120 protein-coding genes and 4 tRNA genes (1 of these 124 running past the window's edge) are annotated in these 110783 nt (G+C 57.1%); 78 read left to right on the forward strand and 46 right to left on the reverse strand.

The genetic code is table 11. The annotated features are described in order from the left end of the window. Positions 1-165 precede the first annotated feature (165 nt). From birA to bfr, 49 genes are all read left to right on the forward strand, one after another. Positions 166-1125 carry a bifunctional biotin--[acetyl-CoA-carboxylase] ligase/biotin operon repressor BirA gene (birA, locus tag AO068_RS13360; RefSeq protein ID WP_058408615.1) on the forward strand — a complete coding sequence of 320 codons (960 nt, stop codon included), beginning with the start codon at positions 166-168 and terminating at the stop codon, positions 1123-1125. Continuing rightward, entirely contained in the window at positions 1115-1864 is a 750-nt protein-coding gene (locus AO068_RS13365; protein ID WP_058402692.1) for a pantothenate kinase, read from the forward strand. Before birA ends, AO068_RS13365 begins: the two co-directional genes overlap by 11 nt. A 7-nt stretch (positions 1865-1871) precedes the next feature. After that, positions 1872-2300 (forward strand): hypothetical protein, encoded by a 429-nt coding sequence (locus tag AO068_RS13370; protein ID WP_058408616.1) that lies wholly within the window; start codon positions 1872-1874, stop codon positions 2298-2300. Between the two features lie 142 nt (positions 2301-2442). Further along, positions 2443-2527 (forward strand) — tRNA-Tyr (locus tag AO068_RS13375). 24 nt (positions 2528-2551) lie between these two features. Further along, positions 2552-2625, forward strand: a tRNA-Gly gene (locus AO068_RS13380). A 26-nt stretch (positions 2626-2651) separates the two neighbouring features. Further along, positions 2652-2727: transfer RNA gene (locus tag AO068_RS13385), tRNA-Thr, on the forward strand. A gap of 165 nt (positions 2728-2892) precedes the next feature. Beyond that, a tRNA-Trp gene (locus AO068_RS13390) sits at positions 2893-2968 on the forward strand. A gap of 46 nt (positions 2969-3014) precedes the next feature. Further along, positions 3015-3383 carry a preprotein translocase subunit SecE gene (gene secE / locus AO068_RS13395; protein WP_002555502.1) on the forward strand — a complete coding sequence of 123 codons (369 nt, stop codon included), beginning with the start codon at positions 3015-3017 and terminating at the stop codon, positions 3381-3383. A gap of 9 nt (positions 3384-3392) precedes the next feature. Next, a complete protein-coding gene (gene nusG, locus AO068_RS13400; protein ID WP_002555501.1) occupies positions 3393-3926 on the forward strand; it encodes a transcription termination/antitermination protein NusG in 534 nt (177 codons plus the stop codon). Between the two features lie 118 nt (positions 3927-4044). Beyond that, the gene (rplK, locus tag AO068_RS13405; protein WP_002555500.1) at positions 4045-4476 is read left to right on the forward strand and encodes a 50S ribosomal protein L11; all 432 of its coding nucleotides are present in this window, start codon (positions 4045-4047) and stop codon (positions 4474-4476) included. After that, entirely contained in the window at positions 4476-5171 is a 696-nt protein-coding gene (gene rplA, locus AO068_RS13410) for a 50S ribosomal protein L1 (RefSeq protein WP_058408617.1), read from the forward strand. The genes rplK and rplA overlap by 1 nt, the downstream gene beginning before the upstream one ends. Before the next feature lie 200 nt (positions 5172-5371). Then, on the forward strand, positions 5372-5872 hold the full coding sequence (gene rplJ, locus AO068_RS13415) for a 50S ribosomal protein L10 (protein ID WP_002555498.1): 501 nt from the start codon (positions 5372-5374) through the stop codon (positions 5870-5872). A 79-nt stretch (positions 5873-5951) separates the two neighbouring features. After that, complete coding sequence (gene rplL, locus AO068_RS13420; protein ID WP_002555497.1) at positions 5952-6317, forward strand: 50S ribosomal protein L7/L12; 366 nt, start codon at positions 5952-5954, stop codon at positions 6315-6317. Between the two features lie 221 nt (positions 6318-6538). After that, the gene (gene rpoB / locus AO068_RS13425; protein ID WP_024659930.1) at positions 6539-10612 is read left to right on the forward strand and encodes a DNA-directed RNA polymerase subunit beta; all 4074 of its coding nucleotides are present in this window, start codon (positions 6539-6541) and stop codon (positions 10610-10612) included. A gap of 64 nt (positions 10613-10676) precedes the next feature. After that, the gene (rpoC, locus tag AO068_RS13430; protein WP_002555495.1) at positions 10677-14876 is read left to right on the forward strand and encodes a DNA-directed RNA polymerase subunit beta'; all 4200 of its coding nucleotides are present in this window, start codon (positions 10677-10679) and stop codon (positions 14874-14876) included. Between the two features lie 199 nt (positions 14877-15075). Further along, on the forward strand, positions 15076-15447 hold the full coding sequence (gene rpsL / locus AO068_RS13435; protein WP_002555494.1) for a 30S ribosomal protein S12: 372 nt from the start codon (positions 15076-15078) through the stop codon (positions 15445-15447). 122 nt (positions 15448-15569) lie between these two features. Then, positions 15570-16040, forward strand: a complete 471-nt coding sequence (rpsG, locus tag AO068_RS13440; RefSeq protein ID WP_002555493.1) for a 30S ribosomal protein S7 — start codon at positions 15570-15572, stop codon at positions 16038-16040. Positions 16041-16070: 30 nt separating this feature from the next. Next, on the forward strand, positions 16071-18176 hold the full coding sequence (gene fusA / locus AO068_RS13445; RefSeq protein ID WP_004666356.1) for an elongation factor G: 2106 nt from the start codon (positions 16071-16073) through the stop codon (positions 18174-18176). Positions 18177-18207: 31 nt separating this feature from the next. Further along, positions 18208-19401, forward strand: coding sequence for an elongation factor Tu (tuf, locus tag AO068_RS13450; RefSeq protein WP_003369027.1), 1194 nt, complete (start codon positions 18208-18210; stop codon positions 19399-19401). Between the two features lie 141 nt (positions 19402-19542). After that, positions 19543-19854: a 30S ribosomal protein S10 gene (rpsJ, locus tag AO068_RS13455; RefSeq protein WP_002555491.1), complete on the forward strand. Its 312-nt coding sequence runs from the start codon at positions 19543-19545 to the stop codon at positions 19852-19854. Positions 19855-19935: 81 nt separating this feature from the next. Continuing rightward, entirely contained in the window at positions 19936-20571 is a 636-nt protein-coding gene (gene rplC / locus AO068_RS13460) for a 50S ribosomal protein L3 (RefSeq protein WP_002555490.1), read from the forward strand. A gap of 12 nt (positions 20572-20583) precedes the next feature. Then, complete coding sequence (gene rplD / locus AO068_RS13465; protein WP_002555489.1) at positions 20584-21186, forward strand: 50S ribosomal protein L4; 603 nt, start codon at positions 20584-20586, stop codon at positions 21184-21186. Then, positions 21183-21482, forward strand: a complete 300-nt coding sequence (gene rplW / locus AO068_RS13470; protein ID WP_002555488.1) for a 50S ribosomal protein L23 — start codon at positions 21183-21185, stop codon at positions 21480-21482. The genes rplD and rplW overlap by 4 nt, the downstream gene beginning before the upstream one ends. Before the next feature lie 14 nt (positions 21483-21496). After that, positions 21497-22321 carry a 50S ribosomal protein L2 gene (gene rplB / locus AO068_RS13475; protein ID WP_003317104.1) on the forward strand — a complete coding sequence of 275 codons (825 nt, stop codon included), beginning with the start codon at positions 21497-21499 and terminating at the stop codon, positions 22319-22321. Between the two features lie 16 nt (positions 22322-22337). Continuing rightward, positions 22338-22613, forward strand: a complete 276-nt coding sequence (gene rpsS, locus AO068_RS13480; protein WP_002555486.1) for a 30S ribosomal protein S19 — start codon at positions 22338-22340, stop codon at positions 22611-22613. A 13-nt stretch (positions 22614-22626) separates the two neighbouring features. Continuing rightward, the gene (gene rplV / locus AO068_RS13485; RefSeq protein WP_002555485.1) at positions 22627-22959 is read left to right on the forward strand and encodes a 50S ribosomal protein L22; all 333 of its coding nucleotides are present in this window, start codon (positions 22627-22629) and stop codon (positions 22957-22959) included. Positions 22960-22972: 13 nt separating this feature from the next. Beyond that, positions 22973-23659: a 30S ribosomal protein S3 gene (rpsC, locus tag AO068_RS13490; RefSeq protein WP_003176422.1), complete on the forward strand. Its 687-nt coding sequence runs from the start codon at positions 22973-22975 to the stop codon at positions 23657-23659. A 12-nt stretch (positions 23660-23671) separates the two neighbouring features. Then, complete coding sequence (rplP, locus tag AO068_RS13495) at positions 23672-24085, forward strand: 50S ribosomal protein L16 (protein WP_002555482.1); 414 nt, start codon at positions 23672-23674, stop codon at positions 24083-24085. After that, complete coding sequence (rpmC, locus tag AO068_RS13500) at positions 24085-24276, forward strand: 50S ribosomal protein L29 (RefSeq protein ID WP_002555481.1); 192 nt, start codon at positions 24085-24087, stop codon at positions 24274-24276. Before rplP ends, rpmC begins: the two co-directional genes overlap by 1 nt. Before the next feature lie 2 nt (positions 24277-24278). After that, on the forward strand, positions 24279-24545 hold the full coding sequence (gene rpsQ, locus AO068_RS13505) for a 30S ribosomal protein S17 (RefSeq protein ID WP_002555480.1): 267 nt from the start codon (positions 24279-24281) through the stop codon (positions 24543-24545). A 23-nt stretch (positions 24546-24568) separates the two neighbouring features. Next, positions 24569-24937, forward strand: coding sequence for a 50S ribosomal protein L14 (gene rplN / locus AO068_RS13510; RefSeq protein ID WP_002555479.1), 369 nt, complete (start codon positions 24569-24571; stop codon positions 24935-24937). An 11-nt stretch (positions 24938-24948) separates the two neighbouring features. Next, the gene (rplX, locus tag AO068_RS13515; RefSeq protein ID WP_002555478.1) at positions 24949-25263 is read left to right on the forward strand and encodes a 50S ribosomal protein L24; all 315 of its coding nucleotides are present in this window, start codon (positions 24949-24951) and stop codon (positions 25261-25263) included. Positions 25264-25283: 20 nt separating this feature from the next. Then, complete coding sequence (gene rplE, locus AO068_RS13520; RefSeq protein WP_002555477.1) at positions 25284-25823, forward strand: 50S ribosomal protein L5; 540 nt, start codon at positions 25284-25286, stop codon at positions 25821-25823. Positions 25824-25836: 13 nt separating this feature from the next. After that, positions 25837-26142 (forward strand): 30S ribosomal protein S14, encoded by a 306-nt coding sequence (gene rpsN / locus AO068_RS13525; RefSeq protein WP_002555476.1) that lies wholly within the window; start codon positions 25837-25839, stop codon positions 26140-26142. Positions 26143-26356: 214 nt separating this feature from the next. Next, on the forward strand, positions 26357-26749 hold the full coding sequence (gene rpsH, locus AO068_RS13530) for a 30S ribosomal protein S8 (RefSeq protein ID WP_058402689.1): 393 nt from the start codon (positions 26357-26359) through the stop codon (positions 26747-26749). Positions 26750-26761: 12 nt separating this feature from the next. Next, positions 26762-27295 carry a 50S ribosomal protein L6 gene (rplF, locus tag AO068_RS13535; protein WP_002555474.1) on the forward strand — a complete coding sequence of 178 codons (534 nt, stop codon included), beginning with the start codon at positions 26762-26764 and terminating at the stop codon, positions 27293-27295. A 10-nt stretch (positions 27296-27305) separates the two neighbouring features. Then, positions 27306-27656 (forward strand): 50S ribosomal protein L18, encoded by a 351-nt coding sequence (rplR, locus tag AO068_RS13540; protein ID WP_002555473.1) that lies wholly within the window; start codon positions 27306-27308, stop codon positions 27654-27656. A 3-nt stretch (positions 27657-27659) separates the two neighbouring features. Continuing rightward, a complete protein-coding gene (gene rpsE / locus AO068_RS13545) occupies positions 27660-28160 on the forward strand; it encodes a 30S ribosomal protein S5 (protein ID WP_003317099.1) in 501 nt (166 codons plus the stop codon). 2 nt (positions 28161-28162) lie between these two features. Continuing rightward, complete coding sequence (rpmD, locus tag AO068_RS13550; RefSeq protein ID WP_002555471.1) at positions 28163-28339, forward strand: 50S ribosomal protein L30; 177 nt, start codon at positions 28163-28165, stop codon at positions 28337-28339. Positions 28340-28342: 3 nt separating this feature from the next. Then, positions 28343-28777: a 50S ribosomal protein L15 gene (gene rplO, locus AO068_RS13555; RefSeq protein WP_002555470.1), complete on the forward strand. Its 435-nt coding sequence runs from the start codon at positions 28343-28345 to the stop codon at positions 28775-28777. Next, a complete protein-coding gene (secY, locus tag AO068_RS13560) occupies positions 28778-30112 on the forward strand; it encodes a preprotein translocase subunit SecY (RefSeq protein ID WP_002555469.1) in 1335 nt (444 codons plus the stop codon). Positions 30113-30140: 28 nt separating this feature from the next. Continuing rightward, positions 30141-30257 carry a 50S ribosomal protein L36 gene (gene rpmJ, locus AO068_RS27000; RefSeq protein WP_002555468.1) on the forward strand — a complete coding sequence of 39 codons (117 nt, stop codon included), beginning with the start codon at positions 30141-30143 and terminating at the stop codon, positions 30255-30257. A 130-nt stretch (positions 30258-30387) separates the two neighbouring features. Continuing rightward, positions 30388-30744, forward strand: a complete 357-nt coding sequence (rpsM, locus tag AO068_RS13565) for a 30S ribosomal protein S13 (RefSeq protein WP_002555467.1) — start codon at positions 30388-30390, stop codon at positions 30742-30744. A gap of 30 nt (positions 30745-30774) precedes the next feature. Further along, entirely contained in the window at positions 30775-31164 is a 390-nt protein-coding gene (rpsK, locus tag AO068_RS13570; protein ID WP_002555466.1) for a 30S ribosomal protein S11, read from the forward strand. 18 nt (positions 31165-31182) lie between these two features. Continuing rightward, positions 31183-31803, forward strand: a complete 621-nt coding sequence (gene rpsD / locus AO068_RS13575) for a 30S ribosomal protein S4 (protein ID WP_002555465.1) — start codon at positions 31183-31185, stop codon at positions 31801-31803. A 22-nt stretch (positions 31804-31825) separates the two neighbouring features. After that, positions 31826-32827, forward strand: a complete 1002-nt coding sequence (locus AO068_RS13580) for a DNA-directed RNA polymerase subunit alpha (RefSeq protein ID WP_002555464.1) — start codon at positions 31826-31828, stop codon at positions 32825-32827. A 41-nt stretch (positions 32828-32868) separates the two neighbouring features. Next, on the forward strand, positions 32869-33255 hold the full coding sequence (rplQ, locus tag AO068_RS13585) for a 50S ribosomal protein L17 (protein WP_002555463.1): 387 nt from the start codon (positions 32869-32871) through the stop codon (positions 33253-33255). Between the two features lie 167 nt (positions 33256-33422). Next, positions 33423-34868 carry a catalase gene (locus AO068_RS13590; RefSeq protein ID WP_058408618.1) on the forward strand — a complete coding sequence of 482 codons (1446 nt, stop codon included), beginning with the start codon at positions 33423-33425 and terminating at the stop codon, positions 34866-34868. A 154-nt stretch (positions 34869-35022) separates the two neighbouring features. Beyond that, positions 35023-35487 (forward strand): bacterioferritin, encoded by a 465-nt coding sequence (gene bfr, locus AO068_RS13595; RefSeq protein WP_002555461.1) that lies wholly within the window; start codon positions 35023-35025, stop codon positions 35485-35487. Positions 35488-35580: 93 nt separating this feature from the next. Here bfr and uvrA read toward each other — a convergent pair whose 3' ends face one another. Next, entirely contained in the window at positions 35581-38415 is a 2835-nt protein-coding gene (uvrA, locus tag AO068_RS13600) for an excinuclease ABC subunit UvrA (protein WP_058408619.1), read from the reverse strand. 129 nt (positions 38416-38544) lie between these two features. On the opposite strand from uvrA, the gene AO068_RS13605 reads away from it, so the two are divergent. After that, positions 38545-39939, forward strand: coding sequence for an MFS transporter (locus AO068_RS13605; protein ID WP_002555459.1), 1395 nt, complete (start codon positions 38545-38547; stop codon positions 39937-39939). A 9-nt stretch (positions 39940-39948) separates the two neighbouring features. After that, complete coding sequence (locus AO068_RS13610) at positions 39949-40512, forward strand: single-stranded DNA-binding protein (RefSeq protein ID WP_002555458.1); 564 nt, start codon at positions 39949-39951, stop codon at positions 40510-40512. 129 nt (positions 40513-40641) lie between these two features. Here the strand turns inward: AO068_RS13610 and AO068_RS13615 are convergent, their stop codons facing one another. Genes AO068_RS13615 through AO068_RS13645 form a run of 7 tightly spaced genes read right to left on the reverse strand, consistent with a single transcriptional unit; the run spans position 40642 to position 47461 of the window. After that, on the reverse strand, positions 40642-41754 hold the full coding sequence (locus AO068_RS13615) for an endo-1,4-beta-xylanase (RefSeq protein ID WP_058408620.1): 1113 nt from the start codon (positions 41752-41754) through the stop codon (positions 40642-40644). Next, positions 41754-42497 (reverse strand): inositol monophosphatase family protein, encoded by a 744-nt coding sequence (locus AO068_RS13620; RefSeq protein WP_058408621.1) that lies wholly within the window; start codon positions 42495-42497, stop codon positions 41754-41756. The genes AO068_RS13615 and AO068_RS13620 overlap by 1 nt, the downstream gene beginning before the upstream one ends. Further along, on the reverse strand, positions 42494-43255 hold the full coding sequence (locus tag AO068_RS13625) for a glycerophosphoryl diester phosphodiesterase (RefSeq protein WP_058408622.1): 762 nt from the start codon (positions 43253-43255) through the stop codon (positions 42494-42496). Before AO068_RS13625 ends, AO068_RS13620 begins: the two co-directional genes overlap by 4 nt. Before the next feature lie 6 nt (positions 43256-43261). After that, complete coding sequence (locus tag AO068_RS13630) at positions 43262-44368, reverse strand: ABC transporter ATP-binding protein (protein WP_058408623.1); 1107 nt, start codon at positions 44366-44368, stop codon at positions 43262-43264. Further along, positions 44365-45258 carry an ABC transporter permease subunit gene (locus AO068_RS13635; RefSeq protein ID WP_005782015.1) on the reverse strand — a complete coding sequence of 298 codons (894 nt, stop codon included), beginning with the start codon at positions 45256-45258 and terminating at the stop codon, positions 44365-44367. Before AO068_RS13635 ends, AO068_RS13630 begins: the two co-directional genes overlap by 4 nt. Then, positions 45255-46148: a carbohydrate ABC transporter permease gene (locus AO068_RS13640; protein ID WP_005745974.1), complete on the reverse strand. Its 894-nt coding sequence runs from the start codon at positions 46146-46148 to the stop codon at positions 45255-45257. Before AO068_RS13640 ends, AO068_RS13635 begins: the two co-directional genes overlap by 4 nt. Beyond that, entirely contained in the window at positions 46145-47461 is a 1317-nt protein-coding gene (locus AO068_RS13645) for an extracellular solute-binding protein (RefSeq protein WP_004667316.1), read from the reverse strand. Before AO068_RS13645 ends, AO068_RS13640 begins: the two co-directional genes overlap by 4 nt. A 165-nt stretch (positions 47462-47626) precedes the next feature. Here AO068_RS13645 and AO068_RS13650 point away from each other — a divergent pair, with 165 nt between their 5' ends. From AO068_RS13650 to AO068_RS13670, 5 genes are all read left to right on the forward strand, one after another. After that, a complete protein-coding gene (locus tag AO068_RS13650) occupies positions 47627-48757 on the forward strand; it encodes an ROK family transcriptional regulator (protein ID WP_005745972.1) in 1131 nt (376 codons plus the stop codon). A gap of 292 nt (positions 48758-49049) precedes the next feature. Further along, positions 49050-49871 (forward strand): phosphate/phosphite/phosphonate ABC transporter substrate-binding protein, encoded by an 822-nt coding sequence (locus tag AO068_RS13655; protein WP_058402678.1) that lies wholly within the window; start codon positions 49050-49052, stop codon positions 49869-49871. 31 nt (positions 49872-49902) lie between these two features. After that, positions 49903-52812 (forward strand): putative bifunctional diguanylate cyclase/phosphodiesterase, encoded by a 2910-nt coding sequence (locus AO068_RS13660; RefSeq protein WP_058408624.1) that lies wholly within the window; start codon positions 49903-49905, stop codon positions 52810-52812. A gap of 11 nt (positions 52813-52823) precedes the next feature. Next, complete coding sequence (locus AO068_RS13665) at positions 52824-53135, forward strand: hypothetical protein (RefSeq protein ID WP_058408625.1); 312 nt, start codon at positions 52824-52826, stop codon at positions 53133-53135. Positions 53136-53333: 198 nt separating this feature from the next. Continuing rightward, complete coding sequence (locus tag AO068_RS13670) at positions 53334-53969, forward strand: hypothetical protein (protein WP_058408626.1); 636 nt, start codon at positions 53334-53336, stop codon at positions 53967-53969. A gap of 42 nt (positions 53970-54011) precedes the next feature. Here AO068_RS13670 and AO068_RS13675 read toward each other — a convergent pair whose 3' ends face one another. The 3 genes from AO068_RS13675 to AO068_RS13685 form a co-directional block, all read right to left on the reverse strand. Further along, complete coding sequence (locus tag AO068_RS13675; RefSeq protein ID WP_058408627.1) at positions 54012-54563, reverse strand: hypothetical protein; 552 nt, start codon at positions 54561-54563, stop codon at positions 54012-54014. A gap of 82 nt (positions 54564-54645) precedes the next feature. Then, positions 54646-54885: a hypothetical protein gene (locus tag AO068_RS13680; RefSeq protein WP_003317071.1), complete on the reverse strand. Its 240-nt coding sequence runs from the start codon at positions 54883-54885 to the stop codon at positions 54646-54648. Positions 54886-55116: 231 nt separating this feature from the next. After that, entirely contained in the window at positions 55117-57423 is a 2307-nt protein-coding gene (locus AO068_RS13685; RefSeq protein WP_058408628.1) for a TonB-dependent receptor, read from the reverse strand. Positions 57424-57835: 412 nt separating this feature from the next. Between AO068_RS13685 and AO068_RS13690 the strand changes: the two genes are divergently transcribed. Continuing rightward, positions 57836-58684 carry an ureidoglycolate lyase gene (locus AO068_RS13690; protein WP_058408629.1) on the forward strand — a complete coding sequence of 283 codons (849 nt, stop codon included), beginning with the start codon at positions 57836-57838 and terminating at the stop codon, positions 58682-58684. A gap of 49 nt (positions 58685-58733) precedes the next feature. On the opposite strand, the gene AO068_RS13695 is transcribed toward AO068_RS13690, so the two are convergent. Further along, entirely contained in the window at positions 58734-59552 is an 819-nt protein-coding gene (locus AO068_RS13695; RefSeq protein WP_058408713.1) for an alpha/beta fold hydrolase, read from the reverse strand. A 277-nt stretch (positions 59553-59829) separates the two neighbouring features. Here AO068_RS13695 and AO068_RS13700 point away from each other — a divergent pair, with 277 nt between their 5' ends. The 3 genes from AO068_RS13700 to AO068_RS13710 all read left to right on the forward strand — a co-directional run bounded on the left by AO068_RS13700 (position 59830) and on the right by AO068_RS13710 (position 64111). Further along, entirely contained in the window at positions 59830-62151 is a 2322-nt protein-coding gene (locus AO068_RS13700; protein WP_058408630.1) for a mechanosensitive ion channel family protein, read from the forward strand. Between the two features lie 153 nt (positions 62152-62304). Next, positions 62305-63189: a sugar nucleotide-binding protein gene (locus AO068_RS13705; RefSeq protein ID WP_058402671.1), complete on the forward strand. Its 885-nt coding sequence runs from the start codon at positions 62305-62307 to the stop codon at positions 63187-63189. Next, positions 63182-64111, forward strand: a complete 930-nt coding sequence (locus AO068_RS13710) for an NAD-dependent epimerase/dehydratase family protein (RefSeq protein ID WP_058408632.1) — start codon at positions 63182-63184, stop codon at positions 64109-64111. Before AO068_RS13705 ends, AO068_RS13710 begins: the two co-directional genes overlap by 8 nt. A gap of 285 nt (positions 64112-64396) precedes the next feature. Here the strand turns inward: AO068_RS13710 and AO068_RS13715 are convergent, their stop codons facing one another. From AO068_RS13715 to AO068_RS13735, 5 genes are all read right to left on the reverse strand, one after another. After that, positions 64397-65083, reverse strand: coding sequence for an OmpW/AlkL family protein (locus AO068_RS13715; protein ID WP_058408633.1), 687 nt, complete (start codon positions 65081-65083; stop codon positions 64397-64399). 103 nt (positions 65084-65186) lie between these two features. Further along, positions 65187-65711 carry a DUF3299 domain-containing protein gene (locus tag AO068_RS13720; RefSeq protein WP_058402703.1) on the reverse strand — a complete coding sequence of 175 codons (525 nt, stop codon included), beginning with the start codon at positions 65709-65711 and terminating at the stop codon, positions 65187-65189. An 8-nt stretch (positions 65712-65719) separates the two neighbouring features. Then, a complete protein-coding gene (locus AO068_RS13725; protein ID WP_004666332.1) occupies positions 65720-66985 on the reverse strand; it encodes an ABC transporter permease in 1266 nt (421 codons plus the stop codon). A gap of 1 nt (position 66986) precedes the next feature. Next, entirely contained in the window at positions 66987-67697 is a 711-nt protein-coding gene (locus AO068_RS13730) for an ABC transporter ATP-binding protein (RefSeq protein ID WP_058408634.1), read from the reverse strand. 69 nt (positions 67698-67766) lie between these two features. Beyond that, entirely contained in the window at positions 67767-68354 is a 588-nt protein-coding gene (locus tag AO068_RS13735) for a DUF2796 domain-containing protein (protein ID WP_058408635.1), read from the reverse strand. Between the two features lie 281 nt (positions 68355-68635). Between AO068_RS13735 and AO068_RS13740 the strand changes: the two genes are divergently transcribed. Beyond that, complete coding sequence (locus AO068_RS13740) at positions 68636-69058, forward strand: nuclear transport factor 2 family protein (RefSeq protein WP_058402666.1); 423 nt, start codon at positions 68636-68638, stop codon at positions 69056-69058. Between the two features lie 61 nt (positions 69059-69119). After that, positions 69120-69473, forward strand: a complete 354-nt coding sequence (locus AO068_RS13745; RefSeq protein WP_058402665.1) for a hypothetical protein — start codon at positions 69120-69122, stop codon at positions 69471-69473. A gap of 54 nt (positions 69474-69527) precedes the next feature. Here AO068_RS13745 and trxA read toward each other — a convergent pair whose 3' ends face one another. The 3 genes from trxA to AO068_RS13760 all read right to left on the reverse strand — a co-directional run bounded on the left by trxA (position 69528) and on the right by AO068_RS13760 (position 71773). After that, positions 69528-70400, reverse strand: coding sequence for a thioredoxin (gene trxA / locus AO068_RS13750; RefSeq protein WP_058402664.1), 873 nt, complete (start codon positions 70398-70400; stop codon positions 69528-69530). A 273-nt stretch (positions 70401-70673) separates the two neighbouring features. Next, entirely contained in the window at positions 70674-71327 is a 654-nt protein-coding gene (locus AO068_RS13755; protein ID WP_058408636.1) for a class I SAM-dependent methyltransferase, read from the reverse strand. Continuing rightward, positions 71324-71773, reverse strand: coding sequence for a hypothetical protein (locus tag AO068_RS13760; protein ID WP_005782043.1), 450 nt, complete (start codon positions 71771-71773; stop codon positions 71324-71326). Before AO068_RS13760 ends, AO068_RS13755 begins: the two co-directional genes overlap by 4 nt. A 176-nt stretch (positions 71774-71949) precedes the next feature. Between AO068_RS13760 and nrdR the strand changes: the two genes are divergently transcribed. From nrdR to AO068_RS13805, 9 genes are all read left to right on the forward strand, one after another. Continuing rightward, positions 71950-72414, forward strand: a complete 465-nt coding sequence (gene nrdR, locus AO068_RS13765) for a transcriptional regulator NrdR (RefSeq protein WP_002555431.1) — start codon at positions 71950-71952, stop codon at positions 72412-72414. 41 nt (positions 72415-72455) lie between these two features. After that, on the forward strand, positions 72456-73556 hold the full coding sequence (gene ribD / locus AO068_RS13770) for a bifunctional diaminohydroxyphosphoribosylaminopyrimidine deaminase/5-amino-6-(5-phosphoribosylamino)uracil reductase RibD (RefSeq protein WP_161936589.1): 1101 nt from the start codon (positions 72456-72458) through the stop codon (positions 73554-73556). A 47-nt stretch (positions 73557-73603) separates the two neighbouring features. Next, positions 73604-74266 (forward strand): riboflavin synthase, encoded by a 663-nt coding sequence (locus tag AO068_RS13775; protein ID WP_058408638.1) that lies wholly within the window; start codon positions 73604-73606, stop codon positions 74264-74266. Between the two features lie 16 nt (positions 74267-74282). Next, positions 74283-75374, forward strand: coding sequence for a bifunctional 3,4-dihydroxy-2-butanone-4-phosphate synthase/GTP cyclohydrolase II (gene ribBA / locus AO068_RS13780; protein WP_058402660.1), 1092 nt, complete (start codon positions 74283-74285; stop codon positions 75372-75374). 130 nt (positions 75375-75504) lie between these two features. Continuing rightward, positions 75505-75981: a 6,7-dimethyl-8-ribityllumazine synthase gene (gene ribH / locus AO068_RS13785; protein ID WP_002555427.1), complete on the forward strand. Its 477-nt coding sequence runs from the start codon at positions 75505-75507 to the stop codon at positions 75979-75981. Next, positions 75978-76475, forward strand: a complete 498-nt coding sequence (gene nusB / locus AO068_RS13790; RefSeq protein WP_002555426.1) for a transcription antitermination factor NusB — start codon at positions 75978-75980, stop codon at positions 76473-76475. Before ribH ends, nusB begins: the two co-directional genes overlap by 4 nt. Positions 76476-76491: 16 nt before the next feature. Further along, positions 76492-77457: a thiamine-phosphate kinase gene (gene thiL, locus AO068_RS13795; protein WP_058408639.1), complete on the forward strand. Its 966-nt coding sequence runs from the start codon at positions 76492-76494 to the stop codon at positions 77455-77457. A 134-nt stretch (positions 77458-77591) separates the two neighbouring features. After that, positions 77592-78209, forward strand: a complete 618-nt coding sequence (ribA, locus tag AO068_RS13800; protein WP_058408714.1) for a GTP cyclohydrolase II — start codon at positions 77592-77594, stop codon at positions 78207-78209. Continuing rightward, positions 78206-78625 carry a hypothetical protein gene (locus AO068_RS13805; RefSeq protein ID WP_004666326.1) on the forward strand — a complete coding sequence of 140 codons (420 nt, stop codon included), beginning with the start codon at positions 78206-78208 and terminating at the stop codon, positions 78623-78625. Before ribA ends, AO068_RS13805 begins: the two co-directional genes overlap by 4 nt. 54 nt (positions 78626-78679) lie before the next feature. Here AO068_RS13805 and AO068_RS13810 read toward each other — a convergent pair whose 3' ends face one another. From AO068_RS13810 to AO068_RS13830, 5 genes are all read right to left on the reverse strand, one after another. Then, a complete protein-coding gene (locus AO068_RS13810) occupies positions 78680-79252 on the reverse strand; it encodes a HupE/UreJ family protein (protein WP_002555422.1) in 573 nt (190 codons plus the stop codon). A gap of 25 nt (positions 79253-79277) precedes the next feature. Continuing rightward, the gene (gene ureG / locus AO068_RS13815) at positions 79278-79895 is read right to left on the reverse strand and encodes an urease accessory protein UreG (RefSeq protein WP_003368915.1); all 618 of its coding nucleotides are present in this window, start codon (positions 79893-79895) and stop codon (positions 79278-79280) included. A 21-nt stretch (positions 79896-79916) separates the two neighbouring features. Further along, on the reverse strand, positions 79917-80591 hold the full coding sequence (locus AO068_RS13820) for an urease accessory protein UreF (RefSeq protein ID WP_002555420.1): 675 nt from the start codon (positions 80589-80591) through the stop codon (positions 79917-79919). Continuing rightward, positions 80588-81088: an urease accessory protein UreE gene (gene ureE / locus AO068_RS13825; RefSeq protein WP_002555419.1), complete on the reverse strand. Its 501-nt coding sequence runs from the start codon at positions 81086-81088 to the stop codon at positions 80588-80590. Before ureE ends, AO068_RS13820 begins: the two co-directional genes overlap by 4 nt. 186 nt (positions 81089-81274) lie before the next feature. Beyond that, a complete protein-coding gene (locus AO068_RS13830; RefSeq protein WP_002555418.1) occupies positions 81275-81907 on the reverse strand; it encodes a TetR family transcriptional regulator in 633 nt (210 codons plus the stop codon). Positions 81908-82130: 223 nt separating this feature from the next. On the opposite strand from AO068_RS13830, the gene AO068_RS13835 reads away from it, so the two are divergent. After that, positions 82131-84197, forward strand: coding sequence for an AsmA family protein (locus AO068_RS13835; protein WP_058408640.1), 2067 nt, complete (start codon positions 82131-82133; stop codon positions 84195-84197). A 303-nt stretch (positions 84198-84500) separates the two neighbouring features. Here AO068_RS13835 and AO068_RS13840 read toward each other — a convergent pair whose 3' ends face one another. From AO068_RS13840 to osmE, 5 genes are all read right to left on the reverse strand, one after another. Beyond that, entirely contained in the window at positions 84501-85040 is a 540-nt protein-coding gene (locus tag AO068_RS13840; protein WP_004655820.1) for a ferritin-like domain-containing protein, read from the reverse strand. Between the two features lie 3 nt (positions 85041-85043). Next, the gene (locus tag AO068_RS27005) at positions 85044-85415 is read right to left on the reverse strand and encodes a hypothetical protein (RefSeq protein WP_177342380.1); all 372 of its coding nucleotides are present in this window, start codon (positions 85413-85415) and stop codon (positions 85044-85046) included. Between the two features lie 667 nt (positions 85416-86082). After that, entirely contained in the window at positions 86083-87057 is a 975-nt protein-coding gene (locus AO068_RS13850; RefSeq protein WP_058408642.1) for a hypothetical protein, read from the reverse strand. 9 nt (positions 87058-87066) lie between these two features. Next, positions 87067-87555 carry an Hcp family type VI secretion system effector gene (locus tag AO068_RS13855; protein ID WP_058408643.1) on the reverse strand — a complete coding sequence of 163 codons (489 nt, stop codon included), beginning with the start codon at positions 87553-87555 and terminating at the stop codon, positions 87067-87069. A gap of 194 nt (positions 87556-87749) precedes the next feature. Continuing rightward, a complete protein-coding gene (gene osmE, locus AO068_RS13860) occupies positions 87750-88088 on the reverse strand; it encodes an osmotically-inducible lipoprotein OsmE (protein ID WP_002555413.1) in 339 nt (112 codons plus the stop codon). A 282-nt stretch (positions 88089-88370) separates the two neighbouring features. Between osmE and AO068_RS13865 the strand changes: the two genes are divergently transcribed. Then, a complete protein-coding gene (locus AO068_RS13865; RefSeq protein ID WP_002555412.1) occupies positions 88371-88604 on the forward strand; it encodes a hypothetical protein in 234 nt (77 codons plus the stop codon). On the opposite strand, the gene AO068_RS13870 is transcribed toward AO068_RS13865, so the two are convergent. After that, positions 88601-89482 (reverse strand): DMT family transporter, encoded by an 882-nt coding sequence (locus AO068_RS13870; protein ID WP_058402651.1) that lies wholly within the window; start codon positions 89480-89482, stop codon positions 88601-88603. The two genes, AO068_RS13865 and AO068_RS13870, sit on opposite strands and share 4 nt — an antisense overlap. Before the next feature lie 152 nt (positions 89483-89634). On the opposite strand from AO068_RS13870, the gene AO068_RS13875 reads away from it, so the two are divergent. Together AO068_RS13875 and AO068_RS13880 are read left to right on the forward strand one after the other, a co-directional pair. After that, entirely contained in the window at positions 89635-89925 is a 291-nt protein-coding gene (locus AO068_RS13875) for a PsiF family protein (protein WP_057421367.1), read from the forward strand. Between the two features lie 188 nt (positions 89926-90113). After that, positions 90114-91124 carry an AI-2E family transporter gene (locus AO068_RS13880; protein WP_002555409.1) on the forward strand — a complete coding sequence of 337 codons (1011 nt, stop codon included), beginning with the start codon at positions 90114-90116 and terminating at the stop codon, positions 91122-91124. A gap of 139 nt (positions 91125-91263) precedes the next feature. On the opposite strand, the gene AO068_RS13885 is transcribed toward AO068_RS13880, so the two are convergent. Beyond that, a complete protein-coding gene (locus AO068_RS13885; RefSeq protein WP_058408644.1) occupies positions 91264-92529 on the reverse strand; it encodes an Hsp70 family protein in 1266 nt (421 codons plus the stop codon). 326 nt (positions 92530-92855) lie between these two features. On the opposite strand from AO068_RS13885, the gene cbpA reads away from it, so the two are divergent. Continuing rightward, positions 92856-93791, forward strand: a complete 936-nt coding sequence (gene cbpA / locus AO068_RS13890) for a curved DNA-binding protein (protein ID WP_058408715.1) — start codon at positions 92856-92858, stop codon at positions 93789-93791. A 43-nt stretch (positions 93792-93834) separates the two neighbouring features. On the opposite strand, the gene AO068_RS13895 is transcribed toward cbpA, so the two are convergent. After that, entirely contained in the window at positions 93835-94965 is a 1131-nt protein-coding gene (locus AO068_RS13895; RefSeq protein ID WP_058408645.1) for a sensor histidine kinase, read from the reverse strand. Between the two features lie 160 nt (positions 94966-95125). Between AO068_RS13895 and AO068_RS13900 the strand changes: the two genes are divergently transcribed. Together AO068_RS13900 and AO068_RS13905 are read left to right on the forward strand one after the other, a co-directional pair. Continuing rightward, on the forward strand, positions 95126-95509 hold the full coding sequence (locus tag AO068_RS13900) for a thioredoxin family protein (protein WP_058408646.1): 384 nt from the start codon (positions 95126-95128) through the stop codon (positions 95507-95509). Positions 95510-95522: 13 nt separating this feature from the next. After that, entirely contained in the window at positions 95523-95777 is a 255-nt protein-coding gene (locus AO068_RS13905) for a hypothetical protein (RefSeq protein ID WP_058402648.1), read from the forward strand. A 68-nt stretch (positions 95778-95845) separates the two neighbouring features. On the opposite strand, the gene ureC is transcribed toward AO068_RS13905, so the two are convergent. From ureC to AO068_RS13970, 13 genes are all read right to left on the reverse strand, one after another. Then, positions 95846-97546: an urease subunit alpha gene (gene ureC, locus AO068_RS13910; RefSeq protein WP_058408647.1), complete on the reverse strand. Its 1701-nt coding sequence runs from the start codon at positions 97544-97546 to the stop codon at positions 95846-95848. A 135-nt stretch (positions 97547-97681) separates the two neighbouring features. Next, entirely contained in the window at positions 97682-97990 is a 309-nt protein-coding gene (locus AO068_RS13915; RefSeq protein ID WP_002555403.1) for an urease subunit beta, read from the reverse strand. After that, positions 97987-98520 (reverse strand): tabtoxinine-beta-lactam acetyltransferase Ttr, encoded by a 534-nt coding sequence (gene ttr / locus AO068_RS13920; protein WP_058408648.1) that lies wholly within the window; start codon positions 98518-98520, stop codon positions 97987-97989. The genes AO068_RS13915 and ttr overlap by 4 nt, the downstream gene beginning before the upstream one ends. 10 nt (positions 98521-98530) lie before the next feature. Further along, positions 98531-99073, reverse strand: coding sequence for a GNAT family N-acetyltransferase (locus AO068_RS13925; RefSeq protein ID WP_058408649.1), 543 nt, complete (start codon positions 99071-99073; stop codon positions 98531-98533). Positions 99074-99083: 10 nt separating this feature from the next. Next, entirely contained in the window at positions 99084-99386 is a 303-nt protein-coding gene (ureA, locus tag AO068_RS13930; RefSeq protein WP_002555400.1) for an urease subunit gamma, read from the reverse strand. An 80-nt stretch (positions 99387-99466) separates the two neighbouring features. Further along, positions 99467-100312 carry an urease accessory protein UreD gene (locus AO068_RS13935; RefSeq protein WP_058408650.1) on the reverse strand — a complete coding sequence of 282 codons (846 nt, stop codon included), beginning with the start codon at positions 100310-100312 and terminating at the stop codon, positions 99467-99469. A 52-nt stretch (positions 100313-100364) separates the two neighbouring features. Further along, positions 100365-101063: an urea ABC transporter ATP-binding subunit UrtE gene (gene urtE, locus AO068_RS13940; protein ID WP_058408651.1), complete on the reverse strand. Its 699-nt coding sequence runs from the start codon at positions 101061-101063 to the stop codon at positions 100365-100367. Between the two features lie 96 nt (positions 101064-101159). Continuing rightward, entirely contained in the window at positions 101160-102020 is an 861-nt protein-coding gene (gene urtD, locus AO068_RS13945) for an urea ABC transporter ATP-binding protein UrtD (RefSeq protein WP_058402643.1), read from the reverse strand. Beyond that, positions 102017-103096: an urea ABC transporter permease subunit UrtC gene (gene urtC, locus AO068_RS13950; RefSeq protein WP_058402642.1), complete on the reverse strand. Its 1080-nt coding sequence runs from the start codon at positions 103094-103096 to the stop codon at positions 102017-102019. The genes urtD and urtC overlap by 4 nt, the downstream gene beginning before the upstream one ends. Further along, positions 103096-104685: an urea ABC transporter permease subunit UrtB gene (gene urtB / locus AO068_RS13955; protein ID WP_058408652.1), complete on the reverse strand. Its 1590-nt coding sequence runs from the start codon at positions 104683-104685 to the stop codon at positions 103096-103098. The genes urtC and urtB overlap by 1 nt, the downstream gene beginning before the upstream one ends. 210 nt (positions 104686-104895) lie before the next feature. Continuing rightward, the gene (urtA, locus tag AO068_RS13960; protein ID WP_058408653.1) at positions 104896-106161 is read right to left on the reverse strand and encodes an urea ABC transporter substrate-binding protein; all 1266 of its coding nucleotides are present in this window, start codon (positions 106159-106161) and stop codon (positions 104896-104898) included. A gap of 250 nt (positions 106162-106411) precedes the next feature. Continuing rightward, a complete protein-coding gene (locus tag AO068_RS13965) occupies positions 106412-109855 on the reverse strand; it encodes a dermonecrotic toxin domain-containing protein (protein WP_058408654.1) in 3444 nt (1147 codons plus the stop codon). Between the two features lie 246 nt (positions 109856-110101). Next, positions 110102-110783 carry the 3' portion of a PepSY-associated TM helix domain-containing protein gene (locus AO068_RS13970; protein WP_058408655.1) on the reverse strand. Its footprint extends 692 nt past the window's final position, so only the last 682 of its 1374 coding nucleotides appear in the window; the start codon falls outside the window, past its right edge — the gene reads right to left on this strand; the stop codon is at positions 110102-110104.

Below are 110783 nucleotides of genomic sequence, written 5' to 3' on the forward strand. Positions count from 1 at the left end.
AGAGTAGGTCATCGTCAAGATTAAATTCCAGAAACCCTCATCGCTTACGCGTTGAGGGTTTTTGTTTTTCTGCTGCACAAAAGCCACCATGAAAATACATTTTCGTTTCTATGCAGCATGCTCCTGCGTGGCTATTATGCGTGCCTCATTGCCAGGCGACTCCAAATGCTGACCTTGTTAACGCTTCTTGCCGATGGTGCATTTCATTCTGGACAGGTATTAGGCAACGCCCTCGGCATAAGTCGCAGTGCGGTCTGGAAGCAGCTTCAGCAACTTGAAGCTGACCTCGGCATAGAGGTGCACAAAGTGCGCGGACGGGGCTATCGACTGGCAACGCCTATTTCGCTTTTAAGCCCCGCTGGCATAGCCCAGTGTGGATTCCCTGCTAACTGGTCTGTACGCACCTACGACACTATCGACTCAACCAATGCAGAGGCCACGCGTCTGATTGCTCAAGGGGCTCCCATGCCTTTGCTGGTGGTGGCCGAGCAGCAAACCTCGGGAAGGGGCAGGCGTGGTCGAAAGTGGGTTAGTCCATTTGCCGAGAACCTTTATTACAGTCTGGTCCTGCGCATTGATGGTGGAATGCGTCAGCTGGAAGGTCTCAGCCTGTTGGTCGGATTGGCTGTGATGAAAGTACTGCGTGATATTGGGGTTCAAGGAGCTGGCCTGAAATGGCCTAATGATGTGCTGGTAGGGAGGCAGAAGATTGCCGGCATTTTGCTTGAGCTTGTTGGTGATCCGGCAGATGTTTGTCATGTGATCATCGGAATAGGGGTGAACGTGAACATGCGGTCATCGAGCGAAGTGGATCAGCTATGGACGTCGATTCGACTCGAAACCGGCAGCCTTGCTGATCGAAATCGGATTGCAGCCCTTATAAGCAGCCAGCTTGAGTCTCTTCTGGCAGTTCATCGCAAGGAAGGCTTCGTGGCTTTTCAGGACGAGTGGGAGCGCGGGCATTTGTGGCAGGGAGCTACCGTCAGATTGCTTTCAGGAGCTGAGGCAGTTGAAGGGGTGGTCTTGGGAGTCGATTCGCTTGGAGCGTTGCGTTTGGAAGTGAATGGGGTAGAAAAGAGCTTTAGTGGTGGCGAGCTCAGCCTGAGGTTGCGAGATGATTCTTGAGCTCGACTGTGGCAACAGCTTCATCAAGTGGCGGATAACAGCGAAAGGTGATGCAACAGTGATTAGTGGCGGGGTTGTGGACTCCGATGCTGCCTTGCTGACGCACTTGAGCAATCTGCCTGACACATCATTCACTGACTGCCGTCTGGTGAGTGTGCGTAGCGCCGAAGAAACGGCGAGGCTTGTCTCTTTGCTGGCTGACACCTTTTCCGTTGCGCCTGTCTGCGCGGAACCTGCTCAAGAGCTTGCTGGCGTGATTAATGGCTATGACGACTTTGCGCGTCTGGGGCTGGACCGCTGGCTGGCTTTTGTAGGTGCTTACCATCTCGCCAGGAGTGCGTGCCTGGTGATCGATCTGGGAACCGCTGTGACGTCTGACTTTGTCGACGCCGGTGGCGCCCATCTCGGTGGCTTCATCTGTCCTGGAATGCCCTTGATGCGCAATCAGTTGCGTACCCATACCCGTCGCATCAGATATGACGACACAGAGGCTGAAAAAGCCCTGGCCCGTCTTGTTCCTGGGCGTGCGACTGCAGAGGCTGTAGAGCGCGGCTGCTCGTTGATGCTTCGTGGTTTTGCATTGACTCAGATGGAGATAGCGCAGGGGTACTGGGGCAATGATTTTGCTATTTTTGTGACTGGTGGGGATGCAGCACTGGTTGCGGATGTACTGCCGGGGGCTCGTATTGTTCCTGATCTGGTCTTCGTGGGTCTGGCTCTGGCTTGCCCTTTGCGTTGAGGTCTCTATGCGTTGGTTATTTCTTCTGCTGTTGATGCTTAATGCCTTTTATTACCTCTGGCATCAGCAGGAGGCTCCGCTCAGGGCCAAAGAGGTCATGCCACTGTCGTTGCATCGCGCTTCCCAGCAGGATATTCGTCTGCTTAGCGAGTCGGATGCGGGGCGCGCGTCGCGTGATGCTGACACGAGGTGTCTGTATGTCGGTGGCTTTGCCAGGCAAGAGGATGCTCGGCTGGTGGAGCAGCGCTTGAACAGTCTGGATATCCAGTCTCAATTTCAGTCACTGCAAACGAGCGGGGCGACGGCCTACTGGTTAAGAATTGCCCCGGAAAGTCGACGTCTTGTGGAGGCGGGGGTGATCAATCAATTGAGTCAGGATTTCCCGCAATTAAAAAATCAAATAATGTCGTGCGAGGGCATTGCAACTGCTGAGTAGTTTACATAGAATGGCGCCCGCTTCGCAGCGAGGTGAAAGTCTCGCGAACGAGGTGGTAGTAGTCAACGCATGTAACCTCAGGTTTTTACTGAGAAAAAGGTTGACAGAAGGGCAGCATGAGTTGAGAATGCTGCCTCGCTTAGGAGGGGTTCCCGAGCGGCCAAAGGGATCAGACTGTAAATCTGACGTCTACGACTTCGAAGGTTCGAATCCTTCCCCCTCCACCAGATTTAGCGCGATCTGCAAATTGCGCGGGTATAGTTTAGTGGTAGAACCTCAGCCTTCCAAGCTGATGATGCGGGTTCGATTCCCGCTACCCGCTCCAGGTTTGTGGTTCATGCATTGTGTTTTGCTCTTGTAGCTCAGTTGGTAGAGCACACCCTTGGTAAGGGTGAGGTCAGCGGTTCAAATCCGCTCAAGAGCTCCATTGCTAAAGGCAGATATGAAAATATCTGCCTTTGTTTTAGGTGGTTGCGCTGTGCGTGATCCGCTTGAAGCTTGTTCGGAGTGCGTCACCTGTAAGGCGCTCCCTGAATAAGGTGTTGAAAAACTCTCGTCAGGTCCGCATAATGTTCGGCCTGATTTTGCTTTTAGGTCAGTAGCTCAATTGGCAGAGCGACGGTCTCCAAAACCGTAGGTTGGGGGTTCGATTCCCTCCTGACCTGCCAGATTTCCTAGATGTAATCTGGCTTTCTTTTCACAGGATCTCCGTAGATGAATCCCAAGGCTGAAGCATCAGACTCTCGCTTTGATATGCTGAAGTGGCTCCTGGTAGTCGTTTTGGTTGTCGTGGGTGTTGTCGGTAATCAGTATTATTCTGCTGAGCCGATCCTGTACCGTGTTCTTGCTCTCCTTGTGATTGCTGCTGCAGCTGCATTTGTAGCGTTGCAGACCGGTAAGGGTAAAGCCTTCTTCGTTTTGGCGAAAGAAGCTCGCGCTGAGATTCGTAAAGTCGTATGGCCTACTCGCCAAGAAACCACTCAAACCACGTTGATCGTTGTGGCAGTTGTGCTGGTTATGGCGTTGCTGTTGTGGGGGCTTGATTCCCTGCTCGGCTGGCTTGTTTCCTTGATAGTTGGCTAAGGGTGTCCCGTGGCTAAGCGTTGGTACGTAGTGCATGCTTACTCGGGTTACGAGAAGCATGTCATGCGCTCGTTGATCGAGCGTGTGAAGCTGGCAGGCATGGAAGATGGCTTCGGCGAAATTCTGGTTCCCACTGAAGAAGTGGTTGAAATGCGTAATGGCCAGAAACGCAAAAGCGAACGCAAGTTCTTCCCAGGTTATGTGCTTGTTCAGATGGACATGAATGAGGGTACTTGGCACTTGGTCAAGGACACCCCGCGTGTCATGGGCTTCATCGGCGGTACCGCAGATAAGCCTGCTCCGATCACTGACAAAGAAGCAGAAGCAATTCTGCGTCGCGTTGCTGATGGTAGCGACAAGCCGAAGCCGAAAACGCTGTTCGAGCCGGGTGAGGTTGTTCGTGTCACCGACGGTCCGTTCGCTGATTTCAACGGCACGGTTGAAGAAGTTAACTACGAAAAGAGCCGGATTCAAGTGGCGGTGCTCATTTTCGGACGCTCTACCCCGGTAGAGCTGGAGTTCAGTCAGGTCGAAAAGGCATAACTGAGCTGGAATCCCATACCCCGCAGCCCAAGGCTGTGGGGTTTTTTCGTCACTGGGATATACGCGTAAGTAACCGGGGAGCCTTTATTGGCGCTTGAACCCGTAATTGGAGTGCCTCATGGCCAAGAAGATAACCGCATACATCAAGCTGCAAGTGAAAGCCGCTCAGGCTAACCCAAGCCCGCCAGTTGGTCCTGCTCTGGGTCAGCACGGTGTGAACATCATGGAATTCTGCAAAGCGTTCAACGCCCGTACTCAGGGTATTGAGCCTGGCTTGCCGACTCCAGTGATCATCACTGTATACAGCGACCGTAGCTTCACTTTCGAAACAAAAAGTACTCCTGCATCGGTTCTGCTGAAGAAAGCTGCAGGCTTGACCAGCGGCTCGGCTCGCCCGAACACCGTTAAAGTTGGCACCGTGACTCGTGCTCAGCTGGAAGATATCGCTAAAGCAAAAAATGCGGATCTGACTGCAGCTGACATGGAAGCGGCCGTGCGTACCATCGCCGGTTCCGCTCGTAGCATGGGCCTTAACGTGGAGGGTGTGTAATGGCTAAGCTGACCAAGCGTCAAAAGGCAATCGCCAGCAAGATCGAAGCTGGTAAGTCTTACAATTTCGTAGACGCCGCAGCCCTGCTGACCGAGCTGTCGACCGTCAAGTTCAGCGAGTCTGTAGACGTTGCTGTTAACCTGGGTGTTGATCCTCGTAAGTCCGACCAGGTTGTTCGTAGCGCTACCGTACTGCCGCACGGCACTGGTAAAACTGTACGCGTTGCAGTGTTCACTCAGGGTCCTGCTGCTGAAGCTGCTCTGGCTGCCGGTGCTGATCGCGTTGGTATGGATGATCTGGCTGCTGAAATGAAAGCGGGCGATCTGAACTATGACGTCGTTATCGCTTCCCCGGACGCAATGCGCGTTGTGGGTCAGCTGGGTCAGGTTCTCGGTCCTCGTGGTCTGATGCCTAACCCGAAAGTCGGCACCGTTACTCCTGACGTGGCTAACGCCGTCAAGAACGCCAAGGCTGGTCAGGTTCGTTATCGCACCGACAAAAACGGCATCATCCACACTTCCGTTGGCAAGGTCGGTTTCGACGCTGTCAAGCTGAAGGAAAACGTTGAAGCCCTGATCGCTGATCTCAAGCGTATCAAGCCTGCTTCTTCGAAAGGTATTTACGTCAAGCGCATCACCCTGAGCACCACTATGGGCCCAGGCCTGGTCATCGACCAGAGTTCGTTGGAAGCGTAAGACAGAAACGGTGCGGTTTTACGCCGTACCGTTTGAAAGATTGGGGTCCCTGCCTGGCGGGGGCTATCCAAGACCGTAGGCGACGCAAGTCTTAAACCTCAAGCCTACGCAGATGGTGCTCCCGGTTCCTTACCGAATCAGACACCAAAACGACATCTGACTCCGGTCGGATGAAACGGTAACAAGCAGGAGTTAAACCCGTGGCAATTAAACTCGAAGACAAGAAGGCCATCGTCGCTGAAGTCAACGAGGCTGCCAAAGCTGGTCTGTCCGCTGTCGTGGCTGATGCCCGCGGTGTGACGGTCGGCGCTATGACCGGACTCCGTAAAGAGGCTCGTGAAGCTGGCGTTTACGTACGTGTTGTACGTAACACCCTGCTCAAGCGCGCTGTTGCTGACACTGAATTCAGTGTCCTCAACGACGTGTTCACTGGCCCGACCTTGATTGCGTTCTCCAACGAACATCCTGGCGCTGCTGCCCGTCTGTTCAAGGAATTCGCCAAAGGTCAGGACAAGTTCGAGATCAAGGCAGCTGCGTTCGAGGGCAAGTTCCTCGCAGCTAATCAGATCGATGTACTGGCAAGCCTGCCGACCCGTAACGAAGCAATTTCTCAGCTGATGAGCGTGATTCAAGGCGCTACCAGCAAGTTGGCTCGTACTCTGGCGGCTGTTCGCGACCAAAAAGAAGCAGCTGCAGCCTAAGGCTGAGTCAGATCTTTTCGCGTATTTTTGTTTATTTTGATGGTCGCGTAGGCCGTCCCCCAATTCAGGAAATTGAGTCATGTCCATCTCTCAAGACGATATCCTTAACGCCGTAGCTGAAATGTCCGTTCTGCAGGTTGTAGAGCTGATCAAGGCGTTCGAAGAGAAGTTCGGCGTTACCGCTGCTGCCGGTTCGGCTGGTCCAGCTGTTGCTGCTGCTGTTGTTGAAGAACAAACTGAATTCAACGTCATGCTGCTGGAAGCTGGCGAGAAGAAAGTTAACGTGATCAAGGCAGTACGTGAACTGACCGGTCTGGGCCTGAAAGAAGCCAAGGCAGTCGTTGACGGCGCGCCAGCAATGGTTCTGGAAGCTGTTGCCAAAGACGCAGCTGACAAAGCCAAAGCTACTCTGGAAGAAGCAGGCGCTAAAGTCGAGCTGAAATAAGCACCGACTTTGAGTGTCCAGCCCACGCGATTAGCGAAAGGCTGATGGCTGGTGGCTTTTGCCACCGGCCTTTTTCCGTTATAGACGATTGGCGCTGTCAACGTCTGTAATGTGCGGTATCCACCGATGGCGGTGGCGCAAACCAAGGGGTTTGCAAGATTTTCTGGCTGCTTCCGTCGGGAGGGAGCCAAACAAGCAGGTGACCAAGCTGGGGAACGCTGATGGCTTACTCATATACTGAGAAAAAACGTATCCGCAAGGACTTTAGCAAGTTGCCGGACGTAATGGATGTGCCGTATCTCTTGGCCATCCAGCTGGATTCGTATCGCGAATTCCTGCAGGCGGGAGCGACCAAAGATCAGTTCCGCGACGTCGGTCTGCATGCAGCCTTCAAATCCGTTTTCCCGATCATCAGCTACTCCGGCAATGCTGCGCTGGAGTATGTAGGTTATCGCTTGGGCGAACCGGCATTTGATGTCAAGGAATGCGTGCTGCGCGGTGTGACTTACGCAGTACCTCTGCGGGTCAAGGTCCGTCTGATCATTTTCGACAAAGAATCGTCGAACAAAGCGATCAAGGACATCAAAGAGCAAGAAGTCTACATGGGTGAAATCCCCCTGATGACTGAAAACGGTACCTTTGTAATCAATGGCACCGAGCGCGTTATCGTGTCTCAGCTTCACCGCTCGCCTGGCGTATTCTTCGACCACGACCGTGGCAAGACGCACAGCTCCGGTAAGCTGCTTTACTCCGCTCGTATCATTCCTTACCGCGGTTCGTGGCTGGACTTCGAGTTCGATCCGAAAGACTGCGTATTCGTCCGTATCGACCGTCGTCGCAAGCTGCCTGCGTCCGTACTTCTGCGCGCTCTGGGTTACACCACCGAGCAAGTGCTCGATGCTTTCTACACCACCAACGTATTCCATGTGCGCGGCGAAAACCTGAGCCTGGAACTGGTGCCTCAGCGCCTGCGTGGTGAAATTGCCGTTCTGGATATTCTGGACGACAAGGGCAAGGTCATTGTCGAGCAGGGTCGCCGTATTACCGCTCGTCACATCAACCAGCTGGAAAAAGCCGGGATCAAAGAGCTGGAAGTACCTCTGGACTATGTCCTGGGTCGTACCACTGCCAAGGTCATCGTGCATCCGGCAACCGGTGAGATCATTGCCGAGTGCAATACCGAGCTGAACACTGAAATCCTGGCCAAGATCGCCAAGGCTCAGGTCGTTCGCATCGAGACGTTGTACACCAACGATATCGACTGCGGTCCGTTCGTCTCTGACACGCTGAAGATCGACTCCACCAGCAACCAACTGGAAGCGCTGGTCGAGATCTATCGCATGATGCGTCCTGGCGAGCCTCCGACCAAGGATGCAGCCGAAACGCTGTTCAACAACCTGTTCTTCAGTCCTGAGCGTTATGACCTGTCTGCTGTAGGTCGGATGAAGTTCAACCGTCGTATCGGTCGTACCGAAATCGAAGGTTCGGGTGTGTTGTGCAAGGAAGACATCGTGGCGGTCCTCAAGACCCTCGTTGACATCCGTAACGGCAAAGGCATCGTCGATGACATCGACCACCTCGGTAACCGTCGCGTTCGTTGCGTTGGCGAGATGGCCGAGAACCAGTTCCGTGTAGGCCTGGTCCGTGTCGAGCGCGCTGTCAAAGAGCGTCTGTCCATGGCAGAAAGCGAAGGCCTGATGCCTCAGGACCTGATCAACGCCAAGCCTGTTGCGGCGGCGGTCAAGGAGTTCTTCGGTTCCAGCCAGCTTTCCCAGTTCATGGATCAGAACAACCCGCTTTCCGAGATCACTCACAAGCGTCGTGTTTCTGCACTCGGCCCTGGCGGTCTGACTCGTGAGCGTGCCGGCTTTGAAGTTCGAGACGTTCACCCGACTCACTATGGCCGTGTCTGCCCGATCGAGACGCCGGAAGGTCCGAACATCGGTCTGATCAACTCCCTGGCGGCTTATGCTCGCACCAACCAGTACGGCTTCCTTGAGAGCCCGTACCGTGTGGTCAAGGAAGGTCTGGTAACCGAAGAAATCGTTTTCCTTTCGGCAATCGAAGAAGCGGACCACGTCATTGCTCAGGCTTCGGCTGCAATGAACGACAAGCAAGAGCTGATCGACGAGCTGGTTGCTGTGCGCCACTTGAACGAATTCACCGTCAAGGCACCTGCCGATGTCACCCTGATGGACGTTTCGCCCAAGCAGGTTGTGTCGGTAGCCGCATCGCTGATCCCGTTCCTCGAGCACGATGACGCCAACCGCGCATTGATGGGTTCGAACATGCAGCGTCAGGCTGTACCGACCCTGCGTGCCGACAAGCCGCTGGTAGGTACTGGCATGGAGCGCAACGTTGCCCGTGACTCCGGCGTTTGCGTCGTGGCTCGTCGTGGCGGCGTGATCGACTCTGTCGACGCCAGCCGTATCGTTGTTCGCGTTGCCGATGACGAAGTAGAAACAGGTGAAGCAGGTGTAGATATCTACAACCTGACCAAATACACCCGTTCGAACCAGAACACCTGCATCAACCAGCGTCCGCTGGTCAGCAAGGGTGACCGTGTTCAGCGTAGCGACATCATGGCCGACGGCCCGTCCACCGATATGGGTGAGCTGGCTCTGGGTCAGAACATGCGCATCGCGTTCATGGCCTGGAACGGTTTCAACTTCGAAGACTCCATCTGTCTTTCTGAGCGTGTTGTTCAGGAAGACCGCTTCACCACGATCCATATTCAGGAACTGACCTGTGTGGCACGTGACACCAAGCTTGGGCCTGAAGAGATCACCGCCGACATCCCGAACGTGGGTGAAGCGGCTCTGAACAAGCTGGACGAAGCGGGTATCGTTTATGTAGGTGCCGAAGTAGGCGCCGGCGACATCCTGGTCGGTAAGGTCACTCCGAAAGGCGAGACCCAGCTGACTCCGGAAGAAAAACTGTTGCGCGCGATTTTCGGTGAGAAAGCCAGCGACGTTAAAGACACCTCCCTGCGCGTGCCTACAGGCACCAAGGGTACTGTCATTGACGTTCAGGTCTTCACCCGTGATGGCGTCGAGCGTGATGCGCGTGCCCTGTCCATCGAGAAGTCGCAACTCGACGAGATCCGTAAGGATCTGAACGAAGAGTTCCGTATTGTCGAAGGCGCTACTTTCGAACGTCTGCGCTCTGCGCTGGTGGGTCGTATAGCCGAAGGCGGTGCTGGCCTCAAGAAAGGTCAGGAAATCACCAACGAAGTGCTTGATGGTCTTGAGCATGGTCAGTGGTTCAAACTGCGCATGGCTGAAGATGCTCTGAATGAGCAGCTTGAGAAAGCTCAGGCCTACATCGTTGATCGTCGCCGTCTCCTGGATGACAAGTTCGAAGACAAGAAACGCAAACTGCAGCAAGGCGATGACCTGGCTCCAGGCGTTCTGAAAATCGTCAAGGTCTACCTGGCAATCCGTCGTCGCATCCAGCCGGGCGACAAGATGGCCGGTCGTCACGGTAACAAGGGTGTGGTCTCCGTGATCATGCCGGTTGAAGACATGCCGCACGATGCCAATGGCACGCCGGTGGATATCGTCCTCAACCCGCTGGGCGTACCTTCGCGTATGAACGTTGGTCAGATTCTTGAAACTCACTTGGGCCTCGCGGCCAAAGGTCTGGGCGAGAAGATCAACCGCATGCTTGAAGAGCAGCGTAAAGTTGCTGAGCTGCGTAAGTTCCTCAACGAGATCTATAACGAAATCGGCGGTCGTCAGGAGTCTCTGGAAGACCTCACCGACAACGAGATTCTGGACCTCGCTAAGAACCTGCGTAACGGCGTACCGATGGCTACCCCGGTTTTCGACGGTGCCAAGGAAAGCGAAATCAAGGCAATGCTCAAGCTGGCAGATATGCCGGAAAGCGGCCAGATGCAGCTGTTTGACGGTCGTACCGGCAACAAGTTTGAACGTGCTGTAACGGTTGGCTACATGTACATGCTGAAGCTGAACCACTTGGTGGACGACAAGATGCACGCGCGTTCCACTGGTTCGTACAGCCTGGTTACCCAGCAGCCGCTGGGTGGTAAGGCACAGTTCGGTGGTCAGCGTTTCGGGGAGATGGAAGTGTGGGCGCTGGAAGCATACGGCGCGGCGTACACTCTGCAGGAAATGCTCACAGTGAAGTCGGACGATGTGAACGGTCGTACCAAGATGTACAAAAACATCGTGGACGGCGATCACCGTATGGAGCCGGGCATGCCCGAGTCTTTCAACGTGTTGATCAAAGAAATCCGTTCGCTCGGTATCGATATCGATCTGGAAACCGAATAACACGTGACGCGAATCGGGGGCAGGGCGGTATTGCCTGCTCCCTGCTCCGCCAGGAGGAAAAGCCTTGAAAGACCTACTGAATTTGCTGAAAAACCAGGGTCAAGTCGAAGAGTTCGACGCAATCCGTATCGGACTTGCATCGCCTGAGATGATCCGCTCTTGGTCGTTCGGTGAAGTTAAAAAGCCGGAAACCATCAACTACCGTACGTTCAAGCCTGAGCGTGACGGTCTGTTCTGCGCCAAGATCTTTGGCCCGGTAAAAGATTACGAGTGCCTGTGCGGTAAGTACAAGCGCCTGAAGCACCGCGGTGTCATCTGCGAAAAATGCGGTGTTGAAGTAGCACTGGCCAAGGTTCGTCGCGAGCGCATGGCTCACATCGAGCTGGCTTCGCCGGTTGCGCACATCTGGTTCCTGAAATCGCTGCCGTCCCGTATCGGCTTGCTGATGGACATGACCCTGCGTGATATCGAGCGCGTTCTCTACTTCGAGAGCTATGTCGTTATCGATCCAGGCATGACTACCCTTGAAAAAGGTCAGCTGCTGAACGACGAGCAATACTTCGAAGCCCTCGAAGAGTTCGGTGATGACTTCGACGCCCGCATGGGTGCCGAGGCTGTCCGCGAACTGCTGCATGCTATTGATCTGGAGCACGAAATTGGCCGTCTGCGTGAAGAAATTCCGCAAACCAATTCCGAAACCAAAATCAAGAAGCTGTCCAAGCGTCTGAAATTGATGGAAGCCTTCCAGGGTTCCGGCAACCTCCCTGAGTGGATGGTGCTGACCGTTCTGCCGGTTCTGCCGCCAGATCTGCGTCCTCTGGTTCCGCTTGACGGTGGCCGTTTCGCGACGTCCGACCTCAACGATCTGTATCGTCGAGTGATCAACCGTAACAACCGTCTGAAGCGTCTGCTGGATCTGTCTGCTCCCGACATCATCGTGCGCAACGAAAAGCGCATGCTGCAGGAAGCGGTCGATGCGCTGCTCGACAACGGTCGTCGCGGTCGTGCGATCACAGGTTCCAACAAGCGTCCTCTGAAGTCCCTGGCTGACATGATCAAGGGTAAGCAGGGTCGTTTCCGTCAGAACTTGCTCGGTAAGCGCGTTGACTACTCGGGCCGTTCGGTAATTACCGTAGGTCCGACCCTGCGTCTGCACCAGTGCGGTCTGCCGAAAAAAATGGCTCTCGAGCTGTTCAAGCCGTTCATCTTCGGCAAGCTGGAAATGCGTGGCCTGGCCACGACCATCAAAGCTGCCAAGAAGATGGTCGAGCGCGAGCTGCCAGAGGTCTGGGACGTTCTTGCTGAAGTAATTCGCGAACACCCGGTGCTTTTGAACCGCGCGCCAACGCTTCACCGTCTGGGCATCCAGGCGTTTGAACCAGTACTGATTGAAGGTAAGGCTATTCAGCTGCACCCGCTGGTCTGTGCTGCGTACAACGCCGACTTCGACGGCGACCAGATGGCCGTTCACGTACCTTTGACGCTGGAAGCTCAGCTCGAAGCGCGTGCACTGATGATGTCGACCAACAACATTCTGTCGCCAGCCAACGGTGAGCCAATCATCGTTCCTTCGCAGGACGTTGTACTGGGTCTGTATTACATGACTCGTGAAGCGATCAACGCCAAGGGCGAAGGTCGTGTGTTTGCGGACCTGCAGGAAGTCGACCGCGTATTCCGCGCCGGCGAAGCGGCTCTGCATGCCAAGGTCAAGGTTCGTATCCACGAAACGGTCAACGACCGTGACGGTGGCAGCGTCAAGAACACCCGTATCGTCGACACCACTGTCGGCCGTGCGCTGCTGTTCCAGGTGGTTCCGGCCGGCCTGTCCTACGACGTCGTCAACCAGCCCATGAAGAAGAAGGCGATCTCCAAGCTGATCAACCAGTGCTACCGCGTGGTTGGTTTGAAAGAGACCGTGATCTTCGCTGACCAGTTGATGTACACCGGTTTTGCCTACTCGACCATTTCGGGTGTTTCCATCGGCGTTAACGACTTCGTTATCCCGGATGAAAAAGCTCGCATCATCGACGCGGCCACCGAAGAAGTTAAAGAGATCGAAAGTCAGTACGCCTCCGGCCTGGTAACCCAGGGCGAGAAGTACAACAAGGTGATCGACCTCTGGTCCAAGGCCAACGACGAAGTGTCCAAGGCAATGATGTCGAACCTCTCGAAAGAGAAGGTCATCGATCGTCATGGCGTCGAAGTTGACCAGGAATCCTTCAACTCGATGTACATGATGGCTGACTCCGGTGCGCGTGGTTCTGCTGCCCAGATCCGTCAGCTGGCCGGTATGCGTGGTCTGATGGCCAAGCCTGACGGCTCCATCATCGAAACGCCGATCACTGCGAACTTCCGTGAAGGTTTGAGCGTACTTCAGTACTTCATCTCCACTCACGGTGCTCGTAAGGGTCTTGCGGATACCGCACTGAAAACCGCTAACTCCGGTTATCTGACTCGCCGTCTGGTAGACGTTGCTCAGGATCTGGTCGTTACCGAGGTGGATTGCGGTACCGAGCACGGTCTGCTGATGACTCCGCACATTGAAGGCGGTGACGTTGTAGAGCCACTGGGTGAGCGCGTACTGGGTCGGGTTATCGCCCGTGACGTGTTCAAGCCGGGCACAGAAGACGTCATCGTTCCTGCTGGCACACTGGTAGACGAGAAGTGGGTCGAGTTCATCGAGCTGAACAGCATCGACGAAGTGATCGTTCGCTCGCCAATCAGCTGTGAAACGCGCTACGGCATCTGTGCCAAGTGCTACGGTCGCGACCTGGCTCGCGGTCACCAGGTTAACATCGGTGAAGCTGTCGGCGTAATCGCTGCACAGTCGATCGGTGAGCCGGGTACCCAGCTGACAATGCGTACGTTCCACATTGGTGGTGCGGCAAGCCGGACCTCGGCAGCCGACAGCGTTCAGGTGAAGAATGGCGGTACTGTCCGTCTTCACAACCTGAAGCACGTTGAGCGTGTTGACGGTCACCTGGTTGCGGTATCCCGCTCCGGTGAACTGGCCATCGCTGATGACTTCGGTCGCGAGCGTGAGCGTTACAAACTGCCATACGGTGCAGTGATTTCGGTGAAGGAAGGCGACAAGGTCGACGCTGGCTCTATCGTGGCCAAGTGGGATCCGCACACTCACCCAATCGTCACCGAGATGAAAGGTACTGTTACCTACGTCGGCATGGAAGAAGGCATCACGATCAAGCGTCAGACAGACGAATTGACCGGTATGACCAACATTGAAGTGCTTGATGCCAAAGACCGTCCGGCTGCCGGCAAGGACATCCGTCCTGCTGTGAAGATGGTTGGTCTGGATGGCAAGGATCTGCTGTTGCCAGGTACTGACGTACCTGCTCAGTACTTCCTGCCAGCCAACGCCCTGGTCGGTGTGGCTGACGGTGCGCAGATCGCGATCGGTGATGTTATCGCTCGTATTCCGCAGGAAACTTCGAAGACTCGTGACATTACCGGTGGTCTGCCGCGTGTTGCCGACCTGTTCGAAGCCCGTCGTCCGAAAGAGGCGTCGATCCTTGCAGAAGTCAGCGGTACCATCGCATTCGGTAAAGAAACCAAAGGCAAGCGCCGTCTGGTCATTACCCCGAACGACGGTAGCGATCCGTACGAAGAGCTGATTCCGAAGTGGCGTCACCTGAACGTCTTCGAAGGCGAGCAAGTGAACCGCGGCGAAGTTATCTCCGACGGTCCTAGCGATCCACACGACATCCTGCGTCTGTTGGGTGTGAGTGCGCTGGCCAAGTACATCGTTAACGAGATTCAGGACGTATACCGTCTGCAAGGCGTGAAGATCAACGACAAGCACATCGAGACGATTCTGCGTCAGATGCTGCGCAAAGTTGAAATTGCCGAGTCTGGCGATTCCAGTTTCATCAAGGGCGACCAGATGGAATTGACTCACGTACTGGTAGAAAACGAGCGTTTGAGCACGGAAGACAAGTTTGTCTCCAAGTTCACTCGCGTGTTGCTGGGTATCACCAAGGCATCGCTGTCCACCGAGTCGTTCATCTCCGCGGCCTCCTTCCAGGAGACAACCCGCGTACTGACCGAGGCGGCTGTGACTGGCAAGCGCGATTACTTGCGCGGCCTGAAGGAAAACGTGGTTGTGGGTCGTCTGATCCCGGCCGGTACCGGTCTGGCTTATCACAGCGAGCGCAAGCGTCGCCGTGAAATGGACAAACCGACCCGTGTCAGCGCGAGCGAAGTAGAAGCCGCTCTGACTGAAGCGTTGAACTCCAGCGGTAATTGAGACTAAAGCCTCGGCATTTTTCATCTGGCAGACAGCACATTTTCGTGTTGTTTGCCTCTTGAGGATGTCGGGGCTTTGTCTTGACTGGGGGCGGGATCCTCTTTAGACTCTTGTACCCCTAAATTTGGCGGGGCTTGTGCCCTGTCATTTGCTTTTCTTGTAAGACAATAGCGTCGCAAGACAACAGTGGAGCTAGTAGATGGCAACTATCAACCAGCTGGTACGTCAGCCGCGTAAGCGTATCGTCGAGAAATCCGACGTGCCTGCGCTGCAGAACTGCCCGCAACGTCGCGGTGTGTGCACTCGTGTGTATACCACCACGCCGAAAAAACCTAACTCGGCATTGCGTAAAGTCTGCCGTGTGCGCCTGACCAACGGTTTCGAGGTTTCCTCGTACATCGGTGGTGAAGGTCACAACCTGCAAGAGCACAGCGTGGTACTGATTCGTGGCGGTCGTGTAAAAGACTTGCCAGGTGTTCGTTATCACACCGTTCGTGGTTCTCTGGATACTTCTGGCGTTAAAGGCCGGAACCAGGGTCGCTCGAAATACGGTACCAAGAAGCCTAAGTAGTTTTTGGCTTCTGTGTGAAATTGCAGATTTCTATTTTTCTGAGTCGATAAGAGTAAGGTCGGGCGCATCCCTTGCAGGATGGTGGTCCCGAGCTAACCTGAAGACCGTTTGAGGGCTTATCCATGCCAAGAAGACGCGTAGCAGCCAAGCGCGAAGTGCTTGACGATCCAAAATACGGCAGCCAGATCCTGGCCAAGTTCATGAACCACGTTATGGAAAGCGGCAAGAAAGCCGTTGCCGAGCGTATCGTTTATGGCGCGCTGGAAAAGGTTAAAGAACGCAAGAACAGCGACCCCCTGGAAATCTTCGAGAAAGCTCTCGACGCCATCGCTCCGCTGGTCGAAGTAAAGTCGCGCCGTGTAGGCGGTGCTACTTACCAGGTTCCTGTCGAAGTTCGTCCGTCCCGTCGTAATGCTCTGGCAATGCGTTGGCTGGTAGACTTCGCGCGCAAGCGCGGTGAGAAGTCAATGGCGCTGCGTTTGGCTGGCGAACTGCTGGACGCCGCCGAAGGTAAAGGTGCTGCGGTCAAGAAGCGTGAAGACGTGCACCGTATGGCTGAGGCCAACAAGGCTTTCTCGCACTACCGCTTCTAATTTCAGCGTCACTAATTTTGCGAGGGCTTTATGGCTCGTACTACTCCGATTGGCCGCTACCGTAACATTGGTATCGTTGCTCACGTGGATGCTGGTAAAACCACCACCACCGAGCGCGTCCTTTTTTACACCGGCAAAAGCCACAAAATGGGCGAGGTGCATGACGGCGCCGCGACCACGGACTGGATGGTTCAGGAGCAGGAGCGTGGTATTACCATTACTTCTGCTGCTATTACTGCCTTCTGGCAGGGTTCCGAGAAGCAACACAAAGACCAATACCGTTTCAACGTTATTGACACCCCGGGCCACGTTGACTTCACCATTGAAGTTGAGCGTTCCCTGCGTGTGCTCGACGGCGCGGTCGTTGTGTTCTGTGGCACTTCCGGCGTAGAGCCGCAGTCCGAAACCGTATGGCGTCAGGCCAACAAGTACGGTGTTCCACGTATCGTTTACGTGAACAAGATGGACCGTGCTGGTGCAAACTTTCTGCGCGTAATCGCTCAGATCAAGCAGCGCCTGGGTCACACCCCGGTACCGATCCAGTTGGCCATTGGTGCCGAAGACAACTTCCAGGGTCAGATCGATCTGATGTCCATGGAAGCTGTTTACTGGAACGATGCCGACAAGGGTATGGTTCCACGTCGTGAGCCTATCCCTGCCGAGCTGCAGGAACTGGCTGATGAGTGGCGCAGCAACATGGTTGAGGCTGCTGCCGAAGCCAGCGAAGAGCTGATGAACAAATACCTCGAAGGTGAAGAGCTCACCAACGAGGAAATCAAGGCCGCTCTGCGTCAGCGTACTATCGCTGGTGAGATCGTTCTTGCTGTTTGCGGTTCTTCCTTCAAGAACAAGGGCGTTCCCCTGGTTCTCGACGCCGTGATCGACTACCTGCCGGCTCCGACCGACATTCCAGCTATCAAGGGTTCCGATCCTGATAACGAAGAAGTCCTGATGGAGCGTCATGCAGACGACAACGAGCCGTTCTCGGCTTTGGCGTTCAAGATCGCTACCGACCCATTCGTGGGTACCTTGACTTTCGTCCGCGTTTACTCGGGCGTGTTGGCATCCGGCGACGGCGTGATCAACTCGGTGAAAGGCAAGAAAGAGCGTGTGGGTCGTATGGTGCAAATGCACGCAAACGCCCGCGAAGAAATCAAGGAAGTTCGCGCTGGTGACATCGCGGCCTTGATCGGCATGAAGGACGTCACCACTGGTGAGACCTTGTGCAACGCTGACAAGCCAATCATCCTGGTTCGCATGGACTTCCCGGAGCCGGTTATTTCGGTTGCCGTTGAGCCAAAAACCAAGGATGACCAGGAAAAAATGGGTATCGCTCTGGGCAAGCTTGCTCAGGAAGACCCTTCTTTCCGCGTCAAGACTGATGAAGAGACTGGTCAAACGATCATCTCTGGCATGGGCGAGCTGCACCTGGACATCCTGGTTGACCGGATGCGCCGTGAGTTCAACGTCGAAGCCAACATCGGCAAGCCTCAGGTTTCCTATCGTGAGCGCATCACGAAGAATTGTGAAATCGAAGGCAAGTTCGTTCGTCAATCCGGCGGTCGTGGCCAGTTCGGTCACTGCTGGATCCGTTTTGCACCTGCTGACGAAGGTCAGGAAGGTCTGCAATTCGTAAACGAAGTGGTAGGTGGTGTTGTTCCCAAGGAATACATCCCGGCTATCCAGAAGGGTATCGAAGAGCAGATGAAGAACGGCGTTGTTGCCGGCTATCCGCTGATCGGCCTGAAGGCTACCGTGTTTGATGGTTCCTACCATGACGTCGACTCGAACGAGATGGCGTTTAAGGTGGCTGCTTCCATGGCGACCAAGCAACTGGCCCAGAAGGGCGGTGGTGAGTTGCTTGAGCCGATCATGGCGGTAGAGGTTGTTACGCCTGAAGACTATATGGGTGACGTGATGGGCGACCTTAACCGCCGTCGCGGCATGATCTTGGGTATGGAAGATACGGTTTCCGGCAAAGTAATTCGTGCCGAGGTTCCGTTGGGTGAGATGTTCGGTTATGCGACCGACGTTCGCTCCATGTCTCAGGGTCGCGCAAGCTACTCTATGGAATTCAAAAAATACAATACAGCTCCGTCGCACATCGTCGAAACTGTAACCAAAAAACAAGGCTGATTCAGCGCCTTTAGGCTAGGAGTTATTTGTCGTGGCTAAAGAAAAATTTGATCGTTCCCTCCCGCACGTCAACGTTGGCACCATTGGTCACGTTGACCACGGTAAAACCACGCTGACCGCTGCTCTGACTCGCGTCTGCTCCGAAGTTTTCGGTTCGGCTGCTGTTGAATTCGACAAGATCGACAGCGCACCTGAAGAGAAAGCTCGTGGTATTACCATCAATACCGCGCACGTCGAATACAAATCGTTGATCCGTCACTACGCTCACGTTGACTGCCCAGGTCACGCTGACTACGTGAAGAACATGATCACCGGTGCTGCCCAGATGGACGGCGCTATTCTGGTTTGTTCGGCCGCTGATGGTCCGATGCCACAAACCCGTGAGCACATCCTGCTGTCCCGTCAGGTTGGCGTTCCGTACATCGTGGTTTTCCTGAACAAGGCTGACCTGGTAGACGACGCTGAGCTGCTGGAACTGGTTGAGATGGAAGTGCGCGATCTGCTGAGCACTTACGACTTCCCAGGCGACGACACTCCGATCATCATCGGTTCTGCTCGTATGGCTCTGGAAGGTAAAGACGACAACGAAATGGGCACCACTGCCGTTCGTAAACTGGTTGAAACACTGGACTCCTACATTCCAGAACCAGTTCGTCTGACCGACAAGCCGTTCCTGATGCCAATCGAAGACGTGTTCTCGATCTCCGGTCGCGGTACTGTTGTGACTGGTCGTATTGAGCGCGGTATCGTCAAGGTTCAGGATCCACTGGAAATCGTTGGTCTGCGTGACACTACCGTCACCACCTGCACCGGTGTTGAAATGTTCCGTAAGTTGCTCGACGAAGGTCGTGCTGGCGAGAACTGCGGCGTTCTGCTGCGTGGTACCAAGCGTGACGACGTTGAGCGTGGTCAGGTTCTGGTCAAGCCAGGTACCGTCAAGCCGCACACTCAGTTCGAAGCTGAAATCTACGTTCTGAGCAAAGAAGAAGGCGGTCGTCACACTCCGTTCTTCAAAGGCTACCGTCCACAGTTCTACTTCCGTACTACCGACGTAACTGGTAGCTGCGAACTGCCGGAAGGCGTAGAAATGGTTATGCCAGGTGATAACGTTAAAGTTTCCGTTACCCTGATCAAGCCAATCGCAATGGAAGATGGTCTGCGTTTCGCAATCCGTGAAGGCGGTCGTACCGTCGGCGCTGGCGTCGTGGCCAAAATCATCGCGTAAGCGTTGATTCCCAAAAAGAGCCCCCGCAACGCGGGGGCTTTTTTATTGGGTTGACACCTAGTGAGGTCGTCTATAGAATTGCGCCTCCTTTTAACGGGCGTATTGCGCTCGGTGGGAACAGCAATCTGGAGTCTGAATCCAATGCAAAACCAGCAAATCCGTATCAGGTTGAAGGCTTTTGACCATCGCCTGATCGACCAATCAACCCAGGAAATCGTGGAAACCGCGAAACGTACTGGTGCACAGGTGCGTGGTCCGATTCCACTGCCGACTCGTAAAGAGCGGTTCACCGTTCTGGTTTCTCCGCACGTCAACAAAGACGCGCGCGACCAGTATGAGATCCGTACTCACAAGCGTGTTCTGGACATTGTTCAGCCAACGGAAAAAACCGTTGATGCGCTTATGAAGCTTGATCTTGCGGCCGGTGTGGAAGTTCAGATCAGCCTCGGCTAAGACTTGGGTCTTAGTCGTGTAACGCTCTGAAATGGGCGGCCATAGCGGGTGAAAGCCCCGTACACTCATGAGGTTTACAACATGACTATTGGTGTAGTCGGTCGTAAATGCGGTATGACCCGTATTTTCACCGAAGAAGGTGTCTCCATTCCGGTCACGGTCATTGAGATCGAGCCGAATCGCGTCACTCAGTTCAAAACCGAAGAAACCGATGGCTATCGTGCAGTGCAAGTCACTGTCGGCGAGCGTCGCGCTTCGCGTGTTACAGCCGCTCAGGCTGGCCACTTCGCCAAGGCGAACGTTGCCGCCGGTCGTACTGTCATGGAATTCCGTCTTGAAGAAGGCGACTACCAGGCTGGCGATCAGATCAACGCTGAAATCTTCGCCGCTGGTCAACTGGTTGATGTAACCGGTCAGTCCAAGGGTAAAGGCTTCCAGGGTACGATCAAGCGTTGGAATTTCCGTGGTCAAGACAATACCCACGGTAACTCCGTCTCCCACCGCGTCCCAGGCTCTATCGGCCAGTGCCAGACTCCTGGTCGTGTATTCAAGGGCAAAAAAATGTCCGGTCATATGGGCGCTGAGCGCGTGACCGTGCAGTCCCTGGAAGTAGTGCGCGTGGACGCTGAACGCAATCTGTTGTTGGTCAAGGGTGCTGTTCCTGGCGCTACTGGCGGCAACCTGGTTGTACGTCCGGCAGCCAAGGCTCGCGGTTAAGGGGAAGCTGACATGCAATTAAATGTAAATGACGCTCAGGCAATCGAAGTTTCCGAACTGACATTTGGCGGCGAATTCAACGAGACGCTGGTTCACCAGGCAGTCGTGGCCTACATGGCTGGCGGTCGTCAGGGTAGCAAGCAGCAAAAGACCCGTTCCGACGTTCGTGGTGGCGGTAAGCGCCCTTGGCGTCAGAAAGGTACTGGCCGTGCTCGTGCCGGTACTATCCGTAGCCCAATCTGGCGTGGCGGCGGTACCACTTTCGCAGCTCGTCCTCAGGATCACACTCAGAAGCTCAACAAGAAGATGTATCGCGCTGCTCTGCGCTCCATCCTTGCTGAACTGGTTCGTACTGATCGTTTGGTCGTGGTTCAGGACTTCGCTGTTGAAGCACCGAAAACCAAAGATTTGCTGAACAAGCTGACTGGCATGGGCCTGACTGACGTCCTGATCGTGTCTGACGCTGTTGACCAGAATCTGTACCTGGCTGCTCGTAACCTGCCGCACGTTGATGTACGTGACGTTCAAGGTTCCGATCCAGTTAGTCTGATCGCATACGACAAAGTGTTGATCACTGTGTCGGCCGTGAAGAAATTCGAGGAGCTGCTGGGATGAACCAGGAACGCGTATTTAAAGTTCTGCTTGGCCCGCACGTTTCCGAGAAGGCTACGGTTCTTGCAGACAAAAAAGGTCAGTTCGTTTTCAAGGTTGCTACTGACGCAACCAAGCTGGAAATCAAGAAGGCCGTCGAAAGCCTGTTCAGCGTGAAAGTAGAGCGTGTTACTACCCTGAATGTTCTGGGTAAGAGCAAGCGCACTGCTCGCGGTCTGGGCAAGCGTAATGACTGGAAGAAGGCAGTTATCTCCCTTCAGCCAGGCCAAGATCTCGATTTCAGCAGCAGTGCTGAGTAAGGAAGGGGTGCATCATGGCAATCGTTAAATGCAAACCGACTTCCCCTGGCCGCCGTTTTGTGGTCAAGGTGGTCAACCAGGAGCTGCATAAAGGCGCTCCTCACGCACCGCTGCTCGAGAAAAAATCGAAGTCTGGTGGTCGTAACAACAATGGTCGTATTACCACCCGTCATATCGGTGGTGGCCATAAGCAGCATTATCGTCTGGTCGACTTCCGTCGCAACGACAAGGATGGCATCGCTGCCACCGTCGAGCGTATCGAATACGATCCAAACCGTACTGCTCACATTGCTCTGCTGCTTTACGCAGACGGCGAGCGCCGCTACATCATCGCCCCTAAAGGCGTGAGTGCTGGCGACCAGCTGATTGCAGGTGCTCTGGCACCAATCAAGCCGGGCAACGCTCTTCAACTGCGCAACATTCCAGTTGGTAGCACCGTACATGGCATCGAACTGAAGCCAGGTAAAGGCGCACAGATCGCTCGTTCCGCTGGTGCCTCGGCACAGCTGATCGCTCGTGAAGGCGTGTACGTTACCCTGCGTCTTCGCTCCGGTGAAATGCGTAAAGTACTGTCTGAGTGCCGTGCAACGCTGGGTGAAGTCTCGAACTCCGAGCACAGCCTTCGTTCGCTGGGTAAAGCGGGTGCCAAACGCTGGCGTGGCGTTCGCCCAACCGTTCGTGGTGTTGCCATGAACCCGGTTGACCACCCACATGGTGGTGGTGAAGGTCGTACCTCTGGTGGTCGTCATCCGGTATCGCCGTGGGGCTTCCCGACTAAGGGCGCGAAGACTCGTGGTAATAAGCGTACCGACAAAATGATCGTCCGTCGTCGCAAGTAAATAGAGGGATACGACAGTGCCACGTTCTCTGAAAAAAGGTCCTTTTATTGATCTTCACCTACTGAAGAAGATCGAAGTGGCGGCGGAAAAGAACGATCGCAAACCAGTTAAAACCTGGTCGCGTCGTTCGATGATCCTGCCACAAATGGTCGGTCTGACCATTGCAGTGCATAACGGTCGTCAACATGTCCCAGTTCTCGTGAACGAAGACATGGTCGGCCATAAACTAGGCGAGTTTGCCGGTACCCGCACATATCGTGGGCACGTGGCAGACAAGAAAGCCAAGCGTTAAGGGGTAAGGAACGATGGAAGTAGCCGCTAAGTTGTCGGGCGCTCGAATCTCCGCCCAGAAAGCCCGCTTGGTCGCCGACCAGATCCGCGGGAAGAAGGTGGGCGAAGCGCTCAACCTGTTGGCTTTCAGCAGTAAGAAAGCCGCCGAGATCCTGAAGAAAGTGCTGGAGTCGGCTGTAGCCAACGCCGAGCATAACGAAGGCGCAGACGTTGATGACCTTAAGGTCTCCACCGTTTTCGTCAACGAAGGGCGTTCGCTGAAGCGCATCATGCCACGTGCTAAAGGCCGTGCTGATCGCATCGTCAAGCGGTCTTGCCATATCACTGTCAAGGTTGCTGACAAGTAACGGAGTCGAAGAGATGGGTCAGAAAGTACATCCCATTGGCATTCGCCTGGGAATCGTCAAGGAGCACACCTCCGTCTGGTACGCAGACGGTCGGACTTATGCGGACTATTTGTTCGCTGATCTGAAAGTGCGTGAGTACCTCCAAGACAAATTAAAAAGCGCGTCCGTCAGCCGTATCGATATCCATCGTCCGGCTCAGACAGCACGTATCACCATCCACACCGCTCGTCCAGGTATCGTTATCGGGAAGAAAGGTGAAGATGTTGAGAAACTGCGTCAGGACCTGACCAAGCAAATGGGTGTGCCTGTGCACATCAATATCGAAGAGATCCGTAAGCCGGAGCTCGACGGTATGCTGGTTGCGCAGAGCGTAGCTCAGCAGCTGGAGCGTCGCGTAATGTTCCGTCGCGCTATGAAGCGCGCTGTTCAGAACGCCATGCGCATTGGTGCCAAAGGCATCAAAATCCAAGTGAGCGGTCGTCTCGGCGGTGCTGAAATCGCACGTACTGAATGGTATCGCGAAGGTCGTGTGCCACTGCACACCCTGCGTGCCGACATCGACTATGCCAACTACGAAGCTCACACCACTTACGGTGTGATCGGTGTAAAGGTTTGGATCTTCAAAGGCGAAGTAATTGGTGGTCGCCAAGAAGAACTGAAACCACAAGCACCAGCGCCTCGTAAAAAAGCTGCTAAGTAAGGGGTACGCCAAATGTTGCAACCAAAGCGTACGAAGTTCCGCAAGCAGATGACCGGCCACAACCGTGGTCTGGCACTGCGCGGTAGCAAAGTCAGCTTCGGCGAGTTCGCGCTGAAGTCTGTTGCTCGTGGTCGTCTCACCGCTCGTCAGATCGAGTCAGCGCGTCGTGCTCTGACCCGTCACGTTAAACGTGGCGGCAAGATCTGGATCCGTGTGTTCCCGGACAAGCCTGTAACCAAAAAGCCACTCGAAGTTCGGATGGGTAAAGGTAAGGGTAACGTGGAGTACTGGGTTGCCCAGATTCAGCCAGGCAAAGTCCTGTATGAAATCGAGGGTGTTACTGAAGAGCTGGCGCGTGAGGCTTTCGCCCTGGCTGCTGCAAAGCTGCCGCTCGCCACCTCCTTTGTTAAGCGGACGGTGATGTGATGAAAGCGAATGAACTTCGTGAAAAATCAGCACAGCAGCTGAACGAGCAACTGCTCGGCCTGCTGCGCGACCAGTTCAATCTGCGTATGCAGAAAGCAACTGGCCAGTTGGGGCAGTCTCATCTGCTCTCGCAAGTTAAGCGTGACATCGCTCGCGTGAAAACTGTGCTCAACCAGCAGGCAGGTAAGTAATCATGGCTGAAGCCGAAAAAACTGTCCGTACGCTGACTGGCCGTGTTGTCAGCGACAAGATGGACAAGACCATCACCGTTCTGATCGAGCGTCGCGTAAAGCACCCGATCTACGGTAAATACGTTAAGCGTTCGACTAAGCTGCACGCGCACGACGAAACCAACCAGTGCCATATCGGCGACAAGGTCACGATTCGTGAAACTCGTCCGGTAGCCAAGACCAAGTCTTGGGCGTTGGTTGATATCCTCGAACGCGCTGTGGAAGTCTAAGGGCTAGGGGTCGGAGAAATTATATGATTCAGACTCAATCCATGCTCGATGTGGCCGATAACAGCGGCGCACGCCGCGTTATGTGCATCAAGGTGCTGGGTGGCTCCCATCGTCGTTACGCTGGTATCGGTGACATCATCAAAGTGACCGTCAAGGAAGCAATTCCGCGCGGTAAGGTGAAAAAAGGCCAAGTGATGACTGCAGTTGTAGTCCGCACTCGCCACGGTGTTCGTCGTGCAGACGGCTCCATCATCCGCTTTGACGGCAATGCTGCTGTTCTGTTGAACAACAAGCAAGAGCCGATCGGTACCCGTATCTTTGGGCCAGTGACCCGTGAACTTCGTACTGAGAAGTTCATGAAGATCGTCTCGCTCGCCCCTGAAGTGCTTTAAGGAGATCCGACATGCAAAAGATTCGTCGTGACGACGAGATCATCGTGATCGCCGGCAAAGACAAAGGTAAGCGCGGTAAGGTGCTCAAGGTTCTCGCTGACGACCGTCTGGTCGTTGGTGGGATCAACCTGGTGAAGCGTCATACCAAGCCAAACCCGATGTCGGGCGTACAGGGCGGTATCGTCGAGAAAGAAGCGCCACTGCACGCTTCCAACGTCGCCATTTTCAACGGCGCAACCAACAAGGCTGACCGCGTTGGTTTCAAAGTTGAAGACGGCAAGAAAATTCGTGTCTTCAAGTCGACCCAAAAAGCGGTTGATGCTTGAACACTGCTAGGTAGAAGACCATGGCACGACTAAAAGAGATTTACCGGAAGGAAATCGCTCCGAAACTTAAGGAAGAACTTAAGCTTTCGAACGTGATGGAAGTTCCGCGCGTTACCAAAATCACCCTGAACATGGGTCTGGGCGAAGCGATCGGCGACAAAAAAGTCATCGAGCACGCTGTTGCTGACCTGGAAAAGATCACCGGTCAAAAAGTCGTTGTGACTTACGCTCGGAAATCCATCGCTGGCTTTAAAGTCCGCGAAGGTTGGCCGATCGGCGTCAAAGTGACTCTGCGCCGCGATCGTATGTATGAATTCCTGGATCGTCTGCTGTCGATCTCCCTGCCTCGGGTTCGCGACTTCCGCGGCCTGAATGCCAAGTCCTTCGATGGTCGTGGTAACTACAGCATGGGCGTAAAAGAGCAGATCATTTTCCCGGAAATCGACTACGACAAGATCGATGCTCTCCGCGGTCTGGACATTACCCTGACCACCACTGCCAAGAACGATGATGAAGGCCGCGCATTGCTGCGTGCTTTCAAATTCCCGTTCCGCAACTGATTGGAGTAGGAAAATGGCCAAGAAGAGCATGAAAAACCGTGAGCTGAAGCGTCAGCTCACCGTTGCCAAGTACGCCAAGAAGCGTGCAGAGCTGAAAGCTATCATCGTTGATCTGAACGCAAGTCCAGAAGCACGTTGGGAAGCGACCGTAGCCCTGCAGAAGCAACCACGTGACGCAAGCGCTGCGCGCATGCGTAACCGTTGCCGCATCACTGGTCGTCCGCACGGCGTTTACCGCAAGTTCGGCCTTGGCCGTAACAAGCTGCGTGAAGCAGCTATGCGTGGCGACGTTCCAGGTCTGGTTAAAGCCAGCTGGTAAGGCGGCACCTCTCGCGTCCTCCCGCCGGCTACGCAAGTCACCGGTCGGGATGGCGCCTGAATTTGAATCAAGCCCCTTTTGGGGCTTGATTCATTTCCGGCGTAGGACTAGAATTGCCGGCTCGCCTGAGCCCGTGTTTTTACTTGCCCGGAAGTTCTCTGCGATCAAGCTGTAGCCGCAAGGCTAATTATTTTGTTTTAGGAGCGTCTAGCCCATGAGTATGCAGGACCCGTTAGCGGACATGCTAACTCGTATCCGTAATGCCCAGATGGCTGAAAAGCCCGTCGTAAGCATGCCATCTTCCACGTTGAAGGTTGCTGTAGCAAAAGTCCTGAAGGACGAAGGCTACATTGCGGGTTATCAGATCAGCAGCGAAGTTAAATCCTTGCTGTCCATCGAGCTTAAGTACTTCGAAGGCCGTCCGGTCATCGAAGAGGTTAAGCGCGTCAGCCGCCCAGGCTTGCGTCAGTACAAGTCCTCCGATGATCTGCCGAAAGTTCGTGGCGGTCTTGGTGTGTCTATCGTCTCCACCAGTAAAGGTGTGATGACGGATCGTGCTGCGCGCGCTGCCGGTGTCGGTGGCGAAGTGCTTTGCACTGTGTTCTAAGGGGGGATAAGCATGTCACGCGTCGCTAAGAACCCCGTTAAGCTGCCATCCGGCGTCGAAGTCAAACTCGTCGGCCAGCTGCTTTCGGTGAAGGGTGCCAAGGGCACTCTAGAACTGAACATCCATTCGTCCGTTGAGATTGTTGAAGAAGCTGGTGAGCTGCGTTTCGCTGCTCGCAATGGCGATCAACAAACCCGCGCAATGGCAGGCACCACTCGTGCACTGGTAAACAACATGGTCCAAGGCGTGAGCCAAGGCTTCGAGCGCAAGCTCCAGCTGGTCGGTGTTGGTTACAAGGCGCAAGCAAAAGGCACGGTACTGAACCTTGCACTTGGCTTCTCGCACCCAGTGGACTACGAATTGCCGAATGGCATCACCGCTGAGACCCCCAGCCAGACCGATATCCTGATTCGCGGTATCGATAAGCAGTTGGTTGGTCAAGTGGCCGCTGAGATCCGCGACTTCCGCCGTCCTGAGCCTTACAAAGGCAAAGGTGTGCGTTACGCAGACGAAGTCGTCCGCCGTAAAGAAGCCAAGAAGAAGTAGGGCATAGCAAATGACCGTCAAAAAAGTTACCCGACTGCGTCGCGCTCGCAAAGCACGCCTGAAAATGCACGAGCTAGAAGTCGTGCGTCTCTGCGTGCACCGCTCTTCGCAGCACATTTATGCCCAGGTCATCTCGGCCGACGGCAGCAAAGTCCTGGCAAGCGCCTCGACTTTGGACAAAGAACTGCGTGATGGTGCCACTGGCAACATCGACGCGGCCACTAAGGTTGGCAAGCTGGTTGCCGAGCGCGCGAAAGCCGCGGGTGTATCGCAAGTCGCTTTCGACCGTTCTGGCTTCAAGTACCACGGCCGTGTCAAAGCGCTGGCTGATGCTGCTCGTGAAGGCGGGCTGGAGTTCTAAGTTATGTCAAATCACGACCAAAAACGCGACGAAGGCTACATCGAGAAGCTGGTTCAAGTTAACCGCGTGGCCAAAACCGTAAAAGGCGGCCGTATCTTCACTTTCACTGCGTTGACCGTAGTGGGTGATGGTAAAGGGCGCGTTGGCTTCGGCCGTGGCAAGTCACGTGAAGTGCCTGCTGCTATCCAGAAGGCGATGGAAGCTGCTCGTCGCAACATGATTCAGGTTGATCTGAACGGCACTACCCTGCAGTACGCAATGAAGTCTGCTCATGGCGCCTCGAAGGTGTACATGCAGCCTGCTTCTGAAGGTACCGGTATCATCGCTGGCGGCGCTATGCGCGCAGTGCTGGAAGTTGCTGGTGTCCAGAACGTATTGGCCAAGTGCTACGGTTCGACTAACCCGGTAAACGTGGTTCACGCCACTTTCAAGGGTTTGAAGGGCATGCAGTCTCCTGAGTCGATCGCTGCCAAACGTGGCAAGCGTGTTGAGGAGATCATCTGATCATGGCTACCGTTAAAGTAACGCTGATCAAAAGCATGACCGGCCGCATCCCTAATCACAGATTGTGCATTAAGGGTTTGGGTCTGCGTCGCATCGGTCACACTGTAGAAGTCCTGGATACTCCCGAAAATCGCGGGATGATCAACAAGGCTTACTACATGCTGCGAGTCGAGGGTTAATCGATGAAACTCAATGATCTGAGTCCAGCGCCGGGTTCCCGTCGCGAAAAGCATCGTCCGGGCCGTGGTATCGGTAGCGGTTTGGGCAAGACCGGTGGCCGTGGCCACAAAGGTCAAAGCTCCCGCTCCGGTGGCACTATTGCTCCGGGCTTTGAGGGCGGCCAACAGCCGCTGCATCGTCGCCTGCCAAAATTCGGTTTCGTTTCCCTGAAAGCCATGGACCGCGCAGAAGTGCGTCTGTCCGAGCTGGCTAAAGTGGAAGGCGACATCGTAACTGTGCAGTCCCTGAAAGATGCCAACGTGATTAACCAGAACGTTCAGCGTGTGAAAATCATGCTGTCGGGCGAAGTTACTCGCGCTGTCACTATCAAGGGTATCGCCGCCACCAAAGGTGCGCGTGCGGCTATCGAAGCAGCTGGCGGCAAGTTCGAGGAATAAATGGCTAAGCAAGGTGCTCTCTCTGCGCTCGGCAAAGGCGGTATGTCTGAACTCTGGGCTCGTCTGCGTTTTCTGTTCCTGGCGATTATCGTCTACCGAATAGGCGCACACATCCCGGTTCCAGGTATTAACCCTGACCGACTCGCAGAACTGTTTCGACAGAATGAGGGGACCATTCTTAGCTTGTTCAACATGTTTTCCGGTGGCGCGCTGGAACGGATGAGCATCTTTGCATTGGGGATCATGCCGTACATTTCGGCATCGATCATCATGCAGTTGATGACCGCCGTCAGCCCGCAACTGGAGCAGTTGAAGAAGGAAGGTGAAGCTGGCCGTCGCAAGATAAGCCAGTACACCCGCTATGGCACTGTTGTCCTGGCTCTTGTTCAAGCTATCGGCATGTCCGTTGGCCTGGCGAGTCAGGGCGTCGCGTTTTCTGGGGACCTGGGTTTCCACTTTGTGGCCGTAACTACCTTCGTGGCAGGTGCGATGTTCATGATGTGGCTGGGCGAGCAGATTACCGAGCGCGGTGTCGGCAACGGTATCTCGATGTTGATCTTCGCAGGTATCGTCGCTGGTCTTCCGAGAGCAATTGGGCAGTCTTTCGAGTCTGCGCGTCAGGGTGATATCAACATCTTCGCTCTGGTTGCTATCGGTTTGCTGGCGGTAGCGATCATCGGTTTCGTGGTGTTTATTGAGCGTGGTCAGCGTCGTATTGCTGTTCACTACGCCAAGCGTCAGCAGGGCCGCAAGGTCTTCGCTGCACAGACAAGCCACTTGCCGCTGAAAGTGAACATGGCTGGCGTTATTCCAGCCATCTTCGCGAGCAGCATTTTGCTGTTTCCGGCTTCGTTGGGTTCCTGGTTTGGTCAGTCTGAAGGTCTGGGCTGGTTGCAGGACATCTCGCAGTCGATCGCTCCTGGTCAGCCGTTGAATATTCTGCTGTTTAGTGCAGGGATTATTTTCTTCTGCTTCTTCTATACGGCGTTGATGTTCAATCCGAAAGACGTAGCGGAAAACCTGAAGAAGTCCGGTGCCTTTATTCCGGGTATTCGTCCAGGCGAGCAGTCGGCGCGCTATATTGATGGCGTTTTGACTCGCTTGACCATGTTCGGTGCTCTATATATGACGGCCGTGTGCCTGCTTCCCCAGTTTCTGGTGGTTGCGGCAAACGTACCGTTCTACCTTGGCGGGACCTCGTTGCTGATCGTGGTCGTGGTTGTGATGGACTTTATGTCGCAAGTGCAATCTCACCTCGTTTCGCACCAGTATGAATCCCTGATGAAGAAAGCCAACCTGAAGGGCTACGGTGGCAGCGGCGGTATGCTGCGCTGAAGCACCCCTAAGGTTCGAGGAGTTGGTGATGAAAGTTCGTGCATCGGTGAAAAAGCTGTGCCGTAACTGCAAGATTATTCGCCGCGAAGGTGTGGTTCGAGTAATTTGCAGCGCGGAACCACGTCATAAGCAGCGCCAAGGCTGATTGTGATTTGTGCTTAAGCCCAGCAGCTAGTGCGCTGCTGGGTTGATTATTTGTTACTACAGCGATATTATCTCGCGCCCTATTTCTTGGCTTCCGGGGCGTAGGTAGCTGTCAATTGGAGTCCCACTGAATGGCCCGTATTGCAGGCGTTAACATTCCAGATAACAAGCATACTGTTATCTCGCTGACCTACATCTATGGTGTTGGTCGCACCACTGCACAGAAAATTTGTGCAACCACCGGTGTAAACCCGGCGGTGAAAATCAAAGATCTGAGCGACGAGCAGATTGAACAGCTGCGTGGCGAAGTGGCGAAGTTCACCACTGAAGGTGACCTGCGTCGCGAAATCAACATGAAAATCAAGCGCTTGATGGACCTGGGCTGCTACCGCGGTCTGCGTCATCGTCGTGGTCTTCCAGTACGCGGTCAGCGTACCAAGACCAACGCGCGTACTCGCAAAGGTCCGCGTAAGCCGATCCGCAAGTAATCGCACCAGCGCAACGACAGGAATTTAGTCATGGCAAAACCTGCTGCTCGTCCTCGTAAAAAAGTTAAAAAGACAGTGGTTGATGGCATCGCCCACATCCACGCGTCGTTTAACAACACAATCGTCACCATTACCGATCGTCAAGGTAACGCTCTTTCGTGGGCTACCTCCGGCGGTTCGGGTTTCCGTGGTTCGCGCAAGTCCACTCCGTTCGCTGCTCAAGTAGCTGCTGAACGTGCTGGTCAAGCTGCGCTGGAGTACGGTCTGAAGAACCTCGACGTCAATGTCAAGGGTCCAGGCCCAGGTCGTGAATCCGCTGTCCGTGCATTGAACGGCTGTGGCTATAAGATCGCCAGCATCACCGACGTGACGCCAATCCCGCACAACGGGTGCCGTCCGCCGAAGAAGCGCCGCGTGTAATCCAGGAGACTGTAAGAAATGGCTCGTTACATTGGTCCAAAATGCAAACTTGCTCGTCGTGAAGGCACCGATCTCTTTCTGAAGAGCGGCGTTCGCGCTATCGAATCCAAGTGCAACATCGAAGCAGCTCCAGGTATCCACGGCCAACGCCGCGGTCGCCAGTCCGATTACGGTACTCAGCTGCGTGAAAAGCAAAAAGTCCGTCGTATCTACGGCGTTCTCGAGCGTCAGTTCAGCGGCTACTACAAAGAAGCCGCCGGCAAGAAAGGTGCAACAGGCGAGAACCTGCTGCAACTGCTCGAATGCCGTCTGGACAACGTTGTATACCGCATGGGCTTCGGCTCGACGCGTGCCGAATCCCGTCAATTGGTTTCGCACAAGTCGGTCAGCGTAAACGGCAAAACCGTTAACGTTCCTTCTTATCAGGTTCGTGCTGGCGACGTTGTTGCTATCCGCGAAAAAGCTAAGAATCAGCTGCGTATTGTCCAGGCTCTCGATCTGTGTGCCCAACGTGGCCGCGTAGAATGGGTAGAAGTAGACACTGAGAAGAAATCGGGCGTTTTCAAGAACGTTCCAGCTCGCAGTGATCTATCCGCCGACATCAACGAAAGCCTGATTGTCGAGCTCTACTCCAAGTAAGGGCTAGAAAATAGGTGCATCCATGCAGATTTCGGTAAATGAGTTCCTGACACCCCGCCATATTGATGTGCAGGTTGTCAGTCCAACCCGCGCCAAGATCACTCTCGAGCCTCTCGAGCGTGGTTTCGGCCATACCCTGGGCAACGCGCTTCGCCGCATTTTGTTGTCCTCCATGCCCGGCTGTGCAGTAGTCGAGGCCGAGATTGACGGTGTACTCCATGAGTACAGCGCCATCGAAGGTGTACAGGAAGACGTCATTGAAATCCTGTTGAACCTTAAAGGTCTGGCTATCAAGCTGCACGGTCGAGACGAAGTTACGCTGACCTTGTCGAAGAAGGGTTCGGGGGTGGTTACCGCTGCCGATATTCAGCTGGATCATGATGTCGAGATCGTTAACCCCGATCACGTAATCGCTAACCTGGCGTCTAACGGCGTCTTGAACATGAAGCTCACCGTAGCTCGTGGTCGTGGTTATGAGCCGGCAGACTCGCGTCAAAGCGATGAAGACGAAAGCCGCAGCATTGGTCGCTTGCAGCTTGACTCTTCGTTCAGCCCGGTTCGCCGTATCGCATACGTGGTGGAAAACGCCCGTGTCGAGCAGCGTACTAACCTGGACAAGCTGGTTATTGATCTGGAAACCAACGGTACTCTGGACCCTGAAGAGGCTATCCGTCGCGCTGCAACCATCCTGCAACAGCAGTTGGCTGCGTTCGTGGACCTCAAAGGCGACAGCGAACCAGTGGTAATCGAACAGGAAGACGAGATCGATCCGATCCTGCTTCGTCCGGTTGACGATTTGGAACTGACCGTGCGTTCGGCCAACTGCCTTAAGGCGGAGAACATCTATTACATCGGCGATCTGATTCAGCGCACCGAAGTAGAGCTGTTGAAGACTCCGAACCTGGGCAAGAAATCCTTGACCGAGATCAAGGACGTTCTGGCTTCTCGTGGTCTCTCCCTCGGCATGCGCCTCGACAACTGGCCGCCGGCAAGTCTTAAGAAGGACGACAAGGCTACGGCCTGATCGTCGTAATCACCGAACGCGAGTTTGGTAAGGAATGAACCATGCGTCATCGTAAAAGTGGACGTCACCTGAGCCGTACCAGCTCTCACCGCAAAGCCATGTTTCAAAACATGGCGGTGTCGCTGTTCGAGCACGAGCTGATCAAAACTACCCTGCCGAAAGCCAAGGAACTGCGTCGCGTTGCCGAGCCGCTGATCACCCTGGCCAAGGAAGACAGCGTTGCTAACCGTCGTCTGGCTTTCGACCGTACTCGTTCGAAAGAAATCGTCGGCAAGCTGTTCAACGATCTGGGCAAGCGCTATGCAACCCGTCAGGGCGGCTACCTGCGTATCCTCAAGTGCGGTTTCCGCGCTGGCGACAACGCGCCAATGGCGTACGTCGAGTTGGTTGATCGTCCTGTCGGTGGCTCTGTAGAAGCCGCTGAATAAGACATCAGTTTGAACAAGAGACCGGGCCTTGCGCCCGGTTTTTTGTTGTTTGGGATTAAGAAAACCTATCGATAGTCATGGCTTAATGAATTCGACGCTGCAATAGTTTTCCACAATACTTCCTCTCAAGCCAATTAACCGGCTATACACGCCAGAGGAAGACTTACATGAGCCAGAAGACCCTTACGACTGCCAGCGGTGCCCCAGTCGCCGACAACCAGAATTCCCGCTCGGCAGGCCCGCGTGGTCCTTTACTGCTCGACGATTTCCACCTGATCGAAAAGCTTGCTCATTTCAACCGCGAGAATATCCCGGAGCGTCGTGTACACGCCAAAGGATCGGGTGCTCATGGCACGTTCACCGTTACCCGTGATATCAGCCGATACAGCAGCGCCAAGCTGTTCGATACGATCGGCAAGCAGACCCCGATTTTTCTGCGTTTCTCCACTGTAGGTGGTGAGCGTGGTTCGGCTGATACCGAACGTGACCCGCGTGGCTTTGCAATCAAGTTTTATACCGAGGAAGGTAACTGGGACATCGTGGGTAACAACACGCCAGTGTTCTTTATCCGTGACCCGCTGAAATTTCCTGACTTCATCCACACCCAGAAACGTCTTCCGCAAACCAACCTGAAAAGTCCGCAAATGATGTGGGATTTCTGGTCGCACTCGCCTGAGGCGCTGCACCAGATCACTATCCTGTTCTCGGATCGAGGCATCCCGGACGGCTATCGTCACATGCACGGTTTTGGTAGCCATACGTACAGCCTGATCAGCGCTGCAGGTGAGCGTCATTGGGTGAAGTGGCACTACAAGACCCTGCAGGGCATCAAGAACCTCACGCCAGCCGAGGCCTCGCGCATTGCGGGTACTGATCCCGATTACGCCCAGCGCGATCTGTTCACTGCCATCGAGAGGGGCGACTTCCCCAAGTGGCAGGTTTGCATTCAACTGATGAGCGAAGCCCAGGCTGCGAACCACCACGAGAACCCGTTCGATGTGACCAAGACCTGGTCGCAGAAAGAATATCCGCTGATTGAAGTCGGTGAACTGGAGCTGAACCGTAACCCGCTCAACTACTTTGCCGAGGTTGAGCAAGCAGCGTTTGGTCCCAGCAACATGGTGCCCGGTGTTGGTTTGTCACCGGACCGCATGTTACAAGGACGCGTGTTTGCGTACGCTGATGCACATCGTTATCGCGTAGGTACCAATCACCAGCAATTGCCGATCAATGCACCGAAGAACCCAGTGCATAGCTACCAGCGCGACGGGGCGATGGCCTTCGGTACCAATGGCGGGGCGGCTCCGAACTATGAGCCAAACAGCTATTCGGATGCACCGAAAGAAGATCCACGCTATGCAGAACCTGCGCTGGCTTTGAGCGGTGCCGCAGGTCGTCATGATCATCGTGTGGATGGCGATTATTACAGTCAGGCGGGCAAGTTGTTCAACCTGATGAGCGCTGATCAAAAAGCGCTGCTGATCAGTAACATTGCCGGCGCGATGGGGGGTGTTTCCAGTGACATCGTGCAGCGTCAGTTGCAGCATTTCTACAAGGCTGACCCGGCCTACGGGGAAGGCATTGCCAGCGCTCTGGGTATAAAACTGGGCTGAGTCGAAGTGAGAAACAGAACCGCCCTCATTTGGGCGGTTTTTCGCTTCTTAACGGCGTAGTTTCGCCACTTTTCGTCGGTTTATTGCGTTTTTCTCAGTGACCTCGCGCGGCGCTTGGTTCAAACTATCGGCTTTGAAGCAGGAGTCCGGTGCGATGCAAGGCCACCCCGAAGTAATCGATTATCTCAACACGTTGCTCACGGGCGAACTGGCAGCTCGTGACCAATATTTCGTTCACTCGCGCATGTACGAAGACTGGGGCTTTTCGAAGCTATATGAGCGCATCAACCACGAGATGGAAGAAGAGGCGCAACACGCTGATGCGCTGATGCGCCGTATCCTGATGCTTGAAGGCACGCCGCGCATGCGTCCGGATGATCTGGACGTCGGCACCACAGTGCCTGAGATGCTCGCCAGCGATCTGCGTCTGGAATACAAGGTTCGTGCTGCGCTGTGCAAGGGGATTGAGCTCTGTGAGCTGCACGGTGACTACGTGACCCGTGAAATCCTGCGTGTGCAATTGGCTGATACGGAAGAAGACCACACTTATTGGCTTGAACAGCAAATGGGCTTGATCAAGTCCATCGGCCTGCAGAACTACCTGCAATCGCAGTTCTGATTCGGCACCCATAAAAAAAGCTCCTGCACTTGCGTGACAGGAGCTTTTTTGTATCCGGGTCTGACTGAAGCCAGACCCGTTTCGCGGCGCCGGTTAAGCCCTGTCTCTGATCAACAGGGGCTTCAGGTAATGCCCGGTGTACGACTGCTCCATCTCGGCGACCTGTTCAGGTGTGCCGGTCGCAATGATCTGCCCACCTCTCGAACCGCCTTCCGGCCCCAGGTCCACCAGCCAGTCGGCCGTCTTGATGACATCCAGGTTGTGCTCGATCACCACCACCGTGTTGCCGTGGTCGCGTAAGCGATGCAATACATCCAGCAACTGCTGAATATCCGCAAAGTGCAGGCCCGTGGTCGGCTCATCGAGGATATACAGCGTTTTGCCAGTGTCGCGCTTGGACAGCTCACGTGACAGCTTGACCCGCTGCGCCTCGCCGCCTGACAGTGTTGTCGCCGATTGCCCCAGCTTGATATAGGAAAGTCCTACATCCATCAGGGTTTGCAGCTTGCGCGCCAGTGCGGGAACGGCGTCGAAGAACTCACGCGCTTCCTCGATGGTCATCTCCAGCACTTCGTGGACGTTCCTGCCCTTGTACTTGATCTCAAGCGTTTCACGGTTGTAACGCTTGCTCTTGCACACATCGCAGGGCACGTAGATGTCCGGCAGAAAGTGCATCTCGACCTTGATCAGCCCGTCGCCCTGGCACGCCTCGCAGCGTCCGCCCTTGACGTTGAACGAGAACCGGCCCGGACCGTAACCCCGTGAGCGCGATTCAGGTACACCGGCAAACAGTTCACGAATCGGCGTGAACAGCCCGGTATAGGTCGCCGGGTTGGAGCGCGGCGTACGACCGATAGGGCTCTGGTCAATGTCGACGACCTTGTCCAGATGCTGCAGGCCATTGATGCTGTCGTGCGCGGCCGCCTCAAGCGTCGTGGCACCGTTCAGCGCCGTGGCGCTCAGCGGAAACAGTGTGTTATTGATCAGCGTCGACTTGCCCGACCCGGAAACACCCGTCACGCAGGTCAGCAGACCAATCGGAATATCGAGATTGACGTTCTGCAGGTTGTTGCCACGCGCACCTTTGAGCGTCAGCGACAGCTTCTTGTTACGCGGAGTGCGCTTGGCGGGTACAGCAATCTTTACACGGCCCGACAGGTACTTGCCGGTCAGTGAGTCAGGATGCGACATCACTTCGTCCGGCGTACCTTCGGCAACGATATGCCCACCATGCACACCCGCGCCCGGGCCAATGTCGACCACATAGTCGGCCAGACGAATCGCATCTTCATCGTGCTCGACCACAATCACCGTATTACCGATGTCGCGCAGGTGCTTGAGCGTGCCCAGCAAACGATCGTTGTCGCGCTGGTGCAGACCGATGGACGGCTCATCGAGGATGTACATCACCCCGACAAGGCCCGCACCGATCTGGCTGGCCAGACGAATACGCTGTGCTTCTCCGCCGGACAGAGTGTCCGCGCTGCGATCCAGTGTCAGGTAATCCAGCCCGACATTGACCAGAAACTGCAGACGCTCACGAATTTCCTTGAGAATCTTGTCGGCAATTTCGCCGCGCCGTCCGGTCAGCTTGAGCGTTTCGAAGTAATGCGTGGCATCGCCAATCGGCAGATTGGTCACCGCAGGCAAAGTCTTTTCACCTACCCACACATGGCGCGCCTCACGACGCAAGCGGGTGCCTCGGCAATCGGGGCAGGGCTGCGTGCCCAGAAACTTGGCCAGCTCTTCACGCACGGTCGCTGATTCGGTTTCCCGGTAGCGACGTTCCAGATTCGGCACGATGCCTTCGAACGGGTGCGCGCGCTTGACGATATCGCCGCGGTCGTTCAGATAGCGGAAGTCGACACTCTGCGAGCCGCTGCCGTTGAGCAGAATTTTCTGCATGTCGGCCGGGATTTCTTTGAACGGCACTTCCAGACTGAAACCGTAGTGCTTGGATAGCGACCCCAGCATCTGGAAGTAATAGACGTTACGCCTGTCCCAGCCTCGTATCGCGCCTTCGGCAAGCGTCAACTCGGCATTTACCAGTCGCTTGATATCAAAGAACTGCTTTACGCCCAGACCATCGCAGGTCGGGCATGCGCCGGCCGGGTTGTTGAAGGAGAACAGCTTCGGTTCCAGCTCGCTGATCGCATGGCCACAGATAGGGCAGGCGAAGCGGGCGGAGAAGATCACTTCCTCGCCCGGCTCGTCGTCCATTGGCGCAACCAGGGCGATACCGTCGGCCAGCTTCAGGGCGGTCTCAAAGGACTCGGCCAAACGCTGCTGCAGATCGGCGCGGACCTTGAAACGGTCCACGACCACATCAATCGAGTGCTTCTTCTGCTTGTCCAGCTTCGGCAGCTCATCCAGCTCGCACAGCTTGCCGTTGACCCGCGCGCGGACAAAACCTTGCGCGCGCAGCTCTTCAAAGACCGAGAGATGCTCACCCTTGCGCTCACGGATAACCGGCGCAAGCAGCATCAACTTGCTGCCTTCGGGCTGGGTCAACACGAGATCGACCATCTGGCTGACGGTCTGCGCTTCCAGCGGGATATCGTGGTCCGGGCAGCGAGGCTGTCCGACTCGTGCGTATAAAAGACGCAGGTAGTCGTAAATCTCGGTGATTGTCCCCACGGTCGAGCGCGGGTTGTGCGAAGTAGACTTCTGCTCGATGGAAATCGCTGGCGATAGACCTTCGATCGTGTCGACGTCCGGTTTTTCCATCATCGACAGAAACTGGCGGGCATAGGCCGACAGCGATTCGACATAGCGGCGTTGCCCTTCGGCGTACAGCGTATCGAAAGCCAGCGAAGACTTGCCTGAACCGGAGAGTCCGGTGATAACGATCAGTTTGTCGCGGGGAAGTGTCAGGTCAATATTTTTCAGGTTGTGGGTTCGTGCCCCACGTATCAGGATCTTGTCCACTGCGGCCTCGCTTGGCGGGCATAAACGACGGAGTATAAGGCTCCGAGCCATTACGCGGCAAAGCGTCGCGTATGTGCTGTACAACGATGGGACTGGTAGAATCGCCGCCGGTTCACACGAGGTTATTCCATGCACGATACCCACAGCGAGCGTATGAGTAGCGGCGAGACCCGCGCAGCAGGCGGTCTGGCCCTGGTGTTCGCGTTCCGCATGCTTGGCATGTTCATGGTTTTGCCGGTTCTGGCAACCTACGGCATGGACCTGGCGGGCGCGAGCCCTGCACTGATCGGTCTGGCGATTGGCGCTTATGGCCTGACCCAGGCTGTGCTGCAGATTCCGTTCGGGATCATTTCCGACCGTATCGGACGGCGACCGGTTATTTATCTCGGCCTGATCATTTTTGCGATTGGCAGCGTGGTGGCGGCAAATGCCGATTCGATCTGGGGAATCATCGCCGGGCGCATCCTGCAGGGTGCCGGTGCGATTTCCGCCGCGGTCATGGCCTTGCTCTCTGACCTGACCCGCGAACAGCATCGCACCAAGGCCATGGCCATGATAGGCATGACCATCGGTCTGTCGTTCGCCATCGCCATGGTGGTCGGCCCGGTGATCACCGGTATGTTCGGTCTTTCGGGATTGTTCCTGGCCACAGGCGGTATGGCCTTGCTGGGGCTTCTGATCGTCGCGTTTGTGGTGCCCAAGGCCAATGGCCCGTTGATGCACCGCGAATCCGGCGTTGCCAGACAGGCCCTTGGGGCAACTTTGCGTCATCCCGACCTGCTACGCCTGGATTTGGGTATCTTCGTGTTGCATGCGATGCTCATGTCCAGCTTCGTGGCCTTGCCGCTGGCGCTGGTCGAAAAAGCCGGTTTGCCCAAGGAAGAGCACTGGTGGGTCTACCTGACCGCCTTGCTGGTTTCCTTCTTCGCGATGATCCCGTTCATCATCTACGGCGAGAAGAAACGTCAAATGAAGCGCGTTCTGCTGGGCGCCGTCACAGTTTTAATGCTGGCTGAGCTATTCTTCTGGGCATACGGCGACACGTTGCGGGCACTGGTCATCGGGACAGTGGTATTCTTCACCGCGTTCAACCTGCTGGAAGCGTCGTTGCCGTCGCTGATCAGCAAGGTTTCACCGGCCGGCGGAAAAGGCACGGCAATGGGAGTTTATTCCACCAGCCAGTTTCTTGGTTCGGCCGCAGGTGGGATACTGGGCGGCTGGTTGTTCCAGCACGGTGGGCTCGATGTGGTGTTCCTGGGTGGTGCAGCCATGGCCGCCGTCTGGCTCGCCTTTGCAGTGACCATGCGAGAACCGCCTTACGTGACCAGCCTACGTCTGCCGTTGTCGCCGCAGGCGCAGCGTGAAGCAGGCCTGGCAGAGCGTTTGATGTCCGTAGCAGGCGTGACAGATGCAGTGGTGGTTGCTGAAGAGGCGGCCATCTACATAAAACTCGACACAAAATTATTGGATCGCGCCTCTCTTGAAAAGCTGGTCAATCCAGCGTCAGAAGCGTGCGAAGCCTAGGAGAACGTTATGGCCCGTGGGGTTAACAAAGTCATATTGGTCGGTACATGCGGCCAGGATCCCGAAGTTCGCTACTTGCCTAACGGTAACGCCGTGACCAACCTGAGTCTGGCAACCAGCGAACAATGGACTGACAAGCAGAGCGGTCAGAAAGTCGAAAAGACCGAATGGCACCGTGTATCGATGTTCGGCAAAGTCGCCGAAATCGCTGGCGAATACCTGCGCAAGGGTTCGCAGGTGTACATCGAAGGCAAGCTGCAGACCCGCGAGTGGGAAAAAGACGGCATCAAGCGCTACACCACTGAAATCGTCGTCGACATGCAGGGCACCATGCAGCTGCTGGGTGGCCGCCCACAAGGCGACTCCCAACAAGGTCAGGGCGGCGGCAACTACAACCAGTCCGCACCGCGTCCACAGCAGTCGCGCCCTCAGCAATCGGCGCCGCAGCAGTCCGCACCTCAGCAAAACTACAACCAGCAGCCGCCACAACGCGACTCGCGCCCGGCGCCGCAACAACAAGCGCCGCAGCCAGCTGCTGATTTCGATAGCTTTGATGATGATATTCCGTTCTAGCACATCGCTGGAACCTGCTGTTCAGGTCCAGAACCGGAGCCCCCGTTTATCGGGGGCTTCGTCGTTTTCAGGCGTCAAAAAGCGCTGAACCACTTTGGCTGCACTGCTGCCGTGGGAGCCGCTGAGCACCTAAATCCGCGCATCCTTCTGCATTTGCGCGTTTTCGAAACAATGCGCGATCACCCAGCTCGCCGGCTTCACCTCACCTCGTGGGCCAAACGCCAATGCCCGTTGTGCCAACGGCCCGTTGCTGGCCGTGGCGCCTGCAACATGCGGGCTGTCCCAAACACCCCACGTAATAACGGTAGATACCGAGCGCGTGGCAAGCACCTCGTCGAGATACCGCTTATAAGTCGCTGCAACTGATCCATCGCGCTCTGCGATAGACCCCGTCAAGTGGCTGTCGTCGACGTCCAGTTCCGTGATATGGATCGACAACCCCATATCACGCACTGCAAGAATAAAGCGGGAAAGACCCGGACCAAATGTGTCGCCTGCACGCAGGTGGGACTGAATGCCAAGGCCGTGTATCGGAATGCCCCGCTGCTTGAGCCCGCGCAGCAGGGCGAGCACGGCAGTGCGTTTGCTTTCGCCGTAATGGGCATCCTTTTCCAGGCCGTAATCGTTGTAGCAGAGCAGGGCGTCCGGGTCGGCCTTGTGCGCAGCCTTGAAGGCTATGTCCAGATAGCGAGGCCCGAGCATCTGATACCAGAATGAATTGCGCAGCCCGTCAGGCTGGCCGTCCTCCAGCTGGATGGCTTCGTTGACGACGTCCCATGCGCTGATAAGGCCACGATAATGGCTGGCGACGGTACTGATGTGCGCCGTCAGCACCGCTTCGGCGTTCGTCGGGGTGACGGTGTGGTGAACCCAGTCGGGTAAAGAGCGATGCCAGCAGAAAGTGTGGCCGCGCATACGCTGGTCATGCGCTTTCGCAAACGCCGCGATTGCGTCGGCGGGTGCGAAGTTGTAACGCTCTGGCTCGGGGTGGACGGTCTGCCACTTCAAGGCGTTTTCTGGCACTACGATGCTGGCCTGACGGGCGACCAGCTGCCGATAGGCCGCATCGTCATTCAGCTTTGCCGGATCAATCGCAAAGCCGAACCGAATACCTTTCTCGGCTGCAGGCTGGCGCAATGCGGGAAAGGGTTCTGCCGCCAGCAGCCTGCTGTTGACGAAGGGCATACACGCCAGCAGGCGGACAAACGCAGTCAGAAAACTGCGTCGACTAGCCCGGCGCATTACGCACCAAAGATCCCCATCAACTCCTCACGCCCGACCATCACGGTCATTGACCCTTGTTTCTGTTCGCCTTCAATCGTGCACAACAATCCGGCCTCCCTACAAATCACTGCGCCTGCCGCGATGTCCCACAGGCTGGTGAATTTCTCCATGTACCCATCCGTTTGCCCCAGCGCGGCGAACGCCAGGCCGATGGTTGCGCAGCGATAGCCTGCCAGGCCCCAGCCTTGTTGGCGCAAGGTCAGTTGTAGTCGTCCCAACTCTTCAGCGTCCCATCGGGTGTTTTCGCCTACGCCGGCAATACGCAAATGCTCTGGCGGTTGCGGGCGGACGAAAGGGATGCCATTGCGCAGCAGGCCATCGCCCGTGCGCGCTGCCAGGGTGTAGCCCAATGCCGGGTAGGCGACGACGCCGATTTCGGGTTCACCTGCGGACATGTACGCCACTGCTATTCCCCACAGCGGTGTGCCACGCAGGTAGTTGCCGGTGCCGTCGATAGGGTCGATAACCCAGCCGTCGGTGATGAATTCGCCGCCCATTTCTTCGCCAAGAATTGCATCGTCGGGGAAGTGTTTGCTCAGCTCTGCACGGAGCAGTTGCTCCACTTCGAAGTCGGCGCGGGAGACGAGGTCTTGTGCGCTTTTGGTGGTGATGTCGAGGGTGTGGCGGTCGTTGAAATACGCCATGGCCAGGCCGGTGGCCTGTTCTACGGCGTGCATGGCGACGCTGAGTCGTTTGTTCATTGCAGACAGCCTCCGTTCGGCAGGTTCAACAAGTCCGGGTAATCACTGAGAATCGACTGCGCGCCGTGTTCCAGCAGGTAATGCGCACGCTTCGGGCTGTTGATGGTAGCCACGGCGAATTCGACGCCGCTGCTTTTCAGGCGAACAAGGTGATGGTCATCGAGCATGTCGTCAAGTACGTGAAGTATTCGGCAGTCATATTCGGCCAGCAAAGCGACCGGGTCAGCAGGCGCAACCACGCAGGCGATGGCCAGCGGTACGTCCTTCCACAAGCGGCGGGCGGCAGTTAGCGAGCGCACCGAAAAGCTGGAGACGAACAACCGATCATTGTCGGCGGGCCACAGGCTTTTGAGGATTGGCATCACCACTTCCGCCGTCTCGATATCGTCGCCAATGGTCGGTTTGAGTTCGACCTGCAAACCTAGGTTGAGGCGCAGCGCGCATGCCACGATCTCTTCGAAGGTCGGGATCTGCAAGCCCGCGAATTCAGGTGCGAACCAGCTGCCTGCGTCCAGTTTGCGGATGGCCTCAAGTTCGTGAAGCACGACAGCGCCGCGCCCGTTGGTGGTTCGGTCCAGCAAGTCGTCGTGAATCACGACAGGCTGGCCATCGCGGGTCAGCTTCACGTCGATCTCGACCCACTCGGCGCCGCACTCGGCGGCTTTCTCCAGGGCCAGCAGGGTATTTTCCGGTACGTAAGCCTTGGCACCACGATGGGCAATCAGGGACGAGCGGACGAGGGGCGCGGGTTTGAGCATGGCGGGTCACTTGGTGGTTTGGGAGAAGGAAACGAGCTGGCGTTGGCCACTCTCGATATCGAACAGCAAGGGCACGGGATGGATGGCGAGTCGAACCTGGGTGCCGGGCATCAGATGCTGCCGTTCGGCGAGGCTGACAACACAGCGTGTTCCGGCCAACTGGCAATACAGCAGGCTGTGGCTGCCGAGATTTTCCGAAGATTCAACGGTGGCGGTGACGCCTGTCTGGCCGAGCACGACGGTCTCGGGGCGCAGGCCCATCAGCCATTTGCCTGTCCGGTTGCTGGCAATGCCGAGTTTGATGGGCAGGCGCTGCCCGTCGGCCAGTATCAGAACATTGTCGTCCAGGCAGTGCACAGGCAGCAGGTTCATGGGCGGGGTGCCGATGAAGCTGGCGACGAATATGCTGGCGGGTTGATCGTAGATGTCGGTGGGCGTGCCGATCTGCTCGACATGGCCCTTGTTGAGAATCACCACACGCTCAGCCAGGGTCATGGCCTCGGTCTGATCATGGGTGACATACAGAATCGTCGCACCGGTCTGCTGGTGCAGGTTACGAATCAACAGGCGCATTTCATGGCGCAGCGCGCTGTCCAGATTGCACAGCGGTTCATCGAATAGCAGCACCGGCGGTTTGCGGATCAGCGCCCGACCGATCGCAACGCGCTGACGCTGACCGCCGGAAAGCTCTCCGGGCTTGCGTTGCAGCAACTCCTCCAGCCCCAGCGAACTGGCACACTCGCGAATACGCTGTTCGCGCTCCTTGCGTGAGATGCGTGCCAGCTTCAGCGCGTAACCGATGTTGTCGGCGACGCTCATGTGCGGATAGAGCGCGTAGTTCTGAAACACCATGGCGCAGCCACGTTCCTTGGGCGGCAGGCGCGTCACGTCGCGGCCACCCATCAGAATCTGCCCTTGGCTGACGTCCTCCAGCCCGGCGACCATGCGCAGCAACGTTGACTTGCCACACCCGGACGGGCCGAGGATGACGTTAAGCTCGCCCGCCTTGAAAACCAGATCGAGCCCGTGAAGGATGTGCCCAGAGCCATAGGTTTTGTGCAGGCCCTTGAGGACGATATCCGGCGCGCAGGCAATAGGGGTGAGCGCGTTCATTTACCGACTCCGATCAGACCTTTGACAAACCATCGCTGCATGAGCGCAATGACGAGGATGGGGGGTAGCATGCTGACCACGGCGGCGGCCATCAGCAGGTTCCATTCGGGGACCTGGGTTGCATCGGTCGGCAGAAAGCTGGCGACGCCCAGCACCAGCGTGCGCATGTCCTCGCGATTGGTCGCGACCAGCGGCCACAGGTAGTCTTTCCACGCGCCGATGAACACCAGCGTGCCGAGCGCCGCGAAGTTGGTCTTCGACAGCGGCAGCAGAATGTCGACAAAAAAACGCCAGGGCCCGGCACCGTCCATGCGGGCGGCCTCGACCAGTTCGGCGGGCAGCGTCTGGTAAAACTGCCGGAACAGAAAGGTGCCGGTGGCTGAGGCGATCAGCGGCAAGGCGAGCCCTGTGTAGCTGTCGAGCAGGTTGATGGTCGGCACCGGCAGCCACTGGATGCCCAGCCATTGCAACAGATTGCGTAGCGGTCCGAGCAGGTCGCTGGCCACCGCATACGTGGGGATGATGCGTACTTCCAGCGGCAGCAGCAGAGCGCCCAGCACGGCAAAGAAGATCACCGAGGTGTAGCGGCTGCGAAAGTACACCACGGCAAATGCCGTCAGCGCCGAAAGTGTCAGCTTGCCGATCACCACCAGCGTGGCGACCAGCAGGCTATTGCCCAGCAAGCGCAGCAGGTCGAGGCGTCGGGTGACTTGTTGCAGGTTCTCCAGCAGTTGGTCGCCGGGTATCAGCGCAAGGCCGTGGGCGAACAGTTGTGGGTTGCTGACCGTTGCCGAGCAGACTGCGACGTACAGCGGCCCCAGGGCGAACACCAGCCCGAGCGTCAGCAGCAGGTAAGCGCCCGCGTCGATCAGCCGGTGACGCTCGATCATGCTTTCACCCCACGGCGCTGGAAGCGGGACAAGAGTTTGAACTGAGCGATGCTCAGCGCTACAACTGCCAGCAACATAAGCACTGACAGTGTCGACGAACCTGCCAGATCCAGGCCCATGAAACCGTCGGTGTAAATCTTGTAGGCCAGTACGTTGGTGGTATCGCCGGGCCCGCCGTGTGTGAGGGTGTCGACCAGTCCGAAGCTGTTCGACAGGCTTTCCAGCAGGTCGATGACAAACACGAACAGCAGATAGGGCGCAATCAGCGGCAGCTGTATGTCGAGCATGCGTCGCAACGGGCCTGCCCCGTCCAGTGCGGCGGCGGCGAGGTAGTCATCGGGGACGGATTTCAAGCTGGCGACCAGCATCACGAAGTTGAACGGCACCAGGCACCAGGCATAGGCCACGATCAGCAACAACATGCTCTGCATCGGGCTGGCGTAGGGTGCCCAGGTGCCGGGGGCAATCGCGTTAAGCCAGGCGAAAATACCCATCACCGGATTGGCCAGCACGTGAAAGACAATGCCGATGGTGGCGCCCGATACCGCGTAGGGCCAGATCAGCAGGTTGCGAAACACTGCGTTGCCGCGCAGTTTCAGTTCAAGGCACAGCGCAAGCACCAGTGCGATGAGGATCGAAAGCACAACGCTCGACAGGCTGAACACCAGCGTCGAGCCTAGCGACGCGAGCACGCCAGGGTCTCTCAACACTCGCCAATAGTTGCTCAGGCCGACAAAGATTTCGTTACCGCCGAAGGGCGGCACCAGATGAAACGACCACCAGATTGCCTGGACTGCAGGCCAATAAAAGAACAACCCGAGTGCCAGCAATTGGGGCAGGGCAAACAGCAGCGCCAGGCGCGGTTGCGGAAAATGCGCCCGAGGTTTCATGGCGTTGCCCCGTCTGACTCGTTGCTGGCCTGGGCCTGATGCATCTGCTGAAACAGACTGAGCAATTCGTTGGCGCGCAGCGTTGTCTGACGCAGGGCGTGTTCAACGCTCTGGCGACCGGCGAGCGCGTTTTCCATTTCCTGCGACCAAACAAGACGCATCAGCGTGATAAAGCCGCAGCGCAAAGGCGTAGAAGGCTGGCCGTCAATGTCGTGAAGTGCCGCAAGCCCGACCATTACGGCCGACGGCTCTCTGCCTGCGGATTGCAACCGTGCCGCTGCCGCCTGAGTAACTGGCAGGTAGCCGGTCCGGGCACTGAACACCAACTGATTATCCGGTTGCAGTACGAACGCCAGAAACTCCGAGACCAGCCGGTAATCCCGCGCGGCATGCCCACGCATCACCCACAGCGAGGAACCTCCGGGAGCGTTGGTACGGCGTTGGGTGTTGGCGTAAATCGGCAGTGCTGTGACATCGATATCGGATTTGAGCGTGCTGTGCACGATATTCCAGGCACCGGTGGAGTCGATCAGCATGGCGCAGTCGTCGGTGGCGAAAGCCAGCGCCTGTTGACCGCTGCGGGTCGAATCCTCGTGCACCACCAGACCTTCGGCGGTCCATTGCGCCAGGTCGTTCATCAAGCGCAGGTGGGCACCTTTGTCGAACTGATAGCGTTCGGTGCCAGCGGCGCGAACCGCAACTTCGGTGCCTTGCGCTGCACTGGTCTGCTCCAGCCAGATCCACGGCGAAAATTCGCTGACGACAGGGCATGCGTGGCCGTTTTTCTTCAAGGCCCGCAAGGCTGTAGCAAATGCTTCCCAAGTGGCGGGGGGCTCGCTGATACCTGCCGCGGCCAGGGCATTTCGGTGCGTGTAGAGCACGGCGGTGGACGCCGCAAAAGGCTGGGCCGCCAGAGCGCCGTGATCATCGGAGTAATAGCGGCGCAAGGCTGGCAGAAAGGTGTCGTCGGAATAGGCCCTTTGATGACCGGCCATGATGGCCTCGACAGGCAGAGTGGCACCGCCCAGTAGCATGTCAGGCGTGGCCACGTCGTAAATTTCGACCAGAGCCGGGCCTATGCCTGCGCGGTACGCTGCGACGGTCTTCTGCAGCGTCTGCTCATAACTGCCCTGGCGGATACAGTGCAGGCGATCCCCATCCTCACGCTGTGCATTGAAGCTTCTGCACAAATCTGCGATGGCACTTCCGGCCGCGCCGCCGTGGCTATACCAGAACTCGGCGGGGGCGGCGAAGACCTGAGCAGCGAACGGCAGCAGCGCCAGCATGGAAAGCGTCTTACTGATGAAAGGCATGAGGACACCCACAAGAACTCAGTGCCATTTAATACAGCTTGTGTGTAGTATTTGTGACCTGCGCGACTTTTATTAAATTTTCATGATGGAAGTGTGCAATGGGTGGCGGGCGATACACTGCTTTACACGCCCACTGTTTTAATCCTCCCCTGATTTGTAGATTCCATGCCCCTCGACCTCGATACGCCACTTCATGCGCACCAACCGCTGAGCCTGAATGAACGCAAATTGCTGGATATCCTTCGCCGTCGAGGTGTGATCACCCGCGCCACGGTTTCGACCGAGATGGACCTGGCTCAGCAGTCGGTGCACCGCCTGATCGAAGAACTGATCAGCCGAGGCCTGCTGCGCAGCGGCGAGCGAGTGAAGAACGGCCGTGGTCAGCCCAGCCCGCGCATTGAGCTGGTCAACGAGGCGGTGTATGTCATCGGCGTATCGATCAATACCGATTCGGCAGTGGTCTGCATCGCCGATCTGGGCTGCAATGTGCTGGAACAGGTCACCTTGCGTACGCCGCCGTTGAGCCGCAACAGCACGCTGGATTCGCTTGATCAGACCATCGAACGCATGCTTCAACGCAATGGCATCGAGGCGCAACGAGTAATTGGCATGGGCTTCGCCATCGCCGGTTTTTTTCTTGAGAACCGCCAGATCAATGCACCTGAACCGCTGCGCGATTGGTCATTGATTGACTTGCAACCGATACTCGAAGAACGCTTCGGCATGCCGGTCTGGCTGGAAAACAACGCCACCACTGCGGCCATCGGTGAAAGCCTGGTGGGCGTGGGGGCCTGGGCCAGCAACTTCATCTACCTGTCGTTCAACTTCGGTTTCGGCGCAGGCGTGGTGATCAACGGCAAACCGTATTTCGGCAGCCACGGCAACGCGGGCGAGATCACCCTCTACAACGACGAAGAGTCGATAAACCGTCCGGCCTTGCGTTACCTGCTGGATGAATTGCATCAGAACGGCGTACAGGTAGATTCAATCGAAGACCTGCGCCTGCGCTTCGACCCTGACTGGCCCGGCGTGGACACTTGGCTGGCACGCGTCAAACCAACCCTGGATCGTCTGGTTAACGCACTGGCGGGCCTGTTCGATCCACAGGCGGTAGTGTTTGGCGGGCAATTACCGCCAGAGCTGGGCAGACGCCTGATTGCGGCAACGACTTTCTGGGGAGCCCACCGCTACAACGCGCCACCGCCTCGGCCTCAGTTATTGCTGAGTGAGACCAATGGCGATGCGGCGGCTATCGGGGCGGCACTGGTGCCGTTGAAAGAGCGGTTTTTTGTTTGATCTGTCGTCAACAATAACTCATTGCTGGGTACTGCACGTTGCGGCCGAGGCAATGGTCATGCAGCAAAAGCCACCTCGGCCTGTCCAGTTCGAGACTATCGCGCGGATGCAGCAGGCAGGTGCATTGGCTGGCCAATTAATATTTCTTCATGCGGTCTTTGCTTAAGATTCAAGAGCCTCGGCCGATCATATTAGATGGCTGGGCTTAAGTTGCCGCTCATCACCGTTGACTAAGAAGTTATTATACTTGTGGAGTGGACAAGTGAACTTACGCCTAGGCTGCAAAGCTATAATGATCGCCCTGTCTTTTGCCTTGTCGAATATGGCCGCGTCTGAAGAGCTGAAAGTCTACAACTTTTCGCCTGTCAATCAATACAATCTTAATCTTTCAGCCGGTTTTTGGAATCCAATCATAAAGTATGTGTCCGAAAAAAGCGGCGTGAACCTCACGCTGAAATTAGGGCGGACCTCCTCTGATACGACAAGTTATGTGCTCGCGCAAGAAGTTGACTTCGCGTTCACCAACCATCTTTTTAGCCCGGAACGCGACAAGATGGGCTGGAAGGTGTTTGGTCGCCGTGACGCGCCTGCTATCGTGGGGCAAATCGTGGTACCTGCCGATTCGCCCATTCATAGCCTTTCAGAGCTAGAGGGCAAGGAAGTCGTGTATCCGGGACCGGAAGCGTTCATCGCTTATAAAGTCACAAACTCGGAGTTGGTCAAGAAAGGGATCAACACGTCTACTGTGTTTGCAGGGAATATGGACGGTGCTTTCAGCCAACTCCTCAGTGGTAAGGCTCAGGCGATGGGAGCCAATTCACAGCTGGTAAGCGGCTACACGGAGAGAGAAGGGAAGTCGTTCCGCGTACTGTGGAGTTCAGCCTCGTTCAATGATTTGGCCCTCATGGCATCCCCTCGGGTTTCTAAAAAAGAACGTGATGCGGTAGCCAACGCATTTTTTAATATGCAAAACGATCCCGACGGTAGCAGGGTTCTTCGTGAGGCGACCGAGCTGGTCCATGCACCGGCACCGATTACCTTCATTCCTGCGACGGAAGCGGATTATGCGTCCTATCGTGATTTTTATAACAGTTTGCCAGCAAACCTTAAGTAAATAATTTCAACTTTAGCTGGAGAGGCTGTTAATGAATTTCTTTAAAAGCCTGCTGCCCAAATCACTGACGTCGCGAATACTGGCGATGTTATCCATTCTGATACTGACTTTTTTGACGACAGGGCTGGGACTGTTTTATAAAAACCAGCTGCTTCAGCATATTGAAGAGATACAAGACACCGCTAACATGCTCATTGAGGTTGCGGCGCAAGCGGTTGAGGAAAGTGTCGTCATCGGCGATTACGACACCATCAAAAGAACCCTCGAAAAAACCCTGGCTCGCTCGCCGTTCAAGTCGGCCATGTTTATTGACCTGTCGGGTGGCGTGATTCGCCTTGAGGCAGCCAGTGCGCCTGTTGGAAGAGCGCCTGCGTGGATAGAGTCTGAAGTCGCTGCAAGATTATTCGATGTCAATCGCCCGATCACTATTGGCGGAAAAGATTATGGCGTGATGCGTTTGTCTTTTAATGCCGAGAGAATTGCTGCCGAACTCTATAGTCTTGTGATCCAGGCTACATTGTTTGCGGTATTTTTTCTGTTGATAAGTTTGATGTTGATGGGGTTCATGATCAAGCGTTCGCTTGCTCATCTGGGCAAACTTCACTCTTATGAGGCGGAAATTGCTTCAGGTGCAGTGGCAGCAGAAGCGATGTTGGTCGCTGATGCTCCCATGGAAATACAGGAGGCTATAAAAGCGGTAAACCGCACTGCCGCCAGTATGCGCAATCACTTTGGCCTGCGTATCGAATCGTTGATGAATACCTTGGTGCAGCATAAAAATGCCCTGGACGAGGTTTCAATCGTTTGCGAAGTTTCGGCCTCCGGACGTATCACCTACGTTAACGAACGATTCGTAACAAGCTCACAGCATTCGCGAGCCGAGCTTTTAGAGTTGACGATCGATGAAGTCTGGACCGGCATCTCTTCAACTTCTGAACCGTGGCGATGGGCTCCTGAAAATGAGGTGTGGAACGGTGAGCTCAGGCTTTCGGGTCGTACCGGTAAGGATGCATGGCATCGACGCACCATAATACCTATTCTCGATGACATGGGTGGCGTTGAAAAATATATTTGCATCGATATCGATATTACTGATCGAAAGGAGTTTGAGGTCGCGATTCTGGATAACTCCAGAAGGCAAAACCTTATTGCCTTGTTTGGTCAGCAGGCATTGACAGAAGAAAACGTCAGTGCGCTGGGTGGACTGGCAGCATTGAACGCGGCGCAAGGATTAACATTGTGCAAGGTGGCTTTATTAGTCGTTGATCGAGTGAGTCATGGGGTCATCCTCAACGCGGAGGTTGGCTTGAACCACGTGGAAGTCCGCAGTGGTTATCACAATGATTTTTTGAACGGTACTGCTGCTTCCACTGGGTGTGTCATTAATTCTGATACACCTGATAACAGGTACACGCTGCTGCCGGACGAAACAGTGGAGGCTTGCGGTATTAGAAGTGGTCTAGAGATTGAGATATCCTGCAGGGAGGTTTTCAAGGGTGTTCTTGGGGTGTATGCCAGCACTGACTACTCCTTTACACGTGAAGATGTCAGCTACCTTCAAACACTTGCTAACCTGTTGGCCGCCGCGCTTGAGCGGTATGATGCCAAGAAAAAGCTAATCTATCTGGCCGAAAATGATTCGCTCACCCATCTGCCTAATCGCTGGTTTCTCAGCAATTATCTGCGCGAGATAATCAGTCGGAAAACGTCAGTGCCAGATGCAGTCAGTGTCATATTCATCGATTTGGACAGGTTCAAAGCAGTGAATGACACCATGGGGCATTCAGTGGGCGACCAATTGCTTATCCAGGCGGGTCGACGCTTGAAAGACTGCATTGATGAAAACAGTGTGGTTGCGCGGCTGGGAGGCGACGAGTTTTCTATCGTCGTTACCCATCATGTTTATTCCGAAAGCCTTATAAAAACCCTTGCGACCCATGTTGTTGAAGCGTTGGGGAAACCATTCAATCTGGGCGGTCAGGATGTATTTGTTTCAGCGAGTGTCGGCATCGCTAATTATCCGTTTGATGGGCGAGACACTGGCGTTATCCTGAAGAATGCGGATACCGCCATGTACCATGCGAAAAAAAGTGGCCGTAATAATTATAAGTTTTATAAGGCCACGATGAACGAAAGTTTAGTCAAGCGCTTGCAAACTGAAACGCTATTGCGGGGTGCGCTTGACCGTGATGAGTTTATTCTACATTTTCAGCCAAAGGTCAGCCTCACCGATGGCAGGATAAGTGGTTTGGAGGCTTTGTTGCGGTGGAATCACCCGGAGCAGGGTATGGTTTCTCCGGCTGAGTTTATCCCTATTCTTGAAGACACTGGCCTGATTATTCCTGTCGGCGAATGGATTATCCGCAACGTGTGTGAAACCATAAAAAGCTGGGGAGAGAATAATATCAGGCAGGTACCGATCGCCATCAATCTGTCCGTCAGGCAGCTTCAGGTAAAAGGCCTGGCGGAGACCGTCAAACATATCGTTGAAGGGTACGGTATCAACCCCGCTCTTTTAGAGTTCGAATTGACCGAGTCGATGCTTATGATCGATCCCGAGTCGGCGGTTGAAATACTTCGAGATATAAAATCGTATGGTATAAGCCTTTCGGTCGATGATTTCGGAACGGGCTATTCGAGTTTGGCTTACTTGAAGCGATTTCCTCTTGACGCCCTCAAAATCGACAGGGCGTTCATAAAAGATATAACGAGCAATCATGAAGACGCCGCTATCACCAGGGCGGTCATCGTATTGGCGCACGAATTGGGTCTTAAAGTCATTGCAGAAGGTGTCGAAACAGTCGACCAGTTAGCGCTGCTCGTGACGTATGGCTGCGATCAAATGCAGGGTTATCTTTTTAGTAAGCCTGTCATCAGTGAAGCGTGTGCTTCTATGATTAAATCGTCACGCAGTCTGAGAGAGTTGGAAATACCTGCTTGAGAACCGCGACCATGAGAGTTATTCGTAGCAAAGACTTCATCGCCACTCAAGCTTGGGGCGCTGACGACATAGCTAATATGGGTGGAACCACTGTACGCCTCCACTGGACCGATAAGCCATATAAGTGGCATATCAACGATGGTGAGGAAGTTTTCGCCGTTCTCGATGGAACGGTGGATATGCATTATCGCGAGTCAGGCATCGAACACATCGTTAGATTGGAGGTTGGCGACGTGTTTTTCGCAGGGGATGGATGTGAACATGTTGCGCATCCTTGTGGAGAAGCACGGATTCTGGTTATCGAACGTGAGGGTAGCGTTTGAGTTGACCGGGCTATCGCTGGTCATTACCTATTCACGCTTATGGCGTCAGGCACGCCTGCGCCAGCCTGAAGATTATTGACGAATCTTTAGTTGATGGCACAATAGTGGCTTCTGGCGCTGCTGTATGAGGCAGTGTTAAGGCCGCAATTCTTGAATGGATTCGGACAGACGTTCTGTTATTGACTAAGGAAATCGTAAATGAAACGCTTGAAGACACTGGGCCTTGCGGCAATGCTGGTATTGAGCGGTTGCGCCAGCTTTACCAAGGATGAAGTAGCGCCCGTCACCATGCCCTCGATGGCCAGCTACGCGAATAAGCCCAACGTGTTTGTTGCCTTCGATTTCTACCAGGGCACACCCGGTACCACCGGCGCATTGGAAGTGCCGCAAGCTCGGGATGCACTCAAGCCCCAACTGCAAAAAGCGCTGACTGACTCTGGTTTGTTTGGCCGAGTGACCCTTGATGAGTTCAAGAAACAGCCAGGCGACTACAGCCTGCACCTCAAGGTTTATAACCATCCGCCAAGCGGTGGCCAATTGGTAATGGCGTTTATCAGCGGCCTGACCCTGACTATTATTCCGACGATGGCTACCGATCAGTACAGCATGAGCCTGGACGCGCAGGATTCCCAGGGTAAGGTGCTGAGAACACTCAGTAACCATGATGCAATCAATACCTGGATGGGTATCTGGTTTGTGCCGATGATGGCCAATACACCGCAGAAGGCTGTGACCGATACATTTACGCGCCAGGTCAATTCACTGCTCAAGCAGTTGGTGGATAGCCAGAATCTGAAGTATTCAATGCTGAAGGGTACTGGTCCACAGGCGTAATGAACTCACGCCCAAAAAAAAGAGCCCATATGGGCTCTTTTTTTATTTGTGATTCAGCGCTTGAGTAAACAGTGGGTCGCTGTATAAAGCCTTGAGCAAATCACGTACTAACGGGTTGTAGGCGTTTGCAGCATTGGGGATAGCGATCGCACCTAAAAAGCTGCTGTTCCATTGACTGCTGACCTGCTTGGTGGCGTCATATTCAACTTTCTCGCCGTCAAGCAGGGTGAAGCGCGCGGCGATTATGCCGGAGCCTGTACCCATGCCGGCGGTCAGTTCATTCTGCGTAACCAGCACATTTAGCTGGCGCGGCGATTGCGGGTCGATGAGACCTGCGCGGTCCAGTTCACCAGTCAGGGCATCCTGGATGTGTTGCGTGATGCTGCCGCTAGGGGATGTGACAGGATTACCCCGCACTTGCAGTGAATTCTGACCTGCCGCGGCGCTGACTTGAGTCTGACGGATCGGTAAAAGGGGAGGTGTTTGCTTGAGCTTCTGGACGTTATTGAAGCTGGGCTCGTAACGCGTCATGGTCACGCCACAGCCTTGCATCAACAGTGCAAGCAACGCCACCAATACTAGATTTCCCTTCACTGCATTTCCTTGCCTGAGTTATGTGAGGGCGTGATTATCAGGAACCTCAGATTCAAGGGCAATGCTTGATGGCCTGCGGGCCCTACATCCTCAGCGCTATAGCCTCTGCCACAAGGCACTCCAGTGCGAACTGCTCGGTATAGGTCATCTGAATCGGCGTGGTCTCGCCTTTGACGGTCCTTTCCCCATCGAGGATGTAGCGAATGCGTTTGTCGGTCACACCGATGCGCTTGGCGATCCATGAAGGGGTTTGGCCGATGCGCGAGATCAGCTTGTCGGCGTATTCGGTGGACGGGTTATAGAGTTCTGCGTTGGGTGTCATGGGGTGTCCGGATGAAGGTCAGGCGCTATAGGTGCGTGGGAGTATGCAGCACGGTGCGCTATTCGTCGCCATTGGGGTTGGCAACCCACGCTGCTGTGCAGAGACATGTAGATTGCCTTCGCGAACAAACTCGCTCCCACTGGGATACATCTCCCTGGCGTAAGTTACGCGGCGTCATTCAATATGATTGGCGATCGGGGCGATCCTTCGCCCGCTTTCAGTCAGCATCAATCAAAGCTTCACGCCCAGTGTCACAAACGCACTGCGTGGCGTGCCCACCTGCAGAATCTGCAAATTGCCCGCAGGGTCGGTCGCTGCGCTGGCGTCGGTGTTGAGGGTGGAGATGTAACGCTTGTCGAACAGGTTGACCATGTTCAGCGAGACGGTGGTGTCTTTGACGGCACCGAGTTTGCCGAAGTCGTAGCCGAGGTTGGCGTTCGCTACCCAGTAGCCGCTGACACTGGAGTCGTTGGTGTAAGTGTAATAGCGCTTGCTGATGTAGTTGCCCTGCATGCCGGCATTCCAGTGCTCCCAATTCCAGTCCAGGTTGCTGGAATACATCAGCTTGGGCGTATCGACGACGGTTTTGCCTTTCACATGAACGGTGCTGCCGCCGCTGGCGTAGTCGTCGTCATAAGTGCTGTGGTTGTAGGACATGGAGTTGGACCAGCGCCAGTGCTCGTCGGGCGTCAGGCCGAATGACAGTTCCAGGCCCCGACTGGTGACGGAGCCGACGTTGGCGACGCCGTTCTGGCAGATGACGATGCCGGTGCAGTTGGTGATGGCCACCAGGCGATTGTCGAATTTGGTGTTGTAGACCGCCGCGGATGCCGAGTACAGCTTTGTGCTGCGGCGCACGCCCAGTTCAACGGTTTTCGATGTTTCGGGTTTGAGGTCCTTGAAGCCGTTCTGCGCATCCACTGCAGTCTGCGTGGTGAAGAACGGGCTGTAACCGCCACTCGGAAAGGCCGCCATGTTTTCCGAATAAGACGTAAACACTTCATCGCTGTCATTGAGTTTGTAGGTCGCGCCCACTTGCGGCAAAAACCTGTCCCGTGCTTCCAGCGAGCCGCTGGCATAACCGCCGCCTTTCCCTTCGGCAGTGGAGGTGGTGACGGTATTCTTTGCGCCGAACTCAAGCTTGAGGCGGTCATCGAGCAGGGTGTAGGTGTCGCGCAGGTAGAACTGCCGGGTCAGGTCGTTGTAGCTCTGGTCCAGTACCGTAGCCGCTTGCCTCAGGCCATTGGTTTTGACGATGTGGTTTTGCGGCGTCGCATTGGTGGTATCGAACAGGTAACGGGCGATGTCGTTCTTGTTCGATTGAATCCAGAACCCGCCCTGAATTTCATGCTGGCCCAGGAAGTACGTCAGCGAACTCTGGAAGCCGGTTCGATCAATGCCATACACCGTGCTGCGAATCGAGTTGCTGGGGACAGTGGTCGAGCCGCTGGTAAAGATGAACGGATAATACGAATTGCCCCGGCCCGAGTCATGGTGGTGATAGGCCGTGGCGTCCAGCACCAGATCATCGGTCAGCGAGAAATTGCCGCTGAGGATGTCCAGTTCGTCGTCGCGCAGGCTGCTGGCGTTGTAGGTCGCATCGCTTGCGCTGGTTACGCCGCCGGTGTAGATGCCGTTGGCTGCATTGACCGCGCGGGTCCAGTCTGGCGTGTAGTAACTCCAGTTGTAGCCCAGACGCTGGATGATGCTCTTCGACAGACTGGGCAGATTGGCCTCGTCGTGAGACGAGGTGCTGTGGAAAAAGCTCACGCGGTTTTCGCCGAAGTTGTAATTGACCTTGGCGTTCACAGCGTCGGATTTTTGCGGGTTGTCGTGGCCTTTCCAGGCATCGGCGTCGTACTTTTCTCCCGACACATAAGCGGACAGACCGTTGTATTCGCCCGTGTCGACGCGCATGAAAGTACGCGAGGTGTCGTAACTGCCCAGGGTCTGTGACAGTCGCGCGCCGAACTCCTTGTCCGGATTGGAACTGGTGAACTGGATGGTGCCGCCCAGATCGCTGTTCGATGCCGTGCCCAGCGACCCGATGCCTGGAGCCACTTCGCTGGCAGCGATGTTTTCCGCGATGATCGCCCGGGTGATGCTCAGGCCGTTGAAGTTGCCGAAGCTCATGTTGCCAAGCGTGACGCCGTCCAGCGTGTAGCCCAGGTGGTGCATGTCAAAACCGCGCAGGCTGATGCGCTGGCTGCCTTCTTCACGACCCAGCGGGTCGCCGGACTGGAAGTTGACCCCCGGTAGCCGTTGCAGAACTTTCAACGGGCTGGTACCTGCGGAATAAGCGCTTACGTCCTTTTGCGTGACGCGTTGCACCTGCCGGGTTTCGCCCTGGCCAATCACCGACACCGTGCCCAGTGTCACGGCAGCGGTGTCGTCGCTGGCGGGCGCCGTCACTGAGGTGGGCACATCGTCGTCGGCCTGAATGAACGGGCTGATCAGGCACAGTGAATTCAATGAAACCAGCAGCGCAAGGCGCGTTATCGGGAATCGAGAAGCACGCGGTATCGATCGATTGTTCATGAAAAGGTTTTCCTGGGGCGTCAGGGCGCCGCGCTTGCGACGGGGAATCTGCAGGACGTATTAGCGTTGACATGAGTTCAGCCGGCCCTTGAAGGCGTACGAGTCCGTCGTGTTTTCGAGGGGCGCTCGTTTCAACGAAAGGGCTCGTTTGAACTGGGGGTGATATTAATACTCACTGTGTGTATTAATTATGACCAGTGGCGTGTTATCCCGATTTTTCTGCCACTCAATGCCAACCGGCGTGCTGGGCAGTTGGTCGTAAATTTCATTAGGCAAGGCGTCCGTTGCGATGCTATCTGTCCAGATTCAGTGGGTTCAGCCCGATCGTGAATACGTATTTCCGAAGGCCGGGCAACAGGGCGTTACCCTCTGAATCCGCGGTTTGCACCTTGGACAGAAACGGGAGAACTCGATGAAATTGCTTCGTTACGGTGAAAAGGGCCAGGAAAAGCCAGGCCTGCTTGATGCTGCCTACCAGATCCGCGATCTGTCCGCACATGTCACGGACATCGCTGGCGAGGTGTTGAGCCCGGCAGGCCTTGCCAGCCTGGCTGCGCTTGATCCCGAAAGTCTGCCTCTGGTTGCGGGCCGACCGCGCATCGGGGCGTGCGTCGGGCAGGTCGGCAAGTTTATCTGCATAGGCCTGAACTACGCCGACCACGCAGCCGAATCGCGGATGGAAGTGCCCAAGGAACCCATCATATTCAACAAGTGGACCAGCGCAATTTGCGGCCCGGATGATAACGTCGAAATTCCTCGCGGTTCGCTCAAGACTGACTGGGAAGTCGAGCTGGGCGTGATCATCGGCAAGGGCGGGCGTTATATCGACGAAGCCGTTGCCATGGAGCACGTTGCCGGTTATTGCGTGGTCAACGATGTGTCCGAGCGCGAGTGGCAGCTTGAGCGCGGCGGAACCTGGGACAAGGGTAAAGGCTTCGATACCTTCGGCCCCATAGGCCCTTGGCTGGTGACCCGCGACGAGGTTGCCGACCCTCACTCGCTCGACCTGTGGCTGGAGGTCGACGGTCATCGTTATCAGAATGGCAATACGCGCACGCTGATTTTCAGCGTGCCGCAACTGATCGCCTACCTGAGCCGTTGCATGAGCCTGCAACCGGGTGATGTCATCTCCACGGGTACGCCGCCGGGTGTGGGCCTGGGCGTCAAGCCAGAGCCGGTCTTCCTGCGCGCAGGGCAACGCATGCGCCTGGGGATTGCGGGGCTGGGCGAGCAGAATCAGCTGACCGTTCAGGCCGACTGATTCGCTGCCTGCCGGGAGTCGGTAATCGGCTCCCTGTTACACAAAAATATCAGCCCTGCACAAACGTCAGCAGGTCTTTGTTGAGTGTCTCGGCATGGGTCACGGCAAAACCGTGCGGCGCGCCGGAATAGACCTTCAACTCGGCACCCTTGATCAGCTCGGCGGCGCGCTTGCCTGATGCTTCGAACGGCACAACCTGATCACCATCGCCATGAATCACCAGGGTCGGCACATCGATTTTCGCCATGTCCGGGCGGAAGTCGGTTGCGGAGAATGCAGTCACGCAATCCAGCGTGCCTTTGAGCGAGGCGAGCAGGGCGATGTTCAAGGTCTGGGCCTGTACGCCCTCGGAAACCTTCTGGCCTTTGTTCAGGCCGTAGAACGGCGTGGCAAAATCACTGATGAATTGCGCGCGGTCCTTGAGCAGACCCTCCTTGATGCCATCGAACACTGATTTGTCGACGCCTTCCGGATTGTCGTCAGTCTTGAGGAAAAACGGTGTGACCGAGCCCAGCAAGGCCAGTTTGGCAACTCGCTCGCTACCATATTTTGCGATATAGCGCGTCACATCGCCGCCGCCCATCGAGAAGCCCACCAGCGTCACTTCGCGCAGATCGAGGTGTTCGATCAGTTCGGCGATATCGTCAGCGAAGGTGTCGTAGTCATAACCGGTCCACGGCTGGCTGGAGCGACCGAAGCCGCGGCGGTCAAAGGCAATGGTGCGATAGCCTCGGCTGCTGAGGTATTCCATCTGGTATTCCCACATGTCCGCATCCAGCGGCCAGCCGTGGCTGAACAGTACCGGCTTACCCTCGCCCCAGTCCTTGTAATAGATCTCGGTGCCATCTTTTGCGTTGAACGTGCTCATGCAGATTCCTCTCAATGTCGGGTTGATCGGGCAAGCGCTTTGGCGCACAGGCTCATGCACGCCTTCGGCAGCCGCCGATAATTCCGGCAGTTGGCGCTTTGCATAGTTCAGTCGGGAAGAATGAGCGTACTGTTCTGGCGCAATTTTTTGAAACATCGGCTCATCGTATTTCCCTGCCGGAACCGAACTTGCCGGGCATAAGGGAATCAGTTCCTTGGGATCAAAGCGCGCTTTGGCCTGTGCATGGTTGTATTTGCCCATCGAAGGAGAAAACTGCGTGGCGTCTCAGCTGAAAATCTTGATCCTGTCGGGTCTGCTGCTATTCGCAGGCAGTTTCAATCTCCACGCAGCCGATGTACCTGCGCTGCCAATGGGCGCTGCGGTGCCGACCGACGACAAAGCGGCCGAGAAGGCCGATGGCAAAGAAAAGGCCGATGCCAAGGCAGCTGACAAACCCGCGGCGAAAGCGGATGACAAGGCCGCTGAAAAGGCGGATGCAAAACCGGCAGACGGCGGGGAGCCAGCAGCGGCCGAAGCCCCTGAGCTTCTGGTGCAGGGCGGATTGCTCGGTGCTATCAGTTCCAGCATTGATGACGTCCAGGAAAAGCTCAATCTTGACGACAACCTCTTCGACGCCTGGCAATTGCGCGCCGACCGTGCAGCCGACGAACTGGAGAAACTGGTCAACAAGCGCACTACACGTTCTCCGTGGAGTGTTGCCGGGGACTTCCTCGCCTTGTCGTTTGTCTGGATCGGCTCGTTTGCCGTTCTGACCACTTTGGGTCGTTTTCTGGCGGTGCGCTTGTGCCGAACGCCATTCATGCGGGTGCGCGAGCGCAGTCAGGCGCTGCTCAAATACGTGTTGCCGTTCACCTTGCCAGCCATCGTCTGTCTGCCATTGACTCTCTACGTCAGCCACTTCATGCCGTCTTCGGTCGGCCGTGCGCTGGCGCTGTGCTTTGCCTATGCGACCAGCAGCGGCATCGTGTCGACCTCGGTGCTGCTCTGTGTGATTGTGATGTTCAACTCCGGGCACAAGCGCGCTGCGGTACGCATGATTCGCCGCTACGCGCCGAGGCCACTGTTTGTGGTCGGTTTTCTGGCGGCGCTGAGCGATGCACTGACCAGTCCGCAGATCGCCCGCCAGTTGGGCAGCAACGTCACCACCAGCGTTGCAGTGTTCACCGGGCTGTTTGCCTCGGTGGTGTTCTGCATGCTGATCATCAAGGTGCGCCGCCCGGTGGCGCACCTGATTCGTAACCGTTCCTTGAGCAGCCGCCTGCAACGGCCAGCGCTGCAGCAGTCGCTGAAAATCTTCTCCAACCTGTGGCACCTGCCGATCCTGCTGATGATTCTGGTCTCGGCGATCAACCTGATCGGAGCCGGTGAAGACAGTCAGGAAGCGCTGCGTTGTGCGTTGTTCACCACCATTCTGCTGATCACCACGGTATTTTTGAGCACAGTGTTCCAGCACCTGTTCAAACCGACCGAATCCCTGGGGCGCGGCGGGCATGTGTACAAGGCGCGTCTGCTGAGCTTGGTGTACGCGGTGTTGCGCATTGCGCTGGCCATCGGGTTCATCGAGATACTGGGGCGTATCTGGGGCTTCTCGATGTTCGAGTTTGCCCAGCGCAATACGCTGGGGCGCGTGATCAGCGATTCGCTGAGCAGCATCGGCCTGATATTTGTGGTCACCTGGCTGCTGTGGGTGGTGCTCGACACGGCCATTCAGGAAGCCCTCAAACCACCAGCGAACCATCGCAGTGGCCGCCAACCGAGCACACGAATCAAGACCATTCTGCCGCTGCTGCGCAACGCGGTGAAAATCATTCTGGTGGTGATCTGCGCGATCACCACCATGGCCAACCTGGGCATCAACGTTGCACCGCTGCTGGCGGGTGCCGGGGTTGTCGGTCTGGCCATCGGTTTCGGTTCGCAACAGCTGGTGCAGGACGTGATCACCGGTCTGTTCATCATCATCGAAGACACCTTCTCGGTGGGCGACTGGGTGGTGCTCAGTACCGGCCATTCCGGCTCGGTGGAGAGCCTGACCATCCGTACCGTGCGCCTGCGCGACGGCAAGGGGTTTGTCCATTCCGTGCCGTTCGGGCAGATCAAGGCGGTCACCAACCAGTCGCGGCAGTTCGCGTATGCCTTCTTCTCGGTGCAGTTCACTTACGACTCGGATATTGATGATGCGCTGGCGCTGATCCGCGAAACCGGGCAGTCGATCAGCGATGACATTCTGCTCAAGCACAACCTGCAAGGACCGCTGGAGGTGTTCGGCGTCGACAGCATGAACCTCAACGGCATGGTGTTGACCGCGCAATTCCGTACCTCTTCCGGCGGGCAGTACGCAGTGGGGCGCGCCTTCAACGAGCGCCTCAAGCGCCTTGTGGATAAAAACCCGAACGTGCGTTTTGCGCAGACTTATCCACAGATGGTCATGGGACCGGGCTTCAACAACCCGCAGGCTGGCGTTGAAGCCGAGGGGCCTCCTGCGCCTTCGGACCCAGCTGCTGCGACACCTTCCGCGCCGGCACCTGCACCGCTTGGTCTGCCCAAGGGCAACAGCCCGCCAGGGCCGGCAGCTCAGTAATCAATGGGGCGCGATGAGACGCTGCAACGCGTTGTGGCGGCGTCATTGACCCGCCAGGCTGCGCAACTGTTGGGGGTTGGCAGGCAACGTGTTATGTTTGCAGGCGTTTTTCAATTGTTCGTTTGATTATCTGATACCGAGCCTGCTGACTCTATGCGAATGCGCCTTATGCTGTTGGGCGGCGGGAATGCCCTCGGGCAGGCGCTGATTCGTCTGGGTGCCGAGGAAGACATTGGTTTCCTCGCACCACGTCCACCGCAAGACGGCTGGGACGTGGCGAGCCTCACGCAACTGCTTGATGACACCCGCCCCGATGCCCTGATAAACCTCGCTTACTACTTCGACTGGTTTCAGGCGGAGACCGTGAGCGCAGCGCGCCTGACCCATCAGGAGCGCTCTGTCGAGCGCCTGGCCGAACTGTGTCAGCACCACAACATCACACTGGTCCAACCTTCCAGTTATCGTGTGTTCGATGGCTCGCGCGCGACCGCCTACAGCGAAAAAGACGAGCCAGTGCCCTTGGGGCTGCGCGGTCAGGCGCTGTGGCGTATTGAGCAAAGCGTGCGCGCCACCTGCCCGCAACATGTGCTTGTGCGTTTTGGCTGGTTGCTGGATGACAGCGCCGATGGCGTGCTTGGCCGCTTTCTTTCGCGCGCCAAAGAACCCGGAGAGCTGCTGCTGGCCGATGATCGACGCGGCAACCCGACGCCGATCGATGATGCGGCGCGGGTGATTATTTCAATCGTCAAGCAACTCGATTGCGAAGCGCCGCTGTGGGGCACGTACCACTACGCCGGACACGAAGCGACCACGCCACTGGCGCTGGGTCAGGCGGTGCTCACCGAAGCGCGTCTGCTGCACCCGCTGGCCATTGAATCGCCCACCGCACAGGCTCACGCCGCGCGTCCCGATGCAGCCGAGGAACCGCAGCACGCGGTGCTGGCCTGCAAGAAAATTCTCCACACTTTCGGCATCAAGCCCCGCGCCTGGCGGGCCGGCTTGCCAAGCCTGCTGGACCGGTATTATCGACATGTCTGACGCCCCTGTTCTGATTACGGGAGGTGCCGGCTTCATCGGCTCGCACCTGACCGATGCATTGCTTGCCGACGGGCATTGCGTGCGCATCCTCGACAACCTCTCGGCGGGCAAGCGCAGCAATTTGCCGCTCGACAACCCGCGCGTTGAACTGATCGAAGGCGACGTAGCCGATGCCGAACTGGTCAAGCGCGCTGCGCAAGGCTGTAAGGCCGTCGTGCATCTGGCGGCGGTGGCCTCGGTTCAGGCGTCAGTCGACGACCCGGTGCGCACTCATCAAAGCAACTTCATCGGCACACTGAATGTCTGTGAGGCCATGCGCGAAGCGGGCATCAAACGCGTGATATTTGCTTCCAGCGCGGCGGTATACGGCAACAACGGCGAAGGTGAAGCAATCACCGAAGACACCGCCAAAGCACCGCTGACTCCTTACGCATCGGACAAGCTGGCCAGCGAGTTCTACCTGGACTTCTACCGCCGTCAGCATGGTCTGGAGCCGGTGATCTTTCGCTTCTTCAACATCTTCGGCCCGCGCCAGGATCCGTCGTCGCCGTATTCGGGCGTGATCAGCATCTTTGCCGAACGCATCCAGAAAGGCCTGCCGATCAACGTGTTTGGCGATGGCGAGCAAACGCGCGATTTCTTCTACGTGGGCGACCTGCTCAAGCTTTTGCTACAGGCCCTGTCACGGGAAAGCGCCATCGAAGGCGCGATCAACGTCGGCCTGAACAAGACCACGTCGCTCAACGAGCTGCTGTCGGCACTCTCGCAAGTGGTCGGCAAACAGCCGGAAGTCAGCTATCAGGCACCGCGCTCGGGCGACATCAAACATTCCCGGGCCAGTAACCAGCGTCTGCTGGAGCACTTCAGCATTGATGAGCCTACACCCTTGAAGCGCGGGCTTGAGTTGCTGATGGGGCAATGAGCCCCGCATCGACTGTAAGTGCTGATCGTCCCCACGCTCTGCGTGGTGATGCATTTCTGGACGCTCTGCGTCCGCTCTTGAGCGTGCGGTGCAGCGCCTATTTGTGACGCATAGCGTCACGAGCAGCATGCCGACGCGGAGCATCGGCACGATAGCCAGGAATCCGGGGCGCGGGTTAAATCACGGCACGATAATCAGGAATCCGGCACGCAGAATTCAAACCACAAAACACAAAGGCACCCGCTGAGGGTGCCTTTGTGTCTGTGGCGTTTGAAGGTGTGCAGATCAGAACTTGTAACCCACGCCCACCATGTACACCCACGGGTCGATATCAACATCGACCTTGGTCTTGCCGACGGCCAGGGCAGAAGGGCCGTCCACGGTCGCTTTGGTATCGATATCGACGTACCAGACCGAGGCGTTGACCAGTACGTTGTCAGTGATCATGTAGTCCATGCCCAGCTGAGCGGCCAGACCAACCGAGTCCTTGAGCTTGAGGTTGCTGAAACCCTGATCCTTGCGGTTGTCGGTCAGGTCGGTATCGAAGAAGGTGGTGTAGTTGATACCCACGCCCGCATACGGCTGGAACTTCGACGAAGGCTCCATCGGGTAGTACTGCAACGACAGTGTCGGCGGCAGTTGCTTGATATCAGCCAGCTTGCCGTCCAGGCCTGGCCCCAGGCCCTTTACTGAAACGGTGTGGCTGAACGGTGTAGCAGCCAGCAACTCGATGCCTACATGCTGGGTCAGCATGTAGGCGAAGGTCAGGCCGAGCTGGTTTTCGCCGTCGACAGTCGCTTTAGTCCCGGAAACCTTGGCACCGTCGAGGCGCACTTCGCCGCTATCTTCATTGGGCTGGACGTGCGCAACACCGGCGCGAACGATGAAGTCGCCAGGCTCGTAGGCATGTGCCGCGACCGGTGCGGCGATGGCAAGCGCGACAACAGACGCGCGTAGCAAGTGCTTGTTCATGGAGGCTCCAGAGATCAGTCAAAATTTATGGGCATAATGTTAAAGCGCTGTCGAGCGGCGACTTTGACTCAGCTCAATGAAATCGCTGGGAACCTCGTCATCCTTATGAATCCGGCAACTCGTAGACAAATATCTTGTCTGCCTGCATCTGATAACCCGCTTCTGCCAGTTCGCTGGTAGACGATTTGGCCTGCATCGGTCCTTCGATCCAGTACGGCTGATACAGCTCATCGACCTTCACACCCAGCTCACTCGTGACATGCACGATCTGGTTCGCTGGCGGCGGCGGCACATGGATGCAGGCACCGAAATACGGCACCAGCAAAAACTCCGTCACTCTGCCTTCCTCACTGACCTCGAGTGGCACGATGTAGCCCGGTAAACGCACCAGCTTGCCATCCAGTGCCTTGACCACTGGCGCATGCGGAGCCAGTTGATGGGCCGCAGGCGCTGCCTCCATGGCCAGTGCATCGGACAGCTTGGACATATCGTGTATCGGAGCCGTTACCGGCTTCACCACGGGTGCATCGGGTGGAATCATGTCATTCCAGGTCAGTTCACGCGGCTCGGCGGCCCACAGTTGAGTGGAAACCGAAAGCAGCAGAGTGAGTAGCATGCGCCGCATCATGAAGGTCCTCATAAACGAATCGACAGTCCATCGGCCAGTGACTGCCTGTAGGCTCGCCAGGCTGGCACGGTTCCCATCAACAGCGCGCAACCGAGAATGGCACCGAGCAGGGTCCATTCATATTGGCCAGGTGGCATAGACGACAGGTACAGACCGTAGTTGTCGAGCACGTAGTCTCTGGCCACGAAGATGCCGATATAGAGCAGTGCGAGGCCGCTGATGACACCCGCAAGTGCCAGGGCGAAGGCTTCAAGTATAAGCAGACTTGCGATATGCCAGGGCCGTGCGCCGACCGAGCGCAGGATGGCCATCTCCCGGCGTCGTTCATTGAGGCTGGTGAGAATCGCGGTCAGCATGCCGATCAGACCGGTCAGCACCACGAACAGCGAAATTACGAACAGTGCCTTTTCCGCGGTGCCCATCAGGCTCCACAGCTCTTGCAGCGCCACGCCGGGCAGAATCGCCAGCATGGGCTCGCCACGGTATTCGTTGATTTCGCGTTGCAGGCTGAAGGTTGAGATCTTGCTATTCAGACCCAGCATGAAGGCGGTGATCGCAGTCGGCGTCAGGTCCATATTGCGTGCCTGATCGGCAGAGATACGCTCGTTGCCTCGCGCCGGTGCGCCGTTGTGCCAGTCGATATGAATGGCTTCCATGCCACCCAGGCTGATATGCAGCGTGCGGTCCACCGGTGTACCGGTCGGCTTGAGGATGCCGACCACGGTGAACGGCTTGTCGTCATGCTTGACCAGGCTGATCGCCGCGACACCGTGCGCCAATACCAGTTTGTCGCCCAATTTATAATGCAGCGCCTTGGCGACCTCCGAGCCCAGCACCACTTCGAAAGGATCGGTCTTGAATTCGCGTCCTTCGGCCATTTCCAGATGCTGTTGGCGACCGAACTGATAATGCTCGAAATACGCCTCGTTGGTGCCCATCACCCGATAGCCACGATGGGAGTCGCCCAGCGAAACCGGAATCGCCCATTTAACCTGTTTGCTCTGGGCAAAATGCTCAAAGCTGTCCCAGCGAATATTGTTGGTGGCGTTGCCGATGCGAAATACCGAATACAGCAACAGGTTGATCGAGCCGGAACGTGCGCCGACGATCAGGTCGGTGCCGCTGATGGTGCTGGCGAAGCTGGAGCGCGCTTCGGTGCGCACCCGCTCTACGGCCAGTAACAGGCACACCGACAGCGCAATGGCGAAGGCAGTGAGAAACGCGGTGAAACGGCGGTTGGCCAGGCTGGCCATGGCCAGACGAAACAGATACATCTCAAATCTCCACGGCGACGGCGGCGCGATTCAGGTCGCTGAGCGACAGATTGCGATCAAACAGCGGTGCCAGGCTCTGGTCATGACTGACAAACAGCAGGCTGGCCCCGGCCTCGCGGCATTCGGCGAACAGCAGGCGAATGAACGCTTCTCGAGAGTCGGCGTCCAGCGCCGAAGTGGGTTCGTCGGCGATCACCAGCTCAGGCTGACCGATCAGCGCACGGGCCGCGGCCACGCGTTGTTGCTGGCCGATGGACAATGAGTCGGCACGTCGTGTCAGCATCGCCGGGTCTTTCAGGCCCAGGTGGGCGAGCAGGGTGGTGGTCGCTTTTTCGACGCTGCCGTGGCGTTGCTTCGCACGCTCGGCGCGGACGCTGGAAAAGTGGCAGGGCAGCTCGATGTTTTCCCGCACCGACAGAAACGGCAACAAATTGAACTGCTGAAAGATGTAGCCGGTGTGATCGACTCGGAAGCGATCACGTGCTGCCGCCGACAGTGTCGACAGGTCCTGATTCAACAGGTGAATGCTGCCGCTGACAGGTTTTTGCACGCCGCCCAGCAGGCCCAGCAAGGTGGTTTTACCGCTGCCGCTGGGGCCTTTGAGAAACAGTGTTTCACCGGTTTGCAGGCGAAATTCGGGGATGTCCAGTAACTGCGGATGGCCTGGCCAGTTGAAGCTCAGGTTCGATAGCTCGATCAGTGCTTGGGTCATGGGCTGACTCACGCTCGGTTGGAAATTAAAAGACCGGGCCAGGCCCGGTCGTTGTACCGCAGAGTGCGATCAGAATTTCAGCGTTGGGTTGGCTGCGATCACTTCTGCGCCCGATTGGCCGCCTGGCGAGATCAGTTGTACCTGAAGCTTCTTGGTGTCGGGAAAGGTTTTGAAGATTTGCGACAGGTCGAGCTTCTTCAGAACGGCCGGTGCGTCACAGACGAACTTGTAGTGGCCGTGAATTTCGCTGTGCTCATGATGATCGGCATCGCCGCCCTTGGCGTGCTCATCGTGATCGTCATCCTTGTCGCCGAACAGCGGGCTTTCCAGTTTCACCGAGGTGGCCGAGCAATTGGCGGCATCGGCGATGCTGAACAGCGCGTTGGGCTTGAGTAGCAACTCGCGCGCCTTGGCGACTTTGGCTTTGTCTTCATCCGAGGTCGCAACGTGCTCGAAACCGACGATGTTCATGGCCGGGCTGTCGAATTCAAACTCCAGCGTCTTGCCTTCCAGCACCACATCCAGACGTCCGACGCCATGCTCGTGGGCACCCAGACTGCCGTGTTCATCGCCGTGATCATGGTCATGTACTTCGGCTGCGTGGGCAGCTACGAGTGGCAAGAGGGCGAAAGGCAGGGCGAGTAGCAAACGGCGCATAGCGGACTCCGGGGGTAATATTCGAGAAAATCTGTTATGTGATCTTATAACAAGTGTCGGTGTGCGTGGACGGGTTTTTGTTCGAGCGCAGGACGATCTGGTCTCCATGGGACGTTAGCTGAGGGTGTTATCTGGAATACCCCTGCCCGTGCTTATGCTGAAGTAGTCTCAGCCTTCGCGTCAGCAGCTCCTACTCTGGAGAGTGAAAATCGCCGTACCTGCGCCGGATGCGCCGGGAGGGTTTTCATCGCCAGCCGAGTGCGACATCAGGGAAGATACTCATGAACAAGCTCCATCCGAATAGAGAAATCCTGCGTGCGGTGTACAAGGATCCAACACGAATTACCGAGTTCGCCGACGCTGACATTGTGCTGCACAAAGCCGATCAGGGCGCTGGTGGTGGCTTGTCCATAGCCATTGGCAAGGACGCAGTGCTTTCCCACGAGATCAATCTGCTCAGGCGCACACGTCAGACCCTGTACATGGATGTCCACGACATCATTGCCAACGAGCACTATGGCTCGGTGCTGGGGGAGATGCGCGCCAGTTGCGAGGGCCGGAAGATCATCATGCCGTTTTGCGGCCTGTGGCGGTTTCGTGATGGCAGAATTGTCGAGCATTGGGAAAATGTCTATGACGTGCGGGCGCTTGGCAACTTCATGAACGGTAAAGAGCCGGTCATCAGCCAGTGGCGTTACGGTTGATCATGGGCATGCGCGCCAGCCTGTGGGAGCATGTACGCCTGACTGTCAGCAGGTACACATCATGTTGCGTATTCGTGGAACCGTAGGCCAGTGGCCCGTGGATTTGACCCTTGAACTGGACGAAGGCGACTGGGCGCAACTGGGCGCGCAGCTCAAGGCCGCAGCTCCCGACGTATCGGCCGCCGTGGTCGAGAGCAAGCCGCTTAATCAGGACGACAGGCTGTGGCAGGTCGCACAGGAATTGTTGCAAAAGGCCGGGCAGATGAGTGGGCCGGATCTGCTGGGGCAACTGGAAGGGCTGGCCGGCAGTACTGCGGCAGGCAAGCATTTGCTGGTGCGCTTGCGTCACTCTGCGAACGTGAAGGTCGAGAGTGGCGGGGATGCGCCGCTGTACAGCTGGGTCGCCGCGACGTGATCTGACCTGGTTATTCAGCCACCGGCACAGGTGCGGTGCCGGTAGCAAGTTGCCTTAATACAGCGCGGCGAACAGCTTGCGACGGTATGCGGTTACTAGTGGGTGCTCATTGCCCAGCAGGTCGAACACTTGCAACAGCGTCTTGTGCGGCAGGCCCTCGGCGTAATTGCGATTGCGAATGAACAGTTTGAGCAGGCCATCCAGCGCGGCTTCGTACTGTTGACGTGACAATTGCTGAATCGCCAGTTGATGCACCGCTTCGTCATCCTGAGGGTTTTGCGCCAGACGACTTTTCAGTTCGGCCACATCCGGCAGAGTGGCCGCTTGTGCCAGGAACGTCAGTTGCGCCTTGGCACCCGCCAGCTCTGCTTTGTGTGCATCACCGGTAACGGCGTCCAGCACCGCCTTTGCCTCGCTCAGTTCGCCACGTTCTGCCAGGCAGCGCGCATACAGAATCAGCGCTGCGGCATTGGTGTTGTCTTCGCCCAGCAGCACCTTGAGCTGCGCTTCGGCTTCGGCAAAACGGCTTTCTGCAAACAGCTCTTGCGCCTGCTTGAATGGATCAGCGGCCGGAGGAGGTGGCATGACGACATGTTGCTCGAGAATCTTGCGGATTTCCGATTCAGGCTGAGCACCGGCAAAACCATCCACCGGCTGGCCGTCCTTGAACAGCACAACGGTCGGCAGGCTGCGAATGCCGAAGCGCGCAACAATGTCCTGCTCGATGTCGCAATTGACCTTGGCCAGCAGCAATTCGCCCTGATAACTCTCGGTGATTTGCTGCAGCAGGGGCATCAAGACCTTGCAGGGCGCACACCACTCGGCCCAGAAATCGACCAGTACAGGCTGGTCGAACGATTTGTCGATCACCAGTTGATCGAAGTTCGCGGCGGTTGCGTCGAAGATGTAAGCAGTTTCCTGGCTCATTGCACGTCTCGAAGAATCTGAATGCCGCCAACTATAAAGCCCGCAGGGCAATGCTGAAAGCGGCGTCGGCGGTGGGGCATCATCCTTGCCCCGCACGCTCAGCGCTATCCACACATTTGCTTTTGATTCTGGCCGAAGGCCGTGGGAGCGAACTTGTTCGCGAAAGGGACGGAAAATTCTCTGGAAATTTATCGTTCGAACAACCGTATTCGCGAACAAGTTCGCTCCTACAGAAACCGTTTAGCTGAGCGATTCTGGGCTGTTATTTAGCGCTCACCGCGCCGCGTGATAGAGGCTCACGTCGCGAAACTCATGGGGTTCTGCCAGGTCCGGCAGGGTGTGCGCATGCAGCATCGTCAGACGCTGATAAGCCGCGTGCTTGAAGTCGCGCACGCGGGAGTCCGCCACCAGTGCTTCGCGGCCCCGGGACAGAAATTGATCCAGCAGCGGCAGGTTGGCGCGGTCGTACAGCACGTCGGCAACCAGAATCAGATCAAAACGATCCGCTTCGGCGAAAAAATCCGTCGAGTAGCTTAACTGCACCTGGTTGAGTTCGGCATTGGCCCGGCAGGCAGCGATCGCCAACGGGTCGAGATCACAGGCCACCACCTCAAGTGCTCCTGCCCTTAGCGCGGCAATACCTGCCACGCCCGAACCTGCACCGAAATCCAGTACCCGCTTGCCTTCCACCCAGTGCGGGTTTTCGGCCAGAAAACGCGCCAGAGCCAGGCCACTTGCCCAGCAGAAGCTCCAGTACGGTGGCTCTTCCAGAATACGCCGCGTTTCATCCGGGCTGAAGGCACGGTCCATGTTGGCATCGTCGATCAGCCACAGCTTCAGCTCAGTGCCCGGCAGCGTTGTGACAACCAGCCGGGCGTCGCCGAGCAGCTCGCTCAGCGCGTCTTGAAGGTGTCGCGGAGCAATCATGGCGCCTTGACGAATTGCAATTGCCCCAGTGCCTGAGTGGTGGGCTGGTCGATGCGCATCGAAGGCAGGTGCAGTATCAATTGCCCCGACTGACTGGCGCGGCCGCGCAGTTCGACACGCCCGCCTACCGGAAAGGCTTCCGGGTTGAAGCGCAACTGGAACGGCAATGACTGGCCGTTGCCCTTCAGCAAGGTGTTGGTCAGCAGCTTCTGTGGACGGCCGCGCTCGTCGATCACCAGCATCGCCAGCTCGACCTCGGCCCCGGCCGGGACGCCGAGCAGTTGCCCGCTGAGTTCACGTTGGTACGGTTGCAGCGGGCCGGGCCCGGCAGGCACTTTGATTGCCGGGGCGACGGGCGGTGCCGCAGCCGGTTTTGGCGCGTCATTGCTGCTGCACGCGGCCAGCAAGCCAATGAGGCCGATTAGAATAACGGGGCGTAACGTCATCAAGAGCTCCACAAGACAAAAATCGAAAGGCTGAGTGACGCCATGCATGCAGTATTACCGAGCGCAGGCAATTTCACATCGCTTTAATGCGCGTCTATATACCGTAAACCCTCAGCCTTGTCTTGCCAGCAGGATGCGCTAACATGGCGCTCCTCATTCTTTCGTTGCCAGCCACCATGCACTGTCCCTTCTGCGGTGCCAATGACACCAAAGTCATCGACTCCCGCCTCGTCGCCGAAGGCGAGCAAGTACGCCGCCGACGCGAGTGTCTGGCCTGCGGCGAGCGCTTCACGACGTTCGAAACTGCCGAGCTGGTTTTGCCGCGTCTGATCAAACAGGATGGCAGTCGTCAGCCTTTCGATGAAGAAAAACTGCGCGCCGGTATGCAGCGTGCGCTTGAAAAGCGTCCGGTGAGTGTCGAGCGTCTCGAGGCGGCACTGGTGCACATCAAGCACAAGCTGCGAGCGACCGGCGAGCGCGAAGTCAAATCGCTGGTGGTTGGCGAACTGGTCATGGCCGAGCTGCAGAAGCTCGACGAAGTGGCCTATATCCGCTTTGCTTCGGTGTACCGCCGCTTTCAGGACCTCAACGAATTTCGTGAAGAAATCGACCGTCTGGCCCGCGAGCCGGGTAAGGAATAAGTGCATTGCTGACTGAACAGGCGGCTCTCGACGTTCATTACATGGCGCGTGCGCTGGAGCTGGCGCGTAACGGGCTCTACTCCACGCACCCCAACCCGCGCGTCGGCTGCGTGATCGTGCGTGAAGGCCGGATCGTTGGCGAAGGCTGGCATGTACGGGCCGGTGAGCCGCATGCCGAAGTGCATGCCTTGCGCCAGGCTGGCGAGCTGGCCAGAGGCGCGACCGCTTACGTCACCCTCGAACCGTGCAGTCACAAGGGGCGCACACCGCCCTGTGCCGATGCACTGATCGAAGCCGGAGTGGCGCGGGTTGTCGCTGCGATGCAGGACCCCAATCCCGAAGTCTCCGGCCGTGGCCTGTTGCGCCTCATGAATGCCGGTATCGGCGTTCAATGTGGCGTGCTGGAAAGCGAAGCGCGAGCGCTGAACAAAGGCTTTCTCAAGCGCATGGAAACCGGACAGCCCTACATACGCGTGAAGATGGCCATGAGCCTGGATGGCCGAACCGCTATGGCCAGCGGCGAAAGCCAGTGGATCACCGGTCCCGAGGCGCGTTCTGCCGTTCAGCGTCTGCGCGCGCAGTCGAGCGTAGTGCTGACCGGTGCCGATACGGTGCTGGCCGACAAGGCTCGTCTCACCGTGCGCCCCGATGAGTTGGGGCTCAATGCAGAATTGACCGCGCTGGCCGCTGCGCGTCCGCCCCTGCGGGTATTGATTGACGGTCGTCTGCGCGTGCCGCTGGACGCGCCGTTCTTTCAGGCGGGCAGTGCGCTGGTCGTTACCTGTGCTGCGGCGTCGGCGCGAGGTCGCTATCAGGAAGAAGGCCACGAGATGCTGGCACTGGCTGACAGCGCCGGTCATGTCGACCTGCGCAAGCTGATGGGCGAATTGGCCACGCGTGGCGTCAATGAAGTGCTGGTCGAAGCCGGTCCGCGGCTGGCGGGTGCCTTTGCGCGTCTCGGGCTGGTCGACGAGTTTCAGATATTCATTGCCGGCAAGTTTCTCGGCTCATCGGCCCGGCCGCTGCTCGACCTGCCGCTGGCGCAGATGAGCGAAGCGCTGGAGCTGAACATCGTGGAAATGCGTGCCGTCGGTAATGACTGGCGAGTCATCGCTCTCCCTGTGCGCACACCCGGCGTATAATTCCCGGCTTTCGCCTAGCGCGCAGCCCTTGTTCTCCCGGAGGACCCATGTTTACCGGCATTATCGAATCCATTGGCAGCATCCGCGCCCTGACTCCGAAAGGCGGCGACGTCCGCGTTTATGTGGAAACCGGCAAGCTTGACCTGACCGACGTCAAACTCGGCGACAGCATTGCCGTGAATGGCGTATGCCTTACCGCTGTCGAATTGCCCGGTGATGGCTTCTGGGCTGATGTCAGCCGGGAAACCCTGACCGTCACCGCCTTTGTCGACCTCAAGAGCGGCAGCCGGGTCAACCTGGAAAAGGCCCTGACCCCGACTACGCGTCTGGGCGGTCATCTGGTCAGCGGCCATGTCGACGGCGTGGGCGAAATTGTTTCCCGTGCCGATAACGCCCGCGCCATTCAGTTTACGGTGCGTGCGCCACGCGAACTGGCCAAATACATCGCCCACAAAGGTTCTATCACGGTCGACGGCACCAGCCTGACCGTCAATTCGGTCAACGGTGCCGAGTTCGAACTGACCATCGTGCCGCACACCCTCAGCGAAACCATCATGGCCGACTACCAGCCTGGCCGTAAGGTCAACCTGGAAGTAGACCTGCTGGCACGTTACCTGGAGCGCCTGCTGCTGGGCGACAAGGCTGCAGAGCCTGGCCACGGCACGATCACCGAAAGCTTTCTGGCCGAGAACGGCTACCTCAAATCCTGAATCAAGGGGGTGCCGCGTGGCGCTCAACACTATCGAAGAACTGGTTGAAGACATTCGCCAGGGCAAGATGGTCATCCTCATGGATGACGAAGACCGTGAGAACGAAGGCGACCTGATCATGGCCGCCGAATGCGTGCAGCCCGAGCACATCAACTTCATGGCGCGCTTCGCCCGTGGCCTGATCTGCATGCCGATGACCCGCGAGCGCTGCGAAACTCTCAAACTGCCGCTGATGGCACCGCGTAACGGCTCCGGCTTCGGCACCAAGTTCACCGTTTCCATTGAAGCCGCGGAAGGCGTGACCACCGGTATCTCCGCAGCCGACCGTGCACGCACCGTTCAGGCCGCCGCTGCCAAAGAAGCGAAAGCCGAAGACATCGTCAGCCCGGGGCACATCTTCCCGCTGATGGCTCAGGCCGGTGGCACTCTGGCTCGCGCCGGTCATACCGAAGCGGCCTGCGACCTGGCGCGCATGGCCGGCTTCGAGCCGACGGGGCTGATCTGCGAAGTCATGAACGACGACGGCACCATGTCGCGTCGCGCCGAACTTGAAGAGTTTGCCCGGCAACACGACATCAAGATCGGCACCATTGCCGACCTGATTCACTACCGGATGATCCATGAACGTACCGTTCAGCGGATTGCCGAGCAGCCGATGGACAGCGAACTGGGCAGTTTCAACCTGGTGACCTACCGCGATTCGGTCGAGGGTGATGTGCACCTGGCGCTGACCCTGGGCAAGATCTGCGCAGAAGAACCAACCCTCGTGCGCGTTCATAACATGGACCCGCTGCGCGACCTGCTGATGGTCAGCCAGCCCGGCCGCTGGAGCCTGCGCGCCGCCATGCGAGCGGTTTCCGAGGCTGGCAGCGGCGTCGTACTGTTGCTCGGTCATCCGCTGGATGGCGATGTGCTGCTGGCTCACATTCGCGAAACGGCAGGGCAGCAACCGATCAAGACGCCGACCACTTACAGCACGGTGGGTGCCGGTTCGCAGATCCTTCGTGACCTCGGCGTGCGCAAAATGCGCCTGATGAGTTCACCGATGAAGTTCAATGCGATATCCGGTTTCGATCTGGAAGTTGTAGAATACGTGCCCTCCGAATAAATACCGGCAGGTCGGGGCGTGCGAAAGACGGTTTTTTCGCAGCTTTTGGCCTGACAGTTGCGATTCGTGGCCTAATATCCCTCAAAGTCCGCCCCAAGGCGGGCTTGCTCTTTAATACGAGACTCACCGAATGACCTTGAAGACCATCGAAGGTACCTTCATCGCCCCACAAGGCCGCTACGCCTTGGTAGTGGGCCGTTTCAACAGCTTCGTCGTGGAAAGCCTGGTTAGCGGTGCCGTTGATGCGCTGGTACGCCACGGTGTCAGCGAAAGCGACATCACCATCATCCGTGCGCCGGGTGCGTTCGAAATCCCGCTGGTCGTGCAGAAAGTTGCCCAGCGCAGCGAATTCGCGGCCATCGTCGCGCTGGGTGCGGTGATCCGTGGCGGTACTCCGCACTTTGAATACGTTGCAGGTGAGTGCGTCAAAGGCTTGTCTCAGGTGTCCATGGAGTTCGGCGTTCCGGTCGCTTTCGGCGTACTGACCGTCGACTCCATCGAGCAGGCCATCGAGCGTTCCGGCACCAAGGCCGGTAACAAGGGCGCTGAAGCTGCTCTGTCCGCCATTGAAATGGTAAGCCTGCTGTCGCAGCTGGAGGCCAAGTGATTTCCGACGATACCGACCAGTTCAACCCGCGCGACGCCAAATCGCCGGAAGCTGCCAAGGGCAAAAGTGCCAAACGTCGCGAAGCGCGGCAGATGGCTACTCAGGCCCTTTATCAGTGGCACATGGCTGGCCATGCGTTGAACGAGATCGAAGCACAGTTTCGTGTCGACAACGATTTCAGCAATGTCGACGGCGCCTACTTCCGTGAACTGCTGCACGGTGTGGCCACCAACAAGACCGAGATCGACACCGCGCTCTCGCCTTGCCTCGACCTGACCATCGAAGAACTCGACCCGGTTGAACTGGCCGTCCTGCGCCTGTCCACCTTCGAGCTGCTCAAGCGCATCGACGTGCCTTACCGCGTTGTGATCAACGAAGGCATCGAGCTGGCCAAGGTCTATGGCTCTACTGACGGTCACAAGTTCGTCAATGGTGTGCTGGACAAGCTGGCACCGCGCCTGCGTGAAGTCGAAGTGAAGGCCCACAAGCGCTGATTCGCGCCTGACCTTTATGGGAGAGTTCGAGCTGATCCGCAATTACTTCGCCGCCGCGCCCTGTGCGCAGGTGGGCGAGGAAGTTGCCCTGGGGATCGGCGACGACTGCGCGTTGCTTGCGTTAGCGCCCGGCGAGCAGTTGGCGATCTCGACCGATACCTTGGTTGCCGGGGTGCATTTTCCTGACGTCTGCGACCCCTTCCTGCTTGGCCAGCGAGCGCTGGCGGTATCTGCCAGCGATCTGGCGGCCATGGGCGCTCGTCCTGTCGCGTTTACCCTTGCCTTGACCCTCCCGCAGGTCGATGCCGACTGGCTGCAGGCATTTGCCCGCGGCCTCAATCACATGGCGCAGGGCTGTTCGCTGCGTTTGATCGGCGGCGATACCACACGCGGGCCCTTGAGCCTCACGCTAACGGTGTTCGGCGCTGTTCCAGCCGGCTCGGCCCTGACGCGCAGCGGCGCTTGCGCCGGCGATTTGCTCTGCGTTGGCGGCGCGCTGGGTGATGGCGCAGGTGCGTTGCCGCTGGTATTGAAGCAACGCAGCACCGAGGCTTCGATTGCCGAGGCGTTGCTGGCCCGCTACTGGTCGCCGCAACCTCAACTGGCGCTGGGGCAGGCATTGCGGGGCAGGGCGACGTCGGCGCTGGACATCTCCGATGGGCTGCTGGCTGATTGCGGACACATCGCCCGTGCATCAGGCGTCCGGCTGCTCGTCGAACGTGACAGGCTGCCGATGTCTGATCAGCTGCTGACGTTGCTCGATCTGCCGTCTGCCCGGCAGGCTGCGCTTAGCGGTGGCGACGATTACATTCTGGCTTTCACGCTGCCGTCCGGGCACCTTGCCAGCTTGCTGGATGAAGGCTGGCCGGTGCATGTGATTGGCCGGGTAGAGAAGGGCCAGGGTGTCATTGTTGTCGACGGCGCAGGGCTGGATGTCACGCCCGATACGCGTGGCTACCAGCATTTCGACAGCGCGCAGTGAAGGGATGCACTGCGTCTATCTATCGAACTTTATGATCTAAACGCCCGAGAATTCAGCCTGAGCGTCCGCAGGAACCTGCTGTTACAATGCGAATCTTGCGAATTTCCAGTCTTCATACTGATCAGGAGCACACGGTGCCCGTCGTCTTTGTCGCCGCTTCCAAACTGCCCACCCCCTTTGCAGAATTTGCCATGCACGGCTTTATCGAGTCGGCAACCGGCCGTGAACATGTCGTCCTGAGTCTGGGCGATGTGGCGGACGGTGAGCCGGTTCTTGGCCGCGTGCATTCCGAATGCCTGACAGGCGACGCCCTGTTCAGTCAGCGTTGCGATTGCGGCTCACAACTTGAAGCCGCCCTGCGCGCCATTGCTACCGAAGGGCGCGGCGTATTGCTGTATCTGCGTCAGGAAGGACGCGGTATCGGCCTGATGAACAAGATCCGCGCCTATGAACTGCAGGATGGCGGTGCCGACACGGTAGAAGCCAATGAGCGTCTGGGCTTTGCCGCCGACCAGCGCGATTACGCGATCTGCCTGCCGATGCTTCAGCATCTGGGCGTTCAGTCGCTGCGTCTGATGACCAATAACCCGCGCAAGGTCAAAGCCTTGACCGACATGGGCATCAAGGTCGCCGAGCGCGTGCCGTTGCACACCGGGCAAAATCCGCACAACCGCCTTTATCTGGCGACCAAGGCGGGCAAGCTGGGGCACATGATGGGTAACGAGCATCAAAGCGAGGTCGGCCCCGCGTGACACGCAGCGAGGTGCGTCAAAAGCTGGAAATGGCTTGGTGGCGTCAACTGGGTCTGACCTTGGCACCATTGCTTGTGGTCTGTGTGTTTTTCGGTGCCAGCGAGCCGCTCATTCCTGTGTTGGCGATACCGCTGTTCATTGCCGGGATAGGCTCGATGTTCGTCAGTCTGAAGCCGTTCGGTGCTTACAAACGCGCGTTAACGGCTACCCAGGCCGCACTCGACACGCCGGAAGAGCCGGCAGCATGGCTCAAACTGGCTGCCGTCCGCCGTCTGGCCTTTCTCGCTGCCGGGCTGCCCGCCTGGATCGCCGCCATCGCGGTGCTGTTCGGCTTGCACCCTTTGCCGGTCTGCCTGCTGGCGTTTGCCAGCGCAGTGCTGCTCTACCTGTACCGCATTCCTGCGCTTTCCCGCTGATCGTCCCCGGCTGATTTTTCCAGGCCAAGTGGGCACGATCAGCCGGAAATCCGATCAGCCCGCCAGCAACCAGACACCCGTTGCCGCAGAAGCTGCACCTGCGATGCGCACCAGCGGTGCTGCCGCCTGAGGCAATACGCGAACCACGGCATAACCTGCCGCATGCAAGGCTGCAGTCGCTGCCACGAAGCCTGCTGCGTAAGCCCATGGACTGGACATGTCAGGAAGCTCAAGGCCATGCGCCACACCGTGGAACAACGCAAACAGTGCTGTCGCTGCAACGGCCAGTGCCAAGGGCGGACGCACTGCCAGTGCCACAGCCAGACCCAGCGCCAGTACCGACGCGGCAATGCCGCTTTCCAGCGCAGGCAGGTTCAGACCTTCAAAGCCCAGCACGCCACCGATCAGCATGGTGCCGACGAAGGTGCAGGGCAGCGCCCAGCGTGCGGAACCTTGCTGTTGTGCGGCCCACAAGCCGACGGCAAGCATTGCCAGCAAATGATCCAGACCGCCAATCGGATGGCTGATACCCGCTATCAGGCCGTTATCGCCATGACCGGGATGGGCCAGCGCCAGAGTCGGGATAAGCAGCAGCGCGAGGGCGCCAAGGGCTTTTTTGTAGTTCATCGACGGGTTCCTTTTGGTTGTGAATTCAGGCGGCTGCAGTCAGCAGACCCTGGCGTTCAATGAAGGCAATGATCTGCTCCAGACCCTGACCGGTTTTCTGGTTGCTGAACACGAACGGCTTTTCGCCGCGCATCCTGCGCGTGTCGCTGTCCATCATTTCCAGTGACGCGCCCACCAGCGGTGCGAGGTCTATCTTGTTGATCACCAGCAGATCGGACTTGCAGATACCCGGGCCGCCCTTGCGAGGCAGTTTGTCGCCTGCCGATACGTCGATCACGTAAATCGTCAGGTCGGAAAGCTCCGGGCTGAACGTTGCGGAAAGGTTATCGCCACCGGATTCGACAATGATAAGGTCCAGGCCCTCAAAGCGACGATTGAGCTGGTCAACCGCCTCCAGGTTGATCGACGCGTCTTCACGAATGGCAGTATGCGGGCAACCACCGGTTTCAACGCCGATGATGCGCTCAGGGGCCAGTGCCTCGTTGCGCACCAGAAAGTCAGCGTCTTCGCGGGTATAGATATCGTTGGTCACGACCGCCAGGTTATAGCGGTCGCGCAATGCCAGGCACAGCGCCAGGGTCAGGGCTGTCTTGCCGGACCCTACCGGGCCACCGATGCCGACGCGCAGAGGTTGGCTGTTCATTGAGTTCTCCATAAATACTGATCAGGACCGGAATAACCGGCTGTATTGACGTTCATGCGCCATGCTCGCCAGGGACAGGCCGAAGGCTGCGCTGCCGGCATGGTGGGTATCTTGTCGGGTGGCATTGACCTGCGCTTGCTGCAGTAACGGCAACAGCTCGCTGGTCAGGCGTTGCGCAGCTTGCTGGCCGAGTGGCAGGGTTTTCATCAGCACGGCCAGCTGGTTTTCCAGCCAGCTCCACAGCCATGCGGCCAGCGCGTCTTGCGGGCTGATCTGCCAGGCACGTGCGGCCAGCGCCCAGCCCAGGGCCAGGTGCGGCTCTGCAGTCTGTTCAAGAAAGTGGCGCGCATCGCGATCCAGCTCAGGCAGGCCATTGAGCAGTTGTTGCAAGGAATAACCCATCTGCCGGCTTTCCTGATGCAGCTCGCGCGTTTCGCGGCTGGCGCGGTGTTGCTCGCTGACTTGCAGCAGTTGGCCCCAGTCACCGGCTGACGCTGCTTCACAATGGGCCAGCAGCAAGGGTGCCTCAAAGCGAGCGAGATTGAGCAACAGCTGATCGCTTATCCAGCGCCCTGCAGTCTGCGGGTCCACCACGATGGACTGCTCCACGGCCATTTCCAGCCCTTGTGAATAGCTGTAGCCGCCAATCGGCAGCTGCGGGCTGGCCAGACGCAAAAGCGCCCAGGCGCTGTTCACTTGCGCACGCCGAACTGGTGCATGCGGGGCGGATAGTTGAAATCCTCTTCGCCTGCACGCGAGTGGTGATGCCCGCCGCCATAGGCACCATGTTCCGGCTGGAACGGCGCTTCGATGGTTTCGACGGTGGCACCGAGTTGATCGAGCATAGCCTTGAGCACGTAGTCATCGAGCAGGCGCAACCAGCCGTCGCCGACCTGCAGGGCTACGTGACGATTGCCGAGATGATAGGCCGCGCGGGTCAGTTCGAAGGTGCTGCTGCAAGTAACGTGCATCAGCTTTTCCGGGCGAGCGCAGACACGCACCACGCGGCCATCTTCGGCCTGCAGAAACTCACCATCGCGCAGGGGCGATTGACCGCGTTGCAGAAACAGGCCGACGTCTTCGTTTTCCGCACTGAAGCAGCGCAGGCGACTCTTGCTGCGTGCCTCGAAATTCAAATGCAGCTCGGCGGCCCATTCGGCCTGAGGTTCGATTCGGTTGTGAATCACCAGCATTAGATAGCTTCCAGCCAATTGCGATGCTTCAAATCAGAGCAAGGGGCTTGCCAACAGGGCAGGCTGTAGGAAATCGCTGGCGGAAATGCCTGACTTTTTAATTGTGCACGGCCTTGACGTGATCACTAATGGTGCGCAACGAAAAAAGTGATCTATTTTGGTGCTCTGGCTGGCTTCAACTGACGCTCAATCGTGACTACCGAGCCCACGCCAGTGCCGTGCGCCGATAAAGATGAAGCGCAGTTGCTGGGTAATCTTGGCCTGAGGTGTCAGGTGCGGTGCAAGCGAAGCGGGTGGAGGGTCGATCAGTTCCGGCAGCATGGCGAACACGCTTTTGACCACCAGGTCGGCGATGATCGACAGCGCGTCAGCGTTCAGGTGCTGCCATTTGGGCATTTTTGCCAGGTCGGCCGTCAGGTCGGCGCTGATGCCCTCGCGCAAAGCCCCCAGCGCCTGACGCACTTTAAGAGAGCCGCCATACTGTTCACGGGCCAGAAACAGAAACTGCGAGCGATTGGCCGCTACACGCTCTAGAAATATCTTCACCGACGCGCGAATCAGCCCGCCCATGGCGAATTCATTGTGGCGTACCAGCCGGATGGTTTCGCGGAAGGTCTGGCCGACCTCACTCACCAGCGCCAGGCCCAACTGGTCCATGTCTTCGAAGTGGCGATAAAACCCGGTCGGCACGATGCCTGCCGTGCGCGCCACTTCCCGCAGGCTCAGGCTGCCGAAGCCGCGTCCGCTTTCCATCAACTGATGGGCAGCATCAAGCAAGGCTCTTCGGGTCTGTTGTTTCTGTTCGGCGCGGGGCAGCATGGCTCAAACGATTCTTGGATTAGGCTGGACTGCACTTTAGCAAATGCGCTTTACCTGCGTCGAAAGGGTTTTCATTCAGACTCTTTTACGTGCGCTGCAGCGCGGGTGCTGGCCTTTGGTGCGATTTCGTATTCAAATCAAACCCTCGGCGCGTTTGTCAGTCGAACATTCATGTCGTATTCAGCGCGCCAGGGTCGGGGCGCTGTTTTCTGGAGAGTCACGCATGACGCGCAGCCGCAAGATTTTCGCCTGGACAGGTGCCACGTTATTGGTGGTGCTGGCCATACTGGTCATTGTGCTTGTCACGTTCGACTGGAATCGCATCAAACCTACCCTCAATGAGAAAGTCAGCGAAGCGCTGCATCGCCCGTTCGCCATCAATGGTGACCTGGATGTGCGCTGGACGCGCGAGCCCGAGCTCGGTGGCTGGCGTGCCTGGGTGCCGTCGCCGCACTTCGTGGCCGATGACCTGACACTGGGTAATCCCGAGTGGTCGAAAACCCCGCAGATGGTCACTCTCAAGCACGTTGAGTTTCGTCTGTCGCTGTTGCCACTGCTGGCTCAGCAAGTGGTCATCCCGCGTATCGATTTGACCGGCCCCGAGGCAAAGCTCGAGCGGCTGGCCGATGGTCGCGCCAACTGGGTGTTCGACCTGCCCAAATCCGACCCGAACGCTGAACCTTCCAAGTGGGTGGTGGATATCGGAGCCATCAAGTTCGACAAGGGACTGGTGAGTTTCAATGACCAGACACTGAATGCCAATCTGGATGTGGTGATCGACTTGCTCGGCAAGCCGATCCCGTTTGGCGAAATTGTTGGCAGCAAGGAAGCGCAAAAGGCTCAGGAAAAGGGCGCAGTACCGCAGGACTATGCGTTTGGTCTGGCTGTAACAGGCCAGTACCACGGTCAGAAACTGAGCGGCACCGGCAAGGTGGGTGGCCTTCTGGCGCTCAAGGATGCCAGTCAGCCTTTCCCGGTGCAGGCCGATGTGAAGGTCGGTGATACTCATGCGGTCATCGCCGGGACCCTGACCGACCCACAGAACCTGGGTGCGCTGGATCTGCGCCTTAAACTTTCCGGCGCGAGCCTGAGCAATCTGTACCCGCTGACCGGCGTTACCCTGCCGGACTCTCCGGCTTACTCCACTGATGGCCGCCTGATCGCCAAACTGCATGACCCGGCAGGAGCCAACTTTCGTTACCAAGGCTTCAACGGCAAGATCGGCAACAGCGATATCCACGGCGATCTGGGTTACGTCGCCAGCCAGCCACGGCCGAAGCTGAGCGGCGTACTGGTGTCCAATCAGTTGTTGTTCAGCGACCTCGCGCCGCTGATTGGTGCGGACTCGAATGCCGCTCAGAAAAAACGCGGTGGCGAGAGCAAGCAGCCGTCGGGCAAGGTCCTGCCCGTAGAAGAGTTTCAGACTGACCGCTGGCGAGCGATGGATGCCGACGTGGAGTTCACCGGCAAGCGCATTGTGCAAAGCCCGGACTTACCGTTCACCGACCTGTATACCCATCTGATTCTCAACGATGGGCAATTGAGCCTGGAGCCGCTGCGCTTTGGAGTGGCAGGCGGCAAGCTGGATGCGGATATCCGCCTCGACGGCCGCAACAAGCCGTTGCAGGGCAGGGCGAAGCTGTCGGCGCGCAACTTCAAGCTCAAGCAGCTGTTCCCGACCTTTGAACCGATGAAAACCAGCTTCGGTGAGCTGAATGGCGATGCCGACATCAGTGGCCGAGGCAACTCGATTGCCGCTTTGCTCGGCACCGCCAACGGTGAAATGAAAATGCTGGTCAACGACGGCGCGATCAGCCGTGGCCTGATGGAAATTGCCGGGCTCAACGTGGGCAACTACGTGGTGGGCAAGCTGTTTGGCGACAAGGACGTGAAGATCAACTGCGCGGCTTCTGACTTTGGCATCAAGGACGGCTTGGCGACCAGTCGGCTGTTCGTCTTCGATACCGAGAACGCCATCATCTACATCAATGGCACCGCGAACATGAAGACCGAGCAGCTGGACCTGCAGGTCAACCCGGAGTCCAAGGGCTTCCGCGTGTTCTCGTTGCGCTCGCCACTGTATGTCAACGGCCCGTTCGCCAAGCCCAATGCAGGCGTACAGTCCGGCCCGTTACTGCTGCGCGGCGCCGGTATGGTTCTGCTCGGTGCAACCGTAGGCCCGGTGGCCGGTCTGCTGGCGCTGGTCGCGACCGGCGATAGCGCACCGAACCAATGCGGCCCACTGCTGGAGCAGATGCGCACTGGCAAGGCGCCGAAGACGGTGAAGTGATTGCACACTCAAGGATCAGCGGTGCGATGCAGAACTGTGACGCAGAGCGTCACGCAATGCATTCCGACGCTGGAGCGAGCGGAACGATAATCTCAACTATCGTGCGACGCTCCGCGTCGCATGCCGCTCTGGACGCTCCGCGTCCGGTCTTGATGTACGGTGTGATGCAGGCTGGTGACGCAGAGCGTCACGATCGGCATGCAAAGGGAGCACAGGGAACGATAGTGGTGCGTCGAACACGCATTCCAGTTGTCCACAAAAAAGCCAGGACACAGGTCCTGGCTTTTCACTTGTCGCCGCTTGTTACAGGCCTTCGAGGATGTCCGACATGTCGTCGGCGTGTTCTTCTTCCTGAGCAAGAATCTCTTCAAAGATACGGCGGGTGGTCGGATCGCTGTCACCGATGTACTGAATGATCTCGCGATAGCTGTCGACCGCGATGCGCTCGGCAACCAGGTCTTCGTAGACCATTTCCTTCAGCGTATTGCCCGCAACGTATTGTGCGTGGGAGTTCTTCGACAGCAGGTCCGGGTTGAATTCCGGCTCGCCGCCCAGTTGCACGATACGCTCGGCCAGCTTGTCGGCGTGCTGTGCTTCCTGTTCGGCGTGCTCCAGAAACTCGGCTGCCGCCACGCTCGCCTTGAGGCCCGACGCCATGTAGTAGTGGCGCTTGTAGCGCAGCACACAGACCAGCTCGGTGGCCAGCGACTCATTGAGCAGGCGCAGTACGGTTTCGCGGTCAGCGCTGTAACCTTCAGTCACAGCACCATTCTCAACGTTCTGGCGCGCACGCTGGCGCAGAGTATTTACATCGGAAAGCTGTGATTGCGGTGCAGAAATCATCATTTATCTCCAGGGTTCATCAGGTTTTGCTGTCCCGCTCTGTGGGTTGCCCGGCAGGATCAGCAAAGGTTGTGAGTGCTGGAGGAGGGGAAAAGTTTTATCGGATTTTCGCCGGTGCGGACGGTTGTGACTGAATGTAAAAATATAAGAAACGAGTGCTGAACGCTGCGGTCCCAACCATGAGACCCAAATAAATCGTGGAGATACACAATGCTCAAGTTTCTGGGAAGCACCGTCGGTATCATCTTTCTGATCGGCCTGGTCGTGGTCATCGCCCTGTTCAAGCTGGTTTTCTAAGGTCGCCTGAGAGGTGGCATTGGTGCTGCGCTCTGAAGAATTATTCGGGGCGCGGCGATTGTTTTCAGAATGGACCAAGCATCAGTCATCCTTCTGGGTGCAGAGAAATTGGGGGATATTAATAGAAAAGCAATGGAGCTGATGCGTATAAATTTGCCGGACAGGCCACCTGCGGACAGTGCTTTTCGGTTTGATGATACGAATGAGGATTTTGATAGCTGCGCTTCGATTCTATCTGCGTAAGTGTGCGATACATAAATAATAGCACGCTGGGCGTCATCGTTGTAAAGATGATAATGCCTACTAGCGTTGGCTCTATGTGTATCAAATGTTCACCTCTATAAGTGAGTTGTTAAAGCTGATCACTACTGAGTTTATGCGCGGGGTATGGCAAACTGAGTAAACCAAATTAATGCTATGAATATTAAGATCTGCGCTGTCCAGGGAATGAACAGCAGGTATTTCATTTTCGTAGGGAAGCTCTTGGCTTCTCCTAAGTCCATAAGTCCACGTTTCTTGCCCAGAGTTGGGAATATTAAAAATATATACATCATGCCGCACCTCACGATTTTTCCAGGTAATCCTGCTTCGCGGTAAGTCGCTTGGTTGTCTGTTATAAGTTTGCAGTTGGGTAAGTGGGATTCAAATGTACGTGTATACTTATGTGCTATATAGAGTGATGCAGCAATGATAAGTATCATGAGGGCGTATAAAATCACCCCTATAAGGCCTAGCTCTATACCCATCATTGTGTTGTCTTCCCATAAATATATTCTCCAATGAACTCACCGCCACTGCCTATCGCCGCGCCACCTAATGCCCCTCCAGCAGCAGCCCCAACGACAACGCAGGCTAGCGTACCTATCCCTGCTGTGGGAAGGCCTACTGCAACGCATACAGTGCCCAGAGCATAACTTCCAAGGGCTCCACCCAAAGCGCTGCCGCCTAAGCTACCAATAAGAGATGCACCTTCAACATACTTCGCCTTCCTGCACTGCTCTTCTCGGCCTGTGGTGCAGGCTTTGTGGATAGAGAGGGCGGTAGAACTTACATCAAGCGCGATACCGATGTAGGTTCCTCTTTTTACCCACGTTGCTGCTTTTGCAACGCCTGATACCTTTTCGGCGTAGCCTGCTATTTCCCCAGTCTGTAGGTAACTTGTGGTAGAAAGACCTAGCAGCCTTTTAATTGAGCCTTCATTTCGTAATCCAGAACCAAATGACGCTATATTGTCAAGCTGTTGCTCAAGCTTAATAAACAGCGATGTTCGCTTGGCATAGAATGCATCGCGGTTGGTCATAGTGCCGGAGCCCAAGTAGTCCCAATACATTTTTTCAATATCCTGAAGTGTAGCTTTTATGGCATCAAGATGTTTTGCCCAGCTTTCACTGATCGCGCCTACGCCCATGGAACTATGACTGATCAGTTGCTTTAGCAACTCAAAGTTCTCAAGGAAAAAGTCATCCCCTCCAGCGCCATTCACCAGCAACGCTGTATGCACTTCCGCAGCCTTGGCCATCAGGAAAGCTTCCTGGGCGGTAGACGAGGGCGTGGACGCGTCGCCGACGATGACCAACTCACCGGCCAGTACAACGCCGCCCGAGATGTGGGAATTGAGGGCGACGAATTTGGCTTTGGCATTCTTTGGCAGCGCAAGGTTGGCTTTCAAAGAATCGAAGGTCTGTGTTCTGGAGTTGATGAAGGATCGTGCTTCGGCCATGGTCGTGCCTCACGAGTACTTTTTATTATTGATCCGGTCCCAGCCGCCAGCCACGTTACCGCCTGCTGTGCCATCGACACGTTTCTGCAGGGTGTAGGTGGTTTTGATGCGGCCGTAATTGAGCTGTACGATTTCGATGGGGATGCCGGCGCTTGCGCTCTGGGTGTAGTCGGCGATGATGACTTCCTCGAGAACCACTTCGTAGTATTTGAGTTTGTCGGTGCCTGCGCGGCACAGCACCAGCTTCACTTCTTTGAGGTGCTGGCCTGCACAGCTGGCTTCCATCAGCTTGCAACTGGCGCTGTCGAGGTATTTGGTGAAGGTGAAGTTGGTCATGGCGGTACGACCGGATGAAGCGCCGCCCGAGGAGCTGGCGGTGGCAGAGGTGCTTTGGCTGACGCCGAAGTTATAGCCGGTGATTTCGATCCACTTGCTGTACTTCTCGTCCAGCGCCTCGCCGGGAATGTCTGCGATCTGAATAAAGGCGTCGAAAGCCATATGAACCTCTCCTTGGTCATTAGTGATGCGGTGTAGTGAATTTAAGATGAGTGGCTATGACAGCAAATTTTTACATGGGTTTCAAGGCGCAGGCGGTGGTTTGAAACGCAATGTCTAATGACGGGTTTAATACTTAAACATAAAAATAGAAACGCCCGTCGCATTGCGCGTCGGGCGTCTGTAAGTTATTTCCGTTACATCGCTTTTTCGTTCTTCTCGCGTTGTTCGCAGGTCATGAAACCTTTGTTGGTGACACGGCCGTCGCTGTTGAAGCTGACGTGGTAAACCTGTTTGTGGCCATCTTTGGCCAGAACGTAATTGTTGCAGGTGCCTGGGTTGACCTTACGCTCGATAGTGCTCGACGGCTCGCCGCCGATGGTCAGGACCTGCTGGCGTGTCATGCCGTTTTCAACCTGCTTGACCAGCGGTTCGTTGCGATAAGTGACGTAATCCACCGGGTTCTGCACGGTTGTGTTGCTGCAGCCGGCCATCGTCGCCAATACAAAAGTCGCCGCGAAGATTTTCTTGTACATCGTTATTGCTCCACATGTCAGAGCCGGTCTTGGCCCGGTAGCACTTTGAGCAGGAAACCGGGGTAAGAGTTCGAAAAAAAAGATGGCGATACGGCAGTATCTCTCGCGACAAGATCCATGACCGCGAGGTGGCCCTTTGAATATTCGCCAGCACGTTCCCGAAACCGCGAGGTCAATCTGATGGCACGGTCGGACATTAGGGTCCGGCCCTGGGCTCGGTCATCGGTTGTCGGACCGTAGTTCGTTAATCAGCCGCTCCTCTGTGACGGCCAGGAAGATGCGATGAGCGATAAAGAACTGTATGAAATCGAGTACACCTTGCTGGGCGAGCACCACGTAGACGTCATCGAGAATCTGGATGTGCCCATCATCGAAGTGGTACACGAGCTGGCGCTCAAGCACCATGTAGAGCTGGACGATCTTTCAGTCGGTGAAGCCGGCATGGCTCACGCCGCCGGAATCACCGATGTGTCGATTCATAGTGTGGAGGGCAGCGAAGGCAGCGCGACGGCCTAACTCGCCTTTGACCGCAGCGGAGTCGTCCAGCGTTCTGCAAGGATGACGCCGCACAGGGTCAGCGCTCCGCCGAACAGGTGATAGATCGCAAGTTGTTCGCCCAGCGTCGCCGCGGCAATCAATGCCGTGGCGATCGGCATCAGGTTGAAGAACAGCGTTGTGCGGCTGGGCCCCAGGCGCATTATCGAGGTCATCCACAACCATGGCGCAAGCATGGAAGTCGGAATGGCTGCGTACAGCACCATCGGAATGTTGCTGGCATTCAAGCCGGTTTTTGCCGACAGGATAAAGGGCGGCAGCAACACGATAAGCGCCAGTAGAATCTGCACGTAAAGCAATTGCAGGGGCGGCAGGCACAACTGCCACTTCTTCAATAGCGTGCTGTAGACCGCATACGACGCAGCGGCCACCAGCACCATCACATCGCCCCGATTGACGCCATGCTCGATCAGCTCCGCGGGATTGCCCGCCGACACTACGACTACCACTCCCACAAACGACAGCACAGCGCCCAGCAGCGCGCCACAGGTCAGGCGATTGCCCAGGCAGGCTATCGACAGCCCCAGCGCCATCATGGGCACCAGCGACTGAATGATCCCCATGTTGGTGGCGGTCGTCAGGCTTGCTGCGAAATACGCCAGGCTTTGGTACATCGCTGTACCGAGCACGGCAAGAATGAAAATTTTGCCCAGCACCGGTTTGATTGCGGCGCGATTTGCCCAGACAGGCCTGAGCATGAAGGGCGTGAACAGCAAGCCGGCCAGCGCCCAGCGATAAAAGCCTATTTCAGCCGGAAAGATCACTCCGGCAGACGCCTTGGTGACGGCCGTGTTGATCGCCCAGATAAGGACGGTAATCAGTGGAAAAGCGTATTGCATGAGGGAATCATCGTTAAAGCGAGGCGTAATTATCCGCCTGTTGTTCGAGAATGCCAGCAGCGATGCTGTTTGCCCCGTCATGTGTCGCAACATCTGACTACACTTAATCTCAGCCTGCGCCGTCCGGTGCAGTGGTTCTGGAGAGTGGATCGATGAAGAAGCTCGGTATTCCTTTGTTGCTCGTTGGCTTGATGCTGTCTGCCCAGGGTTTCGCGGCGACTGCGCAGCAGAACAAAATGACCACCTGTAATGCCGACGCCAGCGCCAAATCGCTGAAGGGCGACGAGCGCAAGGCATTCATGAGCACTTGCCTGAAAGCGGCACCAGCGCCGGCAGCTACCCAGCAGGACAAGATGAAGACCTGCAATGCGACTGCCAGCACTCAGGCACTCAAGGGCGATGCTCGCAAGAGTTTCATGAGTGATTGTCTCAAGAAGAAATAATTTTCCGGCCATACCCATCGTTACGGAGCAGGCGCGCGGGTGCAGTAAACACTGCACTTTGGCGCCGTTATCGAGCCGATCATCGGGCAGATGATTGCGCCGCACTTTTTCCGGCTTTCGGATCACTGGTTCTCGACTAAGAAGGCTGGCAGACTGCCCACCTTCCTTGTGTTGCCCGTTGAGGGTCTATGCCAACGTTTTCTGCGCGTCAGGTGTTAATAGCCAGCTGGATTCTTGTATTTGGCGGTCTGTTATTGGTGTTGCCATTCAAGTTGCTGCCCAGCCTGCTGGCCGGACTGTTGGTGTTCGAACTGGTCAACATGCTGACCCCCAAGTTGCAGCGTCTGATCTCTGGCGAACGCGCCCGCTGGCTGGCTGTAGCGCTACTGGGTACTGTGGTGGTCAGCCTGCTGACACTGATTTTTGCCGGTGTGATCAGCTTTGTGCTGCACGAAGCCGAAAACCCCGGGGCCTCGCTGGACAAGTTCATGACCCTGGTGGATCGCGCGCGGGGTCAGCTACCGCCGTTCATTGATGCCTATCTGCCTGCCAGTGCGGCGGAGTTTCAGGTCTCCCTTGGGCAGTGGCTGCAGAAGCACGTCGGCGAGTTGCAGCTGATCGGCAAGGGCGCGGCACACATGTTCGTCACCATGCTGATCGGCATGGTGCTGGGCGCGATCATCGCCTTGCAGCGTATTTCCGACGTGCATGCGCGCAAGCCGCTGGCTGCCGCACTGTTCGATCGTCTGTATCTGGTCAGCCGGGCTTTTCGCAACATCGTTTTCGCCCAGATCAAGATTTCCCTGCTCAACACTGCGTTTACTTCGGTATTCCTGGCCATTGTCCTGCCGTTGTGCGGGATTCACCTGCCGCTGACCAAGACCCTGATCATCATGACGTTCCTGCTCGGCCTGTTGCCGGTGGTGGGCAACCTGATGTCGAACACGCTGATTTTCATTGTCGGCATGTCGATCTCGATCTGGGTAGCGCTGGCTGCGCTGGGTTACCTGATCGTGATTCACAAGGTCGAGTATTTCCTCAATGCACGCATCGTCGGCGGGCAAATCAATGCCAAGTCGTGGGAGTTGCTGCTGGCGATGCTGCTGTTCGAAGCCGCATTCGGCCTGCCAGGTGTGGTGGCAGGGCCGATTTACTATGCGTACCTGAAGAGCGAGTTGCAGAAGGAGGGGTTGGTCTAGGGCGCGTGGATATCTGACTGGCTAGAGTCTGCGGTGCGGCTGGAATCTGTGACGCAGAGCGTCACGAACGGCATTCCGACGCTGGAGCGTTAGGAACGATAGTTCTTTAACTACCGTGCCTGCGCTCCGAGTCATACCACTAGCCGTAGCGCTTCTTCGCTTCGATCGCCAGGCCGCTGCCGATGCTGCCGAAGATGTTGCCTTCGACGTGGCGCGCGTTGGGCAGCATGGCCGAGACGCTGTTGCGCAGGGCGGGAATGCCGCTGGAGCCACCCGTGAAGAACACCGTGTTGACCTGTTCGACACTCACGCCCGCGTCGCTCAGCAAGTTCGTCACGCTGTTGCGCACGCGCTCGAGCTGAGCGTCGATCGCTGATTCGAACATCACCCGGCTCAGGTCCACACTCAATCCTGCTTCCACCCGGTCCATTGGCAGATGGCGGTTTTCAGCGTGGGTCAGCTGGATCTTGGTTTCTTCCACTTCCATGGCCAGCCAGTGCCCGGCGCGCTGTTCGATCAGCTTGAACAGGCGGTCGATGCCACCGGTGTCTTCGATGTCGTAACGCATGCTGCCCAGCGCCAGCTGCGACTTTTGCGAGTACACCGCATTGATGGTGTGCCAGGTCGCCAGGTTCATGTGGTGGCTGGTCGGCATGTAGGCGCCGCTTTTCATGCGGCTGCCGTAACCGAACAGCGGCATTACGCCTTGCAGGCTCAACTGCTTGTCGAAGTCGGTGCCGCCAATGTGCACGCCGCCCGTGGCAAGAATGTCTTGTTGACGGTCATCGTGTTGGCGTCGCTCAGGTGACAGGCGCACTAGCGAGAAGTCCGATGTACCGCCGCCGATGTCGACAATCAGTACCAGCTCTTCGTCTTTGATGGTGGACTCGTAGTCGAATGCCGCAGCAATAGGTTCGAACTGGAACGACACGTCCTTGAAGCCGATCTTGCGGGCCACTTCGGCCAGAGTGTCTTCGGCTTCCTGATCGGCCAGTGCATCGTCATCGACAAAATGCACCGGGCGGCCCAGTACCACTTGCTCGAACTCGCGTCCGGCCGTGTGCTCGGCGCGTTTTTTCAGCTCGCCGATAAACAGCGCCAGCAAATCCTTGAACGGCATCGCCGTGCCCAGCACGCTGGTGTCATGCTTGATCAGCTTTGAGCCCAGCAGGCTCTTGAGCGAGCGCATCAGGCGGCCTTCATAACCTTCCAGATACTCGTGCAGCGCCAAACGGCCATACACCGGGCGGCGTTCCTCCATATTGAAGAACACCACCGACGGTAGGGTAATCTTGTCGTCCTCCAGCGCGATCAACGATTCCACGCCGGGTCGTTGCCAGCCGACGGTGGAGTTGGACGTGCCGAAATCGATGCCGCAGGCACGGGCCGGGGATTGGTCATTCATGTCTTTTACGTTCCAGTCAAAAAACGGCCGCGCAGTTTATGTCAGCGCGCGCCAATTGCGTAGCGCGACACGTCGCTTATATTTACCTGACTGTATTTACCGTCAAGGCTTGAACTGAAGCCCGTTACCCCCAATCTTGAAGGGATTCTCGGTAGACCTGGCTGTCGAACACGATGTTGTCGAGCTATCGACCCGTCTGCAAAGACGGCCGGCTATCTATAAATTTTCGACGTTAGGTAATCCAGATACCTCGTGAACAGAGGGAGCTGGGCGCGTGACGCCAGCGTATCTGGCTTTGCCGGATAATTCGGATGGGTGATCGTTACATGGATTTCAAAGACTACTACAAGATACTTGACGTTGAGCCGACTGCGGACGACAAGGCGATCAAGACCGCCTATCGCAAACTGGCGCGCAAGTATCACCCTGACGTCAGCAAGGAAGCAGGCGCCGAAGACAAGTTCAAGGAAGCGTCCGAAGCCTACGAGGTGCTCAGCAGCCCTGACAAGCGCGCCGAGTACGATGAACTGCGCAAGTACGGTCGGCAGGGCCGTCCGTTCCAGACCCCGCCAGGCTGGCAAAGCCGGGCTGGCGCAGGCGCTGGCGGATTCGAGGAAACGGCAGACTTTTCAGAGTTTTTCAGCTCCATTTTCGGTGGTCGGCCACAGCAGGGCGGCCGTACCCGCAACCCGGGGCGTACCGGGCAGGACGTAGAGATGGAGCTGGCAGTCTTCCTTGAGGAGACCTTGTCGGGTGAATCCAAGCAGGTCAGTTTCAAGGTGCCTCAGCACAGCCCCAACGGGCAGCGCATGAGCGATATCACCAAGACCCTGAATGTGAAGATTCCAGCGGGCGTCGTTGACGGCGAGCGCATTCGTCTCAAGGGCCAGGGCGCGCCTGGAGTGGGCGGGGGTGCCAATGGCGATCTGTACCTGATCATTCGCCTGGCACCGCACCCTCTGTTCGAGGTCGAGGGCCATGATCTGGTCATTACCGTTCCACTGGCGCCCTGGGAAGCAGTGCTGGGCACCAAGGTGGCGGTACCGACGCTGAACAGCAGGATCAACCTGACCATCCGCCCGGACAGTCAGAACGGTCAGCGCCTGCGGATCAAGGGTAACGGCTTGATGAACAAGAGCGGCGAGCGGGGCGACCTTTACGCCCAGCTGAAAATCGTCGTGCCCAAGCACACCGACGAGGCAACCCGGGCACTCTGGCAGAAACTGGCAGACAGCTCCTCGTTTGATCCCCGGGCGCAGTAGAAGGGTTGAGCTGACTGCGTGGCTGCGCGATCAACAGCCTGAGTCAGGTTCTGGGCAGTACCACAGTAAACGTGGTGCCTTCGTTTATGGTCGAGGTGACGGTGATGCTGCCGCTGTGGGCGTTGACCACTTCCTTGACGATAAACAGGCCCAGCCCGAGGCTGGTAGTGGTGTTGCGCGTGTCGCTGTCCTCATGGGTGCTGCGCACCAGCGGGTCGAAGATGGTACCTATTGCGTCTTCGGCAATCGGCTTGCCTTCGTTATGCACAATCAGCTCGACAGTGTTCTGATTGCCGTTGATCCTGAGCCTGATCTCGTGGGTGGCCGCGCCATGCTGCATGGCGTTGCCGATCAGGTTCTGCAGCAGTTGGCCCATCCGCGCGGCGTCCCAGTGGCCTTTTGTGTCGCCCTCGACTTCCAGAACCGGAACAGCGCCGGGATGTCCGGCGCAGGCTTCCTCGATGGCTTCGCGACAGGCATGCGCCAGGTCCATGTACTTGCGCTCCACCGGCAGGCCCGCGCCCAGACGGCTGCGCACAAACTCAAGCAGATCGCTGACCATCGCGCCCATGTGACGAGTGCTCATCTGAATGCGCGAGATATACGAATGGGTTTTCTCATCCTGCGCTATTTTGCGCGCCAGCAACTCGGCGGACATGCTGACGGCCTGAAGCGGTGCGCGCAGGTCATGACCCAGAATGGCGAGGAAGATGTCCCGCGAGCGGCCGACCCGTTCGGCATAGGCGGCAGTGGACTCGGCAAGTGCTTCGTCAATGGCCTCGTTGAAGCGAATCACGTCCTGAAAATCGGCCAGCTGCGGTGCTGCAAGGCTTTCTACCCATAAACGGATAACGCTGGCACGCAGGTGGCGGAATTCCGAAGTCATCTGCACCAGATCAAAACCGACCTCATGGCGCAGCTCGCCATGGCTGCTGGCGGCCTCGTCCAGGCTTGGCGTCTTGTTAAGCTCCTCGCCTCTGGCCTTGGCAATCTCCTCGATTTTGCTCTGCGCGGTTTTCATGTCCCGTGCAGCTGCGAGCAGAATCGATTTGGCGTGATCGCGTAGCTCCAGCTTGCTCATCGAGTCGGCGGCAGGTTTCAGAGTCCTGGCGAAGTCTTCCCATTCATCGACAATGCGATCCACATGAACAACGATGAACTCGGAAAGGCGCATGGCCGACTACCTTGTTGGAGGAGCGTGACGAAAGATGGGCGCATATTACCTCCTTTGCATGACACGACAAACAGGGCGTTCACTGTCATTTCTGTCAGTAGACGCCCTTTTTTTGCAGGCCTATGTTCAATCAGCGATTAATTGAATGAGGGGCCTGAACATGAGTGTCATCACTGCTACCGATTCAACCTTCCAGAAAGAGGTTGTCGATGCCAGCTGCCACAGGCTTGTGGTGGTGGAGTTCTCGACGAAAGGAAAAGTCAGTAAACGAGGGGATCAAAACGCCAGCGCCAGAATGGATGCCATTTTTGATGCGCTGGAAGAGAAATACGCCGAAAAGGTAAGCCTGATCAGAGTAGAGATCGAGCTGGATTCGGATCTCAAAGACTCTTTGAACCCCGTGACTTCTAACGAGTACGAGATAAATCACGGTCCGACGATGGTTTTTTTCAAGGATGGCAAAAGAGTACGGGAAGACCTTGTAGGGCAGCAAACCAGGGAGCAGATGGTGCAAGTGCTGGATGAGTTGCTACTCACCTCATAACCGGAGATTCAACATGTTGAAGACAGAGTTTGCAGCGTTCGTCGAAGAGCAGATCGCGCTGGCGGGGGAGATACTGGCAGATGCAAAAGTAAGCAAACGGGACTATATGGCTGGAGGCAAACTCAGCGTATTTCTTGCTCTGCATCGGGTGTTGCAGGGTAAATCGACTGAACAGGATCTGGGCATGCTCGACGCCATCAACGACTCGCTGCAGTCGTTGCAGATACTGAACTCTAAAGAGACATTCCTGGGGCGCCTTGAGCCTTAGGGCTTTAATCCAGTTTGTACGTCGAGCAGCAGGGGCTCAACAAGAGCCCCCCACTTTCGAGCGCTTTGCTAGAACAGAAAATACCGCTGTGCCATCGGCAGCACATCGGCCGGTTCGCACCACAGCAGCACGCCGTCGGCCTTGACCTGATAGGTCTGTGGGTCAACTTCGATGTCCGGCAGGTAGTCGTTGTGGATCAGGTCTTTCTTCTGCACGGTGCGACAACCTTTGACCACACCGATCTGCTTCTTCAGGCCCAGTGACGCCGGTACGCCTGCGTCGAATGCTGCCTGGCTGATAAAGGTCATGCTGGTGGCATGCAGCGAGCTGCCGTAGCTGGCGAACATCGGGCGGTAGTGAACCGGTTGCGGGGTCGGGATCGAAGCGTTGGCGTCGCCCATCAGGCTGGCGGCAATGGCGCCGCCCTTGAGAATCAGGGTCGGTTTGACACCGAAGAACGCCGGACGCCACAGCACCAGGTCCGCCCACTTGCCGACTTCGACGGAGCCCACTTCATGGCTGATGCCATGGGTGATCGCCGGGTTGATGGTGTATTTGGCGATGTAGCGCTTGGCGCGGAAGTTGTCGTTGCCGGGACCGTCCTGCGGCAGGGGGCCGCGTTGTTTCTTCATCTTATCGGCGGTTTGCCAGGTGCGCATGATCACTTCGCCAACCCGGCCCATGGCCTGGCTGTCTGAACTGAGCATCGAAAAGGCGCCCAGGTCGTGAAGAATGTCCTCGGCGGCGATGGTTTCGCGGCGGATGCGGCTTTCCGCGAAGGCCACGTCTTCGGCGATGCTCGGGTCCAGGTGGTGGCAGACCATGAGCATGTCCAGGTGTTCGTCGATGGTGTTACGGGTGAAGGGCCGGGTCGGGTTGGTCGAGCTGGGCAGCACATTCGGTGAACCACAGGCCTTGATGATATCCGGCGCGTGGCCGCCACCTGCGCCTTCAGTGTGGTAGGTGTGGATGGTGCGGTTCTTGAATGCGGCGAGGGTGGTTTCGACGAAACCTGACTCATTCAGCGTGTCGCTGTGAATCGCGACCTGCACGTCGTATTCATCGGCAACGCTCAGGCAGTTGTCGATGGCCGCAGGCGTGGTGCCCCAGTCCTCGTGCAGCTTCAGACCGATAGCGCCCGCCTTGACCTGCTCGATCAGCGGACCGGGCAGGCTGACGTTGCCCTTGCCGGTGAAGCCGATGTTCATCGGAAACGAATCCGAAGCCTGGAGCATGCGCGCCATGTGCCAAGGACCGGGCGTGACTGTGGTGGCGTTGGTGCCAGTGGCAGGGCCGGTGCCGCCGCCGATCATCGTGGTCACGCCGCTCATCAGCGCTTCTTCGATCTGCTGTGGGCAGATGAAGTGGATGTGCGTGTCGACGCCGCCAGCGGTGAGGATCATGCCTTCACCGGCAATGACTTCGGTGGCCGCGCCGACCGCAATGGTCACGTCTGGCTGGATGTCCGGGTTCCCGGCCTTGCCGATGGCTGCGATGCGCCCATTCTTGATGCCGACATCCGCTTTGACGATGCCCCAATGGTCGATGATCAGGGCGTTGGTGATCAGCGTGTCGACCACGTCAGCGGCCATCAATTGGCCCTGGCCCATGCCGTCACGGATGACCTTGCCACCGCCGAATTTCACTTCTTCGCCATAGGTGGTGAAGTCCTTTTCGACCTCGATCCACAGCTCGGTATCCGCCAGCCGAACCTTGTCGCCAACGGTGGGGCCGAACATGTCGGCGTAGGCTTGTCTGGAAATCTTCATTGTGATTCCTTATGCATCGTTGTACGCAAACCTGACTGATTCTCGTGCCAATGCTCAGCGTTGGCATGCATCCGGCGACGCCCTGCGTCACCAACTGCATTCCCACGGAGCGTCGGAACGATATTCAAAAAGGCTTCAATCCAGATCGCCCATTACCCGTCCGGCAAAGCCGTAGACCTTGCGCAATCCGGCCAGGTCCACCAGCTCGACTTCACGGGACTGGCCCGGTTCGAAGCGCACTGCGGTGCCGGCGGGAATATTCAGGCGCATGCCTCGGCTGGCGGCGCGATCGAAGGTCAGTGCGTCATTGGTTTCGAAAAAGTGGAAATGCGAGCCCACCTGAATCGGCCGGTCGCCGCTGTTGGCGACGGTCAGGCTGAGGGTGCGGCGTCCGGCGTTGAGTTCGATATCGCCGGGCTGGATCTGGTATTGACCAGGGATCATGTCGGTTGCCCCAAGGTTTTGAAATAAATGGCGGTCGGGTGAAGTCGACCGTCCGGTGTGGCGCAGTAGCCTGGCAGTTCGCCGACGCGGGTGTAGGCCAGCGCGCTATAGAACGCTTCAGCCACCGAGCCCGCCTCGGTGTCCAGGTGCAGCAACCCGCGCTTGTGTTTCACTGCAACCTGCTCGACTTCGTCCATCAGTTGCCTGCCCAGACCACGACCTCTGGCGCTGGGCAGCACCATCAGTTTCTGCACTTCGGCGCGGTTCAGGCCATTGGGCTTCTGGCACAGTGACAACTGCGCGCTGGCCAGCACGTTATCGTCTTCGGCCACCACCCACAGCAGCAGACTGCTCGCGGCGATATCGGCCTTCAGGCCATCGCACCAGGCGTACGCTTGCGGCATATCCAGATCAGCCATGAACCCCACCGATGCGCCGCCGTGAACCGTTTCGAACAGCAACTGCGCCAGGCCATGGCGATAATGGGCGAAGCTTTCAGCGGTAACACGTCGCAGTTGTGCATGGTTCATGGCGTGCTCTCTAGAGGGGCTTGGGTGCTTGTGACGCGGGTGCCGGAACACCGGGCGACAAATCCAGTTGCATGAAGGTCAGGTCCAGCCAGCGGCCGAACTTGGTGCCGACTTGCGGCATCTGTCCGGTGGTCTTGAAGCCAAGGCGTTCATGCAAGAGGATGGAGGCCGCGTTGCCGCTTTCGATGGCGGCTACCATCATGTGTTTCTTACACTCTTTGGCCCGTTCGATCAGCGATGCCATCAGTTGCGGCCCCAGCCCCTTGCCGCGCTGGTCTGCGCGAACATAGACCGAATGCTCCACCGTATGGCGAAACCCTTCGAAGGGGCGCCAGTCGCCAAACGATGAGTAGCCGAGCACTTCGCCTGCGTGATCGACGGCCACCAGAATTGGATACGCCTGACTCTGGCGAGCTGCGTACCAGGCCTGGCGGTTGGCCAGGTCGACCGGTTGTTCATTCCAGATAGCCGTGGTGTTGAGCACTGCGTTGTTGTAGATGGCCAGAATGCCTGGCAGATCGACCGGCAGGGCATCGCGAATCACGTCTTGCATGATCACTCCTTCAGGCAATCGGCTGATGCACGGTGACCAGTTTGGTGCCGTCCGGGAAGGTGGCTTCCACCTGAATCTCCGGGATCATCTCCGCAATGCCCTCCATGACCTGATCGCGGGTCAGCAGGGTCGTGCCGTAGTGCATGAGGTCAGCGACGGTCTGCCCATCACGCGCACCTTCCAGCAGTGCCGCAGAGATGTAGGCCATGGCTTCCGGATAATTGAGCTTCACGCCGCGCGCCAGACGCCGTTCGGCAACCAGTCCGGCGGTGAAGATCAGCAGCTTGTCTTTTTCGCGTGGTGTCAGGTCCATGGGGTTTCCGTGTCTTCAAGTAGATGTCTTTCCCGTGCTTGTGCCCGGAAATGCCGCCCTGAATACTGTGCGTCCAGCCATCATGTATTCCAGATTCTCGGCGTTACTGCCTCTCGGCCCAGCACTGCCGGGCGCAGTCGTTTCCAGAGTTCTATCAGCCAGGCTCTGGCGTGCAGCGCTTCGTCTGCCAGGCAGCGAGCCACCACAAGGCCCGGCAATTGGGTCAGATCACCGCGCACCGGGTTGGGCATCGACAGTGAGCGACAGGCTTCAAGCAGATCGCTGCTCACTTCACCGGTCAGTAGCAGGGTGGCGAATACCGTTTTGCCGTCCAGACCGATGGGCGAGTCCAGCAGCCCGTCGCCACCGATGATGCGTTGCCGTTCGTGCCAGAGCAATGTGCCGTCGCGACGGATATCCAGATGCGACTGAAAATGCCCCTGCTCGAAACACTCGCCGCTGGCCGGACGGCCCAGTGCTACTACATCCCAGTAGCATAGCTTCGCGTCACCGTGCAGTTCTATGCGGGTGGTGAGTTCTGCCTGGGCATTGCTGAAGACGATGGTTTCCTGCGGCAGCCATTCCAGTGTCGCTCCGGGGTGGACGTGCAGTTCAAGTTGCTGAAAGGCCGGGCTGGCGGCGCGATACCATTTCGCTGCGCCGGGGCTGGTCAGTTGTGCCCAGGCATCGGCACCGACCGTGGCCGAAATATCCAGCCGGTCTCCCCCGGCGATACCGCCCGGTGGGTGAACGATGATGTGCTGGCACACCTGCGGCCCTTCGGCATACAGATGCTTTTGCACCCGCAGCGGTCCTTTGTGGCGCCGTTGGGTCGGGCGTGTGCAGTCATCGAAACGGCCATAACCCAATTCCAGCTCGGCATGCCAGCTGGGGGTGAAAAGGGCGGTGTTGGCAGGCAGATTCATGGTGTCTTCATTGGCTTGTCGAGTGCGGCACGATAACGGATTGGCGCATTAATTAAATAGTCACCAGACCGCGAACCCCGTCGGTCTCCATGTTCTCGCCACGGCCCTGCTGGACGATTTCTCCCCGCGACATCACCAGGTATTGATCGGCCAGTTCCGCCGCGAAGTCGTAGAACTGCTCGACCAGCAGAATCGCCATGTCGCCGCGCTCGGCCAGTTTTTTGATCACTGCGCCGATCTCCTTGATCACCGAGGGCTGAATACCTTCGGTAGGCTCGTCGAGAATCAGCAAGCGTGGACGACTCGCCAGTGCCCGGCCTATCGCCAATTGCTGCTGCTGACCGCCGGACAGATCGCCGCCACGCCGATGTTTCATCTGCAGCAGCACCGGGAACAGCTCGTAGATAAATGCCGGAACTTCCTTGGCTTCGGAGCCCGGAAAACGTGACAGGCCCATCAACAGGTTTTCCTCGACCGTCAGCCGGCCGAAGATTTCCCGGCCTTGCGGCACGTAAGCAATCCCGGCATGCACCCGCTGATGCGTCTTGAACTGGGTGATGGTCTTGCCTTCCCATTGCACCGAGCCTTCCTTCGACGGCAACAAGCCCATCAGCACACGCAACAGCGTGGTCTTGCCCACGCCATTGCGGCCCAGCAGGCAGGTGACTTCACCGACCTTCACATCAAACGACAGACCACGAAGAATGTGGCTGCCGCCGTAATACTGATGAAGCTTTTTGACCTGGAGCATGGTTGGTGTTCTCGTCGGTTGCAGCGTAATCGCAATGTTGCGCCGCGGGGCGTCTGGACAGGTATTTGCGCGCCGCGCGCCGATCAGTTCGTTGCGTCAGCGCCCTAAATACACTTCGATCACGCGTTCGTCGGCCTGCACGTCATTCAGCGAGCCTTCGGCCAATACACTGCCCTGATGCAGCACGGTGACGTGGTCGGCAATCGAGCCGACGAAGCCCATGTCGTGCTCGACCACCATCAGCGAATGCTTGCCGGCCAGGCCCTTGAACAGCTCGGCGGTAAATTCGGTTTCGGCGTCGGTCATGCCCGCCACCGGCTCGTCGAGCAGCAGCAGTTGCGGGTCCTGAACCAGCAGCATGCCGATTTCCAGAAACTGCTTCTGGCCGTGGGACAGCAAGCCCGCCGGACGGTGCATGGAGGTGGTCAGGCGAATGGTCTCCAGCACTTCGTGTATCCGGTCCTGCTGTTCGCCGCTCAACCGCGCACGCAAACTGGCCCATACCGATTTGTCGGTCTTTTGTGCCAGTTCGAGGTTCTCGAACACGCTCAAGGCTTCGAACACCGTCGGCTTCTGGAATTTTCGGCCAATCCCGGCCTGAGCGATCTGCACTTCGCTCATCTGCGTCAGGTCCAGCGTTTCACCGAACCAGGCCTTGCCGTGGCTGGGGCGGGTCTTGCCGGTGATGACGTCCATCAGCGTGGTCTTGCCAGCGCCGTTGGGACCGATGATGCAACGCAGTTCGCCCACGCCGATGTACAGATTCAGGTCGTTCAGCGCCTTGAAACCGTCGAAGCTGACGCTGATGTCTTCCAGCGTCAGGATCGTGCCGTGCCGCGTGTTCAGCCCTTTGCCAGCGCTTTTGCCGAGGCCTACCGCATCGCGGCTGGTGCCTGCATCGGAGTTGGGTGCCAGAACCGGTTCAAGCATGAACGACGGGGTAGGAGTGGTTTTCATTGCTCGCTCCTTTTCTTCAGCAAGCCGATCACGCCCTTGGGCAGGTACAGCGTGACGATGATGAACAGCGCGCCGAGAAAGAACAGCCAGTATTCCGGGAAAGCCACGGTGAACCAGCTTTTCATGCCATTCACCAGACCCGCGCCCAATAACGGGCCGATCAACGTGCCACGGCCGCCCAATGCTACCCAAACCGCAGCTTCGATGGAGTTGGTCGGGGACATTTCGCTGGGGTTGATGATGCCGACCTGCGGCACATACAGGGCCCCGGCCAGCCCGCACAGCACGGCGCTCAAGACCCAGACAAACAGCTTGAAGCCGCGCGGATCGTAACCGCAGAACATCAGGCGGTTTTCCGCATCACGCAACGCCGTCAGAACCCGGCCGAACTTGCTCTGCGCCAGACGCCAGCCGATGTACAGGCTGGCAACCAGCAACACGACCGTCGCCAGAAACAGCGTCGCTCTGGTTCCTTGGGAACTGATGCTGAAACCCAGAATGCTGCGAAAGTTGGTAAACCCGTTGTTACCGCCAAAGCCGGTCTCGTTGCGAAAGAACAGCAGCATGCCGGCAAACGTCAGGGCCTGGGTCATGATCGAGAAATACACACCCTTGATCCGCGAGCGGAAGGCGAAGAAACCAAACACCAGTGCCAGCAACCCCGGCGCCAGGACCACCAGGCACAGCGCCCAGAGGAAATTGTCGGTGCCTGCCCAGTACCACGGCAGTTCGGTCCACGACAGGAAAGTCATGAACGCAGGCAAACCGTCGCCTGCGGCCTCGCGCATCAGGTACATGCCCATGGCATAACCGCCCAGCGCGAAGAACAGGCCGTGGCCCAGCGACAATAGTCCGGCATAGCCCCAGACCAGATCCAGCGCCAGGGCGACAATGGCGTAGCAGAGGATCTTGCCCACCAGGGTCAGGGTGTAGGCCGATACCTGAAAGCTGTTATCGGCAGGCAACAACGACAGCAACGGCAGTGCCAACAGCACAGCCAATATCACAATGCCTGCGGTCAGCGTGCCCTTGGGCCCGACTTTTTGCGCGGCAGTTACCATCAATGGCTGGCTCATCAGTCGATCACCCGTCCTTTCAATGCGAAGAGGCCTTGCGGACGTTTCTGGATAAACAGAATGATCAGCGCCAGGATCAGGATCTTGCCCAATACAGCGCCGATTTGCGGTTCGAGAATCTTGTTGGCGATGCCCAGCCCGAAGGCCGCCATCACGCTACCGGCCAGTTGTCCGACACCGCCGAGCACCACCACCAGGAATGAGTCGATGATGTAGCTTTGGCCAAGGTCGGGGCCGACGTTGCCGATCTGGCTCAGGGCGACGCCCCCCAGACCAGCGATACCTGAGCCCAGACCGAAGGCCATCATGTCGATGCGCCCGGTCGGTACGCCACAGCAGGCGGCCATGTTTCGGTTCTGGGTCACGGCGCGCACGTTCAACCCCAATCGGGTCTTGTTCAGCAGCAGCCAGGTCAGTACGACCACGAACATGGCGAAGGCGATGATTACGATGCGGTTGTAGGGCAATACCAGGTTAGGCAACACCTGAATGCCGCCAGACAGCCATTGCGGGTTGGCGACTTCAACGTTCTGCGCGCCGAAGGCCAGACGCACGGCCTGAATCAGCATCAGGCTGATGCCCCAGGTGGCGAGCAGGGTTTCCAGTGGGCGGCCATACAAGTGACGAATCACTGTGCGTTCCAGGGCCATGCCGATAGCGGCTGTGACGAAGAACGCCACCGGCAGCGCGATCAGCGGATAGTATTCGATGGCACCCGGCGCGTAGCGCTGCAGCATCAGTTGCACGACATAGGTTGAATAGGCCCCCAGCATCAACATCTCGCCATGGGCCATGTTGATCACGCCCAGCAGGCCGAAGGTGATCGCCAGGCCCAGCGCCGCCAGCAGCAGGATCGACCCCAGCGACATGCCGCTGAACGCCTGACCGAGGATTTCACCGATCATCAGCTTGCGCTTCACCTGTGCCAGGCTGGTTTCAGCCGCCACGCGTACCGAAGCGTCGGTTTCCACGCCGGGCGCCAGCAATGATTCAAGACGGGTACGCGCCAGCGGGTCACCGGTTTCACCCAGCAGTCGCACGGCAGCCAGACGTACTGTCGGGCTGGAGTCGACCATTTGCAGGTTGGCCAGCGCCAGGGTCAGCGCGCTTTTGACGCTGGAATCGTTTTCGCTGGCGACACGTTCGGTCAGCAGTTCCAGTTGTGCAGGGCGAGCGCTTTTTTGCAATTGCAGGGCAGCTGCCATGCGCAGTTGCGTATCGGCTGCCAGCAACTGGTGGCTGGCCAGCGCTGTTTCAACCAGACCACGCAGCCGGTTGTTCAGGCGCAGTTTGCGCGGTTCGTCAGGGGTTGGGGCGTCGGCTGCTGCGGGGGCTTGTGCATCGACCGGCACGTATTGATCGTTGTTTTCGATCCAGGCGCGCTTGCTGCTGTCGGCGGCAACACGGCCATCGCGCAGAGCTTCAAGCAGTTCGACGCGTTCGGTTGTCGGCTTGGCTGCCCAGCTCTCCAGCAGTTCTGCCTGTTGCGCAGAACTGGCTGCGACAAAATCACTGGCATCGCCGGCTTGAGCTGCAAGGGGCAGCAGCAGGCTGATGGCGAGGATCATACGGTAGAGATAAGAAGGCATATCAATATGGCCTTGATCTGTTGTGGCGTTCCACAAAGCGCTCGTGGCTGTTTGCCCTGACACTGCTCGTTCCTCACGCTCTGCGTGGGAATGCCTTTCGTGACGCTCTGCGTCAATCATGCACCGAGCCGCGCGCTCAGGATCGGACGCAGAGCGTCCAGAACTGCGCTCCCACGCTGGAGCGTGGGAGCGATCATCATCAATCGAAGGTCAGTTGCTCTTCACGGGATGATCAGGCTTTTTGTCGTTGCCAGGAATGTAGGGGCTCCATGGCTGGGCGCGAATCGGCTCTTCGGTGTGCCAGACGACGTCGAACTGACCGTTGTCCTCCACTTCGCCAATCATTACCGGCTTGTGCAAGTGGTGGTTGGTTTTGTCCATGGTCAGGGTGAATCCCGACGGTGCTGCGAAGGTTTGTCCGGCCATTGCCTCGCGTACCTTGTCCACGTCAGTGGTTTTGGCTTTCTCGACTGCCTGTGCCCACATGTGAATACCGACGTAGGTAGCTTCCATCGGGTCGTTGGTCACCGCTTTGTCAGCGCCTGGCAGGTTTTTCTTTTTGGCGTAGGCAGTCCAGTCAGCGACGAACTTCTTGTTGACCGGGTTTTCCACCGACTGGAAATAGTTCCAGGCGGCGAGGTGGCCTACCAGTGGTTTGGTGTCGATGCCGCGCAGTTCTTCTTCGCCTACCGAAAACGCTACAACCGGTACGTCGGTGGCTTTCAGGCCCTGGTTGGCCAGTTCCTTGTAGAACGGTACGTTGGAATCGCCGTTCACGGTGGAGATAACCGCTGTCTTGCCACCTGCAGAGAACTTCTTGATGTTGGCCACGATGGTTTGATAGTCGGAGTGACCGAACGGGGTGTAGACCTCTTCGATGTCTTTATCCGCTACACCTTTGGAGTGCAGGAATGCACGCAGAATCTTGTTGGTGGTACGTGGGTAGACATAGTCGGTGCCGAGCAGGAAGAAGCGCTTGGCCGAACCGCCTTCTTCACTCATTACGTACTCGACCGCAGGGATCGCCTGTTGGTTAGGCGCGGCACCGGTGTAGAACACGTTGGGCGACATCTCTTCGCCTTCGTACTGCACAGGGTAGAACAGCAAGCCGTTGAGTTCCTCAAAGACCGGCAGCACCGATTTGCGCGACACCGATGTCCAGCAACCGAAGACCACCGCTACCTTGTCCTGGGTCAGCAACTGGCGGCCTTTTTCGGCGAACAGTGGCCAGTTGGAAGCCGGGTCGACAACCACTGCTTCGAGCATCTTGCCGTTGACGCCGCCTTTGGCGTTGATTTCGTCAATAGTCATCAAGGCCATGTCTTTGAGCGATGTCTCGGAGATCGCCATGGTCCCGGACAACGAATGCAGAATACCGACCTTGATGGTTTCGGCAGCCTGAACGGTCCAGGTCAGCCCCATGGCGGCGATCGATGCGGACAGGGTAAAGGCTTTGATCAGGCTGCGACGCTTCATTGACTAGCTCCCTTGGTTCATTTTTTTGATGGGTCTGCGGCGGTGCATTACGTTGCTCTTTCAACCGTTAGCAAGGTCTGGGCCAACCCAAGGGCGTCGCAAAATGGAACGAATGTGTCGCGCAGTAAAGGGTATGCGCACCAACCTGGAACGGGGTCAGGAAGAGGGCGTGCGCTATGCGCTGCAATGGTGCGGGTCACGAAATACCAGCATTGTCTCTACTGCCGTTGTGTTCAAACGGCCAAGCGCCTCATACCCAGAACTCCTGTGCTCCGGTGTAAAGATCGTAGGTCTGGTCAACGAGTCGCTCGGGAGCATCGAACCATGCGAACAGCTGGCCGTTGACCCGTGTTGTCGCACCTAGCTGCACGCGAGTTCCAGGCGGGATGGCGACGTGATCACCGAGAAAGCCGGTAAACATGTTCTTCTTGGGCACATTCGGCGCGAAGATAAAGAATACCGGGTGATTTTCCGAGTTGGCGTTACTGCTCACAAATCCATCCTGGCTCCATCTGGAGGCATTGGCTCGCGATACCGATGCGGACTGCACGCCATTATCTGTAAATACCGCACCTATCTCGCGTTCCAGGCATGCCACTCCTTCGCTGGATACATACGTGGAGCGAAAGGCAGTGCCATGCCATGGCTTGAGTTTGTAGAACTGACGGAGAAACCTGCTTGTGGTGGCGTTGCGCATACCGTTTCGCAATACAGGATTGATGGCTGCCGAACCACCCTCTGTATAAGCTGCTATTTCGGAAAAGCCTTCTGCGTTGGACGCTTTACTCAGGGCGAGGTAATCGGCCTCGAACTTCAAACGTTCAGCGCTGCTTGCTTCTTCCAGGGACGCAGGCCAGGCAATTGTCAGGCTAGTCAGCTGTGCTTGGGCATTGCGGATGGCTGGCTGACTCAGCCGCGGTATTTTTTTTCCTACGGTTTTCCAGGCACCGCTGGTAGTACGCAAGGCAAACTCCTGCTCATGCACCAACTGCGTTACATCCATCGGGTTCGGCCGATAAAGGCGCGAGTGGCCAAACATGTTGGCACGACGGCTTATGAAGCAGGTCTGGCCCTCTATCTCGATGGCAGTGAAGCGGTGAGGGTCCATAGCGACGATCAATTTAGAGTCTGCAAAACGTGGGGCTTTGGAATGCGACAGGAGATAGCCAATCTGTATCTGCCCATCGCGGCCAACTCTGCGAATCAGGTGCGGACTTCTTGCTGCTCCGGAGGCATGCGTTACCGGTTTAAGCGCTAGCGCCACATGGCCAATGAGAGCAGTGGCAAGATAGCCAACGGCGCTCAGAAACTCCTCGGCGGCTCCTTCGTGGTCGCCTTCGTCTATTTTCGAAAAGGCGCTCCAGGTTTTATACAGGCCCACGCCCAGCGCAACAGGCATCATGATCGGTTCAGGCAGAAACAGAATTGCGATACCGGCGATCAGATCGAAGCTTCGGCCGGCTTGCCCCTGATTGGTTTCCTGGCTCATATGCCGCTTGGCTTCGCTGATCAACTGAGTGATCCTGGTCTCGTGAATTTCCTCGTAAATATCTTTGCTCTGGCGGATAAAAACGACTGGATGCAGCAGCCTTGAAGGGATCGGTATAAGCGAAAATTGAGTAAGTACCTGTGGCGGGCGCCAGTGCTTTGCCTCTTTCTCGTACTGCATGGCACGCAGTGTCTCCAGACGCCTGGACAGCGGTATTTGCTTAAGCAGGTACTGCTGAAACGGGAATTCTTCCAGAAAGGTGGTGGTGAGATGAAACATGCTGTTGAACCAGCGGAAAACGATGCCGTCGGAAGCATTCAGTGTGCACAGTACAAGCGGTCCCTTATCGAATTTCCCCGCGGGAGCGATCAGCATGACATTGGTCATCTTGAATTGATTGACAGTGAAAAACCTGACTTCGATGGCTTCACCTTTGATGGTTCGGCGCCCTTGCGGTGCTGGCGAATCCAGCACTGCTTTGATCCACTCTCGACCCGCTGGCGCAAACGCCAGTTGTTCGATCTCCAGCAGCATCATCTTCATCTGAGCTTCCAGCAGGACTTTTCGTGACTGCTTGAGTTGTTGTGCATACGCCGATGTTTTCAGATTGAGGTCGAGGTACTCGCTGAGGTGCTGAGGGGTCTCGATGGTTGTAACCAATTCCTTGATGGTGGTTTTGTCCAGTTTGCTGATGACTGCGCCTTCACTATCCATAGCCTGGATCAGCAATGCATCCTTAGCTTTGGCCCGGTAGGCATGGGTGTGTGCCAACTGCCATAGCGACGTATTCACGGTCTCGGTTGCAGGCATCATAGGCGCGCCGGGAATATCCAGCACTTCAGTGCCGGTTATATAGGTGAGTGAAACAATAATGTGCTGCGCTGCTACCTCCACTGAGGCTCGTTTCAATACGTCCTCGAGCTGCTTGTCGATATAGCGCGTGAAGTAAGTTCGGCTGTCGTTATCCGACTGACCGAAGTGGTCCTTGCTGTTTTTGCGAATATTCACAACCGATTGGCCAAACCGCTGCGCCTGCTCATGCCATTCAATGCGCTGCGACTGCTTCATGGTTTTCCACCATGCAGGCATCTGGCTTTCCACCAGATCGTTATCGAGCCGGTCCAGGCGCCAATGGTGGTCGAAGTAAACTTCTGATCCCAGTAGTTGCACTATCGATTGCTCGAAACAAACCGCATCCATTCGTTGGGTGCGGGCAAGCTGTACGGCCTGAGCGAACATAGATTGCTGTCTGGTGATCTGGCGTGTATGCAACAGGCTTAGAAAGTTGCCTTCCAGCAAAGTGTATTGCCACTGCAAGATGCTGCTGTCAGGTGCAGCCTGGACTGGTTGGTCAGCCCCGGAATCAGCCAGCAGACGTCGTCTGTAATCAGGTTCAGCCCCTCGTCGAGCAAGGGCTTCGTTCATTTGTGTCAAGGATGCAAATGCTTCCAGCCCGTCATGCGGGGTGAACAGCAGCACATCTTCAAGCTCCTCCTGATCGATCTGCACAGGTTCATCACGAAGGCGTCTTGCGATTACAAACGCCCCGTAAAGCGAAAGCGGAGGGCTATCACCAGCGCTTGCCGAAAGTCCATAAACGCTGTGTGGCTGCAGCTCGGCAGTATTTCCGTCGGGGCCAGGGGCGCAGGCTGCCAATGCTGCCGACAGCAGGCTGTAGTGCCCGGTCGTCATTTTTTCGAGGGCAATCTGCACCGCGCATTCAGATTTCATGCACTCGATCTGCTCGGCGACAAACTGGTGTCCCTTGGTTTCGCCATCCGATGTTGCAATGCTCCAGTAGTCCGCAAGTTTCTGGCTATAGAACTGTTCCAGTTGCTGGCTGACCTGGGTATAGAAAGTCACGATAGCTGCGCGGCCCAGCGGTTGGATGGCTGGTGTTTGCGAAGTGGACGACGGGGTCGGGTAAAGGCCTTGCACATCATGGTCGGTCCAGTTCAGAAGGCCGGTGAAGTGCTCGATCAGACTGGGGATCAGCGGAACACTGTGAATATTGGCTCCCTCGTCCGGTATTTCTTTGCTGTCAAGGTAGGTCAGCCATGTTGTCTGCACATCCAGCTCGGGTTTGAGGGGGGAGAGCAGGGTACTGGCCAGCTCCTGGGTTGCTTTGCTGAAACCAGGTGGATACGTGTCGCTGGCAAGTGAGCGTTGTGGAGGTGGTGTTGATGTTATGAGCGGTAGGTTCATGGTGCCGATTCGCCTGCATGATGGATGATCCGCTTAAGGCATTGGCCGGGCGGTTCATATCATGTAGTCAGGGCTGACGGCGCACCGCTATCGGCCAGCGCAGGTCGGTGAAGGCAGCATTGGCGATCTGGTCGGTAGGAAGTTTCGGGGGCGTGAAGGTTCAAAGCAGGGCGGGACCTGAAACCGGGTATGAGGAGGAATTCATCACAACGCCACTCAATGGTTTCAGGCCCCGCAGCGAGCAATCTAAGCTGTTGCCGCAGTTTTGGCAAAGCGTGAAAGCACTATTCGATCAAGCACCCAGACAATCAGCATCGAAATACCCACCAGAGGGAATATGACGCCCAGGGCAATCATGACCACCGTCGCGGTTTTCCAGCGTGGCAGGTCGTGGCGCAATGGCGGTACACCCAGCCCGCTTCGAGGTCGGCGCTTCCACCAGATCACCAACCCACTGACCGAGCTGAGCAGTACCATCAGGCAAACCAGCAGAATCAGCAATTGGTTGATCCAGCCGAAAAACTTTCCTTCATGCAGCATTACGCCCAGCTCGGTGGCCTTGGACACTGCGCTGTAATCAACGTAGCGCACGTCGGCCAGCACCTTGCCGGTGTATTGATCGATATGCAGCGTCGCGTCATCGCGCGGGTCGTCGGCGAACACCGACACAGTGAACACGCCATCAGCTGTTTTAGGCTGGGTGATGCTGTAGCCCGGTACGATCTCTCTGGCGCGTGCAATGTCGACAACTCGCTGCAATGACACGGTTGGCGCTGCCGGTGCGCTGGACATATGCATGTGGTCCATGTGCTCGGCGTGCTCGCCGGTTGAAACCGGCATCGGCGTATTTTCCATGGCCCATGGCACGGTCTGCACGCTGGCATTGTTCAACTCGCCAGCCTGCTTGTCGGACTTGGGCACGTCAGTC

Source organism: Pseudomonas sp. ICMP 3272 (assembly GCF_001466905.1).
Classification (GTDB): Bacteria; Pseudomonadota; Gammaproteobacteria; order Pseudomonadales; family Pseudomonadaceae; genus Aquipseudomonas; species Aquipseudomonas amygdali.

Excerpts from the sequence above, each read along its gene's own strand:
- birA (WP_058408615.1), top strand. The coding sequence starts at position 166 with ATGCTGACCTTGTTAACGCTTCTTGCCGATGGTGCATTTCATTCTGGA.
- AO068_RS13365 (WP_058402692.1), top strand. The coding sequence starts at position 1,115 with ATGATTCTTGAGCTCGACTGTGGCAACAGCTTCATCAAGTGGCGGATA.
- AO068_RS13370 (WP_058408616.1), top strand. The coding sequence starts at position 1,872 with ATGCGTTGGTTATTTCTTCTGCTGTTGATGCTTAATGCCTTTTATTAC.
- secE (WP_002555502.1), top strand. The coding sequence starts at position 3,015 with ATGAATCCCAAGGCTGAAGCATCAGACTCTCGCTTTGATATGCTGAAG.
- rplK (WP_002555500.1), top strand. The coding sequence starts at position 4,045 with ATGGCCAAGAAGATAACCGCATACATCAAGCTGCAAGTGAAAGCCGCT.
- rplA (WP_058408617.1), top strand. The coding sequence starts at position 4,476 with ATGGCTAAGCTGACCAAGCGTCAAAAGGCAATCGCCAGCAAGATCGAA.
- rplL (WP_002555497.1), top strand. The coding sequence starts at position 5,952 with ATGTCCATCTCTCAAGACGATATCCTTAACGCCGTAGCTGAAATGTCC.
- rpoB (WP_024659930.1), top strand. The coding sequence starts at position 6,539 with ATGGCTTACTCATATACTGAGAAAAAACGTATCCGCAAGGACTTTAGC.
- rpsL (WP_002555494.1), top strand. The coding sequence starts at position 15,076 with ATGGCAACTATCAACCAGCTGGTACGTCAGCCGCGTAAGCGTATCGTC.
- rpsG (WP_002555493.1), top strand. The coding sequence starts at position 15,570 with ATGCCAAGAAGACGCGTAGCAGCCAAGCGCGAAGTGCTTGACGATCCA.
- fusA (WP_004666356.1), top strand. The coding sequence starts at position 16,071 with ATGGCTCGTACTACTCCGATTGGCCGCTACCGTAACATTGGTATCGTT.
- rpsJ (WP_002555491.1), top strand. The coding sequence starts at position 19,543 with ATGCAAAACCAGCAAATCCGTATCAGGTTGAAGGCTTTTGACCATCGC.
- rplC (WP_002555490.1), top strand. The coding sequence starts at position 19,936 with ATGACTATTGGTGTAGTCGGTCGTAAATGCGGTATGACCCGTATTTTC.
- rplD (WP_002555489.1), top strand. The coding sequence starts at position 20,584 with ATGCAATTAAATGTAAATGACGCTCAGGCAATCGAAGTTTCCGAACTG.
- rplW (WP_002555488.1), top strand. The coding sequence starts at position 21,183 with ATGAACCAGGAACGCGTATTTAAAGTTCTGCTTGGCCCGCACGTTTCC.
- rplB (WP_003317104.1), top strand. The coding sequence starts at position 21,497 with ATGGCAATCGTTAAATGCAAACCGACTTCCCCTGGCCGCCGTTTTGTG.
- rplV (WP_002555485.1), top strand. The coding sequence starts at position 22,627 with ATGGAAGTAGCCGCTAAGTTGTCGGGCGCTCGAATCTCCGCCCAGAAA.
- rpsC (WP_003176422.1), top strand. The coding sequence starts at position 22,973 with ATGGGTCAGAAAGTACATCCCATTGGCATTCGCCTGGGAATCGTCAAG.
- rplP (WP_002555482.1), top strand. The coding sequence starts at position 23,672 with ATGTTGCAACCAAAGCGTACGAAGTTCCGCAAGCAGATGACCGGCCAC.
- rpmC (WP_002555481.1), top strand. The coding sequence starts at position 24,085 with ATGAAAGCGAATGAACTTCGTGAAAAATCAGCACAGCAGCTGAACGAG.
- rpsQ (WP_002555480.1), top strand. The coding sequence starts at position 24,279 with ATGGCTGAAGCCGAAAAAACTGTCCGTACGCTGACTGGCCGTGTTGTC.
- rplN (WP_002555479.1), top strand. The coding sequence starts at position 24,569 with ATGATTCAGACTCAATCCATGCTCGATGTGGCCGATAACAGCGGCGCA.
- rplX (WP_002555478.1), top strand. The coding sequence starts at position 24,949 with ATGCAAAAGATTCGTCGTGACGACGAGATCATCGTGATCGCCGGCAAA.
- rplE (WP_002555477.1), top strand. The coding sequence starts at position 25,284 with ATGGCACGACTAAAAGAGATTTACCGGAAGGAAATCGCTCCGAAACTT.
- rpsN (WP_002555476.1), top strand. The coding sequence starts at position 25,837 with ATGGCCAAGAAGAGCATGAAAAACCGTGAGCTGAAGCGTCAGCTCACC.
- rpsH (WP_058402689.1), top strand. The coding sequence starts at position 26,357 with ATGAGTATGCAGGACCCGTTAGCGGACATGCTAACTCGTATCCGTAAT.
- rplF (WP_002555474.1), top strand. The coding sequence starts at position 26,762 with ATGTCACGCGTCGCTAAGAACCCCGTTAAGCTGCCATCCGGCGTCGAA.
- rplR (WP_002555473.1), top strand. The coding sequence starts at position 27,306 with ATGACCGTCAAAAAAGTTACCCGACTGCGTCGCGCTCGCAAAGCACGC.
- rpsE (WP_003317099.1), top strand. The coding sequence starts at position 27,660 with ATGTCAAATCACGACCAAAAACGCGACGAAGGCTACATCGAGAAGCTG.
- rpmD (WP_002555471.1), top strand. The coding sequence starts at position 28,163 with ATGGCTACCGTTAAAGTAACGCTGATCAAAAGCATGACCGGCCGCATC.
- rplO (WP_002555470.1), top strand. The coding sequence starts at position 28,343 with ATGAAACTCAATGATCTGAGTCCAGCGCCGGGTTCCCGTCGCGAAAAG.
- secY (WP_002555469.1), top strand. The coding sequence starts at position 28,778 with ATGGCTAAGCAAGGTGCTCTCTCTGCGCTCGGCAAAGGCGGTATGTCT.
- rpmJ (WP_002555468.1), top strand. The coding sequence starts at position 30,141 with ATGAAAGTTCGTGCATCGGTGAAAAAGCTGTGCCGTAACTGCAAGATT.
- rpsM (WP_002555467.1), top strand. The coding sequence starts at position 30,388 with ATGGCCCGTATTGCAGGCGTTAACATTCCAGATAACAAGCATACTGTT.
- rpsK (WP_002555466.1), top strand. The coding sequence starts at position 30,775 with ATGGCAAAACCTGCTGCTCGTCCTCGTAAAAAAGTTAAAAAGACAGTG.
- rpsD (WP_002555465.1), top strand. The coding sequence starts at position 31,183 with ATGGCTCGTTACATTGGTCCAAAATGCAAACTTGCTCGTCGTGAAGGC.
- AO068_RS13580 (WP_002555464.1), top strand. The coding sequence starts at position 31,826 with ATGCAGATTTCGGTAAATGAGTTCCTGACACCCCGCCATATTGATGTG.
- rplQ (WP_002555463.1), top strand. The coding sequence starts at position 32,869 with ATGCGTCATCGTAAAAGTGGACGTCACCTGAGCCGTACCAGCTCTCAC.
- AO068_RS13590 (WP_058408618.1), top strand. The coding sequence starts at position 33,423 with ATGAGCCAGAAGACCCTTACGACTGCCAGCGGTGCCCCAGTCGCCGAC.
- bfr (WP_002555461.1), top strand. The coding sequence starts at position 35,023 with ATGCAAGGCCACCCCGAAGTAATCGATTATCTCAACACGTTGCTCACG.
- AO068_RS13605 (WP_002555459.1), top strand. The coding sequence starts at position 38,545 with ATGCACGATACCCACAGCGAGCGTATGAGTAGCGGCGAGACCCGCGCA.
- AO068_RS13610 (WP_002555458.1), top strand. The coding sequence starts at position 39,949 with ATGGCCCGTGGGGTTAACAAAGTCATATTGGTCGGTACATGCGGCCAG.
- AO068_RS13615 (WP_058408620.1), bottom strand. The coding sequence starts at position 41,754 with ATGCGCCGGGCTAGTCGACGCAGTTTTCTGACTGCGTTTGTCCGCCTG.
- AO068_RS13620 (WP_058408621.1), bottom strand. The coding sequence starts at position 42,497 with ATGAACAAACGACTCAGCGTCGCCATGCACGCCGTAGAACAGGCCACC.
- AO068_RS13625 (WP_058408622.1), bottom strand. The coding sequence starts at position 43,255 with ATGCTCAAACCCGCGCCCCTCGTCCGCTCGTCCCTGATTGCCCATCGT.
- AO068_RS13630 (WP_058408623.1), bottom strand. The coding sequence starts at position 44,368 with ATGAACGCGCTCACCCCTATTGCCTGCGCGCCGGATATCGTCCTCAAG.
- AO068_RS13635 (WP_005782015.1), bottom strand. The coding sequence starts at position 45,258 with ATGATCGAGCGTCACCGGCTGATCGACGCGGGCGCTTACCTGCTGCTG.
- AO068_RS13640 (WP_005745974.1), bottom strand. The coding sequence starts at position 46,148 with ATGAAACCTCGGGCGCATTTTCCGCAACCGCGCCTGGCGCTGCTGTTT.
- AO068_RS13645 (WP_004667316.1), bottom strand. The coding sequence starts at position 47,461 with ATGCCTTTCATCAGTAAGACGCTTTCCATGCTGGCGCTGCTGCCGTTC.
- AO068_RS13650 (WP_005745972.1), top strand. The coding sequence starts at position 47,627 with ATGCCCCTCGACCTCGATACGCCACTTCATGCGCACCAACCGCTGAGC.
- AO068_RS13655 (WP_058402678.1), top strand. The coding sequence starts at position 49,050 with ATGATCGCCCTGTCTTTTGCCTTGTCGAATATGGCCGCGTCTGAAGAG.
- AO068_RS13660 (WP_058408624.1), top strand. The coding sequence starts at position 49,903 with ATGAATTTCTTTAAAAGCCTGCTGCCCAAATCACTGACGTCGCGAATA.
- AO068_RS13665 (WP_058408625.1), top strand. The coding sequence starts at position 52,824 with ATGAGAGTTATTCGTAGCAAAGACTTCATCGCCACTCAAGCTTGGGGC.
- AO068_RS13670 (WP_058408626.1), top strand. The coding sequence starts at position 53,334 with ATGAAACGCTTGAAGACACTGGGCCTTGCGGCAATGCTGGTATTGAGC.
- AO068_RS13680 (WP_003317071.1), bottom strand. The coding sequence starts at position 54,885 with ATGACACCCAACGCAGAACTCTATAACCCGTCCACCGAATACGCCGAC.
- AO068_RS13685 (WP_058408628.1), bottom strand. The coding sequence starts at position 57,423 with ATGAACAATCGATCGATACCGCGTGCTTCTCGATTCCCGATAACGCGC.
- AO068_RS13690 (WP_058408629.1), top strand. The coding sequence starts at position 57,836 with ATGAAATTGCTTCGTTACGGTGAAAAGGGCCAGGAAAAGCCAGGCCTG.
- AO068_RS13695 (WP_058408713.1), bottom strand. The coding sequence starts at position 59,552 with ATGAGCACGTTCAACGCAAAAGATGGCACCGAGATCTATTACAAGGAC.
- AO068_RS13705 (WP_058402671.1), top strand. The coding sequence starts at position 62,305 with ATGCGAATGCGCCTTATGCTGTTGGGCGGCGGGAATGCCCTCGGGCAG.
- AO068_RS13710 (WP_058408632.1), top strand. The coding sequence starts at position 63,182 with ATGTCTGACGCCCCTGTTCTGATTACGGGAGGTGCCGGCTTCATCGGC.
- AO068_RS13715 (WP_058408633.1), bottom strand. The coding sequence starts at position 65,083 with ATGAACAAGCACTTGCTACGCGCGTCTGTTGTCGCGCTTGCCATCGCC.
- AO068_RS13720 (WP_058402703.1), bottom strand. The coding sequence starts at position 65,711 with ATGATGCGGCGCATGCTACTCACTCTGCTGCTTTCGGTTTCCACTCAA.
- AO068_RS13725 (WP_004666332.1), bottom strand. The coding sequence starts at position 66,985 with ATGTATCTGTTTCGTCTGGCCATGGCCAGCCTGGCCAACCGCCGTTTC.
- AO068_RS13730 (WP_058408634.1), bottom strand. The coding sequence starts at position 67,697 with ATGACCCAAGCACTGATCGAGCTATCGAACCTGAGCTTCAACTGGCCA.
- AO068_RS13735 (WP_058408635.1), bottom strand. The coding sequence starts at position 68,354 with ATGCGCCGTTTGCTACTCGCCCTGCCTTTCGCCCTCTTGCCACTCGTA.
- AO068_RS13740 (WP_058402666.1), top strand. The coding sequence starts at position 68,636 with ATGAACAAGCTCCATCCGAATAGAGAAATCCTGCGTGCGGTGTACAAG.
- AO068_RS13745 (WP_058402665.1), top strand. The coding sequence starts at position 69,120 with ATGTTGCGTATTCGTGGAACCGTAGGCCAGTGGCCCGTGGATTTGACC.
- trxA (WP_058402664.1), bottom strand. The coding sequence starts at position 70,400 with ATGAGCCAGGAAACTGCTTACATCTTCGACGCAACCGCCGCGAACTTC.
- AO068_RS13755 (WP_058408636.1), bottom strand. The coding sequence starts at position 71,327 with ATGATTGCTCCGCGACACCTTCAAGACGCGCTGAGCGAGCTGCTCGGC.
- AO068_RS13760 (WP_005782043.1), bottom strand. The coding sequence starts at position 71,773 with ATGACGTTACGCCCCGTTATTCTAATCGGCCTCATTGGCTTGCTGGCC.
- nrdR (WP_002555431.1), top strand. The coding sequence starts at position 71,950 with ATGCACTGTCCCTTCTGCGGTGCCAATGACACCAAAGTCATCGACTCC.
- ribD (WP_161936589.1), top strand. The coding sequence starts at position 72,456 with ATGGCGCGTGCGCTGGAGCTGGCGCGTAACGGGCTCTACTCCACGCAC.
- AO068_RS13775 (WP_058408638.1), top strand. The coding sequence starts at position 73,604 with ATGTTTACCGGCATTATCGAATCCATTGGCAGCATCCGCGCCCTGACT.
- ribH (WP_002555427.1), top strand. The coding sequence starts at position 75,505 with ATGACCTTGAAGACCATCGAAGGTACCTTCATCGCCCCACAAGGCCGC.
- thiL (WP_058408639.1), top strand. The coding sequence starts at position 76,492 with ATGGGAGAGTTCGAGCTGATCCGCAATTACTTCGCCGCCGCGCCCTGT.
- AO068_RS13810 (WP_002555422.1), bottom strand. The coding sequence starts at position 79,252 with ATGAACTACAAAAAAGCCCTTGGCGCCCTCGCGCTGCTGCTTATCCCG.
- ureG (WP_003368915.1), bottom strand. The coding sequence starts at position 79,895 with ATGAACAGCCAACCTCTGCGCGTCGGCATCGGTGGCCCGGTAGGGTCC.
- ureE (WP_002555419.1), bottom strand. The coding sequence starts at position 81,088 with ATGCTGGTGATTCACAACCGAATCGAACCTCAGGCCGAATGGGCCGCC.
- AO068_RS13830 (WP_002555418.1), bottom strand. The coding sequence starts at position 81,907 with ATGCTGCCCCGCGCCGAACAGAAACAACAGACCCGAAGAGCCTTGCTT.
- AO068_RS13835 (WP_058408640.1), top strand. The coding sequence starts at position 82,131 with ATGACGCGCAGCCGCAAGATTTTCGCCTGGACAGGTGCCACGTTATTG.
- AO068_RS13840 (WP_004655820.1), bottom strand. The coding sequence starts at position 85,040 with ATGATTTCTGCACCGCAATCACAGCTTTCCGATGTAAATACTCTGCGC.
- AO068_RS13850 (WP_058408642.1), bottom strand. The coding sequence starts at position 87,057 with ATGGCCGAAGCACGATCCTTCATCAACTCCAGAACACAGACCTTCGAT.
- AO068_RS13855 (WP_058408643.1), bottom strand. The coding sequence starts at position 87,555 with ATGGCTTTCGACGCCTTTATTCAGATCGCAGACATTCCCGGCGAGGCG.
- osmE (WP_002555413.1), bottom strand. The coding sequence starts at position 88,088 with ATGTACAAGAAAATCTTCGCGGCGACTTTTGTATTGGCGACGATGGCC.
- AO068_RS13865 (WP_002555412.1), top strand. The coding sequence starts at position 88,371 with ATGAGCGATAAAGAACTGTATGAAATCGAGTACACCTTGCTGGGCGAG.
- AO068_RS13870 (WP_058402651.1), bottom strand. The coding sequence starts at position 89,482 with ATGCAATACGCTTTTCCACTGATTACCGTCCTTATCTGGGCGATCAAC.
- AO068_RS13875 (WP_057421367.1), top strand. The coding sequence starts at position 89,635 with ATGAAGAAGCTCGGTATTCCTTTGTTGCTCGTTGGCTTGATGCTGTCT.
- AO068_RS13880 (WP_002555409.1), top strand. The coding sequence starts at position 90,114 with ATGCCAACGTTTTCTGCGCGTCAGGTGTTAATAGCCAGCTGGATTCTT.
- AO068_RS13885 (WP_058408644.1), bottom strand. The coding sequence starts at position 92,529 with ATGAATGACCAATCCCCGGCCCGTGCCTGCGGCATCGATTTCGGCACG.
- cbpA (WP_058408715.1), top strand. The coding sequence starts at position 92,856 with ATGGATTTCAAAGACTACTACAAGATACTTGACGTTGAGCCGACTGCG.
- AO068_RS13895 (WP_058408645.1), bottom strand. The coding sequence starts at position 94,965 with ATGCGCCTTTCCGAGTTCATCGTTGTTCATGTGGATCGCATTGTCGAT.
- AO068_RS13900 (WP_058408646.1), top strand. The coding sequence starts at position 95,126 with ATGAGTGTCATCACTGCTACCGATTCAACCTTCCAGAAAGAGGTTGTC.
- AO068_RS13905 (WP_058402648.1), top strand. The coding sequence starts at position 95,523 with ATGTTGAAGACAGAGTTTGCAGCGTTCGTCGAAGAGCAGATCGCGCTG.
- ureC (WP_058408647.1), bottom strand. The coding sequence starts at position 97,546 with ATGAAGATTTCCAGACAAGCCTACGCCGACATGTTCGGCCCCACCGTT.
- AO068_RS13915 (WP_002555403.1), bottom strand. The coding sequence starts at position 97,990 with ATGATCCCTGGTCAATACCAGATCCAGCCCGGCGATATCGAACTCAAC.
- ttr (WP_058408648.1), bottom strand. The coding sequence starts at position 98,520 with ATGAACCATGCACAACTGCGACGTGTTACCGCTGAAAGCTTCGCCCAT.
- AO068_RS13925 (WP_058408649.1), bottom strand. The coding sequence starts at position 99,073 with ATGCAAGACGTGATTCGCGATGCCCTGCCGGTCGATCTGCCAGGCATT.
- ureA (WP_002555400.1), bottom strand. The coding sequence starts at position 99,386 with ATGGACCTGACACCACGCGAAAAAGACAAGCTGCTGATCTTCACCGCC.
- AO068_RS13935 (WP_058408650.1), bottom strand. The coding sequence starts at position 100,312 with ATGAATCTGCCTGCCAACACCGCCCTTTTCACCCCCAGCTGGCATGCC.
- urtE (WP_058408651.1), bottom strand. The coding sequence starts at position 101,063 with ATGCTCCAGGTCAAAAAGCTTCATCAGTATTACGGCGGCAGCCACATT.
- urtD (WP_058402643.1), bottom strand. The coding sequence starts at position 102,020 with ATGAAAACCACTCCTACCCCGTCGTTCATGCTTGAACCGGTTCTGGCA.
- urtC (WP_058402642.1), bottom strand. The coding sequence starts at position 103,096 with ATGAGCCAGCCATTGATGGTAACTGCCGCGCAAAAAGTCGGGCCCAAG.
- urtB (WP_058408652.1), bottom strand. The coding sequence starts at position 104,685 with ATGCCTTCTTATCTCTACCGTATGATCCTCGCCATCAGCCTGCTGCTG.
- urtA (WP_058408653.1), bottom strand. The coding sequence starts at position 106,161 with ATGAAGCGTCGCAGCCTGATCAAAGCCTTTACCCTGTCCGCATCGATC.
- AO068_RS13965 (WP_058408654.1), bottom strand. The coding sequence starts at position 109,855 with ATGAACCTACCGCTCATAACATCAACACCACCTCCACAACGCTCACTT.